Genomic DNA, 115343 nt, shown 5'->3' on the forward strand with positions numbered 1-115343 from the left:
CGATAGAGGCGTATCATTCCGGGGGAAATCCTGAAATTCAAGATATTTCATATTTTAATAAAGAAAAATTTATAAAAATCGGAAAACTGGAAAAGTTTCCGATTGCGTTAATTCAAACGATACCGTTTAATTTTAATAAAATTGATATTTCCGATACGTTCCTTGATACCAAATACGGGATAACAAAATTAGGATATGATATCTTACGGTATAAATATACTTGGATAGAAGAATGGGGTATGCCCGTACTTGAAGAGTACGTAAAAAATCACCCTGAATATACTGTGGAAGAACTTAAGAAAATGAAATTGTATAATAAAAGATGATATTATAAAAGAAAATATTATCTATAAGTATCTTTTCGTGCTTCAATATCCACTATAAATACGATAACCGTATCTTCCGATATTTTATAGAACAGACGATAATCCCCTATTCTGAAACGATATAGGTCTTTGTAATTATCTTTGAGCTTTTTAATATTTGAGCCGAAATAGGGATTTTCACGTAATATCGGATATACATATTCCGTAATCTTTTTGTATAAAGATTTATATTTTACAGATTTTATCTTTTTCTCAAACGTTTCGGTTTCCGCTATTCGATACTTAGTCAATTATTCGATACCTTCCGGCTGAAATATCGGATAAACCTTTTTTAATATCTTTCTCACACTTGAGTATTTCATTCATTTCCATATCATCGACAACCGCCTCATTCATAGTGTAATTGAGCGTTGCATATTCCAGATAATTTGAGATTGTTCTTTTCTGCCCTGCAGCAGCCAGTTTGAAAATATTATATGTACTGTCATCTATACGAACGGTAATTGTCTTTGCCATTTTACCCTCTGCTTCAAATATATTCATTTATATTCAAAATGTCAATCGGTTATTACGGTCGTTACCATTTTTATTGACACATTTCAATAGCTTGTTTTCAAAAATCATGCTATCATGGTTTCGTGGGTACAAATAAAATATCGATTCGCTTTTTCAATAATAAGGAAGTGCGTGCCGTCTGGGATGAGGAAAATTCCAAATGGTGGTTCAGCGTACTTGATATTGTCGGAGTTTTGAACGAACAGAGCGAATATGAAAAGAACCGTAACTACTGGAAATATTTGAAAGCAAAGCTGAAAAAAGAACATAATCAACTGGGTAGCGTCACTACCCAGTTCAAATTGACTGCGCCCGACGGAAAAAAACGTCTTTCAAATGTTATGGACTATAATCAGGTAATTGAACTTGCAAAAAACTTTCCCAATAACAAATCCGCCCCCTTCATTCAGTGGTTTACCTACAGCGATGAAACGATCGACGGCAAAAGCAAAACAAAAGCCTATGCCCTTTTTGAAAGCTCGCTTTTCGACAGTATAGAAATCGGAACGATAAACGGACTCAAGCAAATTCACGCATACCTGTTCGGCGGTCTTTACGAGTTTGCAGGAAAAATACGGACAGTGAATATTTCAAAAGGCGGATTCAAATTTGCCGCTGCGGAATTCCTTCCGCAAACTTTGGACGGGATAGAAAAAATGAGCGATTCAACATTCGAACAGATTGCCGACAAATATATCGAAATGAATATCGCACATCCGTTTCGCGAAGGCAACGGAAGGACGACAAGGATCTGGCTCGATTTGATGTTAAAACGCGCGCTAAAAAAATGCGTCGACTGGAGTAAAATCAATAAAAAAGAATATTTGGAAGCTATGGCTGAAAGTATAACCGATTCAAGCAAAATAAAGTTTTTATTGCAAAACGCTCTGACCGATAAAATCGCTGACAGGGAAATGTTTATGAAAGGCATCGACTATTCATATTATTATGAAGAGGCGGAGTAAACGATGCGATTCCGTTTTTATAAGTCGGTAATCGACTACTCGGAGATATCGATGAATGATGCGTCTTGCAGTTTTATTCGCAACTCTCGACATTCGGCCTAAACGAAATCCGTACCTACCCTCACCCGCTCACCCGTCACGGGATTTGTAAACTCAAGGGCGACGCATTCGAACTCGAGCGCTTCGCCTCCGAAGCCTGCGTTATACAGTTCGTCTCCGACGACGGGAAGTCCGTTCCACGCAAGATGGCAGCGCACTTGATGGCGGAAACCCTTTGCGATCGAACACTGCGCAATGATGCCCTCCGCTGTCCGCTCGGCGATTTTTATATGCGTCGTATAAAGCGCGCTTCCTTTTTTTTTCAACGCCGCCGCGTTCGAATCTTCGGTAACGGGTCTCACGCTTTTTCTCCCTTTTCCGTATGCGCGAAAATAAGACGATGCGGAAAACTCATCTTCTTCTTTCAACGGACGCACCGAAACGGGTTTCGGAAATCCGCCAAGCCTTGCCGCATTCCCCTCGTCGTCGCTGCAAAGCGCGCGGTATGTCTTTATAAAATCGCCTTTTTTTTGCGCTTCGAAAAAAAACGCATACGCTTCATCCGTCGCCGCGATGAGTAAAAGTCCCGATGCCTGCGTGTCGAGCCGGTGAATCAAACCGTATTCGCACGGCTTTTTGCCTTTGACCTTTTGCAGTTCGGGAAAGAGGGTTGCGGCAAGCGTTAGGGCGCAGTTTTTTTCTCCTTCGAAAAGCGGAGCGGATGCCGTGCCGCGCGGTTTTTTGATTATTAAAAAAGGCGAATCCTTCGACGCTTCGCGGATCACGTCGATCCGTGAGATCGGCATGTCATCTCTTTTTCTTTGCATGATTTTTTCCCCACACGGGCACTTCTTTCGGATAGTTTTTTTTGAGAAAAGAAAGCGTCGTTCGAAAGCGATCGGGAACGGCCGAGCGGAATGTCGAAAACTTTTTTTTACCCGGCAAGCGTATCGTCAATTTTTTTGCGTGGAGCATGAGGCGAGCTTCGGGAAAAACATCGTCTTTTTTTCCGTAAACCGTATCTCCCAAAATCGGACAGCCGATGTATTTCATGTGTACCCGTATTTGATGCGTGCGCCCCGTTTTGAGACGCAGGCGCATAAGCGAATAGTTTCCGTAAGAGGCGATGCAGCGGTAAATCGTCCGTGCGCTCTTTCCGTCTTCCGTCTGCGTTGCGGCTTTAAAACGCTTTCTGTTTTTCGGATCGCGGATGATCTGCGTTTTGATGTCGCCTGCGAGAGCGGGCGGCCTTCCCTTTACGATCGCGATGTATTCTTTTTGTACGAAGCGGCGGGCGAACTGCTGTCCGAGCCACTCTTCGGCGTCCCTGTTTTTTGCCGTAATGATGAGTCCCGATGTATCTTTGTCGAGCCGATGTACGATGCCGGGTCTCCTCGAAGACGCGGTGAGAGACGGGGGCGTATCTTTTATGCGGGAAATCGAAGATCTGCCCCAACGGTATAAGAGCGCGTTTACGAGCGTACCCGTCCAATTGCCCGCCGCCGGGTGCGTTACCATACCCTGCGCTTTATCGACGACGGCGACGTTTTCGTCTTCATACAGTACGCTGAGCGCGATATTTTCCGGTGTTATGTTGTCGGGAACATTATCGTCCCATTGCACGTCGATGATATCGAGCGCTTTTACGGCGGCCGAAAGTTTTTGCGTTTTGCCGTTTACGAGGATTTCGATCGCGCAGGATTTCAATTTCGAGCGGTTCATGCCGCCGGGAAGAGAGGCGATGTATTTGTCGAGCCGGAGGCTGCCCTGGAAATCGGCGGGAACTTGTACGCTGAAAGACGGCACCGCTAGTCTCCGCTTTGCCTTTCGAGCGCAAGCTCAGAAGATGCCTCTCGCCCTTCCGCCTCGCTTACAGGTTTTTCATCGGGCGGCGTATTCAATTGTGCCGCATCCGATTTTCCGCCCGCATCGTTTTCCGCGTCCGCACCTTCCTGCGACGCTTTTTGTTCTTCACTATCGGAATTCGCGGCATCGCTCCGAGTTCCGCCGGGCGGTGCCTCTCTCGGCGGCATATCGATGCGGACGGCATCTTCGTCTTCGGCTATCGGCGTGACGACGATGGGCGCTTTTTCTTTCCGCTCCAGTTTTTTCTTTGCGGTCTTCCGTCTGATCACCGAAACGAGGAGGTCGGTAAGTCCGATGCCGACGCTGATGCCCGCCGATGTGAGCAAAATACCCGCCTGTTCTGCCGTCGAATAACCGTTGCTCGCCGACGCTTTTGCAAAGGGATTCGGAAAATACTCGGAATCGAAGCCGTGCTGCGCATAGCGTGCGGACGAATACACGATCGTCGACGTAAGCGTCACAAAGGGGAGCGCACCGAACGAAATGATTTCCGCCCTCCGCAAATCTTTCATAAATTGAGGAAACTCATCGTCCGTATACGGGACAGGCGTCGTATCTTTCGCTTCTTTCGCACGGCAAGGAAAAGCGATGACGCACAATAAAAGCAGGACTGCGCATTTTCTCACGCAAAGCCTCATAACGCCGCCGTCTCCCGCTCGCCGAAAATAGCCGTTCCGATGCGCACTTCGGTAGAACCCTCTTCGATCGCGATTTTATAATCCGCCGACATTCCCATCGAAAGAGTTGTAAGATCGAAAGCGGGAAACTCTTTTTGCAGCTTTTCCGAAGCATCGCGGAGCGAAACGAAGGACTTCCTCACGGCAATTTCGTCGTCGGTAAAAGGCGCCATCGTCATAAAACCCTTCGGTACGATATGCGGCGCATTTCCTTCGGCACAATAGCGAAGCGCTTCGTACATATTTTCGTATGAAAGAAAGCCTGCCTTCGACGCTTCGCCCGTGTGGTATTCCAATAAAATATCGATCGATTTATCAATCTTCGCGCACTGTTTTTCGAGTTCTTCGATAATGCCGAGCCTGTCGACCGATTCTATGCAAGAGGCGATCCGCACCGCGCGGGCGGCTTTGTTTTTTTGCAGCGTTCCGATGATGTGCAGTTCGGCCGACGGAAAGTCTTCATAAATTTTATTAAATTTTTCGTATGCTTCCTGAACGCGGTTTTCGCCGAATGCGCTCTGTCCCGCTCCGATCGCCGCAATGACGGAAGACGCCGGATGAAATTTACTTACGGCGAGGAGCTTTACGCTTCCCTCTTTTCTTCCGGCTCTCCGTTCGGCGTTCCGCACCGATTCGACGACTCGTTTGAGATTCTCCGCTATCCGTTCCGTATCCATAACCGCCTTCTTTTTATCGCACTTCACGCAAGTATAGCGCTATTGAGCGCATCGGACAACCGCAAAAGTTCTGCAAGAGACAGCGTCTCCGCCCTGAGCGAAGGATCGAGAGCTGCAAGCGTAAGCGCACGCTCGGCTCTTTCTGCGCTTCCGGTAAAGGCCGTTAAATTATTTCGGATATTTTTTCTGCGCGATGAAAAAAGAGCGCGCTGCATCTTTATAAAAAGAGACGGATTTTCACACGCGGGAAAATCGCTTTTTTTCGTCATAACGACGGCGCGCGAGGCGACGTGCGGCTTCGGCCAAAAATTTCCGGAAGCCAAATCGGAAAGCCCTTTGACGTCGTACGCCCACTGACACAGTACCGAAAACGACGATCGCTCGTCCCCTCCTTCTTTTGCCGTCATCCGATCGGCGACTTCCTTTTGTACCGTAACGACAGCCTTGTCGAATCTTGCGCCGCGCTCTATCGTGTCGGCGATGAGGGATGCCGCAATCGAATACGGGAGATTACCGAAAAATCTGTCCGGCAGTCCCGAATCCTCATACGCGCTTTTCCACGTTTTTACGACATCGCCCGAAACGATTCTCAGCGCGCCTTCTTCGATTTCCGCCTTAAAAAAATCTGAAAGCAGTTTTATAAATCCCTTGTCGATTTCGAACGCCGTAACACGGGCACCCTCATCGAGCAAAAGCTTTGTCATGCAACCGAGTCCCGGCCCTATTTCCCACACGCGCATTCCCCGCTCTATTTCGAGAGCACGGACGATCCGCTCACGCGCCTGTGCGTTTACGAGAAAATTTTGTCCGAATTTTTTTTGCATCGAAAAGCCGTTCGCATCGAGGAGAGCTTTGAGAGCTGCCGGTGAATTGTAGTCAGGGATCGTCATACGCAAAAGTCATAGTAGCCCGAACGGCGATTTTTGTAAATCCTGCATAACAAGGCAAGTACGCCGGAAATATATTTTCTCAAAATAGCGCGTACTGTAAAAAAACGGCTGCACTCCCGTCAGCAGCCCTGCCGTTCACCGCGGCAGACCGTGATCGGAATCGGACTGCGCAAACTTTTTTCACAAAAAGTTTGCTTGCCATCGGTCTGAGCGGCTCGGCGGCAGTTCTGCTGCCTCGCGTTCCGCCTTCTTTATTTTAGCACACGCTTCTTTTCTGTCTATACATTTCCGGCGCACTTGCCCTGCTCAAACCGTGTACACCTCACTACTGTATTTTACAAAGTTCCGACACGACATCCGTACCCGTTACGCGATGTGCACGTACGGAGCGCGTGCGAAAAAAAGCACGAGAAGTTTTATAAGTCCGTAGATCGCGTTCATCACTGCTCCCGCAAGGGGCGCAAAAAACGGCAGGGCAAGCGAAAGCGCAATGCAGACGATGCCCGCATAGACAAACACGGTTACAAGGGGCGAAACGAGTGCCGTCGCGACGATGCCGACGGGCATAAAGGTTCCGAAAAGCGAAAGCGTCACCGGAGCGGTGAGCGTCTGTGCGCCGAGGGATGCGGAAAGAGGTGTGGAAAATTTTTCAGGCAGAGCGCGGATCAAAAAAGCGTTCAGCGTTTCCGAAAAAAGTAAAATGCCTAAAAGCGCACCGTACGAAAGCATAAAAGCCGCACTCAAAATGTGGGCGGGCGCGATCAGGACGTGCAGGATAAAGGCCGCGCACAAAATCAAAACCGTATCCGCTCCTGCGATGCCGCACACGGAACACAAAAGGAGCAGCACGCTGCATAAAAACGCGCGCAAAAGAGAAGGCGAAAAACCTGCAAACCACACGAAAAGCGATACGGCGCAGAATTGAAAAATATACGATTTCGTTTTTCCGAAAATCTTCATACCCGCAAAAAGCGCGATGCCCGACACGAGCGATAAATGCATGCCCGAAAGCGCAAGGATGTGCGAAAGCCCGGCATTGCGAAACGCGTCCGAAACCGCAGAGTCGGTGTATTCACGGGAACCCGAAAGGAGGGCGAGCAAAAGCCCTCCCGCCCCGCCCCACGCGTACATGAGACGGCGGAACTGAAGTCGGGAAAGAGCTCGGAGGCGCGCAAGTTTTCCCGAAATCGATTGTCCCCAGCCTAAACTTTTAGCCTTTGAAACGAAAAAAACGCCGCCCTTGCCCGCTCTTCCCGAAAGAAAAAGCCGTGCGCCGCTTTCACACAGGACGGCTCCCTTTCCGTAAGAAGCCGAATAGAGTTTTCCCGGAAAATACGCTTCGACCGTTTTTTCATCGATAAACACTGCGACGCGGCCTCTAGCGGAACTTTTTACGCCGGCTTTCGATACGACGAAGTCTGGCGCAAATTCGATCGAATACGCACCGCTCTTTTGCGATTTTACGGGATTTGAAACGACAGTACCGTGCATCGAAACGATATCGAGTGTCGGAACGAGGGATGCGAACGCGTGACGGTTTTTAACGGGAACGATGCCGCCGTACGCCAAAACGGATGAGATAATCGCCGCACAAAAAAGAGGATGTTTGAGTCTTTTTCCTATCACCATTTAAGCCTCGCGAGCGCGTCGCGGGCTGCGGCAATCACCGGTTCGGGATAGTTGACATAAGTCACGTACAAAAGCGTGTCGAACGACGATTTATTGCCGATCCTGCCGAGCGCGCCGATAAGAGCGAGCGCAATCGTGTCGGACACCTTTGCGCCGCTTTCGGTTTGTCTGTTCAACGCTGCGAGATGGGACGCAAGGCGGGATGAAGCGTCGACCGGCGCTATGTCAGCGACGGCGTTTATCGTTTTGACAAATTCGCCGTCGGTCATAACGCCCGCGCTGTATTCGCGCTCGGCGAGATCGAAAAACGAAAGCACTGCCGGAGCCGAACGCGTCCACTTGTTTTTTACGATAACGTCGAGCGCATCGACTTGCAGGCCTACCGTTTCCCTCGTTATCGACGAAGCGTTGTTCGCTATATATATCGTCTCCGACAGCACATTTTCGGCGATTTCCGATTTAAAAGCTGCGGATATTTTTTCGTTTTTGATGAGCACATCGAACAGCGGCCGTATGTCGCTTTTGACGTTTCCTTCGCGGATGACGGCGATCACTTGCGGAAGCGATTTGTCGGACAGGAGCGCTATCGCATCGTCGATGTCTTTACCGTATTGCGGCCACTTTTGCTGTCGGCGGGACGCAAAGAGTACGGAAAACGAACGGCTGTCTCCGATTTCGCCCAGTGTACGCACGGCCGCTTTTACGACGCCGTTTTCACCGGCAGCGCCTTGAGCGTTTGCGAGGTAGTCGTTTAAAAGAGCGACACAGGGTTCGGGAGGAAGCGAATCGCGGAGAGCGAGTATTTTATTGAGGAGGGCGATGCGCACCGTATCGCTCGAAAAAAGCGAAAAGAGTTTTACGAATTTTTCTGAAAGCGCTTCCCGCCCCCCGTAATCGAGCGAAGCGACCGAATTTGCCGGGAGCGCAAGCACGCCCGCAAGCGCAAGTCCGTCCAAATCGCGGTCGTTTCCGAGCAGCGCTTTGTGTTCGAGCGCAAAATCGATCGCTTCTTTTGAGAGAAACGCAGCGTCATCTCCCGAACTTTCGCGCACCGCCGCCGTTTTATCGGCGATATTGCCTTTGACAAATCGTATGCGAAGCGGAGCGGAAGAAGCAAAAGAGGAAGCGCACAAAAGCGCAATAATCGTCCTTATAAAACATCTGTTCATTTTCACCTCGTTAATATAAAACAACCGCGTCCCCTCAGCCGTTACCGAGTACACTGCCGATCAATGCATCCGTTGTGTCGGGTATCTTCGTATCGGCCAGTTCATAGGCAAACGCCGCATCCGATTCCGCTGACCCTTCCGCCTTTTCCGCATCGTCCCGCATCTCCGCTCCGTGCTCCGCATCTTCGAGATTTTCCGCAACAGAAAAAAGCTCGTATGTTCTACGCTCTTCGGGCGACATGATATTATACACGAAACTCAAAATTTGGTTTTTCATCCGGGGTTCGACGTGCACACATTCGAAGTGAAGGCGCGACTGGTCGATAGCGCTGTTGTATTCGACCGTGCGTACGACGCCGAACATGATTATCAATTTTCCTTCGATCGTAAATTGCAGTTTCAACTGAATATTCGGTACGCCTTTGCCGCCGATCCGCACCATAGCTCCCGATTCGGAAATATCTTCGATGAGGCAGCGGTACCCCGGCTGCGTTTCGACTATATTGTAATCGATCACTTTATTTTTAATAATAAAAAGACTCGCATACATATTGCACTTTGTGCGTACCGCATGCCGCTTTTGCGTGCGCAGCAGTTTTTCCGTGTGCTTGAGATACAGCACCGCTTTGCCGAAAAATACGCCGCTTCCGATCACAGTCGTATCGAAAATATAGCGCGCATCGCCGGTGCGCCAGAGGTACACGCTTATCGATTTTCCGACCCAATCTTTGCTTTCGACGGGCATCTGTCCGTTTTGCGTCGGAAAACTTATCGTCAGCTCGCGCGCGTTGTTGACGATCTTCGCCGCAAACACGCCCCTTCCCGCAAGCACGATCCTCAGGCGCAGTCCGCTTTCGAGCGAATGCGTCGAAGTCAGTCCGCGTTTTTGGGACGCTTCCGCTTCGATGTGTGTGCGGTATGCGTAGAGCTTTGCGAGCAGATGCTGCATGCCCGGATCGTTCGCTCTCTCCGCATTCGATCTGATTTCGGAGATACAGCGCGAAAGAGCAGGCTTTGACCAAAACAGCGAGTGCGGATCGTCAAGACCGCACACGGCGGCTGTCCGCCACAAGAGGTCTATTTCCGAAAGCGAAAAACGGGAATCGAAACCGGTCAAAAAAAATTTTATTTTTTTCCGATACATTTGCGCGAACGTCAGAGCAACGATAATGGCCGCAAGAACGGCGATGACTTTTAGGATATACACAATGGCCTCAATATTATATAATTGATTTTATTGTATCACAAATCGGCAGCTTTTCATAGTGTACGTATAGGAATATGGAAATATCTGAAAATCTGCGGCGGAACGCCGTCTTTGCCGCATCCCTATGCCTCTTTGTCATCCCGCCGCTCTTTCCAGGCTCTGCTCCGGCGCGGGCATTTTCCTCGTGGACATTTCCGATTAAACCGCTGTGCTATGCGGCGCTCGCATTTGCGCTCGTACGTTTTTCCTTTCCCCCTTCGGCCGAACGCTCAAAAGCCGATGCATTCCGTTTCGTGCAGACCGGCTGGGCCATCGCTTCGTTCGGTTCGCTGTGCGTCATCGCTTCAGTCGTTGAACTTGCCGTCCGCTTTTCGGGCGGAAAAGCAAACCTGCACCCCTCGCTTCCGTCATCGATTGCCGAAACGTTTTTTTGTATTGCCAATTTTGCGTGCGCTTCGTTTTACGAAGAAGCGATCTACCGTCTCTATCTCCCCGAAATGCTCGGAGCGGTTTTAAAAGACGTTTTTTTAAAAAGCAAAAATAACGATGCGGAAACGAAAAAAGAAATCGCTGCGAGCGAAGAAGCCGTACATAAAAATCCGGTGCGGGAAAAAAGCGCGGAACCCGCCGCACACGAAAGCGCGGTTCGAAAAGAGAACGCTGAAAGTGCCTCCGGTGAAAACATCGCCGGTAAAAACACGGCGCGGAAAAAACGCGCTGAAACGGCCGTCCGGATTTCCGAAATGCTCTCCGTCGCCGCCTTTGCGCTCTCGCACCGCTATCTCGGACTACCGTCGGTCGTGAACGCTTTTTTTGCGGGCATCATGCTCCGCATCTGCTGCAAAAAAAGCGGTACGCTGTGGACGAATACGGCTGCGCATTTTGCGTACAATATGCTCTCTCTCGTCCTCTTTGCGCATATGCACTGACGTATTGCCCGAAAGCCTTATTCGGCATAGAATACGCGGCCTGCCCTTCGAGGCGGCATCTCGCGATCGGCTGCAGGCACACCCAACACGCAGTGGCCGATCCCTTCGAACTCGCCTTCAATACCGAGCTCTTTTAAGATCGCTTTACCTTCATCGCTTTCGAATTCTTCTTTCGCGCGGTGGATCCAACAGCTTCCGATTTTGAGCGCATGTGCGGCGAGCATCATATTCCCGATGACGAGGCTCCCGTCGTAAACGCGGTTCGGCCAGCTTTTGTCGGCAAGCACGATGAGTAGGACGGGCGCTCCGTAAAACGGATCGAAGCCTTCGTCCCAGCCGCCGACTTTGCGGTTCATATCCGACAATCGGTCGCGGAGTTTTTTATTTGTCACGGCGACGATGATCGGCACCTGTTTTCCCTGCGCGCTCGCGGCATAAAGTCCCGCTTCAATGACGCGATCGATGATCTCCTTCGACACGGCATCGCTTTTAAAGCTCTTTGTGCTTCGCCGCGCTTTTATCGCATCGATGATTTCGTTCATAGTACCTCCATATTCTATCGATATTAATTCTCCGCACGAGTAAAAAAGCGAAACCGCTGCCTTCGGAAGCGTTGGGGTTATGCGTCGACTTCGAGCCGTATCGGACAGTGATCGGAACCTGTAACGTCGCTCAAAATCTCGCTCGACTTTACGCGCGGTGCAAAGCTTTCGTTTACGCACTGATAATCGATTCTCCATCCGATATTTTTTTCCCTCGCGTGAAAACGGTAACTCCACCACGTATACCGTTCGGGTTCCGTACAAAACATTCGGAACGTATCCCTATAGCCGCTTGATGTAAATTCGTCCATCCACGCCCGCTCTTCGGGAAGATAGCCCGCATTGCCTTCGTTCGCTTTAGGGTTTGCCAAGTCGATCGGTTTATGCGCGATATTGTAGTCGCCGCACAGCACGACGTCGAAACCTTTTTTGACGAGCGTATCGAGATAGTTTAAAATCGAAGCGCAAAAGCCGAGCTTGTATTCGAGCCGTTTGCCGCCGTCTTGACTGTTCGGAAAATACGCGCTTATGACGACGAGTTTTCCGAAATATGCGCTCACGACCCTTCCTTCCGCATCGTAGGCGGCATCTCCGAGGTATTCGACTTTGTCGAGCGTTTTTTTCGTATAGATCGCCGTGCCGCTGTAGCCCGCCTTTTGTGCCGATGCGAAAAAGGATGTGTAGGTGTCGGGCTGCAAAAGAGCGGACGAAAGCTGTTCGGGTTTGGCTTTCGTTTCCTGAATGCACACGATATCGGCTTTGCAGGAGGCGAGCCAGTCGACAAATCCTTTTTTTTCAACGGCGCGGATACCGTTTACGTTCCACGAAATGATGTTCATACTTTCCCTATATCGCCATGTTCATGACCGTCCGCACTTCGTCGAGCGTTTTTTCCGCGACGGCGCGTGCACTTCGTATGCCGTCGGTGAGGACGCTTTTGATATACGCTTCGTCCTTTTCGAGTTTTTTCCGCTCGGTGCGGAGCGGGCGGAGTTTTTCGTTGAGGCTTTCGGCGAGCAGGCTTTTAAGCATTTTTCCGCCGCCGTCTCCGATACGCTCGGCAATCGATTCGGGAGCTTCGTCCGTGCACAGCGAAATGAGCTGTAAAAGGTTCGCCACTTCGGGACGATTTACCGGATCGTAGGTGATCCGCCGATCGCCGTCGGTTTTCGCTTTTTGTATCAAAGCCGCCGTTTCGTCTTCGCTCGCGCACAGCATGATCGCGTTGCCGCGGCTTTTGCTCATCTTTTGGCTGCCGTCAAGCCCTTTGATATTCGGCGTTTTCGAAAGGAGCGCATAGGGTTCGGGAAACACGGGAGCCTCTTTTGCAAAGCGGTCGTTGAAGCGCCGCGCGATCGTGCGCGTCATTTCGAGGTGCGGAAGCTGATCCTTTCCGACGGGAACGACGTTCGCTTTACAAAAGAGGATATCGCATGCCTGATGGACGGGATACGTGTACATGCCGGCGTTTACGTTTTTTATACCGGCGGACTGTATTTCCTCTTTGACGGTCGGATTCCGCATAAGCTCCGCGTTCGACACGAGCGTCAAAAACGGCAGCATGAGCTGATTGCATTCGGGTACGTAGCTGTGCGGATAGATGACGACGTCTTTTCCCGGTTTGATCCCCGCCGCAAGATAATCGATGACGAGCTGTTTCGTATTTTGGCTGATTTCGCGGAAAGCGTCGTGATCCGTGAGCACTTGATAATCGGCGATCAGCACCATAGTCGGAACGCCGAGATTTTGCAGGCGCACGCGGTTTTGCAGCGAGCCGAAATAGTGCCCGATGTGCAGCCTTCCCGTCGGACGGTCGCCCGTGAGTACGCGGTATTTTTTCGGATTCAGTTGAATATCTTTTTCGATTTCCCGGCTTTTGGCGAGAGAAGCTTCGTAAGTGCCGCTCTCGTCGGCATACTGTATTTCATCGCGTTCGTTCATTGCTTGAATATAGCACATCGCGCGGATGTAAGCTATACTGTCGTCGGTTATGGATTTTACGGATTTTGCTGCGGGAAGCGACGACGGCGGAAGACGGGTCGACAGAGTGCTCCGCCGCTTTTTGCACGGTGCGAATCTTTCTTCCGTGTACGGCGCCCTCCGCAAAGGGCTCATCCTCGTCAACGCTCGACGCGTAAAACCCGATGCGCGCATCGAAAGCGGAGATGTCATATCGATCGCATCGTTTTTGCTGCAAAACGAAAACTCCTCCGGCAGCGAAAAATACGGCACCGATATCGAAAAAGATTCACACGAACACGTACCCACTTTATCCGGCGATAAAAATACTTCGGACAGCGAAAATAACCCGATCGAAAATCAGCGAGAGAACAAAGCAGCCCCCCTGCCCTACACCGTCATTTTTGCAAACGAACATTTTCTCGTCATCGACAAACCGTACGGTGTAGCGGTTCAAGGAAAAAATTCGATTGCCGAAAAAATTGCCGCTTATTACGCGGCATCCGTACCGAAAGAAAAACGATCGCTCTCTTTTGTCGCAGGCCCTCTCCACCGCCTCGACAGAAATACGACGGGCATCCTCTTTTTTTCGTGGAGTCTTGAAGGGGCGGCGTGGTTTTCAAGAGAGCTTAAAGCGCATCGCATACGAAAAAAATATATCGCGCTCATCCATGGCACCATGGAAAGCGAATGCGTGTGGGAAGATTTTATTAAAAAAAACGATGAGCCGAAAGCGCTCTTTTATACCGTACGCGTCGTGTCCGGCAGTACGACCGGTGCGGGCGACGTGCAAAGCCTCACAAGCGGAGCGGACAGAACGCGGGATTGTAATGCGGCCGGCGCTTCCGTTTTGGCAAATGACGCCTGCGCCGCAATGCACGGCGCAAAACGCGCGATCACAAAAGCGAAACCGCTTTGCCGCGCATCGTACAAGGGACGAAGCGTAACGCTCACCGAATACGAAATCGAAACGGGGCGTATGCATCAAATCCGCGCCCAGTCCGCTTTTCACGGTTTTCCGCTTTTGGGCGATACGGCGTACGGAGGAAGCCGCATCGACGAAGCCCGAACTTTTTTTCTTCACGCGTACGAAGTGCGCATCGGCGAAAATCCCGTCGGTCTTCCGCCCGTCATCACCTCGTCGTTGCCGCACGCTTTCGAATCGTTCAATGATAAAATATTGCCGAATTGGCGGAAGTCCTTTATACTGTAGATAAGGATGTAAGGCAAAGCAGTGCGGATATTTCGTAATGTCGTAAGCGAATTGATTCAGCCGTTTAAACCGGATACCGTATACGCGCTCGTCGGCGGAAGCGGCACCGGCAAAAGCTATAAGGCAAAGCTCGTCGCCGCGCGTTTCGGGCTTCGCGCCATTATTGACGACGGTCTGCTCATCCAAGCCGATAAAATTCTTGCGGGGCATTCGGCAAAAAGCGAACAGTCGTTTTTGGGTGCCGTCCGCGTTGCACTTTTCGACGACAAAGAGCACCGCGACGAAATAGCGAGAAAAATCAAACGCTATCACATCAGGCGCATCCTCATACTCGGCACGTCCGAAAAAATGGTCATGCGCATCGCATCCCGATTGCAACTGCCCCCGCCGTCGAAGATAATCCGCATCGAAGACATTTCGACCGAAGACGAAATCGCGCTCGCCGTAAAGTCGCGCCAAATCGAGGGCAAGCACGTTATCCCCGTCGCGGCGGCGGAAGTGCGGAAGCTCGATCCGAAAATATTTTCAGGCGGCATCCGCTTCCGCTTTCACCGCCTCAATCCCCTCTCGCTTCTTCGCAAGGATAATAAAGTCGTCGAAAAATCGATCGTCCAGCCGGAATTTTCAAAGCAAAACCGTCTGCACGTTTCCGAAGCCGCGATCGTACGGCTCACCGTTTCATGCATCGCAGGCCTTGACGGAGCCATCATCGTCAAAAAAATTTCGATCGCGGCGGACAGCCGCGGCTACAAACTCACGATCACGATCGACATCCCTTCGGACGCCCAGTCCGCGCCGGAGCTTCCGCTTACAAAGCGCGTCGACGGACTGCAAAAATCGATCATCGACGCCGTCGAAAGCACGACCGGCACTTTTATCGAAGAAGCAAATATCATCATCGACAAAGTAACCGAACGCGTTCCCGGGTAAGGCTGTCGGAAATTTGTTTTATAAAAAAATTAATAATTTTTCGATTTTACCTTTGACATTTTCGGACAGCACTTTTTTGCCATCCCGCCTTCCGCGGCTCGCTCACGCTCGGCCGCTTCGCTCGCTCTTCTCGCTCCAGTGGCCGCCTTCGGCGCCGCTCCACGCGGGCGTAAGCGGTATTTTCATTTTCAGTTTTATTAATTAATCAAAAAACGGGATCTTATTGATCGTCTGTATATTCGATCGATTTTCGCCGCTTTTTTGAAGAGCGGACTGCAACGCCGAGCGTCTGCAGTACCGAGCGTACGGCGAATTCGAGCTCCGTTCGCTGAGGATTCATCGGAAGCACGTACTTTCTGCATTCGCTCCACGTCCGTATGTACAGCTCTCCGGAAGGCGTGCGAAGGGCGACTTCTTTTTTCCAATCGGTAAGCGTTTCGATAAAATCCTGCACAATAAAAACGAGCTTCCTTCCGAGCCGCACATCGCCGTCCGATGCGCTCAATTCATCGAGCGCTTGCAAATGCTTCATATAGGCGCTTTCAAACTCTTTGCTTTCGTACATGCGAGAAGTTGCCGCGGGCTGCAAGTACATATACAAGTCGGTTTCGAGCGCTTCGCGCACGATATCGTACGCGCGCCCGCTGTTGATGATTTTCAAAAGCTCTTCGGTCAGGCGGGACGCCGACACCGTTTCGAGGAGATGTGCGCTCTTTCGGATTTTGCATTTCAGCGAAAAAGGCATGCGCGCTCCCGTCGTCGCCGAATACTTTACCGCGCGCAGCATGCGCACCGGATCTTCGACGAATATGCGGTCGAGCGCGATGACCGGACGGAGCACATGCTTTTTGATATCGCGCACGCCGCCGACGTAATCGACGACCTGCTCTTTTACGGGATCGTAGTACAGCGCATTGAGCGTAAAATCGCGCCGCCTCACGTCTTCGTCCATAGAACCGAATTCGTTTCCGACCGAACCGTCGGCGGTCGAGCGGAACGTGCTTACTTCAAAGATTTTCGGACCGAATACGACGTGCACGAGCCGAAAACGGCGCCCGATGATGCGCGCGTTTCTGAAGATTTTTTTGATACGCGACGGCGTCGCATCGGTGACGATGTCGAAATCTTTCGGAACGTTTCCGACGATCAGATCGCGCACCGCCCCTCCGACGATGTACGCGCTGAAACCCGCGCCGCGCAGCCGCTCGATTATCCTGAGCGCGTCGGCGTCGATTTTATCTTTTGAAATACCGTGTTCAAGTTTTGTGTAGATGAGAGCCTTTTTGACGGGTTTGCCCCGTTCGTCCGTTCCATAGCGAATAAGCACAATAAATTAATAATAAGGAATGAGTCCGTCCGCGTCAATACATCGTGTCCGCTTTGATACGGAAATTTTGAAAAAATCGCTCAAGACGAGTTTTGCGATGTTTTTGCAAAACCGTGAGGATTTGCAAAAACTCGAGGTTTATCCCCGACACGGAAGCCGGGAATAAACAATTACTCATTAAATTACGGCAGTGCCACGAACGGCTTTTTAAAGTCCTTCCATATCGATGTACCTTCATATGCGCTGACCGAGGCGGCGGGCACTTTTAATGTTACGCCGGCTAAGACCACGTTCTTAAAAGCATTGCTTTCCAGAGCAGGCGGAGTTACCGCCTTACAGGTAACGCTTTGCAGTGCCGTACAGTCCTCGCAGAACAACCAGCCCGGTGTAGTAAGGCTTGCAGGCAGTTCAAGCGTTTTTAGCGCCGAGCAGCCGTCAAGGAACTGGTAGCTTAATTCGGTAACGCCTTCGGGAATCTTGACATCTTCAACCTTGCTGAAGGCAAGGAAGTAGCCCCCTATGGAAGTAAGCGTCGAAGGAATGCTCACCGTTTGTAAATTCAGGCAATAATGCAAAGCGAAATCTTCTACCGTTGTAAGGCCGTCCGGCAAAATAAGGGAAGTAAGATTGTTACTGTCGGTAAAAGAGCTATTGCCCAATACTTTGACGGAAGCAGGCACCGTATAAGAGCCTGCCTTACCGGTCGGATAGCGGATCAGCTTTGTTTTATGCTTATCGAATAAAACCCCGCCTTCTACGCTTAAAAAGTTACTCTGACCGCTTAACGCAAAAGCTTCTAACATCCCCCAACCGCCGAAGTCGCTTATACATTGTTCGCTTAAACCGGTGAGGGTGTATGTAATACCCGAATATTCGGGCTTTACATTGACGGTATAGACAATATAGTTGCCAGCATTGTTTCCCCGCTTTGTCATTATTACATGCTTTTGTTCCTTGTCGACTACTTTATACTCTGCACCGTCTGAGAGCGTAAAATTATCGGGAATCTCTACGGAAGACACAAAGGATACCTGTATCTCCGCCGCCTTTGTTACGGTGTGCTCGTAGGTGTTTGTGATATTGCCTTCAACGGTCGTGCCGTTTTCCGTCCATTTTTCCACCTTGTAGTCCGTTGCAGGAGACGCCGTAAAGACGAGTACGGTGTTTTCGGCAACCGCAGTGCCGGAAGTAAAGGCTGCCCCGTCCGCCTTGTATGTTGCGCTTACGCTTCCGTTCGGCGGTGTGCCGTCTACGCCAAAGATTACGGTATATGTGGTAGGAGGCTTTAACTTAAAGCTCACGGCAACCGTTACCGGCTCGGTTATTTTTACCATCGCCGTACTGCTTCCCGCCTGTCCGCCTGCAAGGAGCTGCCCGCCCGTAATCGTCCACGCGTCCACCGTGTAGATTGCTGAATTAGGAGAGGCGGTAAAGACGATAGTCGTGTTCTCATTTACCATACCGCCTGCAGGAAGGGCAGGTTCGGCACTTATGCTTCCGTTTGCACCGGCACTCATCGTTACCTTGTGCTTCGGAGTAAGCGTTTGCACTTTAAAGCTCACCTTTACGGTAAGATCGGCTTGAAGATTTACCTTCGCCGTGTTGTTTCCCGCAGTTCCCGTACCCGCTTCAAACGCCATTCCCGCGCCGAATATCTGCCACTCTTTTACCTCGTAGCCCGCAGCCGGAAAGGCCGTAAAGGTTACCGTTTTGCCCTTTTCGACATTTATGGGGCTTGCCTCCGTTTCCGTAACTCCGTCCGCCTTCGCTTTAAGCGTACCGTTTGCGCCTTCCACACTGAAATTCACGGCGTACTGCGGAAGCGGCGTACTGTTGCTTTCAAAGCTCACCTTAACCTCGGCCGCCTTGGTTACAGTAAATGAATAGGAACTGTTTGTGCCGTTTACGGGGTTGCCGTCGAGCGTCCAGCCCTTTACATGAAAGCCCGAATCAGGTGTTGCCGTAAAGACAATCGTTTTACCCTGTTCCACCTTATCGCCCGAATTGATTTCCGCCCCGCCGACTGTCGCTTTAAGCGTACCGTTTCCGCCGTCCACGCTGAATGTTATGGCGTATTTAGTCGGCGGTGTGGGCGGAGTGCCGCCTCCCGAATCGCTGCCGTTCGAGCAGCCTGTAAAAACGAGCGATGCGGCAAAAAGCAAAGCGCCCGCTGCGATCGAGACGCTTTTTAAAAGGGCTTTACCGAATACCCCCCCCCCCTCCTATACAAACGTACGGGGGTCATCTTGTTTACAGTCATCATAAACCTCCTCTGAAAACTTTTGCAGGATGCACGTCTTCCGATGTCGAACACTTCCGCTATTCTATGATTATTATAACATATTTCATCGCTTTTCACAACTTTTATTAATTATTTATCGAGGACACGTGATATTTTCGTTTTATTAATTATTGTTTTCAGAGCGGGCACGCCGAATCGGAGATGTGACGAATTACTGCCGCGCGGGACGGCTCTGTTTACAACTGTTCGATTTCCGCTTCGGTGAGGCCGGTCGCTTGCATTATCTTTTGTGCCGAGTCGCCCAATTGCTTTAATATGCGTGCCGTTTCGAGCTTCGCTTGATATGAACCCTCGGAAATGCCTTCTGAAAAACCTTTCGCTTCGCCTTCTTGTAACGCTTCCTCCCGCTGCACGGCGATGTCCACATCGTAATCGTATTCGGCAATCAACATATTCATTCCTACTCATTCTGAAAGATTTTCAACTTCTTCAGCAGAAAGACCTGTCATCGTGCAGATTTCGGCAATCGGATAGCTGTGCGTTCGCATGAGCTTTGCCGTTTCAAGCGCTTTTTGATATGCGCCTTCGGAAATGCCTTCCTGCAGAGCGATTTCTCTTTCTTCTTCCCGTTGTACGGCTATGTCCACATCGTAATCGTATTCGGCAATTAACATATTCATCACCTCCCGGCTTTTTCGCTGCAGATACTCCCGCAAGATGTCGTTTTGTATGCACTCTTTGATCGCATTTTGGAAGCCGTTTTCACTGTCAAGTTTCGTGTGTTTCCGTACGGCTTCTACGAACAACGTGTATTCTTTCAGCGGTTTACACGTATGTAAGATTTCACTCCCCTTATTATAATTGATATTCGTCACGCTGACAACGACTTCGAGCGCAGGTTTTTCGGGTATCGGCATAAAGGCATCGGAAAGTCGGAGCGTTGTATTTTCAGGATAATCCTCTTCGCCGTTGTAGAACACGTAGAACTCCGGCGTAGGAATCTTTTTCAGCCTGCGGAGATAACGGTCGCGCGGGTTTTCGATGCGCTCATAGAGGCGCGCGGCATACTGCAAAAATCGCAACGGCATATTGGCGTTGATTGTAGATTGATGTTCTACGAGAGCGATGATTTTACCGTCTATGAGATACGCGAGGTCATTGCGGAAAGCCATATACATCACCTGTTCGAGCCTGAGCGGCTCGAGCTCGACAGATACGTCGAGGTGAGTGTCGTGGAGCGCATTGTAGAGGGCAAGGAAGTTCACTTTTGCGTTTTTATCTTCGCCGAAGAAGTCGACGAAGACCGAATCTTTATACCGACGATTGTGTTTTGGCATGAAATACCTCCGTATATATATCGCGGAAATATTGCGATTTCGGAGGTTTTTCAAAAGCATCGTTCAAATTCGATCACGAACTCGTACCCGCAGTACTTGTAACGAGCATGAAGTTCCCCGCGCCACTTGCACCGTTAGAGAGAGGCGAGCCACGAAAGCACGTCGCTTTCGACTTCGGCTTTATTGATTTCGTTGAAAAGCTCGTGCCGCGCACCTTCGTATTTTTTGGCAGTGATATTCCGTATGCCGTTTTTCCGGTAGATCGCACAGAGTTTTTCTACCGTTTTGCCGTAGCCGCCGACGGGATCGGCACTGCCGTAGATTATTAAAATCGGTAAATCGGACGGGATTTTTCGTATGTTTGCACCTTTGTGAATTTTCATAAGGCCGTGCGTCAAATCGCAGTAAAAGCTCGCCGTCGGATTAAAACCGCAGTACGGATCGGCGATGTAACGCGCGACCGCATCTTTATCGCGCGAAAGCCACTCCTGCCCGTTTACCGAATCGGGGATTTTCTTCGTGTACGCGCCGAAAGCCATCCGTTTTAAAAACGGAGACGCGCGTTTTTTTCCTTTGAAAAACGCGATCACGCGTGCAACGATATTGCCGAATGCGGCGAGTGCGAAAGCGGGTCCCGCAGTCCCGCACAAAATGCAGCCGTCGATAAGCGTCGCATAGGTTTCTATAAAAGACTGCGCGACAAAAGAGCCGAAAGAGTGTCCGAGCAGCACCGCTCTTTTGCACGGAAAATCGGCTTTCGCTTTTTCGAGCACTTCGCGCACGTCTTCCGTAACGCGCTCGAATCCGTTTTTGTCCGCGAGAAATCCGAACATACCGATGTGCTTTTCTTCGGCGCGCTCTGCTGTTTTTCCGTGCCCGCGTACGTCGTGCGCATTCAGCACAAAGCCGTTTTCGGCGAGAGTCGACCCGAGCCGCTCGTATCGCTGAGCGTGTTCGACCATGCCGTGAGAAAGCTGTACGATCCCCTTTACTTCACCGTCCGGAATCCACCGCGCGACGAATACTTCTTCTCCGTCGCTCATCGTTTGAAAAAATTGCCGCCTTTGCATGGTTTTATTATAACGGCAGGAGCCGTGCATTGAAAAGAGCGCGGAGCGGGACAAAAAACCGCTTGCGCTTTCGACCGTGCGATATTTTCGAAAATCGGTATTTTCTGCAGTGTCTTGCCATAAAGAATGCCAAGAGAATTTTACAGCAAGCAAACTTCAGCAAGCGAGCTTTACCTTGTACCGAATTTCCGTTTTCGATAGAATAGCTCTTATGGCAAAAAGTTCTGCCGAAAAAAAAGAGCCGACCATACGATCGATCGATTCTTACGACGCCTTTCTTCCGTATTTGATCATCCCGTTTCGGATTAAAAGTGCAAAAGTGCTTTTCCGTTTTTTGCGTACCGTCGTGCGCGATTTTTTTTGGCTGCAGTTTTCGGTAAAGTGGCGCTTTAAAACTATTCCCGTTTTGGACGTGTCGCATCCTTTGGACGAATCGATCCCCTTTACGCCATGCAAAGTCAAAATCTATTTGAACTTTACAAACTTTTGGATCCGACCGATGACTTTTTTGTTCCGCCGGCTCGGCGTAAAAAAAGCCCTGCCGTACTGCGTCGAATATCTTTCGCTTATCGAAACGGCGTATGCAAATGCCGCAAAAGTGTACCGCTTTTGCATGACGACGACAAAGCGCCCCGATTATAAAACGGACGCGGCATTCAAAATGATCCACGCGCTCGATCCTCATTTACTGTGCGTTCCGAGCCTGCACGTTGCGATCGTTATTCTCGCATCCGTATATTACGCGGAAGTTTTTAAAAACGGCGATTTTACCGAAGAGGAACGCAAAGCGTACACGGAGGAACTGAAAGAAGGCGCGCGGCGCATCATCGAAAGCGTACTGTATGTAAAACAGCACAGCGTAAACTGCATTCCCGCGGCGATGTATATGATGCTGTATGTGCTTAAAGATCGATTTACGATAAGCGCGGGCATCGATATCATCGACAGTCTGTTTATCGACGACGAAACGCTTTCCGATTGCGATAAAAAGAAAATAAGCGCGCACATTCATTTTATGTTCGAACGCCTGCTTTTGGAAGGCGCAAACGAAAACGACTGGACAATTCCGGTTAAGCGCTGGCTAAAAAGCTATGCCCGCTCAAAAAATATCGTTTTGCAGCTCGACCGCAGATCGCTCACATAGGATCTCCTCAGTTCGTTTTTCCGGTAACTGTCTTGCCGCAGAACTGTTTACTCTGTATAATGCAAAGCACTCGTATGAAAAAGACAGTATCGATTTCGTTTTTTGTGGCCGTACTCTGCGCGTTTTCCGCTTCGGCGCTTCCGTTCAACGATAAGCTTTCGAAAGCCGAACTCGCCGACCTTGAAAGCGGTAAAGTCATCGTGCGCAACATCAGCCGTGCGTCGAATATGTGTCTCGAAGCGTCGAGCGAAAGCGCACAAAAAATCATACGCGACATAAACGACCTCAATCCGTCGTATCTCGCGGAAGTGATCCAAGTCAGACCCTATGCAGGCAACGAAGATTTACCCGCCCGACTCGAAGACGCCCTCATGAACATATCCGATTACGTCGGCATCCCGTATTATTCGGAACACAATAAAACATACTACGACCTCTATTCCTCCGCCATTATCAAAGACGATTTTATAGAAGATGACGGTCTTACCCGCAAAGTAAAAGCCGATTTGACGATGGAACCCTTCGGTCTCATCGAAACGTCGATATCGATAAGCGGAGGTGATGACTTCGTATACTACGTTTCGACAAATGACAATACGCTTATTCAGCAGGAAATGAAGATCAAATGCGTTAAGCCCGGAAATATGAAATCCGCGATCCTGCTCTTCCGAGACGGAGACAATTGGATTTTATACGGCGCGGGCGGCGTCAAAGCGATAAAGATCATCTTTTTCGAAAAGCGTATCGAAACGTCGTTTATAAACCGCATAAAAACGTTCTGCAATTTTATCTTTAAAAAGCTCTAGACGAAAGGACGCACCCCATGTTGTGGCTCATCGGCTGTACGGGAATGCTCGGACGCGAATTCGCTTATCGTCTTTCGAAAGAAGGCATTCCGTTCGTAGGCACGGGAAGCGATGTCGATATCGCCGATACCGAAAAGCTCGAAACTTTTATCAATAAAACCGAAAGTTCATCATATTACGCGTCGCGCGAGGCAAAAAAAGACAATAAAATCGATTGGATCATAAACTGCGCGGCCTACACGGCGGTCGACAAAGCCGAAGACGAAGCGGAAAAAGCATACCGCACAAACTGTACCGGTGCGCTCAACATCGCGCGCACGGCGAGAGCTCACGGCGAAAAGCTGATCCACATTTCGACCGACTACGTATTCGACGGAAGTTCCGGAATTCCGTATACGGAAGACACACCAAAATCTCCGATAAACGTATACGGTAAAACGAAAGCGGAAAGCGAAGACCTCATCGCTCAGGCGATGACGCAGTATTATATTATCCGAACGTCGTGGCTCTACGGATTTACCGGGCGCAATTTCGTATATACGATGACGCGCGCGATGAACGAGCGGGAATCCGTCAGCGTCGTAAACGATCAAAGGGGAACCCCGACTTTTTGCGGAGATCTCGTATCCGCCGTCATAAAATTAATAAAAAAAGAAACAAGCGCTACGAGCCTCTTCGGGAAAAAAAGCGCAGCTCCCTACGGCATCTATCACTTTTCGAATTCGGGGGAGGCGACGTGGTTCGATTTCGCGTGCGCGATCTATGACTTCGGAAAAAAATACGGCAGGATCGGGCACGAGTGCGCCGTACGTCCGTGTTCGTCCGACGAATACAAAACGAAAGCCGTGCGCCCTGCTTATTCCGTCCTCGACCGTACGAAAATCGAAACGGCGCTCGGCATCAAAATACCTTCATGGCAGTCGAGTCTTGAACGCTTTATAAAAAGCGACAGATTTGAAAGCTAGCGTTCAGGCAGGGTCGATCGTACCGGAAGTTTACAAAACAAACTTGTGGGCACCTCTAAAAACTGCAGTCCAGAGGTAACTTTGAAAAGGCGATATATGTGTACGCTTCGCTCGATACTTCGAACCGGCGTGCTTGTCGCAAGATACGCATACGAGCGCAGAGCGCGAAGTTCCCCGCGCAACCTTGCAACGAGCGCGAAGCGCGAAGTTCCCCGCGCAGAAGGCTTTATCCGTCGTACAAAACCCATAAAATCGATAGGTAATTAAGAAAAACTTGACTTTTGGAATTGACGATGTATAATAGTATTATTATTCGAAAACGGAGAAGCCATGAATACCCTTACAGTGCTGCTCGAAAACACGCAGGCGGAACTGAAATCGGTTTCAGTCGAACACGGCCTTTCTCTTTTGCTCCGCGTCGACGATAAAGCCTTTTTATTCGACACGGGCGCAACGGGCATCTTTACCGGCAACGCCCGCCTCATGAACGTCCCTCTCGACGATATGGAGTGCGTCGTCATAAGTCACGCGCACTACGATCACGCGGGCGGCTTTGCGTCTTTTGCCGAAAAATATCGCGTGCGCGAACTCGTTACCGGCCCCGATTTTTTTCTTCCGAAATACAATTTTCTCAACGGTGCGTTTACGTACCTCGGTGCGAGTTTCGATAAAGCGTTTCTCACTTCCCGCGGTATCGCGTACAGAGAATGCTGCGGCTGCCTGCAACTGACCGATTCGCTGTACGCGTTTTCGGGTTTTGCCCGCACTCATGCATTCGAAACGATTCCCGAACGCTTCGTAAAAGGAGTCACGGGCAATACCGTCCGCGATTTTTTCGACGACGAAGTCTGCCTCGTATATGACGGAGGTGCGTCTCTCACGATCATCGTCGGCTGCTCGCATCCGGGCATCCTCAACATGACGACGTCGGTCGCCGCGCATTTCGGCAAACCCGTATCCGCCGTCTACGGGGGATCGCATTTGGTCGAAGCCGACGACGAACGCATCCGAAAAACGATCGAAGAACTGCAAAAGGCGGGCGTACGGAAGACGGGATTCTGTCACTGCAGCGGAAACCGCGTCCATGAAATCATCGCAGAGACAAACGCCGTAACCGACTGCCGCCTTGCGACCGGCAGTGTCGTCGTACTGTAATCGAGAGCATTATCAAAATTATTAAACCGTATCGCATTTAATAATTTTGAAATTATTTAACAAGCAGGAGGCTTTAAATGTCAGGTGCGTACATGTTGGCGGTTATTATCGTTGCGGTAGTAGCCATGATTCTCGCGATCAGCAAATTGAAAATTCATCCGTTTATCGTGATGACGGTCATTGCGATCGCCGTCGGTTTGCTGTGCGGAATGAACACGGAAGATGTTATCAACAAAGTGAAAGCCGGTTTCGGCAACATCTTGGCGAGCATCGGTATTGTCATCCTTTCAGGTACGATCATCGGCACGATCCTCGAAAAGACGGGTGCGGCGCTGACGATGGCGAACACTATTTTGAAACTCGTCGGCAAAGAGCGGTCGGTTCTCACAATGGGATTGACCGGCTACGTAACGGGTATCCCCGTATTTTGCGATTCGGGTTTCGTCATCCTTTCGCCGATCAGCCGAGCACTTGCGGCACAGTCGAACAAATCGCTTGCAGTTATGGCGACGGCGCTCAGCGCAGGTCTATATGCGACGCACTGTCTCGTTCCTCCGACACCGGGTCCCATCGCAATGGCCGGCACGCTCAACGCGAACCTCGGTTTGGTTATCGGGATCGGTCTTTTGATCTCGCTGCCGGCGACGATTATGGGAATCCTGTATGCAAACAAAGTCGCAGGCAAAATCGATATTCCGGCGAACCCCGAATATACGGTAGAAGAGCTGGTAGAAAAATACGGAAAACTGCCGGGAGCGCTGCACTCATTCGCTCCGATCCTCGTACCGATCATCCTCATCGCGCTGAAGAGCATCGGTGATTTCCCGTCGCATCCCTTCGGTACCGGCGCCGTAAAGATGTGCTTTTCGTTTATCGGAAATCCCGTAGTTGCACTGCTGTTGGGTATCGCCCTTGCGACGACGCTCATTCCGAAATCCGAAAAAAAGAATACGCTTTCGTGGGTCACCGACGGAGTGACTAATTCGGCGGGCATCCTCGCGATCACCGGCGCGGGCGGCGCATTCGGCGAAATATTAAAATCGCTTCCGCTCGCGGACGCGCTGAGTTCGTCTCTCCTGCAGATGCATGTCGGCGTTTTCCTGCCCTTTATCATCGCGGCGATTTTAAAATCCGCGATGGGCGCGTCCACGGTCGCGATGATTTTGACTTCGGCGATGGTCGCTCCTCTCATGCCGGCTCTCGGCTTTACGTCGGAAATCGGCAAAGTGCTCGTGATCATGGCAATCGGCGCGGGTTCGATGACGGTAAGCCACGCAAACGATTCGTACTTCTGGGTCGTTTCGCAGTTTTCCGACATGAATACGCAGCAGGCGTATAAGTGCCAAACGGGAGTAACGCTCGTACAGGGCATTACGACGATCATCGTCGTATTTATCGTTTCCTTGTTTGTACATTAATAAATTGAATGCCGAGTTTTGAAAGTATGCGTGAATAAAGCCGTGCGTTCGGCGAGAACCCGTCCGCTTAGCCGCGGTCGAGCTTTTAGGGCAGGCTTCCGCAAGCCTAACGCTCGAAACGGCACGCAGCCGGAACCTCGCCTGCGCACGCTGTTATGTGTGTTCAAAACTCGGCATTCAGCCGATGTGCGAAACGAATGGAGAATTTTATCGGAGCGCGTCGATATTCGCTTTGCCCGGCAAAACGAAGGGCAGCACGTCTTCCGCAGGATCGATTTCGATGCGCACTAAAAACGGCTTTTGCTCCCGCTTCAGGGAAAACGCTTTTTCGTACCACTTTTCATCTTCGGCCGCATCGGCCGCATCTATGCCGAAACCTTCGGCAATTTTAACAAAATCGACGCGGCGGGAGAATTCGCTCGCAGCGTAAGTCCCGTCAAACAGATATTTTTGCTGCTGGTATACCATGCCGAGCGTGCCGTTGTCGAAAATGATCACCGTCACTGCAAGATTCTGTTCGGAAAGAGTCGCAAGCTCCTGAATATTCATGAGAATGGAACCGTCACCCGAAAGACACACGACGCGGCATTCAGGATGCGAAAGAGAAGCTCCGATCGCGGCGGGTAAACCGAATCCCATCGTACCGAGCGAACCCGACGTGAGAAATGTCCTCGGCTTTTCCACGGGATAATACTGAGCCGCCCACATCTGGTGCTGTCCGACATCGGTCGTAACGATGAGCTTATCGCGCCGCATTCCCGCTTTTTCGGCGAGGAGCGGAATCGACGCGATACACTCGCGGGGATTGACGTACGGCGATTTTTTCGCAGATCCGCAGAGGGTCGAAAACATTTCCGTTTTAAGCCGAATGATTTTCTCAAGCCACACGGCGCGCGCTTCCGCGTTTTGCCAATTCGACGCGAAAAGCTCCTGCTTTCGGGACGCAAGCTGTACAAGGATCGGAAAGACGGATCCGACATCGGCGACGACGGAAATATCGGCATCGACGATTTTATCGACTTCCGCCGCATCGATGTCGATGTGAACGATGCGCGCTTTCGGACAAAATTTCGACACGACGCCCGTCGCCCTGTCGTCGAAGCGGACGCCCGCGGCGATGACGAGATCGGCATCGTGCATAGCGACGTTTGCCGCGTAGGAGCCGTGCATACCGACCATGCCGACAAACATTTCAAAAGAGGAAGGTACGCAGCCGATTCCCATAAGACTCGTCACTACCGGTACACGATAACTTTTCAAAAATTTTTGCAGTTCTTTTGCAGCCGCTTCCGAATTGCAGCCGCCTCCGCAAAAAAGGACGGGACGCCGAGCTTCGGCAAGCGCATCGGTTATACGATCCATGCTCGAAGCGTATTCGGACGGCGGCGTATGAAAGCGTATATCGTGTATCGTAACGGACGCGATATCCGGCCACGAATCGAATTCGCATGAAGAAGTCTGTACGTCGCGAGGAACATCGACGAGCACCGGACCCTGCCGGCCGTTCACAGCGATCGCAAACGCTTCGGGAATCGCGGTAAGCAGCTCTTCCGGAGATTTTACCATGATGCTGTGCTTTGCGATCGGAAAGGAAAGACCGAAAGTATCCGCCTCCTGAAACGCGTCGGTGCCGATAAGAGAAGTGTTCACCTGCCCCGTGATCGCGACGATGGGAACGGAATCGCTTCGAGCGTCGGCAACGGCGGTGAGCAGATTCATCGCACCCGGTCCGCTTGTCGCAAAGCATACGGCAACTTTTCCGGTACTGCGCGCCATGCCCTGCGCGATAAAGCCCGCAGCCTGTTCGTGCCGGACGAGTACGTGGCGGATCGAACTCTTTGCAAGCGCGTCGTACAACGGCAAAATCGAACCGCCGGGGATGCCTGAGACGACGGAGATACCTTCCATTTCAAGCAGCTTGACGATTATTTCGCTTCCCGTCTTTTTCATACGCGATCCCGCTACAACTCGAACTGATCGATCTGCGATCCGATTTTTTGTATGGCTTCTTTCATCCTCGCCGAGATATTTTCCAATGCGGAACCGGTTTCGTTTATACGACGTGCGCCCGTCGACATTTCGCTTATGCCGTCTTTCATGCCGGACGCACTGTTTTGCAATTTATTGATTTCGGTAAGAATCGATTTATTGCCTGCAGCCATTTCGCGCGATGCGTTCTGCACGCTCGCCGTATTATCGTTTACGACGCGCAGCGACGCATCTATCTGTTTCGAACCTTCATTCTGCTCCGCCATAGCCTGCTTGATGGACAGCACGAATTTATTGGTGACATTCAATTCGTCGGAAACCGATTTGAATACTTCGCTCAATTGGGCGGATGCGCCGACGACGCTTTGGATCGACTGATTGACATTGCCCAGCTCTTCTCCGATGCGCTTCGACTGAGTCGCGGACGATTTCGACAATTTACGGATTTCATCGGCAACGACGGCAAACCCCTTTCCCGCTTTTCCGGCATGGGCGGCTTCAATGGACGCGTTCATCGCAAGCAGGTTCGTTCTCGTTGCAATGTCCGCGATTATCGTATTCGCGTCCTGGAGCATATTGGATTGACTTTCGATCTGCTCGATGCGCGCGTTGACGTCGCTCTGTTTAATAAAACCGTCCTGCGCTTTGTCGCGCAGCATAGAAAAGGATGTGACCATCTTGTCGACGGATTGATTGACCGACGCGATACTGACGATCATCTCTTCGATCGCAGCCGACGCCTCGGTCATGCTGCTCGATTGATTTTGAATCATCCGTTCAAGTGAATCGATATTCGCAGCGATTTCGTTGACTGCGCCGACAGTCTGCGATACGCTCGCCTCCTGGTCGTCCATCTGAGCGTGTATGCTTTCTATATTCGCAATGATCTCCGTGATGGCGCTCGACGTATCGTCGGCGCTGCCGCTCATATCTTCACCCGCCGTGACAAGGGTCGCTTTGCTCTCTTTTACATCTTTAACAATCGTATGCAGCTTTTCAATAAATTTATTAAATCCTGCAACGAGCATACCGATTTCGTCGTCCGACGGCGCGTCGATTTTGACGGCGAGATTTGCATTACCTTCCGACAGCGCAATAAACGCCTGCGATACTTTTTGAAGCGGCCGCATAACCAAACCGAACACGCGGTTTGCGATAACCGAAACAAGGATGACGAGCAATAGGACGATCGCCCCAAGTATCTCAAGCATTTTGATGCCGATACTTTTTCCGAGTTCCGCACGCGCTGCCGAAAAATTGCTTGCGAGCGCCCACATACCTGCAGGCTTACCCGAAAAATCGAAAACCGGCCAATAGACGACGTAGTACCGGCTCTTCCCGATCGTATCCATTTCGGCATAGCTTTCGCCCCGAGTCAGTACCTCTTCGGCACAATCGCTGCTGACCGAGGCGACGAGCATTTCATTTTTTTCATCCGTGACAGTCGAAGCGACCGCTTCCGTGCCGTCATAGAGCATGACATCGCAGCCGAAGGTTTTGCGCGTCTTTTCCAAAAAACCGGCCGACGATACGTTGAATCCCGAAACGAGGGCTCCGATGATCCGCCCTTCGCTGTCATATACGGGGCATCCCGCTCTGATTGCAAAACGGACAAGCACCGCCTTTTCATACGAACACGTCGCGCGTCCTCTGACGGCTTCACTGACGGCTTTTTGATTGATGATATTATCGCCGAAGCGTTCCGAATGCCCCCGTGCGATGATATTGCCGCTCGTGTCGGTTAAGACGATAAAATCGACGCTCATCTGTTTATTGAGTTCGGAAAGGATTTTATACGCATCGGTGTGACTGCGGCTGTGAGCGGCTTGAACGACATCGGGACGACCTGCGATCGATGCGGCAGCTCCCTCCGCACGCGAAGCGAAGTCTTCAAGCGAAAGCTGAAAGCCCGCCACGCTCGCTTTTGTCGACTGCTCGTGCTGAGCCGTGAGTATGCGGTAAAAGAAAACGGCAAGTGCAAGCCCGCAGACGATCACTGTAAAAAACACCGTGATTCTGTTGACGCTGCTCAATTTCCGAACGAGAGACGACCGCTTAGTCTGCGTAGAAAGTTGTTCGGAAAAAGTCTTTTGTTCCATTGCGTTTTCTCCTTTTTCACATATTCACGCATTGCGCCGCTTTTGTCAATCAAGAAAACAACAAAACCGACGTATCGGGGACAATCTCTACGCAACAGCAACTCCGATACGGAACGTCGGATCATTAAATCTCCCCACGAATAAAACGCGCTGACGAGCAGCACTTTCCATCCCTTGACAATATACATAAAAAAATTATACCGTAATCCGAGAAAGCACATACGGGTACATCACTTTTAGGAGCATGAATATTTTATGGAAGCAAAACTCATCGCAGAAGAAATACGATCGGGCAAAGCGATTCTCGGTATCGAACTCGGTTCGACGAGGATAAAATCGGTGCTCATCGATACGAAAAACGTCCCCGTCGCGCAGGGCGCTTTCGATTGGGAAAACTCCTTTATCGACGGCATTTGGACCTATCCGCTCGATAAAGTGTACGAGGGTATTGCGGAAAGCTACGCTCGAATGAAAGAAGATGTCATGCAAAAGTACGGCGTAGAGCTCACAAAGCTGCGAGCGCTCGGCATCAGCGCGATGATGCACGGCTACCTCGCCTTCGACAAGTCCGGCAATCTGCTCGTCCCGTTCCGTACTTGGCGCAATACGATCACGACGGAAGCGGCGGCAAAGCTTTCGGCGCTCTTCGATTACCCCGTTCCCGAACGATGGAGCATATCCCATCTGTATCAGGCTGTTTTAAACGGCGAAAAGCATGTCGGAGACGTCGCGTTTATGACGACGCTCTCAGGCTACGTGCATTGGAAGCTGACAGGGAAAAAACTGCTCGGTGTGGGAGATGCGTCGGGTATGTTCCCGATCGACATCGCAACAAAAAATTACAATAAAAAAATGCTCGCACAGTTTTCATCGCTCGTCGCGGAAAAAAACTACGGCTGGAATATCGAAAGCGTTTTGCCCGAAGTGCTCGTTGCGGGAGACGACGCGGGTTCTCTTACGAAAGAAGGCGCCGCTCTGCTCGACAAAGACGGTACGCTCGAAAGCGGCATTCCGCTCTGCCCGCCCGAAGGAGACGCGGGCACCGGCATGGTCGCAACGAATTCGGTCGCAAAGCGCACGGGCAACGTTTCGGCAGGCACGTCCGTATTCGCGATGGTCGTGCTCGAAAAAGAGCTTTCAAAAACGTACAGCCGCAAAATCGATTTGGTGACGACGCCCGACGGTTCGCTTACGGCGATGGCACACGCGAACAACTGTACCGGAGAATACGACAGCTGGATCAAAATATTCGGCGAAGCGGCGGCAGCTCTCGGCGCTCGCTTCGACAAGGGTACGCTCTACGATGCGCTGCTCGGCCTCGCGTTGAAAGGGGACAAAGACTGCGGCGGTCTCATGCCGTACAACTACATTTCAGGCGAATCGATGACGGGCCTCGAATCAGGTCGACCGCTTTTTGTGCGAACGCAAAGTGCCGGCTTTAGCCTTGCCAATTTTATGCGCGCCCAACTCTTTACCGCACTCGGCGCGCTGCGTACCGGCATGGACATTCTGTTCGACAAAGAGCACGTCGCCCTCGATACCCTCGTCTGCCACGGAGGATTTTTCAAAACGGCGGAAACCGGTCTTCGCGTTATGGCGGCGGCAATGCACACCAAAGTCGCCGCTCTCGAGACGGCGGGCGAAGGCGGCCCGTGGGGAATCGCCCTCCTCGCTTCATATATGGTACATAAAAACGGACGCAGCCTCGCGCAATTTTTAAACGAAGACGTATTTGCATCGAGCGAATCGAAAACCGTCGTACCCGATCCCGCCGACGTCGAAGGATTCAATACATTCTTTGCGCGCTATACGAAGGGATTGCCCGTCGTAAAAGCCGCGACGGAGTACATCGATTGGTAAGAACGGCAATTTTTTACGGGAGACAAATATGGCAGGTGCATATCAAACTTTAAAAGAAGAAGCATACGAAGCGAATATGGAAATCCCCAAACACGACCTCGCCGTGTATACGTGGGGCAACGTTTCCGCATTCGATGCGGGAAAAAGCGTGTTTGCGATAAAGCCGTCGGGCGTTCCTTATTCCGAATTGACGAGCGACGCTATGGTCGTCGTCGATTTGGACGGAAAAATCGTCGAAGGGAAACTGCGCCCGTCTTCGGATACGCAGACGCACATCGTTTTGTATAAAGAATTCGCTGTAAAAGGCGGATGCAAAGTCGGCGGGATCATCCACACGCATTCGCCGGCTGCAGTCGGTTGGGCACAGGCGATGCGCGCCGTTCCGCTCTTCGGTACGACGCACGCCGATCACATCCAAACGGAAATCCCGTGTACGCCCTATCTTTCAAAAGAAGCCGTCGAACGCGATTACGAAAAAGAGACGGGTACGCTGATCGTCGAGCATTTTAAACAGCACGGCTACGATCCGGCTGAAACGAATATGGTACTCGTCGGCGGACACGGCCCCTTTGCGTGGGGAAGCGATGCGGCAAAAGCGGTGTACAACGGCGTCGTCCTCGAAGAAGTGTGCAAGATGGCGCTCAATACGATACTGGTCAATCCGGGCGCGATGCAGCTTCCCGACTACATCGTCAACAAGCACTATATGCGAAAGCACGGTCCCTGCGCATACTACGGACAGCAAAACAGATAGAGGCAATTTAAATTGTTCGACAGCCCGCCGAACAATCCGTCTACCGCTTCGATGCTTTCGCCCGCTCAGCCAGGTACGCTTCGTCGCGGATACGCACGAGAGAAGAGCTTTCAAGCGCCGTCGAACTGTAGAGCACGCACGGATGTCCGTCGAATGCCCATGAACGAAACGTGCCCGTTTCGGGATCGATGAGGAGCCACTCACCCGCTTCCGCTTTTCGAAGCGCGCATCCGGGCGAAATGATTTCAAGCGTATCGGCCGTATCGATTTTATTAAAAGGCGTAAACTCATACATACGCCAGCCGTCTTTTTTTTCGGCTGCGGCGGGTATTTTTTCAGGATGATTTTTCAAATCGCGTTCGCGCGCAAAGCGCGCTTCGTTACACAGGGCTGCAAGCGATTTTTGAAAATCGCACACCGTTTTTTTCCCGCGCAAAAAGATTTCGCTTTGCTCCGCTTCGCTCACTTCGTTTCCGATCTCCGCCGCAAGCGCATAAGGACTGTCGGATGCGCCGCTTGTCGTCACGTCGGCGTCTTCGCGGCTGTAGTAAAATCCCGTCGTCGATTCCCGATGCGGTACATTGTCGAGCTCTGCGATAAAAGGAAAAGCCTCTTCGGAAGAAATTTTGCCGTCGAGTGCGTCGAGCGCTTTACGGTACGCCCTCGTTACGAGCGCAACGTAATACACGCTTTTCATCCGCCCTTCGATTTTTATCGCGTCGATACCAGCGTCTTTCATATCCGAAAGCTTATCGATCATATTGAGATCTTTGCTCGAAAGAACTGCGGTAAAATTATCGCCTTCAAAAACCGGAAAATATTCACCTGCTCTTTTTTCTTCCGAAAGCCGCAATACACCCGATGAGGCGAGGCGCTTCGCAGCATCCGCATCGAAAAATCGATTTTCGTCCGCGCTCACGCTGAAATTCCAACGGCACGTATGAGAGCAAAAACCGCTCTGAGCGCTCCTGCCTGTAAGATAGGCGCTCATGAGGCAGCGACCGGAATAGGCGATGCACATGGCGCCGTGACAAAAGGCTTCGAGCTCCATATCGGGAACGGCGTCTTTAATTTCGCGGATCTCTTTTAGCGAAGCTTCCCGTCCGAGCACGATACGTTTAAATCCGAGCCGCTTATAAAACAAAGCGGCGGAAGCGTTGATGCAACTCGCCTGCGTGCTCAAGTGAAGCGCCGCATCGGGGAACTCTTTTTGCAAAATCGGCACGATGCCCAAATCCTGCACGATAAACGCATCGATCGGATAGCGCTTAAAATAATCGATATTGTTTTGAAAAGAAGCGATATCGTCATTGTGAAAGGCGATGTTGAGCGCGCAGTAGAGTTTTTTTCCGGGAAAGCGTTTTTTGAGCTCGCATACTTGCTCGTATTCGTCGTCGTAAAAATTGTCGGCTTTGACGCGGAGCGAAAAATGCTTGAGACCGATGTACGCGGCATCCGCTCCGTATGCGTATGCACAGTATAATTTTTTTACATTACCTGCAGGCGAAAGAAGTTCCATCGCAAATCGCCGCGCGCGCTACGCGTCCGCCTGCAAAGAGTTTTCGAGACGCGGCTTATTGTGAAAGGATGTGCCCGCATCCGTATCGCCTTCTCCGGATATGACGTGCCCTATCTTTTCGATAGCGAGGTGCGTTTCCCACAGGTGATCGTCGGCAAACTGAAAAAACGGCATCATCTTCGGCCACACATCGAGTTCACACTCGACGCCGTTCGATACGAGCAAATTCGAAAACCGTTCGGTATCGCCGAGTAAAAGCTCCTTTTCGCCGCACTGTATATACACAGGCGGAAAATCGGAAAGCTGTTCCTTTGCCGCATACAGAGGAGAGACGAGCGGATTCGTTAAATTGGAAGCAAAGGTATATATCTCCCCGCAGCGCAAAAGCGTTTCTCCGTTTATCAATTCGTCGGAAGCTTTTTTGCCCTTTGAAGCGGCAGCCTCTTCGGAAAAATCGAGCCACGGAGAAAGAAAGACGAGACGGGAAACGCCCGTACGGTATTTTTCGCGGAGACTGAACAGGAGCGCACAAGCGATGGAAGCGCCCGAGCCGTCGGCAGCGATGATGATCTCGGGATGAGCGGCAGCTTTTTCCGCAGAAGCATCGAGCGAACAGGCAACCTGCAATTCCGTGTACACCGTACGAAAGACGGCCTGCACGTCTTCGAGCGCAGCCGGATAGGGATGAGCCGGTGCGAGGCGAAATTCCGGCACGACGACGCGGCTGAAAGATTTTGCCGCAAGGCGCGCGCAAAAACCTCGCCACGAAGCGCGGGAACCTGCGATAAAGGAGCCGCCGTGAATATAGATGATGATGCGCCTCGAAGAATATATTTCCGGCGAAAGGACATCGCAGGAAACTCCTCCGTAATTGTAATCGGCGCAGTCGACGTGATTGGGCAAAACGGGACAGGCAAAACCTTCTTCCATCCTGCTTCGGAACGAGTCGATGTTTAATTTCGGAGCGTAGACGAGAAGCTTGAGCCGTTTGAGCGCCGCCCGCCTGTCCTGTTGTACTGCCATTGGAGCAGTATAGCAAATTTAAAGAACTTCCGCTATACTCGTTTATTATGCCAATTAAGATTCAATCGGATTTGCCGGCGCGCAGTATCCTCGAGCGCGAAAACGTATTCGTCATGACCGACACGCGGGCTAAAGCGCAGGATATCCGTCCGCTGAAAATCGCGATCGTCAATCTTATGCCGGTAAAAGAAATAACGGAAACGCAGCTTTTGCGCGTTTTGGCAAATACGCCGCTGCAGGTCGAAATATCGCTCGTGCGCATGGAAAATCACGTGTCACGCCACACGAGCCGCCATTACCTCGAAAAATTTTACATCACGACGAGCGCGCTTTTAAAACACAAATTTGACGGCATGATCATAACCGGCGCGCCCGTCGAACAGCTGCCTTTCGAACAGGTCGATTACTGGAACGAACTGTGCACCATCATGGACTACGCGAAGACGAACGTATTTTCGACGCTGTACGTGTGCTGGGGCGCGTTCGCGGGATTGTATCACCTGTACGGTATCGATAAACATCCGCTCGACAAAAAAATGTTCGGCGTATTTATGAACACGCGCCTCACGAACGCCGATCCGCTGCTGAGAGGCTTCGACGACAGTTTTCCGATCCCGCAGTCACGTCACACAACGATCCGAGCCGAAGACGTCGCCTCTTGCAAAGCCCTCGTCGCCCTCGCTTCTTCACAAGAAGCGGGAACGACGCTCATCAAATCGAAAGACAACCGCGAAATCTTTATGACCGGTCACCTCGAATACGATACCGACACGCTTGCCGAAGAATATGTCCGCGACAAAAAAAAGAATCTTCCGATCGCAATCCCCGAGCACTATTTTCCGGGCGACGATCCGGGGGAAAAACCCTCTTCGACGTGGAGAAGCACGGCTCATTTATTTTATTCGAACTGGCTCAACTATTACGTCTATCAGGAAACGCCGTTCAATTTCGTATGATCAACAATTTTAATCGGGAGTCCGGAGTATGAAAAAGTATCTGTTTATTTTCGATATGGGAAGCGTACTCGTCGAAAACGACGAGCCGTGGCCCGAAGCGATGGCAGCACTCGGTCTTCCCTCCTCTCCGAAAGAAAACTCGCCGTACATCCATCTGTACCGCGCGGCGGCCCGAGGTGACATCACATCCATGGAATTTTCGCTTCTCGTCGCCGAACGCGCACACCTTCCCCGTCCGACGGAAAATTACTGGAAAAAATTTTTCCGTCCGACGCTCAAAACGGAAACGGCGAAACTCATCAAAGCGATAAAAAAATCAGGTGCGCACATCGTATGCGGAACGAACACGTTCGACGTGTATTACGACTATCTTTCGGAAGCGGGCTTTTACGCCGACTTCGATAAAGTGTACGCATCCTGCTTTATGCACACGAGAAAGCCCGACGTATCGTTTTGGCAGTATATCCGCAACGAAGAAAAAACATACGATTTTTCCGATATGCTCTTTTTCGACGACTCCGAAGCAAATGTGCGCACCGCGGAAAGCCTCGGTATACACGCTCACCGCTTTACAGGCGCCGATAAAGCGAAGGAATTCATTCTGTCTGTTTTGGGAAACGACTGTAAGATCGATTTTAATAAATTTTAATAAATGCGGCAAATGCGATGATCGAACACGGGCTGAAAACGACGCGTGCGGTAAAATACGAAAAAAACAGTTTTCATGATGCGATGCTCCGTATCGTCGCCGTTTCGTCTCTTCTGCCTCTTTTTTCGGCGGTGATCGCATTTTGCATTTTCGCATACATTTACTTTAACGCGGGTATCCTTGCGGAAAACAAAAACGACAGCGAAGCGGCATCCCGCGAACTGAGAATGATCTTTCAAACGTATGCGCAGGAATTGAACTCCCCTGCTTTCGACTTTGAAGCGAAACTGCCGCGAGATAAAAACGGCAATACCTTTTTGACGCTCGAAATTCAATTTATGAACCGGCAGGGACATTCGGCCGATTTTTACCTCTTCGACGACGCTTCGCGCCTGCTCTTTTCTTCCACATCGATGCCGCTCTCCTTTATGCCGCCCGATGTCGGACGGAACTGGGGTTTATACAAGCGGATGGAGGAGCGGCCGGGCACCGTTCAGTGCACATTTTTCCGAGGCAATCTCCTCATCGGAAAAAAACTCGCCGAAGGCTGTGCCGTATTCGTCATTCCTTCATTCTATTTTACAAACCACACGCTCGAGCACGTTTCAAATATCGTCGTCGCAAACCGTTACGGAGAAATAGCGCTTTCATCGACGGCGATGTTTACCGGCAATTTTAACCGTATCGATCCGCAGGCTGCAAAGGCAGCGTCGTTTTTTTCTTTTAAGAACAACCGCTATTTTAAAACGGAACGCCGCATACGTCTTGCAGATGAAGCGCTTATCGTCTACGCCTTTTCCGCCGTAAAACGGAGTTTCGCGATGCTCGTCTTAGGCGGTTCGATATTGCTGTGCATCATCGCGCTTTCAGGCGTCATCACCTATGCGGCCGTCGCGCGCTCGGTTACAAAGCGGACGGAATCGATCGACAAAATAACGACGTGTTTCGATGAAGTGCAAAAAGGCAATTTAACCAAACGGATGACGCTCGAAGAAAACGACGAATTTGCCGTGATTGCGGATTCGTACAATACGATGATCCGAAGCATCGACGAGCTGCTGCGGAAGAATAAGGAGATAAACGAAGAGACGACGAGGGCACAGATCAAACAGCTTGAAAGCCAATTCAATCCGCATTTTCTGTCGAACACGCTGCAGGTTATCAAATACATGGTAGCCCTCGAACCGGACGCCGTCCCTGCGATCATCGATCATCTTTCAAAACTGCTCCGCTACAGCATAAACGCTTCGGAAGCTCGGTGTACGCTCGCCGAAGATTTGGAATACACGAAAAACTACATCGCGATCCAGCGCTTCCGTTTTACCGATACGCTCGACTGCATACTCGATATTGCTCAAGAGGCGCAAAACTGCATCGTGCCGAAACTGCTCATTCAGCCGCTCATCGAAAACGCAATCCAATACGGTTTTGCCGCCGAAAAAAGAAAATTATTAATTATTATACGCGCTCGTATCGAAGGCGAAAACATCGTTATCACCGTCACAGACGACGGCTGCGGCATGGATGAAAAAAAAGTTTCCGAACTGCACGAGATGCTTTCCGAGCGTACGCGGACGACGAATCACTTCGGCCTGTACAATATCGCAAAACGCATACGCTTGCTCTACGGAGAAAAATCGGATATGATTATTAAAAGCGGTTTGCATCGCGGAACTTCAATAACGATATCTTTTCCCGCAGTATTTTGATTATGTATAAAGTGCTTATCGCAGAAGATGAAGAATTGATCCGCCGAGGACTGGTCTACACGATAGATTGGCTTTCACTCGGCTGCACCGTCGCAGGAGAAGCGGCGGACGGTCTTGAAGGCTTGCAAAAGATCAAAGACACGCACCCCGACATCGTCATCGCCGATATCCGTATGCCGGGCATCAGCGGTCTCGAAATGATTGAAAAAGCAAAAGGATCGGGAGAACGTTTTTACGCGATCATCCTGTCGAGCTACAGCGAATTCGATTATGCGAGACAGGCGATCCTCCTCGACGTCGGTGAATACTTGGTTAAACCGATCGTCGACGACGAACTCGAAGAAGCGATCGAAAGAGCAAAAGAGAAAATCGGCGAATCGGCGAAAACCGACATCGACGAAGCGGCAAAAACGGAAGTCGATCAAAGCGGCCGCGTGCTTCGGTTTTTCAACGGCAGCGTACAAAGCGGCAATTTTTACGTTGCGGAAACGATCAAACACATCAAAGACGACTACCGAACAAAGATCACTATAGAAGATATAGCGGCCTCTCTCGGCGTTTCCGTAAGCTATTTGAGCAGGAAAATCAAGCAGGAAACGAATATGACCTTTATCGATCTGCTCAACGGCTTGCGTATCGCAAAGGCTGCCGAATTGCTCGCCACGGGAAAATACCGCATGTACGAAATCGCCGAAATGACGGGCTTTACGAATTACAAATATTTTTGTACGGTTTTTAAGCGCTACACGGGTTACGCGCCGTCAAAGCTCGTCCGATAACCGCTCGACCGCAGCGAATTTCCACGCCGAATAAAAGTGCCGCCGCAAGTGTGTAAAGTTCATTTTCCCGAACCTTTTTACCGAATTTTAGGATTGCGTTATTAATAAAGCGGAATTAAAATTAATAAATAAGAGGTATTAACTATGAAACGAAGCATTATTTTAACGGCGGCGCTCGCGGTCGCCGTGCTCGCAGGCTGCTCGAAAAAATCGGGAAGCGGAGCTGAAAGTGCAGCTTCGAGCTGGAAGCCGGAAAAAGACGTAACGGTTATCGTCGCATACAAAGCCGGAAGCGGTACGGATACGGGAGCGCGTATCCTGTGTTCCGTCGCCGAAAAATATGTCGGCAAAACGCTCATCGTCACGAACAAAGAGGGCGCCGACGGAAAAATCGGATATACGACGCTCGCAACTTCAAAGCCCGACGGCTACACGATCGGCTTTATCAATCTGCCGACCTTCAGTTCGCTTTCCATCCAGCCGAACAGCCCCTTTACGAAAGATTCGATCGTTCCGATCTGCAATCATCTGTTCGAACCCTCGGTCGTCGTCGTACGCAAAAACGCGCCGTGGAACACGATCGAAGAATTGATCGAATACTGCAAAGCGCACAAAAACGAAGTAAAATGTTCGACGAACGGCGTCAAAGCGTCGAACCACATCGGCGCGCAGCTTTTGGCAAAAGCGGCCGGTTTTGAAATCAGCTGCATCCCCTACGGCGGGACCGCCGACCAGCTCCTCGCGCTTCGCCAGGGCGAAGTCGACATGTCCGTTCCGAAATCGGCCGACGTTGCGCCGCTCATCGGAGATAACGGAGAGCTCAAAGTGCTCGCGACCTACACGGAAAACCGTCTCGCGGAAATGCCGGACGTTCCGACGCTGAAAGAAAAAGGCTACAACCTCGTCTACGGTTCGGCACGCGCTCTTGTCGCCCCGAAAGGTACTCCGCAGGCTGCAATCGATTTCTATGTAGACGCGTTCGAAAAGACGATAAACGATCCCGACAATATCGAAAAGAGCAAAAACGCGGGTCTCGCCCTCGACTTTATGTCGCCCGATGCGCTCGGACAATTTATCGACGCGCAGGAGGACTTCGTCAAAAATACACTTCCCACGCTGTTCAACTGACGGAGCGTGCCGTAAAGCGCCGATCCAAGCGCATATGCGCCGATCGGCGTTTTCGAAAAGCTGCGGCCGGCTGTTTTATGCCGACGCGGCTTTACCCTCTCCATCTTCGGAGGTTACATGAAAAAAAGCGACATCATTTTGGTTGCGGCGGTCTATGCGATTACCGCTTTTTTCTTTGTTATGGTGCTGCAGTATCCGAGCGACGTGCGCATCTACCCTATCTTTATTATGGTGGTGCTCTCCGTACTGACCACAATGCATTTGATCGAGTGTCTCGTAAAATTCGCACGGGAGAAAAAAATCGAAAACGATATGCCCCTTCTCTTCGAGCATTTTAAAGCCAAGCAATTTTTTACCGTTTTTGCAATGCTGTTCGCATACGTCGTTTTAATAAACATACTCGGTTTTTATATTTCGAGTCTTTTGTTTATCGCGGGAACGCTTATATTTTTTAAGATCAAACCGCTGTACATCGTCATAACGACCGCCGTATTCCTCGTTTTGATTTACGGCGGATTTTCAACGTTCCTGCATGTTCCGCTTCCGCGCGGTCTGCTGCTCTAAAAGGCGGGAGGTACTTTATGGATTTTTCGTTAATCGGCGCGGGATTCGTCAACGCCGTTATGCCGCTCAATCTGCTTGCCATGCTGTTAAGCACGACGATCGGCATCATGATCGGAGCGCTTCCCGGTCTTTCAGCCGCTATGGGTGTCGCGCTCATCATCCCGATCACCTTCGGTATGCCGCCTTCGACCGGTCTTATCGTGCTTGCAGGCATTTACTGCGGCGCGATTTTCGGCGGATCGATTTCAGCCATATTGATCCACACGCCGGGCACTCCCGCTTCCGCAGCGACCGCGATCGACGGTTACCAGCTGACGCTCCAAGGCAAAGCGGGCAAAGCCCTCGGAACTGCGGTTATCTCGTCTTTTTTCGGCGGGCTTTTAAGCTGTATTTCCCTTTACTTTTTTTCGCCGCCGCTTGCAAAACTCGCGATGGCGTTCGGAAGCCCCGAATATTTTTGGCTTTCTATTTTCGGTTTGACGATCATCGCCGGCGTCAGCTCCGATTCCATGATAAAAGGTCTCATCTCCGGCGCATTCGGTCTTTTACTTTCGACGATCGGCATGGATACGATGAACGGCGTATTCCGCTTTACCTTCGGACAGGCAGCCTTGTATGAAGGGCTTCCGTTTACCGCAACGCTCATCGGTCTCTTTTCGATGTCGCAAGTCCTCGTACTAGCCGACCACAAAATCCGCAAAGCAGGAGAATTGGTCGAATTCGACGACAGAGTTCTCCTCAACAGAAAAGAGATGAAACTGATCGCCCCGACGATTTTGCGCTCGTGGATTATCGGCAACGTCATCGGCATCCTTCCCGGAGCGGGCGCGTCGATCGCGTCGTTCCTCGGCTACAACGAAGCGCGGCGCGCATCGAAACATAAAGAAGCGTTCGGACACGGGAGCATCGAAGGAGTTGCGGGTTCCGAAGCGGCGAACAACGCGGTTACCGGAGGTTCTCTCATTCCGACGCTCACGCTCGGCATCCCCGGCGAAAGCGTTACGGCGGTTCTCATGGGCGGTCTTTTGATCCACAATATGCAGCCCGGCCCCGACCTCTTCAACAAATACGCTGCCGTCACCTATACCTTTTTTGCGGGATTCGTATTCGTGCAGTTTTTTATGCTCGCACTCGGACTGTGGGGCAGCAAGTGGTTTGCAAAGATTTCACGCGTATCCGACGCGATCTTGATCCCGATCATATTCGCGCTGAGCGTCGTCGGCTCTTATGCGATCCGCAACAGCATGGCCGACGTCGTCATCATGTTCGTATTCGGCGTCATCGGCTATTTCGTAAAGCTTTTCGGTCTGAACTCCGCAGCGATCGTCCTCGCGCTCATCCTCGGCCCGATCGGAGAACGGGGGCTTCGCCGCTCGCTCTTGCTTTCGAAGGGAAATCCTGCTATCCTGTTTTCAACACCGGTGTGCTGGGTATTGATAGCTTTGTGCGTATTCAGTATATTCTCTCCGATACTCATGCAAAAGCTGGAAAACAAATACAAGGAGCGCGATCCGAACGCGGATATGCCGAAAGACTGACGATGAGGAATGCTGTTTTTGATTTGCCGGAAATACTGACTTCGCTGAATACCGTTTCGGTATGTGCACGCCTCGCGCTCGCCGTCGCTTTCGGAGGCATATTGGGTCTCGAACGGGGCAGAAAGCATCGGCCTGCGGGCTTCCGCACATACATGATCGTCTGTCTCTCTTCGGCGCTCATCATGATCACGGACTTATACCTCGTCGAATTCTACGGCACGGGAGATCCCGCAAGGCTCGGCGCGCAGGTTATCAGCGGTATCGGCTTTCTCGGAGCCGGCAGCATTATGATAAGCAATATGCGCGTCAAAGGCATTACGACCGCCGCCGGTCTTTGGGGATCGGCGGGATTGGGACTGGCGATCGGCGCGGGATTTTATATCGGCGCATTGGTTACCGGATTCTTTTTGCTCATCATTCTGACGATCATGAGCAGGATCGACGCACGGATGAACGCGACGAGCCGCTCGATGATCGTCTTCGCCGAATTCAAATCGATGGAAGCACTTACTTCGTTCGTAAAAGAAGCGCGCAAAATGAACTGTACGCTGTCCGATATCGAAATGAAAAAATCGCTGCTCGACAGCGATTACGTCGGCGTCAATATCGCCATTTCGCTTCCGAAGCGGCAAAACCACGCCGAAGTTATCCAACAGTTCGGAACGCTCAAAGGCGTAAAATACATCGAAGAATTATAACGCGTCGGTAAACGCGCCCCGTTTCAAACGAAGACGATCCGTGCTATACTGAAGTCATGCGTACCCCTTACCGCGCGCTTTTGTTTTCCGCCGCGTTTTTTGTTTTTACGGGCTGCTTTCAAAAAACAAAAGGCGGCATCGATGCAAACACTCTTGTCGTCGCAAGCCCCCACCCGCTCGTGCTCATCGTGCCTGTCATAGAAAATTTCGAAAACGAAACCGGGATCGACGTCGAACTCGTGCAGGGCGGCACAAAAGAAATACTTAGAACTCTTCAAATGCACCCCGACTCATCTCCGTACGATGTGCTGTGGGGCGGTTCGTACGCGTCCGTGCTTCCCGCCACTTCCCTCTTCGATTCCTATACGAGTGAGAACGAACCATATATCATGGGCGAATACAAAAACGTCGAAGGTATGCTGAACCGATTTTCCGACGTACCGAGCGTTTTAATGATAAACAAAAAGCGACTCGGCGATGTTGCTCTCTCAGGCTACGGTGATCTCCTCAATCCGAAATTAAAAGGCGCAATCGCGTTCGGGAATCCGGAAACGTCTTCGTCCGCATGGGAACATTTGATAAATATGCTTTACGCCGCAGGCAAGGGAAACCCCGACAAGGGCTGGGACTACGTGAAGAGGCTGTGCGGAAATCTCGACGGAAATCTCTTGAGCTCTTCGAGCGCGGTATACAACGGAGTTGCGGACGGACGCTTCGCCGTAGGATTGACATTCGAAGAAGGAGGCGCCAATTTTGCCGAAAAAGACGACAACATCGCTCTCGTGTACATGCAAGAAGGCGTCGTCTTCACTCCCGACGGCGTCTATATGCCGAAAAAAATCAGGCACAAAGACAACGCCGTCAGATTTATCGATTACGTGACGGGAAAAAACGTACAAAGCTATATCGCAAAGCAAATGAACCGCCGTTCCGTGAGAAACGACGTCGAAACAAAAAGTCTGCTTCCCGCAAAGAGCGGCATCAAGTGCATCTCCGTCGATTACGCATATACGACTTCGCATCAAAGCGAATGGGTCGAGCGTTTTCTCGATATCTTCGAAAACGCGAGGCAAAGCGATGAATGACAATGTGTATTTTAAAGAAGAAATACGCCGCTCGTTTATAGCGCACTCGCTCATCCCTTCGATCGCATTTGCAAGTGTCGTCATTGTCACTTCCGCTTTGCTGTGGAATGTCAATCTCTACCGCACCCTCGCGCGCGAAAATAAAAAGCTCTCCTCCGTTTTGGGCACAGCCGTAGCCTCATACGACGCTTTTATCGAAGAGCAAAGCCGCTCGCCCGAAAGAATAATCTTTGACGATGCGACTTCCGTTTCCGGAGCATATACCGCGCTGAAAGAATTTATCCATGCGCAAAAGATCGCTGCGGATTTTACGCTGCTTTCCCCGTCGTACGCCGTCGTACTCAAGGGAAGCGCGGATGACGATTTTATCGTTCCCGAATGGCAAAATCAATTTACATGGGGAGCACTCGGCCGAATGCGCGAAAGACCGAATCGAACGGTGATGGAACTCTCGTCCGAGTATAACGCAAGCGGCAAAAGCGAAATCGTCATCGGACGCGCGCTCGACGCAAAAGACAGGATCGGCGGTTACATCGTCTTTACGATAGATGAAAAAGACATACGCGCATATTTCAATCCGCTTCTTCCCTTTGCGATCACCGACAGAAAGGGTACGCTTCTTACGGCTTCTTTTCCGTATGCGGCGAACGTATTCGGAAAACTCGCGGACAACTATCGAAGCGATAAGCGATATTATTTTACGGAAAACGAAGCGGTGTTCCGCACGTCGACGGCGGGCGGCGCCTTCGACGTCTATACCTTTCAAAATACGCAGCAGATGAGGAGCGCTTTTTTAATAATCGCATTAACGACACTTTCGGTTCTCGCGCTTGTCATCGGCGGTCTCTTTGTCAGCGCAGGTAAGATCGCCGAAAACGAATCGCGCTCTCTCACGCAGATCGCGGAACTTTGCGGCGAAGTCGAACGCGGCAATCTCGCAGAGCGTCTTTCGGTTTCCGGCAACATCGAATTTCAAAAGATCGCAAACGCTTACAACGACATGCTCGACACCGTCCAGCGCCTCATCGACGAAAACCAAAAGGAAACACACGAACGCTATGTCGCAGAAATCAAACAGCTCGAAATGCAGTTCAATCCGCACTTTTTATACAACACGCTTGAAAACATTAAATTTCTGATAAAACTTGATCCCGATAAAGCGCAAAAAACGATCCTCCGTCTTTCGGAGCTCTTGCGCTACAGCATCGACAACGATGCGTCGACTGCTCGGATCGGCGAAGATATGGGTCGCATCGAACATTATCTGTACATACTGAAACTCCGATTCGGCAAAAAATTCGCATACGAAATCGACGTGCCGGACGACGTACAAAACTGTGTCGTGCCGAAGCTCATCGTGCAGCCGCTCATCGACAATGCCGTCAAACACGGCTTCGGCGATAAAGAGCGCATGAAAGTTTCCATCGGGGCGCACGCGGTCGGGAAAAAACTGCATATCGTCGTGAGCGATGACGGAGCCGGCATGGACGAAACGGAACTGAAAGCGATGCGGAAGCTTATCCGCGCGCAGAACAATAAAACGAATCATATCGGTTTATACAATGTCGAGCGGCGCATCGAACTTTTGTACGGAAGCAAATACGGCATGACGATCGACAGCGTTGCAGGCAAGGGAACGACCGTGCGCATAAGCCTGCCGGTCATTCGGAGTAAACTATGATACGAATACTGATCGCCGAAGACGAAGAGATCATCCGTTCGGGGCTTTTATATACGATCGACTGGCTTTCCATGAACGCTGTCGTCGTCGCCTCTGCGGCGACGGGTGCCGAAGGACTCGAAAAGATCAAAAGCCTGCAACCGGACATCGTGATTGCCGATATAAAGATGCCCGGCATGAGCGGACTCGATATGATAGAGGCGGCGCAAAAAGCAAAAATCGATTTTATCCCGATCGTGCTTACAAGCTATTCCGATTTCAACTATGCGAAAAATGCCATCGCACTCCGCGTCTTCGATTATCTTTTGAAACCCGTCGACGAAGCGAAGATCAAAGAAGTCGTTTCGCGCGCACAAGAGCAGCTTACAAAAAACCGCATCGCGCAAAAAGCCGAACGCGAGGGAAACGCCGGCGCCGCTCCCTCTCCTTTCCTTCCACCGATGGTTTCCGACAATCCGTATATCGCAGCCTGCCTCCGTGCGATCGAGCAAAACTACTCAGACCATCCGAACATCGAGTCGCTCGCCCGAACGCTCAAAGTGAGTGCGAGTTATTTAAGCAGATTATTTAAAAAACAGACGTCCATGACCTTCCTCGATTTTTTGAACACGTACCGAATTCAAAAAGCCGTAAGCCTCCTTGCCGATCAAAAATACCGCGTCTACGAAGTCGCATCGATGACGGGCTTTTCGTCGTACAAGCGATTTTATGAAGTGTTCAAATCCTATGCGGGTTTTCCGCCGACGGAACTCGCAAAACCGGACGGAAAACGGAAAGCTGAACGATAGGCTGCCGTCGTCTTGTGTCACACGGTTCATTATCACCCTCGCCCCTGCGCACGTCAGTTCATTTTTCGGGATATTTTTATATAAAATCGGCATTGCGGATATGAAATTCCGGTCTTACAATTTTCTTAAAGATATTCAATATCCGGAGGATTTTCATTATGAAAAAAATTTGTGCAGTGATCGGTTCGCTTTTGCTCGCCGGCAGCATGCTCTTTGCCGCCAGCAACAAAAACGCAGGTTCCCTCGTCGTCTACGGCTCTTGCGAAGAAGAATACGTCAGCGCCGTATGTGCAAAATTCGAAAAGCTCACCGGCATCAAAACGAGCTACCAACGTCTTTCGACGGGCGAAGTGCTCACAAAGATAGCCGAAGAAAACGGTAAGCCGTCTGCGGACGTATGGTTCGGCGGTACGACCGATCCGTACAATGAAGCTGCTGCAAAAGGGCTTTTGCTCCCGTACGATGCGAAAAATGCAAAACACATCATCGCTCCCCAGTTTAAAGATGCGAACAACAACTGGTTCGGGATCTACCGCGGCATTCTCGGCTTTTTCTGGAATACGGAAGAGATCAAGCGACTCGGCATTCAGCCGCCGAAAGATTGGGACGATTTGACAAAAGCGCAATACAAGGGCTTGATTTCGTTTGCAAACCCGAATACGGCGGGAACGGGAAAACTCATCGTCAACACGATGGTACAGATGAAAGGCCACGACAAAGCGATGGAGTACTTCAAAGCCCTCGATAAAAACATCGTTCAGTATACGAAATCCGGTTCCGGCCCGTCAAAGCTCGTTCCGACCGGCGAAATCGTCATCGGCATCGGCTTTTTGCACGACGTCGTCTATCAGATCGTCGACAACGGCTACGACAATTTGGGTATGACCGCACCTGCATCCGGCACGAGCTACGAAATCGGAGCGACGGCTATTTTCAAAGGCGCGAAAAACGTCGAAAATGCGCAGAAATTCATCGAATTCGCGCTTTCGCCCGACTGCGTAAACCTCGCTCAACAAAACGGTTCGTATCAGTTCCTCGTCATCGACAACGCGAAGCCCGTCAAAGCTGCAGTCAAAGCGGGTCTCGATAAAATCAAAACGATCAACTACGATTTCGAAGACGCGAAATATCACACGTCGCAGTACGTACAGGATTTCTTTAAAGTCATCGCAAGCGACGACCGCGTCAAAACAAAATAAACAACATACCCCCGACGCAAGCGTCGGGTACAGTGCTCAACGTTTCGCACTGTATGTTTTCATAAGGTGGTTGCAGTCGGGTTTAATACCCTTTGTTACAACGCAAGCGTCGGGGTATTAAACCCTCCGTACGAATAATTATTAATTTATCTGCTGCGGTGCGATCCGTGCCGCAGCAAATCATCTTTTTTTGTGGATTTTTATTATGACAAAACCATACAGTGCCGGAACGCAAAGCAAAACGCTCGACAGAAAAAAACTGTTTGCCGATCCGATCCTCATAACCGCAATATTTGCAATATTTTTATTTTTAGTTTTATTCATCGTCTATCCCCTGTCGATTCTGCTCGTCGACAGCGTGTACGAAGAAAATCAAATAACCCTTTCCGTCTTCGCACGCATCTTCGGGATGTCGGGCTTCAGAAAGGCGATTTCAAATACGCTGCACCTCGGCTTTATCTCAGGCATCCTCGCCACTCTCATCGGATTTCTGTTCGCGTACGTCGACATGTACGTCAACGTCGGAAACAAATTCGTCAAAGGCTTGTTTAAAATCGTTTCCGTGCTGCCGGTCGTCTCTCCGCCCTTTGTCCTCTCGCTTTCGGCGATCATGCTTTTCGGCCGCACCGGTATCATCACGCGAAGCCTCTTCAATTTAAGTACGACAAAATTATACGGCCTTCCGGGCATCTGCCTCGTACAAACGCTTACTTTTTTTCCCGTCTGCTACCTCATGCTCAAAGGCTTGCTTAAAAACATAGATCCGTCTCTCGAAGAAGCCGCGCGAAATATCGGCGCTTCACGGTGGAAAGTGTTTACGTCGGTAACGCTCCCGCTTTTGCTCCCCGGCCTCGGAAACGCTTTTCTCGTAACCTTTATCGAATCGGTTGCGGACTTCGCAAATCCGATGATCATCGGAGGAAACTTCGACACGCTCGCAACTTCGATTTACCTGCAGCTCACCGGCGCATACGATAAAAGCGGAGCCACGGCAATGGCCGTCGTACTCCTTTTCATTTCGATGGGCTTATTCATCGTCGAAAAATATTGGCTCGAGCGGAAATCGGTTGCCACCCTTACGGGCAAAGCCTCTCGGGAGCGTATGCGTATAAAAGACAAAAGCGTGCGCGTTCCGCTTGTCACGATCAGCATCGTCATCTCGCTGTTCGTCATCGTGCTCTACGTTCTCGTCGTATTCGGCTCGCTCTTTAAAATCTGGGGACGGAACTACAGCCTGTCGCTCAAATGGTATCAATACGTGTTTAAAAATAACGGGTACAAAGTATTCCTCGATTCGATTTGGCTTTCGCTCATCGCATCTCCCATCACGGCGCTCATATCGATGATAATCGCCTACCTCGTCGTAAAGCGGAAATTCGTAGGCAAGGGTTTCATGGAATTCATCGCGATGCTCGCGATGGCGGTTCCGGGAACGGTTCTCGGCGTCGGCTTTATACGAGGATTCAACAGCGGCCTCTTTCATTCGGGCTTTATGCAGGGGCTTTACGGCACCGGCGCGATCCTCGTCATCGTGTTTATCGTGCGCTCGCTTCCGATCGGAACTCGAAGCGGCATCGCGGCTCTCAGACAGATCGACAAATCGATCGAAGAGTCCGCCTACGATTTGGGTGCGGACAGTCTCGTCGTATTTACGACGGTAACGCTTCCGCTCATTAAGGATTCATTTTTCAGCGGACTCGTCACGACTTTCGTTCGTTCCATCACCGCGATTTCCGCCATCATTCTGCTGGTCACTCCGCAGTTCGTGCTCATCACCGTGCGCATCAACGAACATGCGGAAAAAGGCAACTACGGGATCGCATGCGCATACGCGACGATATTGATCATCATCACGTACACGGCGATCACACTGATGAATCTGTTTACCGGAAGATTCGGCACGAGCCGCAAACAAAAATAACAAGGGGAATTACCATGACAAAAGAACAAAAAGGCGTGCGCCTCGATCACATAACGAAGATCTACAAAGATTATAAAACGGATAAAGATTTCGCCGCTGTGGACGACATTTCACTCGACATCAAACCGGGCAGCTTCGTCACCCTGCTCGGCCCTTCCGGCTGCGGAAAGACGACGACGCTGCGCATGGTCGCAGGTTTTGAAAGCCCCGACAAAGGCGAAATCTACATCGGCGATCAGGCGATCAACGAACTCACACCGAACAAACGCGATACGGCTATGGTGTTCCAAAGCTACGCGCTCCTGCCGCACTACAACGTCTTCGACAATATCGCATACGGTTTAAAAATCAGAAAGGTTGCAAAGAACGAAATAGCAGAACGCGTTATGGCCATGCTTAAGCTCGTCGAACTCGAAGGACTCGAAGGCCGCATGACGAATCAGCTTTCGGGCGGACAGCAGCAGCGAGTCGCCCTAGCGCGCGCACTCGTCGTGCAGCCGAGCGTTTTGCTTTTCGACGAACCGCTGTCGAATCTTGACGCAAAGCTCCGTGTAGCGATGCGCACCGAAATCAGAAGCATCCAGCAGACGGTCGGCATTACGGCGATCTACGTTACGCACGACCAGTCGGAAGCGATGAGCATCTCCGATCAAATCATCATCATGAACAAAGGTAAAATCGCTCAGATGGGAACGCCGCGCGAAATTTACTACCAACCGAAAGACGAATTCGTTGCGGACTTTATCGGCGAAGTAAACTTCCTGACCGGCAAAGTAACGTCGATCGACTTCAAAACCATACACGTCGATGTCGGCGGCGTTGATATTACGGCGGAATCTTTCGAAAAGGTTCAAAAGGGCGACCCGTGCAAAATCGTACTGCGCCCCGAATCGGTGACACTCGCAGACCAAGGAGTGCTCCCGTGTACGGTAACGCTTTCGACGTTTATGGGTTCGTATCAGTATTATCAGGCCGACGTAAACGGCATGATGATCAAGATCACCGAATACAACCCGAAAAACCGTAAGCTCTACCAAGCAGGCGACAAAGCATACCTCAACTTTGAAAGCGGCAACCTGCACATTCTCTAGCGCAAGTCCCGTACAAAACCCCGACTCGGCCGCATGCACCTCGCATTTGCCGGCCGAGCGTTCGGGAGCGATAGAACAGCAAGCAAAAACGGAGCGCTTTATTGCCGCCCGTCTTGCGTCAAGGAATTCGCAAGCACCGTTTCGACTTGCTTCGGTTTAACAAATTTGACGCGGAGTTTACCGTTTGTGTATTCGACCGAAACGCTGTTCGACTTTTCCCCTTCACCCGAGAGGATTTCGACGGAAAGCGGATCTTCGATTTCACGGCGGATCAGGCGGCGCATCGGACGCGCGCCCAATTCCGGTTCGTAGCCGTGTTCAATGAGGTACTCCCGCGCTTTAGGCTTTACGGAAACGGTAATATTTTGTTCGCGCATTCTGTCGGCAAGTTCTTTTATCTGTATGTCGAGTATCCGTCCGACTTCTTCTTTCGTAAGCGCGCCGAAGACTACGACATCGTCGATGCGGTTTAAAAGCTCGGGACTCAGCATTTTTTTTAGTTCTCCGAGCGCACTCGCTTTTATATCGTCGTACGACAAAAGCCCTTCGCCCGACGGCAAAAACCCGACGCGGCTTCCGCTCGTGATCTGCCGCGCTCCCGCGTTGCTCGTCATGATGATGACGGTGTTCCGGAAGTTTACGGTGTGACCGAGGTTGTCGCTGAGCTCGCCTTCTTCGAGCAGCTGCAAAAGTAAATTGAATACGTCGGGATGCGCTTTTTCGATTTCGTCGAGGAGGACGACCGAATACGGCCGTCGGCGCACCGCTTCGGTGAGCACGCCTCCCTCTTCGTAGCCGACGTAGCCAGGAGGCGCACCGACGAGCCGGCTCGCGTTGTGCTTTTCCATATAGTCGGACATATCGATCCGCACGAGCATCTCTTCGCTGCCGAACAAAAATTTCGCAAGCGCTTTTGCAAGCTGCGTTTTTCCGACGCCGGTCGGGCCGAGAAAGATAAACGAACCGAGCGGATGTTTCGGAGAGGAAACGCCCGCCCTGCTTCTTCGAACCGCGCCCGCGATGAGGTGTACCGCTTCGTCCTGCCCGATAACGCTTTTGTGCATCTCTTCTTCCATGTGTACGAGGCGCTTCGTTTCCGACGAATCGAGCTGTTCGACGGGGATGCCGGTCATCGCTCCGATGATGCGGCAGATATCCTGTTCGCTCACGTGTTTTCTGTTTTGCAGATTGCTGTTCCGCCAATATTCGCTGTAGAGGTCAAGCCTTCTGCGCAGTTCGAGCACTTTGTCGCGCACGATGGCGGCACGTTCGTAATCCTGTTCTTCGACGAGGCGCCTTTTTTCCGCAGCGAGCTTTTCAATGCTCCGCTCCACTTCGGCAAGCTCCGCAGGTTTCGCTTCTTCCTGTATTTTTTTTGCCGCACCCGCTTCATCGAGTATGTCGATCGCTTTATCGGGAAGAAAGCGCTCGGGGATATAGCGTCTGGAAAATTTGACGATAGCCGGGATCACATCGTCGTCGAATACGATGCCGTGAAAATCTTCGTAGCGCTTTTTTATCCCCTCGAGTATGCTTACCGTGTCGTCGTCCGTCGGTTCTTCGACTTTCACCGTTTGGAAACGGCGTTCGAGCGCGGAGTCCTTTTCGATATAGCGGCTGTATTCTTTCGTCGTCGTCGCGCCGATGATTTGTATCTCACCGCGGCTCAATGCGGGCTTGAGCATATTCGATGCGTCCATCGTCCCTTCGGGTCCGCCCGCACCGATGATCGTATGCAATTCGTCGATAAATAAAATGACGGTTTTATCGTCCCGAACTTCTTTCATCATCTTTTTCATGCGCTCTTCGAATTCGCCGCGGTATTTCGTACCCGCAATGAGAGCGGCCAAATCGAGGGAGAGGATGCGTTTTTTGAGCAAGTTGCGAGGCACGTTTCCCTTTGCGATGCGCTGCGCAAGCCCTTCGACGATCGCCGTTTTGCCGACGCCCGGCTCTCCGATAAGTACGGGATTGTTTTTCGTACGGCGTGAAAGCACTTGCACGATGCGCTGTATCTCTTTACTCCGCCCGACGACGGGATCGTCTTTTTCTTCCCGCGCAATCTTTGTGATGTCGCGGCTGAACTCGGAGAGGAATGTCTTTTCGCCTCTGCTTTGCCGCCCCTGATTTTGCGTCTGCTGTCTGCCGATATCCGACGGAGAAAGAGATGCGTTCGCAGATGTGCCGAAAAAATTTTCGAGCGCGGTTTTCGCAAACGAGCGGGAAGCTTTTTCGTTTACCGATGAGGGAGAATGCGCTTGGATTTCGGGGACGATGCGCCGCGCGTCTTCGATCGTTATGTCGGTGTTTTCAAAAAATCGCGCCGTCGCACTGCCCTCTTCTCTGATAGCCGAAAGCACGATGTGTTCCGTCCCCACATAATCGTTTCCGAGCGCACGGGACTCCATGCCTGCAATATCGAGCATCGCTTTTAATCGGCGGCTCGGAGGCAGATCCGAGAGGGCGGCGGATGCAGGATGCGATTTGAATTGCTGTTCAAGCGCGCGCTGAAACGAAAGCGTATTGATACAAAGCGAGCGGAGCAGCGTATAGCCCAGCCCCTCCGCACTTTTCAAGAGCGCAAGCAGCACGTGTTCCGGCAAAAGCTGATCGGCGCCGCTCTTCCGCCCTTCATCCTGAGCAAGGGCGGCGATAAGGCGCTGTGCGCGCGGTGAAAATCCGATTCCGTTCATCATATCCCCCAAAAATTACAATCATAAATTGAATTGCACGGCTTCAAAGGCTTCCTGCACGATCAGCGCACGCAGCCGTTCGATTTTTAAACGCGTATCGTTTTGGATATCCGCTTCAAACGCAAAATTGCCGTTTTTCAGCAAAAACTCCAGGTGTCCGTCCTGCACGCGGTAAAGCAGGCTGCACAGAACGCCGTCGTCGATCCCCTGCAAGATACCCGAATCGAGCCCCCATTTGAGTGCGGAAACGATCGACACGCTCTGTTTGAGCGAAAGGAGCACGCTGAACTTCGCTTCGGCAAAAGCGCGCAGTATGATATTGCGCACCTGTGTCGATTTATTTTCGGCACATCGCTTCCGAAACTTGCGCTCGGCTTCCGCAAGATATTTTCCCGCGCTTTCAACGCTCGCCGTCTGATCGAATTCGCTGCCCGAAAGCGACGAAGCGGTTGCGATATCGTAATACGATCCGAGCGATACGCCGTAGCCGTCGCCCGTACCGTATACAGAAAACACGTCGAGTCCCTTTGCACGCACGTCATTGAGAACGGCATCCGCTTCTCCGGAAAACGTAAGGGAGGGCAAATGGACTCGGATCGAAACCTTCATGCCGCTTCCCGCATCCGAAAGGATCGACGTAAGATAGCCGAATTCGTAGGAAGCGGCGAATTGCAGCGTCTTTTGCATACCGTCGTCGCAAAGGCGGCACTCATCGAATGCACGGGCACAATTCAAACCCGGCTCAAAAGACGCGATGCGCACGTGGTCTGTGCTGTTGACGCGGCACGAAAGACGCCCGTCTCCCTTCATGACGATACCGGAAGCCCCGCTGCCGTCGAGCACGCCGCGCTCTTCCAAAATCTTTTTTCCGAGAGCGTCGAGCGTCTCCGTAGTGACGAGGTGATAATCGTCGGGATTTTCAAAATGCGAAAAAGCATCGAACACAAGCGTCTGCACGCGTTCGGCTTCGTCTTTTTTTTCAGCCGACGGAAATAAAAAATCGGCGAGGTTCCGCGCAAGGCGCACACGGGTGGACACGACGACATCCCCGTCTCTTCCCATATACGAATACCATGGTCTGCCGGCAGGGACTGCGGCACTAGGCATTTTCCGCCCCCGTACCGACCTCCGATCCGTCGGCGACCGCACCCCGTTCGAGGGCGCGCAGATAATCTCGGTAAATCGCCGCTTTTTCATAATCTTCGTTTTGTATCGACTGTTCGAGCTTCGCTTCCAAATCGATGCGGTCGGTCAAACGCGAACGGAAAGTCGCGATCCGTCTCGGCATCGAACCGGTATAAGTGCCCGTAATACCGTGCTTCGCCATCACCGCCGGCAGTTCGGATTTGAAAGTTTCGTAGCATTCGGGACAGCCTGCTTTACCGGATTTTTTTATCGCGGCAAAACTCGTGCCGCAAACCCTGCAGAGCTTTCCCGCTTCCATCGTACCGACGGCTTCCGTTTTTGCAACGGCGTCGAAGAGCGAGCGGATCGATTTTTGAATGCGTTCGGGATCCGGGGAGAGACCGTTTTTCACGGCGCATTCCATGCAGATATGGATTTTCTTTTGAGATGTTTTCGTTGTCTGTTCGATAAAGAACACCGCTTCGCGTTTGCGGCAAAAATCACACAGCATAGCGCTCTCACTATATCACACTTTGCGCAATGTTTCGAGCGGCTTTTCATTACCGGCTCTGTACGCCGGAATGACGGAAGCCGCAAGCGCCAAAAGCACCGTCGATACGACGATCACTGCCGTATCTCGGAACGGGATGACGACGGATATCTCCGAAAGGTAATAGGCGGGATCCATCAAATCGATATGCGCAAGAGAATTAATATCGTACCCTCTTATAATATACAAAAATTTTGCCGCAGCGTTTACGCTTTTTTCAAAAAAAACGATGATGCTCTTTACGTTTACCGCGCACGCGAGTCCTATCGGCAGACCGATGAGCACGCCGCCGAAACCCGCAGCCGTTCCCGCAGCGAGAAACGCGAACGCGATACCGTGCCGGGTGCCGCCGAGACTTTTTATAACTGCGATTTCGCGCCGCTTTTCGGCAACGAGCATGACGAGCGATGATGAAATATTGATCGACGCGACGAGCACGATGAGCAGCATGATAAAGACGAGCATGATTTTCGTCGAAGCGAAGTTTTCATACTTGTCCAGATTGAGTTCATCCCAGCGGTAAAAGTCGGCATCGAACGGAAACGCATCACGCAGCGAGCTTTGAACGCGCACGAGTTCGGGAGAAAACGCGTTTTCGGTTTCGACAAGCACCGAATACGCTCCCGTCCCCGCCCTGATGATATCGAAACCCGTATCGAGCGGCACAAAGAGCCACGCCGCATCGAGCTCTTGATACCCCGACGAAACGACAGCGGCGACGGAAAGCAAAGCCGCTTTCGGCAGCACCGTTCCGTCCGCATTCGCTTGAGCGGTTATCAATCGAAACCTGTCGCCCGAGCGGATGCCGAGCCGCTTTGCCGTCTCTTCTCCGACTACGGCGGCTTTCGCTCCGCTTTTAAAATCGCCGATATCGCCGTCCGTGACGCGAAAGAGAGAAGCGAAGGATTTGTTTTCCGAAAAGACTTCAGGCAGGACGGCGCGCACTTGCACACCGCACCGGTACGAAGCGCCCGAGGCGAGCGCGGAAGCATCGATTTCGGGATAGGCATTCGTAACGCCTTCTACCGTTTTAAGACGGGACGCAAAACGCGTAAAAGAAGCTGCGTCCGAAACGAAGGGAGAAGACGATTCGACGACCGCTTCGATGTGAGAGCTTGAAAGACCGATGATGCGTTCCGTCATCCCTTGAATCATACCGTTCGAAACGGCGAGTACGACGATGAGCGGTACCAGACTTATGCCGATGCACAGGAGAGAGGCAGAAAGGCTCTGCCGCGCGGCCGAACTTTCACCTTTCGGAAAAAGGATGCGGTATGCCAATAAAAGCGAACTCTTTACCGTCATACTTCAATCCGCCGCTTCGAGTTTTCCGCCGGCAATCGAATAGCGCACCGATCCCTTCGCCGCCAAGTTTTGATCGTGCGTTACCATGATGAGCGTTTTGCGGTATTTATCCGCAATCGAAAAAAGCAGGCTTCCGACGATCTCAGCGTTCACGGGATCGAGGTTTCCCGTCGGTTCGTCCGCGAGGATGAGATGCGGATCGTTGATAAGAGAGCGCGCGACCGCAGCCCGTTGGCGTTCGCCGCCCGAAAGCTCGGAAGGCAGATGGTGCAGGCGGTCTTGAAGACCGACATCTTCGAGCAAACGCTCGGCGCGGCTTATCGCGTCTTTTTTTGAAACGCCTACCATATATGCCGGAAGATAGACGTTTTCAAGCGCCGTAAAATCCTTTAAGAGATAATGAAATTGAAACACGAATCCGAGAAAATGCGAGCGGTAATCGGCTTGCGCGTTTTCATCGAGGGCGGTGATATCCCTGCCGCCCGAGCGCACGATACCCGACGTCGCCGAATCGATGCCGCCGATGATGTTGAGCAGCGTGCTTTTGCCGCAGCCGCTTTCTCCGGTGATGACGACTTTACTGCCTTCTTCGACCGAAAGGTCGAGCGCTTTTAAAACGGTCAGCGTCTCTCCCGTCGAGACATAAGTTTTTTCAAGATTTTCGATATGAACGATTTCACTCATCGTGGAGCACCTCCGCAACCGTCATTTTCAAAATATCCCTGCTCGCAGCGTACGAGGCAGCAAGAGGAGATGCGATACCGAACAGCGCGATCGTAAAAACTTCAAACGGAAAGATACGCGCGGGAACGGACGCATAGAGCATAAACATCGGATTTTCGCGGATAAAGGCAGCGCTTTCGGGTGAAAACAAAAGCGTAAAAAAATACTGCGTACGGTACAGCGCTTCCGATGCGAACAAAAATACGCCCCCGATATTGACGCAGATCAAAAGTCCCAAAAGTACACCGCCCGCAGCGCCGGCACAGCCGGTAAAAAATCCGCGCAGAATAAAGATCGATTTGATTTCGCCGCCTTTTCCTCCGAGCGCCGCCAAAATCGAAATCTCGCGACGCCGCTCGTAAACCAGACGACGCATACCGCTGTAGATATTGATCGCAACGACGACAAAGATCAACAGCACGAGGATCATGAGCATATTTTTTTCCACGCGAAGCGCGCCGAAAAACGAGCGGTTATACTCCCGCCACGATACGGCCGTAAGTGCCGGAAAGGATGCATTGATTTTTCCGATGATATGAGAGTCGAACGATTCGCGCCGCAATTTTACGCCGTATACTTTTTCGGCGCTTCGCCCGAAATTCTTTTTTCCCGATTCGAGGTTGATAAATGCGTAGGATGCGTTTATATCGGCATAACCCGAATAGAAAATACCGGCAACGCGAAAACGTCTCGCCCGCGACAGGAGCGCGACATCGCTTCCTCCCGAAAGCGCGAGCAGCGTCACTTCACTTCCCGTCCGCACGCCGAGCGAATCGGCAAGGGACGAGCCGAGTACGATCGCATCTTCGTCTTCGATCGAAAAGCTGCCTGAAACCATGAGCACTTCCCGTGCAAACCCCGCGTCCCTTTCCGCGATATCCCGAGGCAATGCGCGGATGAGGGCAGGTGCCTGTCCGCCCGAAGAAGCGGCCATAAAGCTCTGCGCTTCGTAAAAGGGTATTGCCGAAACGATGTCTTTTTCGCTTTTGCACCACGACGCAAAGCGCTCCTCCGTATCGTCCGTCACGCCGCGCACTTGAATGTGATATGACGAAACTTCCATGATCGCATCTTTGAATTCCATTTGAAAGCCGTTCATAACGCTCATAACGACGATGAGCGTCATAATGCCGAAACAGATCCCGAGAGAAGCGAAAAAGGACGTTACCGCCGATCGTCCGTCTCTGTCGACTCGCGAAAATCGTCTCGACACGAAAGCGATCCAGCGAAAACGAAATATATTATTAATTTTTCGTATCATATTTTTTCGTCCGCAGTACGCGGTCTCCGTTTTTTATCGTTTCGCGAATCTTTTCACCTGCGGCATACTCCGAAATCACGGTATAGCCGTCATCGAAATAGAGCGTCGTTACGTACGCATCGTCTTGCGCGTATATCGTCTTTATGCGCAGCGTTCCGTCTTCATAAAAATAATAATTCGGATTTTTTTCGCCTGCGGCATAATCGTATATTTTTTTTTGCACGCGCACGGCGGCAAGCTGCGATTTTTTTTCATCGGCGTATTCATAGCGCGAGTTTTCTTCTTCGAGAATTTTATTTCCGTCCGCATAAAGCCGCGTCATCTTCGCATCGGGGATCTGCGTGCCGTCTTTATCGACAAAAAAATCGGTACGGGAAATCACCCTACCCTCATCGTCATAGAATCTTTCCTCTCGGCGCCCTTCCCTTTCGGTCACCGAAGATGCGGGATACGCTCCCTCCGTTTTATAATAAAAGGTTTCGGTACTCTCGCGCACGCTTTCCTTCGCCGGCGAAGCAATCTTCCATACGTCGCGTTTGACAAGGCGCATGAGAGCGTCGTAGGTTTTCCGCACCGCCGTTTTGCCGGATGCGTTTACCGTAACGCTCTCATCGTTTGTGTCCGAAAGCGTAAAGCGCTCCGCATCGAATGCAAAAGCTTTGAGCTTTCCTTCGGCATCGAGGGAAAACCGGCTGAGGATATCGTTTTCCGCGCCATTTTCTTCCGGCGATTCGCCGGCTCCCGTCTGCACGGCAACGAACGAAAGGCAGCACAGTATGAATGCGGCGTAAAACGGTTTCACCTTATTCCGATCCTAAAAATTCTTTTACGTAGCGTTCGGCACTGAACGGCGCGATATCTTCATATTTTTCTCCGGTACACACAAAGGCGACGGGAATGCCGAGCTCTTTGCCGACGGAAACTGCGACACCGCCTTTTGCCGTCGAATCGTATTTTGTCAACACAAGCGCGTCGACGGAAACGGCTTCTCCGAAAACTTCCGCCTGTCTGAACGCGTTTTGTCCCGTCGTCGCATCCACGACGAGGATACGTTTACAGCAATCTTCGTCGGCTTTTTGAAGGCACGTACGGTCGATCTTTCCGAGCTCGCGTACGAGGTTTTCTTTATTGTGCAACCTGCCCGCCGTATCCGCAAGCACGAGCCCCCCGCCCTTTGCTCGGACGGCGTCCGCCGCATCGAAGACGACGGCGGCGGGATCCGATCCGTGCTGATGGCTTACGACGCGCACGCCGAGATTTTCCCCGTGCAGAGCAAGCTGTTCGATCGCGGCGGCGCGGAAGGTGTCGGCTGAAGCAAGCACCACTTCGCCGGAACCCGCATCTTTGAAAATCTTTGCAAGTTTTGCGCTCGTCGTCGTCTTTCCGACACCGTTTACGCCGAGCAGCATCCACACATTCGTTTTACCGGAAACGGGAGAGAGAGAGACCTCTTTGACGCAGCGCAAAAGAATCGCTTCGAGTTCGTGCATGACTTCGTCTTTTCCGTGCGCATGATTTTTTTGACAGGCGACTCTAAGCTCGTCCGCGATTTCGACTGCCGCTTTTGCGCCGACATCCCCCTCGATGAGCGCATCGGTTAAATCGTCGAAGATCGCTTCATCGTCTTTATCGCGTCCTCCGAATAAATCGCGCATCCGCTGCGCAAAAGAAATCTTTGCCATAATATCTCCCATAAAAACTTTTGCAGAAAGTTAGAGCCTCCAGCTCGTTCTGCAAAGAATCGATTCTACGTGTCCGCTTTTGCGGACTTCGAATCAACTTTCGAAAAAATTTTTAGCCGTGCGCAAACGCGCACACGCTCAATAATCGAGTTTGCAAAGCAAACTCGAGATAAGAACGCTGCGATTTCGAGCAATGCACAGAAATCGCGAGTGTCTCCGATAAAAGAAAAACGCTTCAGCGTTTTTCGGCTCTAGACTCCAGCGACGGCGATATTTCAGACGGCGCTTTTTATCGTATCTCCGTTATCTTCCGATCGAAATCGACTCGGCTTCCCCGACATCGCGCGCGCCTTTTACGGTGCGGGCGCGGGCGGGAAGCACTTTATCCGCAGCGATAAAATACCGCACGAGTTCATATATACACCATGCCCCGCATCCGATGGATATGCCCGTACACACTTGAGATGCACTCTGCCACTTTTTTGCGCTCTCGATATCCGTATAGCCTTTTGAATACGCGATGCTCTCGGTATAAAAAGTGCCGTAGGTATAAAACGTCGCCAAAAGGGATGTGATGAGCACGCTGTACGACGTGTACAACCGGCGCCTCCTCGTATCGATATATTTGCTTCTGTCAAAGGGTTCGGCACGTACGGCGAGGGAAGCGTTGTCTTTGAGCATGCGATACGCAATGTAAAACGGGGCGGCGGATCCGTCTTCCGTGATAAACTGACCGAGCACCGGCTCATCGTTGATTATTAATTTTATCGGAAGATTTTCTTCGTCGATTTTGCCCGCTTCCGTTCCGTTTGCAAAGAGCGTTCCGACGATCGGTTTTTTTAAGCGAATAAAAAGCGACGACGGATTATCCGGAACGAGTTCCGCCGAAATCGAAAAACTTCTCGCGCCCCGGAACGCATAAGATGTGCCCGCCTGTTTAAAACCGGGAGCGGAAAACAAAACCGAATGAACGCCCGCCTGTACGACAAGACGGTCGGGGACTTCCCGGTACACGATATCGTCGACGCTGATCGTGATGTGCCCTGCGGCTTCCGGCGGCGAGACCGTAAAAAGCAATTCCACGGGCATAGCATTCGTTATTTCAGGCGTAAGGCGGCGCGCAATGCGTACGGCAAGCCGGCGGATATCCGCAAGACTTCCGACATCGCTTACGGTACCGATAACTTTCGCGCCCGGATACACGATGAGCGACACGCTGACGAAAACGTAATCCCCGTAAGAGGTCATCGTACCGGTTAAAAGCGCGTTGATCTTTGCGGCGACAACGGCGTTTTCGAACGAGCGGCTTTCATAGCCCGCTTTTTTCGCATCTTCCCCCGCATCGAAGAGCACGGAAAAATCGCCTTTATACAAACTCACGCGTTCGATTTCGCCCACATCGTCCGCATCGCGCCGAAATAAACTAATAAAGCGCTCTCTGTCGCTGCGTTCCGCATCGGACTTTCTGTCGGTCACGACCGCGCCTGCTTCGATGTTTTCTCTGCGCCGCCTCTCGCGTTCCATATCGGGTGCGGCTTTTTCGCGTTCTTTTTCCTCTTCGATAAGATTTTCTTCGATTTTTATTTTCAACTCTGCGATCTTTTTATCCGCCTCTCGCAGTTTTCCTGCAAGCTGCTTTTCGGTGTGATTGCCGAGCACGAGAGAATCCCGAACTTGCACTTCCCGCGAAAGCTGCAAAAAGAGATCCGTTCTGCTTTTCGAAAGCGCGTATTCGCTTCGGTCGAGCTTCTCTTCCGCCGTCGGTACCCGCTCGAGATTTTCCGCGAGCTGCTCGAGGATGAGGGATGGAACGGCGCGCAAGGCGGCATCATCGGACGGAGAGGGGTCTTTTTTATTTGCAAGCGAAAATTTTTCAGCGCCGATAATCCAATCGAAACCTGCGGATGTATCGGCGGCGGGCGCAATCGAAATCAAACAGAAAATATGAATAAAGCCGTACAAAAAAATTTTAGCATTTGAACGGCGAAACGATCGAAAGAATTCGATTTTTGGAAAACTTGAAATCAGCCGATTACACTTCTTCGTCATCGTCTCCGCCGCCTTCCATCGGAAGACCTTTCCACAGGGCAATGAGAAACGCGTCCATAAATTGATCGATGTCGCCGTCCATAACCGCTTGGATATTGCCCGACTCGCACTTCGTGCGGTGATCTTTGACCATCGTGTACGGCTGGAACACATAGGAGCGGATTTGATTGCCCCACGATATGTCTTTTTTTTCGCCGCTGTATTTCGAATTTTCTTTTTCTCTCTGTTCGCGGTAATATTCGTACAAGCGCGAACGAAGAATATTCATCGCAATTTCGCGGTTCATCAGCTGACTGCGTTCGCTCTGACACGCGACGACGATGCCCGTCGGAATATGCGTAAAGCGCACGGCCGATTCGGTTTTATTGACGTGCTGTCCGCCCTTGCCGCCCGCGCGGTATGTGTCCACGCGGAGATCTTCCGGACGGATATTCACTTCGATCGTATCGTCAAGAACGGGATACACGTACACCGACGAAAAAGACGTATGCCTTCTCGCGTTCGCGTCAAAAGGACTGATGCGCACGAGCCGGTGAATTCCCGCTTCGCACTTCAAATAGCCGTACGCGTAATCGCCCGAAATCTGCATCGTAATCGATTTGAGTCCGCCTTCGGCTTCTTCCTGATCGACGATTTCGATTTTAAATCCGTGCCGCTCAGCCCACCTCGTATACATGCGGCTCAGCATAAAAGTCCAGTCTTCAGCTTCCGTTCCTCCGGCTCCCGCGTGGATCGAAAGGAAAGCATCGTTCGGGTCGACTTCGCCCGAAAGCAGATTCAAGATGTTGAGCTTTTCGAACTCCGCTTTGGTGTCGCCGTACATTTGCTGCGCTTCCGCTTCTTCATCCGCACCGCCGCTTTCTTCGGCGAGTTCCAACATCGCTTCCAAATCGTCCTGTTTTTTCAATAAGGCACGCCACGGTTCGACGCGGTTTTTCAAGCGTTTGATTTCATTCATAACGATGCCGGCTTTTTCGCTGTCGTCCCAAAAGCCGACAGATGCGGTGAGCGCTTCCTTTTCGGCGATCTTTTTATCTATACTCGCAGCGTCAAAGACGCCCCCAAACGTTCATGATATCTTCGCGAAGAGATGAAACGGGCATTTTTAAATCTTCAATCATATCGACACTCCAAAATTAATAATCGCATTTCAAACCGATAATCGTCAACAGTAAAAATTAACAATCGACATCCGGATTAATAATATCGTTTTCCGAAATTACAATCTTCAGGAATTTTCTTTCGACGTATTTGCACCGGCTTCGTTTTCCGCATCGTCCGCCTTTAATAGACATCTCCGCCATTTTTTGCGCCGGAGCTCCGTTATGGAAAACATCCCTTGCATCGGATACTGATACATACGCACCGTGTCATAGTAATTCGTCACGCGGTCGATTTCCCGCTTGAGCTGAGAAAGCTGCATGACGCCGATATCCGCGCTTTCCCAGCACGCGCGCTGTACTTTGCGAAAGCCGTAATGAGAGAGCACCGAAGCGAGCGACTGAGCCGTATCGACCCCGCCCGGATCGAGAACAACCGACACGAACATATCGTATAAGCATAAAAGAAAGAACGAATTATGTCAAAGGGAGTGTACGCGAATTGATTTTCGCGCCGTTTCGCGCTATCATACTCCTATGAAGCATTTTCGACCGCTCGTCATCACAGCCGTCTTTATATCCGCGTCCTTCGCCGCTTTTGCATCGGAGTGTCCCATCGTTACCGGCATAAAAGCCGAAGCCGGGTCGGCGAAGCGTATTTCCGTTACGTGGACGCCGCCTGAAAACCCCGAACCGGCCGTCACTTCTCTCGCCGTATTTCGAACGGAAGCGCCCGTCGCGTCTTTTTCGCAGATAGCGTCCCTCGACCCTGTCGCACAACTTGCAAAAGACAGCGCATCGTTTGCCGACAGCGTTCCCGATTATAAAGATTATTATTATGCCGTCGTTGCCGTTACGGAAAAAGGACGCTACGACATCGTCATTCCCTCGGTAAACGCAACGGTAAACGGCGTGCACGCCCGGCTCCCGAAAAAAAACGCCGCAAAAGATACGAGTGCATCCGCACGGGAAAAGCTCTACCCGGAAGGCGCCGTACGCGAAACGCCGCTTCCTTACATCGATTTGATCGAAAGCGTAAACGAAAACAAACGGACGGCTATGAGCAAAAACACGAGAGAGCAGGCGCGGCTTCTTTCAGGTTCGGCGGAAAAAACGCGCGAACCGCTTTCACCCCATGTATTCGAAGAGGATTTGATTTCGCCCGACGGAGGTGACGATTATCTTTTGTTCGACGTTTTGAAAACGACCTTTATCAAACGGAAATACAAGGAAGCTCAAACCGAACTTTTGCGCCTGCTTGCAACAAACAGAAGCGATGCGGTTACGTCCCGCGCATTTTTTTATTTGGGCGAATCCTACTATTTCGGCGGAAACTACGCCGATGCGGTAAACGCGTTTTTGTACGCGGCCGACGCCTACCCCTCCCTCGCAAAAAAATGGATCGATTCGTCGCTCGACTTCATGCAGCTGCCGAAAAATTAATAATTAATAAATACTGCGGATGATGTCAACGAGCGCAGGATTTCTCCGTTCGCCCAAATCGCCGGCCAATACCGCTTTCGGCTGTCCCGAGTCGGCAGCCTTTCCGGTACCGGCAGACGGCGCATTATCGACGACGCGCGAAGCGTTTCTCGCTTTGCTTTCCGCAGCTTTATCGGGCATCGAAACAAGCATAACTTCATCGCCCGTGTTTACCCGATCGTAAAATCCGCTCTTTACGAACTCGCCTTCCGACACTTCTTCTCCCGCTTCGGTGATCGTAAGCGTGCCGAGCGCATCCTTGTCGGCGTATGTCAATCCGATTTCCGAATCCGCCGTTTTGAGCGCACCCTTGGGCACGACGGCGAACACCGCGCCTTTTTGCAGCAATTCGGATCGCCCGACATCGATCAATAAATTCGTCCCGCTCCTGTCGAGGATGTTCCCGCGGACGGGCAAACTCGAAAGGACTGAGGAGCGCAACCTGCGCAGCACGTTCGTATAGCGTCCGCTTCCGGTGCCGTAAAACGACATACGTCTGACTGCCGAACCCGTACGACCGGAATACATTGCCGCATCGAGGACGATATCGCGTTCGCCTTCGTCGAGCGAAAGCATGATAAAATAATCTTCGCCCGCACTCTGCGCTTTTCGGTACGCTTCCCCGAAACCCGAAACGGGAGCCGTTCGTGCGTGCACGAATGTGACGGAAACGCCCGAAAACATATCGGCGGCAAACTCGGCGGTGATCATCGGAGAATCGGCGTGAACGAAGCGCGCGGTATTTTGCGTATAGTATAGACCGATGCGCCAGCGTATTTTATCGAGGTAAAAGGGTTCGACGTTCCACCGTTTTGCAAGCGAATCCTGTAAAAGCGAATCGTAAGCTTCGACGGCATCGTCCAAGCGCTTTTCGCTCGTACGGCGCGCTTGCGAAGAAACGCTTGAAAGGGGATCGCGGTTATCCTGTACGAATTTAAGCTGTTCGAGGCAGAGTTCGTGCAAACCGTTTATGTCGAGCATTTCGGCAAAGGCTCTGCGCGCCGCGGTGTCCGTCGGGTTTACTTTCAGCGCCCGCTGGTACTCGTAGCTTGCACCCGTGCCGTCAAAGCGCTTCATATATTCGCCCGCATTTTTTATGTGCCACTTCGCCCATTCCTTTCTCCGCGCATCTTCGATCGGAACGGTTTTATTGACCTCGAGTTCGAGAGCCGCACGCATCACTTCATCAAAAGGATCGACCGAAAGCCCCGTCGTCCACGTCGCTATCGCATCGGCAGTATTTCCTAATCGATATTGAGAAAGCCCTTTTAAATACCACGCGCCGTTCACATTCCTCGACCTCGCTATTCTGAAATCCGAAACGTCGATCGCATCGGCGTATTTATTTTCCGAATACAATATCGAAGCGAGCAGTTCGTACGCTTTGTCGTAACGGCTGTTTATCTCAACTGCCGTGCGAGCCGCTTTTTCGGCGGCTGAAAGATTGCCCTGCATTGCGGCGAGCTTTGCGCTCATATAGTGCACTTCCGCTTCGCCCGAATGATAGCGCAGCGCCTGCGACATATAGCGGGCGGCAGCGGAGCTGTTACCCCGCTCGGCTGAAACGAAGGCGAGGCTTAAAAGAGCTTTGCGGTTCGACGGATCTCTCTCAAGCGCTTCGGCGTATTTTCCTTCGGCTGCGGAAATCCTCCCGCTGAAAAGTTCGAGTTCCGCCATACCGAATCTCGCGTTGACGTCGTTCGGATACTGCGCCAATATTTTTTCGAATATGAGCCGAGCTTCGGAAAGGTTTCCGAGCGCGATGCGGCACATGCCCCGAAGATTTTGCACAGCCGTACTGTTCCGCGCATATTTTTCGGCGGACGAAAGATAGCCGAGCGCCGTGTCGTATTGGCCGAGCTGATACGCGCACTCGGCGAGGCGGAACCACGCATCTGCATAAGCGGGATTTACGCGCACGGCTTCCAAAAAAAGTTCCGTCGCTTCGTACCACTCTTCGCTGTTCTGCCGTTCGACGCCGCGCGAATACAATTCGGCAGCCGTCGGAGGAGAAGCAAAAAGCGGAAGCGCCAAAAGGAGAACGCACAACGCACAGAAAACGGTTTTCCGTTTTTTTTGCACACCCGCATCGATGACGGACTCCGTCGATAAGTGAAAGCGGATTTTATCCGTCCGCCGCTTGCGCGTCATATTATTTGTCATCCTCGTTTTCATCTCCGCTCTTCCGTATCACTTTTATCATATTGATACGGTGACCTTCCATATCCTGTATGATAAAATCGAATCCGCCCCACGATGCCTTTTCGTATTTTACCGGAATCTTTCCGAGCAAATCGAATACAAAGCCGCCGAGCGTATCGAAGTCTTCCGTCGGAAACGCCGCGCCGATCGTTTCGTTCAAATCGTCCAAATCTATGCGCGCATCGCACAGCCAAATATTGTTTCCGAGCGTGATGATATCTTCCCGCTCGTTGTCGAACTCATCCTGAATGTCGCCGACGATCTCTTCGATGATATCTTCCATCGTAACAATACCGGAGATACCGCCGTATTCGTCGATAGCGATCGCGATGTGCAGATGCCGCCGTTTAAACTCGCGCAAAAGCGAATCGATGCGCTTCGATTCGGGAATAAAATACGCTTTGCGGAGGATCTTTTCGAGATCGACCGTTTCATGAGAAGCGAAAATATGAATCAAATCTTTGACGTAAAGTATGCCGACCACATTGTCGATGGATTCGCTGTACACCGGAATGCGCGAGTGACCGCTTTTGGCGATCTTTTCCATGAGTTCGTCGAGTTCGGTATCGACGGAAATAAAATCGACGTCGATGCGCGGGATCATCACTTCCTTTACCGTCGTGTGCGACAGATCTTCGATGCCGCGTATCATGCTCCGTTTTTCTTCGTTGATAATTTCCTGCTGTTCGGGACTGACCGCTTCCGCATCGGAAGCGGCTTCTTCCTTTTTGCGTCCTAAACCGAATAATCCCATATACCACCTTACCCAATTATTTTTTCGCCGCACAATTTCGCAAGCGCCTGTTCCTGTATGACGAGCATATCGCATTGGGGAGCTTTACCCGCTTCGATATGCTCTTCTCCGTGATCGTATCCGTTTAAATGCAAAAGAGCGTGCACGATAAGACGCTTGAGCTCCGAGTTTTCGTCCGTCTCGAACGCGGCCGCATTTTTCGAAAGCGTGTCGAGGCTGATCGCGATGTCGCCTGCACACTTCCACTGCACGCCCTCTTCGTCTATATATGAAGCTCCGTTTTCAAAGGAGAGTACATCGGTCGTCCCTTCAATGCCGCGGTACGTTTTGTTGAGAAACGACATATACGCATCGTCGCACAGCAAAATCGAAATCTCCTCTCCGGAAAAACCGAGCGCATCTAGCGCCTTTTCCGTAAACGGCGCGACGCTTTCAATCCATGACGGAGGCGCGACATTTTCGGAAAGGGACACGGCGATCCTGTCAGCCATTCGATTTTCCCGCATCCGATTTTTTATCGCTTATCTTGTCGTCCCCTTTTTTATCGGGAACTTTGTTTTCTCTGCCGTCTTTTTTATCATCGTCGGGATTTTTTTGATTCGGATATTCGATCCTGTTGTGATAGTAGCCTGCGAGCAACTGAACGAAAGCGCCCTTTATCTTCGACATATCGCGGAACGTCAAATCGCAGTTGTCGAGCTGACCGTGTTCGACCTTTGCGTTGAACAGCATTTGAATAAATTTATCGAGGCGCGATGCGGACGGATTTTCAAGCGTGCGGCACGCGGCTTCGACGGTATCGGCAAGCATGACGACGGCGCTTTCACGAGTCGTCGGAGGAGTACCAGTGTATCGAAATTCTTCGGGACTCACGTTCGGGTCCTTTTCTTTTGCCGCGTTGTAAAAATACGAAATGACGCTGTTTCCGTGGTGCTCTGCGATGATGTTGATGATCTGCTCGGGCAAATGCATTTGGTGGGCTTTTTCGACGCCGCGCTTTACGTGGCTTTTAATGACGGCAACCGAAAGAGAGGGATTGATGTCGTCGTGTTTATTCGTGCCCGTTTGGTTTTCGACAAAGTATTCGCTTTGATCCATTTTGCCGATGTCATGGTAATACGCGCCGACGCGGGCGACGAGCGAGTTTGCGCCGATTTCGCGGCACGCGCTTTCGGCAAGCTGCGCGACCATGAGCGAATGCGTATAGGTGCCGCTCGCTCTAAGCATGAGGCGGCGCATCGTCGGATTGTTGAGATCGCTTAAATCCATGAGGCGGAATACCGATGCTGTATTCAGCACGAGTTCAAGCGGCGTCAAAAAACCGAGTGCGAGGATGCCGGAAATAAATCCGTTGAACGCGGCACCTGCGATCGCGATCGGCATTCTCTGAAAGCTTTCGTTGTCGATGACGATGAGTACGATCATGCATACGATATCGACAAGGGCAAGCAAAAGAGACGCGATGACCATATCGATCCGCCGCTCGATCTTTCGCACGATATTCGTCGCCGCAAGACACGAGAGTATCGTATACAAAAACGGAATGAGCGCCCAGCCGGTTGCATTGTATACGCCGAACGCGGCTAGAACACAAAACAACACCGAAGGAAGCTGCCCGTATAAAATCGCAACGAGCAGCGTACAGAACGCCGACGGGATGATCACCGGCAGCATATACGGTGAGGAAAAAGAAGCCGTTTTAAGCGCAAACGCGGCGGCGGCATAGATGAAAAGGGAAAAAACGACTTGCAACACCGATTCACTTAAAAGAATTTTTCTCCCGAACGGCAGGAATGCGAACAGTAAAAACCACACGACGCCGAGAACAAGCAAAAATAATTCATTATTGAGGAATTTCCGGTAATCGAAATATGCGGGCGATTCGGCGAGTTTTCGAAGTTTGTCGTAATTTTCCTGCTCGATCGCAAATCCCTTGTGAATGATCCGCTCGCCTTTTTGAATCACGATCGGGTTATCGAAAGTAGCGGCAATGTTCCGAGGTGCGATTATGTCGCGGTCGGCGATCTGCCCTATTTCAAAATCGTCAAGCGAAAAAGAGGCTATCGTCTGGCTCGTCGCAACGTTTACGAAATTGAGAGCGGAAGCGGCGATATAGCCTGCAACGATCAAAAGGATAACGCGCCAGTGCTTTTTAATATATTCGGTACATACCGCTGCAAAACCGCGATCGTCATTGTCTTTCTTCATCTTCATACGCCTTTACTATTTTTCTTACGAGCGGAGCGCGTATCACGTCGTCCGCCGTCAATTTCATCGTTCCGATATCCGGAATCGATTTTAATAAGCCGAGCGCGTGGACGAGTCCGCTTTCCGTCCGGCGCGGCAGATCGATCTGCGTGATATCGCCGGTGACAAACACTTTCGCGTTTTCGCCCATCCGCGTCAAAAACATCTTCATCTGTTCGCGCGTCGTGTTTTGCGCTTCATCGAGAATGACGACGCTCGCTTCGAGCGTCCGTCCGCGCATATACGCAAGCGGCGCCGTTTCGACCGCACCCGATTCGACAAGGCGCCGTACCGTTTCCCTCGGCATAAGAGATTCCATAGCGTCGTAAAACGGACGCAAGTAGGGATTGAGTTTTTGTTCCAAATCGCCGGGCAGATAGCTGAGACTTTCTCCCGCTTCGACGACGGGGCGCGTTACGACGAGTTTCGATGTATTGTGGGAAAGAAGCATTTTCAGCGCTTCGGCGACCGCGAGAAAGGTTTTGCCGCTGCCCGCAGCTCCCGTGCAGATGACCATGTCGAACGAGCGGAGCATATCGATATACCGCGCCTGATTGTCCGAACGCGGATATATCTTCCGAAAACCTCCGGGGATCGAAATCGCACAGCGTGAAATGTCGAGACGCGGCTGCGTATTTAAAACGGACGCGATGATATTTTCGCCGTCTTCGTCACCGCTTTCTATTTCGTCGAGAATCCGATCGATGATAAAGCGAAACTTTTCGCGGACGGCAGGATCCTCTTCATCTACGGAAAGCTCGTTTCCCCGCGTAAATACCGGCACGCCCAAATGCTCTTCGATGAGTTTCAAATTGCTGTCGTTCGTGCCGCAGACGCAGGACAAAACGTCGGCATCCGGCACGACTATCGTATAAGCGCTATCCACAACCCTCCGGTACCCGCACTCCGATCATCACCGTCAAATTATTGTATAAAATTATAAAGGCAGAGGATAATTTATGCAAGAGCGCATAATTCCGAGCAGTGCGCAGGAATTATGCGCGTCTCTGATAAAAGAAAAACGCTGCAGGCGTTTTTCAACTCCCGACTTACCAAAGCAAATCCGAGCAATGCGGAGGATTTGCGCGCGTGTTGATAAAAGAAAAACGGCTCGGCCGTTTTTCGCCTTTCGACTTACAGAGCGATTTCGAGCAGTGGCCGTTCGCGGTGCATCCGTGAACCGCTCACTACCGTATTTTTGCTACGCAAAAATACGCGACCGTTTTTGCGAAGGTGCGACACGGCGTCCGTGCCGTGCGTTGAAGGAAGTTCCCCGCGCGACTTGCAACGAGCGCGTTAGTGCGAAGTTCCCCGCGCAGGAATTATGCGCGTCTCCTATCACACGGAGCAACGCAAGCGTTACTCCGTGTGTCCTCATAAGGAATTGCAGTCGGCTTTCATACCTTCTATTTCATCCGGAAGGATGAGATATGAAAGCCTCCGCACGGATAAAAGAAAAACGGCTCGGCCGTTTTTCGCCTTTCGACTTACAGAGCGAAGCAGACCACCCTACCGCTCCGCAAGCGGTTTGATTTTCGCGCGGTACACTCTCGCCATAAAAAAGCACGAAAGAGAAAGCGACATGACTTCCGCGATCGGAAAGGCCAGCCATACGTCGTCAATATTGCGGGCAAGCGACAAAAGGTAGGCGGCGGGCAAAAGTACGAGGAGCTGCCGCGCAAAAGAAACGAACATGCTGTACATCGCCGAACTGAACGCTTGAAATACCGACGACAGTGAAATCGCGACTGCAGCACCGACAAAGCTCGATGCGATGATGCGCATTGCGGGCACTCCGATCGCAAGCATAGTATCCGACGCTTGAAAGAGCTTTAACAACTGCACCGGAAAGAGTTCGAAAATAAGCGTACCGAAAGCCATAATGCAGACGGCAAGGATGATACCGCTTTTGATCGCCTGCACGATGCGCTTCTTGTGTTCCGCTCCGTAATTGTACGCGATGATCGGAACGATGCCGTTATTCAAACCGAAAACCGGCATAAAGATAAAGCTGTTCAGCTTAAAATACACGCCGTACACCGCGATCGCCGTTGACGAAAACGATCCGAGAATGAGGTTCAAAAAATAGGTCGTAACCGACGTGATCGAATTAAGCAGTATCGACGGCACGCCGACTTTATAAATCTGCTTTATTACGAGCGCGTCGGGGCGGAATCGCGAAAATCGCAATTGAATCTCTTTATTGATTTTTATATTGAAGACGAACGACAGGCACATGCTGAGCCACTGCCCCATAACGGTTGCGAGCGCCGCCCCCGTCATGCCCATGCGCGGAAAAGGACCGATGCCGAAGATAAGAAGCGGATCGAGAATAATATTCGTGAGCGCGCCTGCCGTCTGCGAATACATCGTAAAGACCGTACGCCCCGTTCCCTGCAAAAGGCGGTCAAGCATGATTGCGGAAAACATACCGAAAGAGCCGAGTACGACAACGTTCAAATACTCCATGCCGAACTCGATGATTTCACGGTTGTCCGTCTGACTTGCAAGATAGGGACGCATACAAAAGAGACCGATAACGAAAAAGACGATAAAGCTGCACACGGCGAGAAAGAGCCCGTTTTCGGCGGCGGCGTTCACATCGTCCTGCTTTTTTTGTCCGAGGCGCATCGAAAGGAGGGCGTTGACGCCGACCGCCGTTCCGACACCTACGGAAATCATAAGCCCCTGAACGGGGAACGCGAGCGATACCGCCGTAAGCGCATTTTCGTTTATCTGCGCGACGAATACGCTGTCGACGATATTGTAAAGCGCCTGTACGAACATCGAAAACATCATCGGAAGCGACATGTTCAAGATAAGCTTGGTGACGGGCATCGTGCCCATTTTATTTTCCTGCATTGCTACCCAGTGTATAGGGAATGCCGCGCTCTGTCAAATCGCCTCTCATCGGGAAGGGCAACTCACTTTTTCATATACGACGATTCGATGAGGACGGGAACGCCCGATTCCACTTTGACGGATGCAAAGCGTTCTTGGAAGACGATATTCGATGACGCGTCGACATACTGCACGGTAACGTCGTAGCTTCCGGGGTCGACGGCACATCCGCCGGCGTAGGCGCGCGCGGGCAGGCACACGCTTTGGCGAACGTCCGCAGTTTCCGCCGCATCGACCGCATCGATCGCAGCCGAGACGCTGAGATAGGCAAGCTCGTACAACAGCGCATCTGCAAACGATTTTTTATTGCTGTTTTTATCGGCGAGCGCGGCGAGCGTCGCTTCCCCCGCAGTGACGGCGGCGGACTTTTTGAGAAGGCTCCGAACGACGCTCCTTGCAAAAGCTTTTGCCGCATGGGTGCGCACATCCTTATCGACGGCATCGTTGAAATCTTCAAGGAGGCTGAGGTCGCATACAGCAGCCGCTTCCCCCTTCCCTTCCGTGAGGATACCGGATGCGTTTACATCGGAGACGAGTATCCGCACTCCCGCGATATGCTGCCGTATCGACGACGCATCGAAGGCCGGATACACGAACTTCAGGCGGAAGGCGGGGATGACGACACCGTTCGGAAACGGGGGCATCACGATCATCGCGGACGAACCGATACCGATGACGCTGAAGTTGAGGCCTGCGAGCCCGTTGACGACATCGCCCGGAAAATAAAACGACTGCTCGTATCTCCTTCCGATCAGACCGTAAAACGCGAGCACGTCGAGCCTGCCTTTGCCCTCCGGTATCGCAAGCATTTGTGCAGCGGGAAAACGGGGACTGAGCATTGCAATGACATCGGCGTCGATCCGCGCGTCGTCTGCGTCTCCGTTCATGAGCCGGAAGAGCATGCTCACATAGCGGGAAGCGGCGGAATCGCGGAACACGTCGTCCTTTGTCGCTTGGGGCGGCGACTTTGCGATGAGCGCGGGCATATTGATACCGAACATTGCCGCCGCATAATCGGCATCGGTAATTTCGCGCTTTTGCGGAGCATCCTTTGCGAGCACGGCTTTTCCGTACTTCGCTATGTATTCGCGCTGTTTGTTGCCGATCTTTCTGATTTCGACAAGGGCGCCTTCCATATCGCCCCTATGATAATAATTGAGCGCGTTGAAGAGGTTTACGTAGAGGTACTCATACACCCTGCCCGAATACTCGGACGCATTTTCGTTCAGCGTCGCCGAAAGCACGGTTCGGGTAACGCTCTTCGTAACGGCGTCTTCCATGAGCGCATCGACTTTATTGCATACTTCGATCGACGAATCGTAGACTTTGCCGAAATGCTCGGCGAAGGCGAGATCGAGATATTGGCGGATACGCTCTCTGTTTGTGATCTTTTGTCCGAGCAAAAACGCCGTAGCACTTTCAAAGTCCCCGTCGTCGAGAGCTTTGTAAAAACGGGCTTCATTGTACTTTTTCTTTTTAACGGCATGCGGACGCGAGTCGGTATGAATGAGCGCTTCCGCATCCCCCTTGGGCGCGGAAGCGCAGGATGCGAAGACGCAGATACACGCTGCGGCGATGCCGATTCGCAGCACATATTTTATGCTGCTGCATTCCGCCCGCTTCATGCTAGAGCTTTGCTGCCGGACGCTTTATCACTTTTTTGATTTCGCTGTTTTCACCGCTCCACAAAATCCTGTTTGTTTCAATGTCGTGCAGTTCGGCATATACGAAATATGCGCGGACCGATTTCCGCCCTTCTTTTTGCACCATCGTCTTGATCGAACCGAGGAGCATAACGTCGGCGCCCGTTTCGTTCTTTAAGCGCTTCATCGTTTCCGCACTGGAATTCGTCTGTTGATCGAGGCGTTCGTCGCGGAGTTCGGTGCGTTCGTTTTTATCGGAAACGAAATCCAAGGTTCCGCTGTTGATGATCGCACTCTGAAAACGCTTTTCGACGATGCTCGTATCGATGTGTTCGTCGCTGTCGTTGCGGATCTTCCCGACGATGGCGACGGGGTTCCGTCCGTTTTGCCGCCGATATTGCGCGACGGCGGGCGAACTCGCACAGTCGGCGATGAGCGTCGCACAGACGATGCGCACATCGTTGTCGTTCCAGTTGCCGTCCATGTCGATGATTTTATCGGCATCGACACGTCTCACTTTCGTAGTACCGCACGACGAAGCGACAAGCGCACAGAGGATCACCGCGGCGAATATACCGCTCCGTTTCGTATTCATACCTATAATCGTATTCATATTCATACTCCCATACGTTTCGAATCGATCGATATCGTTGCGTGTCATAGTAGCATAAAGCGGGGATTTATGATAGAGAACTGCGGACAGCCTGCGGCCGGTTACCTATTGCTAACATCTGTAAAATTCGCTATACCGTAAGCGTACGTTTCGTATCCTCCGTATAGTCGGAGCAGCGGAACGACATAATCTATATCACAAGGGGTATGTATATGAAAAAAACGACAATGACGCGTGTACTGGCGGCTCTGCTTTTTGCCGCAGCGCTTTCGTTTGCCGCCGCAGATCCGGCGACCGACGTAAAGATCGATTACAAAATGGATCTTTCGGTAAAAAACCACGACGCCGATTATTTTACGTGGACGGTCGGGAACGAAACAGTGCAGGACAAATTCGACGCTACATCGGGCGCGAGTCTCAAAGGTTCCACAAAAGCGTTCAACGCAGTCCGCTTCGCCGAACCGACGGCTGACAGAAAAGCTTCAATGCCTGCCGGACTTCGCAGCGTATTTTTATTTGCGCTTGCCGATCCGTCCTTTGTAAAAAGCCACGCGCTCCAAGTGACGAAAGATGCAAGCGGCATCACCGTGCGCTTTGTCCGCAAAACGAACGCCTTCGAATTGAAAACCGATAAAAAAGGAAACTTCAACCTGTTGAGCGGATCGAAGATCGCAAAAAACGTCACCGATAAAAAAGGCGACGGCTTCGTCATCAAACCCGAATACTTAAAAGCGGGCGGAGATGCAAGCAATATGGCCGATATCGATTGGAACAAAATCCCGCTTGAAAGCGACGCGTTCAGTCCCGATGCCGCCTATCACTACGACGGAAATGTAAAATTTACGTTTAAAAAGAACATACTGCGCATCACCGGTACGCTCTCCCGTACGAAATAAATCGATGCGATTTTGCGGGTACCGCTTATGCCCTGCGCATTGATCGGCACCCGCTTACGGGTTCAGTTCCCACTCACCGTATTTATCGACGATCTTCGTCTTCATGCTTTCCATCGGACGCCACACGACCGCAATCGTCACATAGGGATTGAAATCGTAATATTTTCTCCCTTTGTCCGTGACGAAGCGCGGCGCAACTTTAAACGTCGTATTGAAATCCCAATCGTGCAGATCGTGCGTAAGCGTAAAGTTTAAGCTCTGCAGTTTGAAACCCGACGCCTTTCGCTTGCTTTCGTCGTCGAACCGGTACGAATTGAGTAAATCGAGGAGCATATTCGTCTCGCCGGGAATGCGTCCCGCTTCTCCGAGCATCTTTTGAAAATAACGGTAAAGCACGGAATTGCGCGATGTCGATGAAAACGTAAATTTGAGGAATTTATTAATTTCAAAATTAAGAGACGGCGTAAAGAGAAAATAGCTGTTCGTCGGACGAAGGAGATCTGCGACGACGCTCGTCGAAAGTCCGGGTGCGATTTTGACGCGATTTTTCCAAAAGCACCACGTGTCTTTCGGCAGCGTATAGGCAAGCGAAAACGAATACGGCAAAAACTCTTCTTTGGAGCGCACTTTCCATCCCGTCGCCGTATCGAAATCATAGCCTTTCGTATACGACATCGTATACGACGACTCGAGTCCTTGCCACGAAAGCGTCAAACGCAGCGCATCGTCGTGGTAGTTTTCCCAATTATAGTTGTACGACTCCGTAAACTTGAATGTATTATTAAAAAGTGAAATCGTAAGCGCCTGTTGTACAAGCTTTCGCTCCCATGTCGTATCGGTCGCACTCTTTTGTTTGAATCCCGTCGAAAGCGAAAAGGTCGTAAACGGAAAGGCAAGCGAAAGCGTTCCCGTGTATTCGTCGACTTGCGGCGGAAGCGTCATCGAAAGCACGAGGGACTGCGAAAAAGCGTCACTCTCGTTCATCGCATAGGTAAAGGCGAGCTGATGAGCGGTTACCGAATCTTTGTCGGTAAAATCGGGGCCGTAATATCTCCAATCGGGATTGTCGGCATCGGTTCCGAGGAATTCGCTTCTGAACAATTTGATCGTCGAATTATACGAAAGCCCCGTATTTTTAAACATGCCGATATAGTACAGCGGTTTTACGCTCACCGAATTCGTATTGACGATTTCCTGCGTCGACGCTTTAAAGTCGGCCACTTTGAGAGAATTGACGGCGCTCTGCGTATAACCGCCGGCCGCCGTATCGGTCGAAATATACGGGTGACGCTGAATGACGGGACTGTACGACACGCCGTTCGTAAGATTGAAAAAGCTCCCGCCGTAACTTGCAGCCGAATCGAGGACGAGCGGCGTTTTGAGCGTATACATCGAAGAGCGGACTCTGCTCCATTGGAAATCTTCGGGCTTATCCAAACCCGTCGACGAATACGCGATCTGTGAAGTAAACGTCGGCTTCAGCGAATACGAAAGCTTATACTCGAAACCGGGGATCAACGTAACGGCCGGTGATGAAGCCGTGAGAGGCGGCAGCGCTTTTTCGAAAAACTTCGTATCTTCTTTCGCTTCCGCGCCGTCTGATACTTTCGCACTGTCCGCAACCGCCGCATTCTGTGCCTCGCTTTCGCCCCGTGCCGCGTCCGCACTTCCAGCTTGCGCCGTATCCGATCGCGTGAGCTCGGCATCCGTCGCACTGTTTCCTTCCGCCTGCGCGGCAGTCGCGCCGTCCGTCTTTTCTGCAGCTTTTGCCGCTGCGGTTTTCGCCTTTTCGTCGGCAATCTCCTTTGCCGTTTTCAATTCGTCGGGAGCGATGAGCGGAACTTCGAGCGCGTTCTTTTTTGCCGAATTCGTTCCCTTCTCCGGATACGAAAAAATCGTTCCCGAAAGCGAAAGAGAAGCCGTCGCCGGCGTGATCTGCGACGGATAATAAAATTTACGTTCGGGAGAAGGACTTTCACTCGGAAAAGACTTGTTAAAAACAGAACTGTATACGACCGACGCGTTGAGCGACAACGACAACGAGGAAATATACGGGATGACGAGAACCGAAGACGGCAGCGAATAGGAGCTTGCAAGCGTCCATGAAAACGACGATATTTCATTCACCGTCTTCGTCTCTCCCGAATCGGTTCCCATCGATGTGAGATAGCCGATCCAATCCATCGTTTCATTGCGCTCCGAAAAATCGTCGGTGATAAAAGGATCGGAATACACCGGCATCGACAGCGACAGCGAAAAAGGTTTACTCAAAACGAATTTAAAATTCGCGCCGTAGCGAAACGGCATTTCGACACCCATAAAATTGGACGTATCGCGCCGTTTATTTCCCGATGCATCGTACGGAGTATAGTTCCCTGCTCCATCTCGAAACACCGTATTGCTGAACGCAAGCTGTGCCGACGAAGTAATTTCGGTGATATAATCGTTCGGTTTAAAGACGCCTTCGAAGCCGGTCAAAAATCCGAGATTCGAATACCAGTCGCCCATGATTTTAAAATAATTCGCAGTACCGCCGGTATAATCTTCGTCGAGGTTGTGCAGTACGATCCCTTCGAGTTTTTGTTTTTTCAGCGTCGACGGCCGTATAAAATTGAACAGCGCTTTCAGGTTATCGCTGTCGTCGCTTTCGTCTTTCTTTTTCGACGTATCTTTCGGAACGTACAGCGGCTTTCGACCGTAGAGGTATGCGGTCGTTTGAATAAAATACCCGCGCCGCGCATCGTAGCCGAATACGGGATTGTAGATGAGTTCGTCTTTCGGATAATAAAATGCCGGAAGGTAGAGTACGGGCACGACACCGACGTATAAGAGCGCGTTGAAAAACGCAAACTCGCCGCCGGGAAGCAGCCAAATGCGCGTCGCGTCGATGTGCCAGTGAGGATTTTCGTCGTCGCAAAACGTGAGACTGCCGTTTTTAAAAGCGACCGTATTCGATTCGCTTCTTCCGAACATATCGGATGCGACGATGAGCGTCGAGCCCGACGGCAAATTGATCGAATCCGTCTGCGTCTGCACTATGCGCCCGTCGTCGAATACGCCTTCGAGCGTCGACGTGTTGAACATGAGTGACGACGCGGTTGCCGTACTGTTGCCGGCGGCACTGCCCGTCTGTTCCATCGATACACCGCCGGACGCGTACATCATCTGCGTCTTTCGGTCGTAGGTGATTCGCTCGGCGCAGATCGTCGTTTTCGTGTTTCCCTTTGCAACGGAAATGCGGACATCGCCTGAAAGCACGATCGTATCGTTTCCCGTCTCTTTGTTTTTTTCGTACGATGTCGATTGCGAATGCTCTATCGTGATGACGGTTTTTTCATCCTGCACCGTACGCGGCACCGATGCGTCGTCCGCCGCAGCTGCGCGATGTACACCGGCAGAAAAAAAGACGAGCAAAAAAATTAATAATTTAGCGATACGGCGTTTCGGCGCAATCATCTTTCAATCATTTTTTCCGTGCCGATTTTTTTACGGCGGGACGGCGCTTTTCACGTTCGAGCATCTCTTTGATATAAGAGCCCGTATACGATTGCTTGACTTCGGCAACTTCTTCGGGCGTCCCTTTCGCGATGACATTTCCGCCGCGGAAACCGCCTTCCGGCCCCAAATCGATTATCCAATCGGCTTGGCAGATAACGTCGAGGTTGTGTTCGATCATGATCACCGTATTTCCCGCGTCGACGAGGCGCCGGATCACTTCCATGAGCAGCATGACATCGGCAAAGTGCAAACCGGTCGTCGGTTCGTCGAGTATGTACATCGTTTTGCCCGTCGAAGTGCGCGCGAGTTCGGTCGCTAGCTTTACGCGCTGCGCTTCTCCGCCGGAAAGTGTGAGCGCCGACTGACCGAGCTGAATATAGCCGAGTCCGACCGACTTCAGCGTTTCGAGCTTGCGCGCAACGTGCGGGATGCCCGCAAAAAAATCGCACGCTTCTTCGATCGTCATATTGAGCACGTCGTTGATATTTTTGCCCTTGTACGTTACGTCGAGCGTCTCTTTGTTAAAGCGCTTTCCGCCGCAGACATCGCACTGGATGTACACGTCGGGCAAAAAATTCATTTCGATGACGATAGTCCCCGCGCCTTGACAATTTTCGCACCTGCCGCCCTTTACGTTAAAGCTGAACCTGCCCGGGCCGTAGCCTCTCGCTTTCGATTCGGGAAGAGAGGCAAAGAGATCGCGTATGCCGCTGAAAAGTCCGACGTATGTCGCAGGGTTCGACCGTGGCGTGCGCCCGATGGGGCTTTGATCGATATTGATAACTTTGTCGATATTCGAAACGCCTTCGATCTTTTCGAATTTGCCGACAGAGTATTTTGTACGCATAAGCTTATTGCTGAGCGCGGGATAGAGCACGTCGGAAAGCAGCGTCGATTTGCCGGATCCCGAAACGCCCGTTATACATGTAAAAGTGCCGAGGGGAATCTTTACGGAAACGTTTTTCAAATTGTGCTCGGTCGCTCCCGTAAGTTCGATACAGCTCCCGTTGCCGCCCCTCCGTTCCTCAGGAATCGCCATGCGCAATTTTCCCGAAAGGTATTGACCTGTAACGCTTTCGGCGACGCGCGAAACCTGTTCGGGCGTTCCCGCCGCAACGACGCGGCCGCCGTGCACGCCCGCCGCAGGTCCCAAGTCAACGAGGTAGTCCGCGGTTCGAAGCGTCTGTTCGTCGTGCTCGACGACGATAACCGTATTGCCCGCGTCGCGGAGGTAGGTCAGCGTATCGATCAGTTTTTGATTGTCCCGCTGATGCAGCCCGATCGACGGCTCGTCGAGTATGTACATGACGCCGACGAGGGCGCTTCCGATTTGCGTGGCAAGTCTGATCCGCTGCGCTTCGCCTCCCGACAGCGTTTCCGCCGCACGTTCAAGCGTCAGATAATCGAGTCCGACGTTTTTCAAAAAGCGCAGGCGCGAGCGTATCTCTTTTAAAACTTGGGACGCGATTTCGCTTTCGGAATTCGTCAATCGTATCTTGTCGAAAAAATCGATCGAATCGAGAACGGAAAATTCGGTGATTTCCCAAATATTTTTTCCGCCGACCGTAACACCGAGCGCTTCGGGACGAAGTCTTTTTCCGCGGCACGCGGCGCATTCGCGGTGCGCCATGTATTTTTCGAGGTTCGTCTTCATCTGATCGCCCCACGCTTCCGTGTAGCGCCGCTTCATATCGTCGAAGAGACCCGGCCACGCCTGATCGTACACCGAATACCCTTCCCCGCTCTGCTTTTCGTATTCCCAGTGGATAGCGTCTTTCGTACCGTACAAAAGCGCATCTCGCTGCTTTTTTGTCAATTTTTCGATCGGCGTCGAAAGCGTAAACTTATACGCATCCGCCAGCCCCTGTATGCGCGCCGTATTCCACGCGGACGAAGGATTGTACGGAAGGATAGCCCACTCGTCGAAAGATTTCGATTCGTCGGGAATCATGAGATTCAAATCGAATTCCATCTTTTCGCCCAAACCGGTGCATTCGGGGCAGGCGCCGAAAGGATTGTTAAATGAAAAGAGGCGCGGCTGCAGTTCGGGAATCGAAATACCGCAGGAGGGGCACGCGTTCTTTTGCGAAAAAAACACTTCGGCTTCTGAAGATGCTTCCCCGCCTGCAGCATCGTTTTTTTTCGTGACGATGATAGTGCCGTTCGAACTTTTGAGCGCGGTTTCGACCGAGTCCGCCAAACGCTTGCGCACGGAAGGCGAAATGATAATTCTGTCGACGACGATTTCAATCGTGTGTTTTTTTTGCTTGTCGAGTTTGACATTGTCTTCCAAATCGGCCATAACGCCGTCCACCCGTGCGCGCGCAAAACCCGCTTTCCGCGCGTCTTCGAATACTTTTTGATGTTCGCCTTTTTTTCCGCGTACCACCGGCGAAAGTATCTGCACCTTCGTACCCTCAGGCCAGCTCATCATCGTGTCGATGATTTGGTCGACCGACTGTTCGGCGATTTCGCGTCCGCAGTTCGGACAGTGCGCGTGCCCGATGCGTGCAAAGAGAAGGCGATAATAATCGTAGATTTCGGTGATCGTGCCGACCGTCGAACGGGGGTTTTTGTTCGTCGATTTTTGTTCAATCGAAATCGCAGGAGAGAGCCCTTCGATCAAATCGACGTCGGGTTTGTCCATCGTACCCAAAAACTGGCGCGCGTACGACGAGAGGCTTTCCATATAACGCCGCTGCCCTTCGGCAAAGAGTGTGTCGAATGCAAGCGAAGATTTTCCCGAACCGGAAAGACCGGAAAGCACGACGAGTTTATTGCGCGGCAAATCGATGTCGACGTTTTGCAGATTGTGCTCGCGCGCGCCTCTGATACTTATTTTTTCGCCCGTGACGGGCGCGATATTTTTCGCATATTTTTTCAACTGATAAGATGCGGATGATGCCATAGTACACATAAGTATAGCGCATAAGAGCTTCGCGCTCAAGGCGATTTTTTAATGTAGGATTTTCCGCTGCAGCGGCCGCCCCTCACCGGATGTTCCGTAAAGTCTACGGCAGGTATTCGCTTCGGATGTTTTTCAGCGATAAAAAAAGGCGCATCTTTTTCGCATCGTTTCCGTCGGTAAGTCCTTCGAGCAAAAGGCGCGCTTTTTTCCTGCCCGAATTATCCTGATAATCGCAGGTACAGACGGAAGATGCAAAACCTTTTTGCCGGGCGTAATCGACGAGCGTTTTTTCGCCGACATAGCACAGCGGGCGCAAAATCGTAACGGGATAATTTTCATACGAAAGTTTCGGCGGCATCGTCGAAAGTTCGCCCCGCTCGAGCATATTCATGAGAAGCGTTTCGAGGATATCGTCGAGGTGATGACCGAGCGCGATTTTATTGAATTTATGTTCGATCGCATAATTCAAAAGTTCCGTCCGCCGCTGCGTCGAACACCACCAGCAGTTCATCTTTTGTCCCTTTTTGAGCCGAGCGAGCACGTCGACGCCGATGATTTCAAAGGGCACGCCCCACTCGCAAAATAAGCGCGCGATGCCTTCGGGAAAAGCGGGCGCAAAATCGCTTTGTATCGCAACGGCTTTATATGAAAAACTGCAATCGGGACGCAATGAGCGGAGCGCAAAATACTCTGTGAGAGCGGTCGAATCCTTTCCGCCCGACGCGCCCACGAGGATGCGATCTCCGTCTTCGATCATCGCGTAATCGAAAACGGCTTTATCGATAAGGCTTTGCAGTTTCGGATGAGAGGCCATCTCGCTTCAGCGCTTTTTCAAATGGACGGCAAAACCGTTGATCTCTTTATCGAGATAGATGAATTTCAGCGGCGACTTTTTCGCATCCCCCGTCCACTGTGCACTGTCGGCGACGGGTTTAAAACCGCGATCGGCAAGGTACGTAAGCGCGCGTTCGATATTGTACGTCAGAATTCCGATGTGTCCGTTTTTGCCTTTTACGCCGTTTTTCATCAATTCGAATTCGGTTCCGCAAAACCACGACGATTTTCCTTCGACGCCTTTAAATCCGAACGCTTCGAGTTCTTTGACACCTTCCGCGCATTCGCCCTCTCCGTGAAAATTTATGCCGACATGAGCAAAACCGAATCCGAGAGAAGCTTCGACCGCTTCTTTCGACAAGCGCGTAATTTCATCCCATCGTTTCGCTTTGATAAGGCTGCCTTTCACCATCCAGCTGCCGGAAACGGCCGCGACATTCGACAGCGCAAAATAATTTCCCATATTGTCGAGATTCAATCCGCCGCTCGGAAGAAATTTTATACACGGAAAGGGACCGGCAAAAGCTTTGAGCGCAGCGACACCGCCTGAAATTTCTGCAGGGAAAAATTTGAGTACGGAAAGACCTTTTGCAGCGGCAGCCGTAATTTCGCTCGCCGTAGAAACTCCGGGGTACGTGACGATACCGTGTGCAATGGAATAATCGACGACCTCTTCTTTAAAACCCGGAGAGACGATAAACTTTGCACCCGAATCGATCGCAGCCTTTGCAAGATCGACGCTCGTCACGGTACCGGCTCCGACATGCATCTCGGAAACTTTTTCGTGTACGTCGCGTATCGCGCGCGCACTTCCTTTATAATCGGACGGATTGCGGAAGGTGATCTCCATCGCAGTGATGCCTCCTTTAAGGAGAGCGTTCGCAAGCGGAACCGCGTCATCCGGCGAATCGAGCGCTACGACGGGAACGATACCCGTTTTATGCAATACATCGTATTCTTTTTCAAACATATCGATACCCCTGAGCACCTCTAAAAGCTGCAGTTTTTCGAGGTGACTTTGAAAATGCGATTCCGCTTTGACAGTATATCACGGAGACCGAAGGATAGTACAGCGCATTGCAACATATTGAGTCAATCGATTTGACATCGCTTAGGTCATACAATTTCGATGGATATGGCGATAATCGCGGACAATCGCGGCAATCGATTTGACATCGTTACATTTTTACTATAAAATAAAGAATAAAATGTTATGACAATCGACGAATTTCTTCGCTATTACAAACGGAATTTTCACCGCACCAGCTCATTTCTCGTAGGGCTTGTTTTAATGTTCGTCGATGCCGCCGCCCTCATGCTCAGCATCGGCACGAGCTTTTTTATCATCAATGCGATCAACAATTCGTTTATCAACTTCCGATCCTTTGTCACATACAGCGTTTACCTGCCGCTCATACTCGTCGTTTTTTATGCGGCGGGGCTTTATCCGGGCATCATGATATCCCCCGTTGAAGAAGTAAAACGGTTCAGCATCTGTACGTTTTTCAGCTTTGTCGGCATCGCGATCAGCATTCTCGTCGCTGACGATCAAACGCGCATCGCCGTCGCGATCGCGCTCATGCTCGCCGTTCCCCTTGCGACGATTTTTTTACCGATCGCACGGCAAATCGCGCGATTCGCATTCGGTACCTATCACTGGTGGGGACTGCCGGCCGTCATCTACTGTACCGATTCGAGCGGAGACGCGGTCATAAACCGAATGCTCGAGAGATCCGACTTGGGCTATAAACCCGCCGTCATCATAAACAGCGGCTCCATCGCAAGCAATACCTACGACAGCATTCCCGTCTTTTCCCCGAGCAAAGAGCTGCTCGATACGATCCGCTCTCTCAAAATAAAAGCGGCTATCCTCTGCGATTACGAAAAAACCGACGTATCGGACATCATGCAGGTATACCGCTACACGATCACCGTTTCAAAACACCAAAACAGATCCATATCAGGTTCCCCGCAGATAAAGGATATCGGCGGCATCGTCGGTTTCGCATCGACACACAACCTCACGAAAAAAACGAACCGATTTGCAAAGCGTGCCATCGACATCGCGCTCCTCATCGTTTCGTTTCCGCTCGTGCTGCCGCTGTGCATCGTCGTCGCGCTCATCATCAAAATCACGTCCCCCGGTCCGGTCTTTTACGGACATCTGAGAGTAGGCAAAAACGGCAAACCGCTCAAGTGCTGGAAATTCCGTTCCATGTGCAAAGATGCCGACAAAAAACTCGACGCGCTCCTCGCGAAAAATCCCGACATGCGCGAACAATGGGAGCGCGAGCGAAAATTCGTCGACGACCCGCGCGTTACGCCGTTCGGAAAATTCATCAGAAAGACGAGCATCGACGAACTGCCCCAATTTTGGAATATCCTTGCAGGCGAAATGAGTTTTATCGGCCCGCGTCCGGTCACCGAGGGTGAGCTTGCCAAATACGGCTCCCAAGCCGATTATATCCTTTCGGTAACGCCCGGTCTTTCGGGTATGTGGCAGACATCGGGCAGAAGCGACACGGAATATGAAGAGCGCATTACGCTCGACACATACTATATTCAAAACTGGTCGATATGGCTCGATATATGGCTCATCATAAAAACCGTATGGGTCGTATTTAAAAGGAAAGGTGCGTATTAATGAAAAAGTATTGTATCGCTTTTGCGGTTTTGTTTGAACTGCTTGTTTCCGCATTTTCCTCGTCATATCGGATCAATTCCGTACGTTATGTCATCGAAGGCATGACAAAGGAATCGGTTGTCGAACGTGAAGTAAAAATCGATAAAACGATCATTTTTCCCGATGAAGTCGCATTTGCAAAATACATCGACGACTATCGCCAGCGCCTTTTAAATACGCGTCTCTTCGATGAAGTTTCCGTCGAGTATTCGACACGCCTCTTCGATGAGCAGGCGGATTTGTATATCGCGGATTTAACGGTGCGTCTTGACGACTCGTTTCATTTTATCATCGTTCCGTATCCGAAATACGATTCGAACAGCGGTCTCACGCTGAAACTGAAATTGAAAGATACGAACTTTTTCGGAACGATGAAAAGCATGGCGGCCGATGTGAATTTTTTGCTTAAAACCGATGAAGACGATACCGAAATGAAACACGTCGTCGACGATATGGGCATCACGATGGGCGTGAACATGGCATTCGACATTCCTTTCAGACTTGCAAATCTCAATGCCACGTGGACAAACAGCTACGGCATATCCTATACGATCGGACACTCGTCTCCGGAATGGGATACGGCGACGGGACTCGATTTTTCGGTACCTCTCGGACATCGGACATCGCTCGACTTTTCGTTCACGCAAGGGTTTACCCGAGACTTCGATTACAAAAAATACGACGACGATATCTACTTTACCGAAAAAGGTATCGTATCGCTTCCCATCGTGCTGCAGCGTATCGACAACTGGGGCAACGTCGACTATACGCCCTATATGAGCGCAAAATATTATTGGGATTTCAACGGTATCAATGCTTTGAATGAAGATCTTGCAAGTCCCCAGCTCGCCATCGGACAGACGATCGGGACGTCGCGTATCAACTGGAAAAACAATCTGCGTACCGGCTTATCGATTTCGACGACGCAGTCCTTTACGTATATCGTACAAAACGAAAAACTCCAACCGAAATTTTCCGCCGAATTCAAAGGCTTCAAAGGATTTAAGCGGATCGGTATAGCAAGCGATATCTACTTTTTCATGATGATGAACGGTACGGAAAATATCGGCCCGCGCTTACGCGGTATCCGCGACAAACAGTATTTCAGCACATCGTCGGGGTACAGCGGCACTCATGCTTGCAGTACTACCGGTGCACTCGCAGTCAATCTCGACTTCCCCGTCAGAGTGTTCGCTACACATTTCGAAAAAAACAGAGTGATGCGCAAGCTCAATTTCGAAGTGCAGGTTGCCCCTTTTATCGACTTTGCGCTTATACACAATAAAGCGGCGGGTACGATTTTTTCGGTCAAAGACGGCTTTTATGCAGGCGGTTTGGAAGTGATCGTTTTCCCCGAAAGTTGGAAAAGCATACAGTTCCGTGCCAGCCTCGGAATCGATGCGGGGCGTTACTTCCTCAAACGCTTTATCAATACCGATTGGAGAAGAGAAGTATCGCGATACGAACTTTCGATCGGTATCGGCCTGCATTATTAATAAATCTGATGCGAGTTTGGAAAATACGACTGTATACGGAAAGTTGGCATCGGGAAATGAAATACCGGAGGTTAAGATATGATTGAAGACAGCGAAGTACACGGTATAGTTTTGTATCAAGACGACGACCACAAATTTATTTGGCTCGGTTCCGAAAGTAAATACCGAAAGGGCGCAGTGCAGACGATGCAGTATCTTATCATCGACCACGGTAAGGGTGTTTTGCTCGATCCGGGCGGAGTGCATCTTTTTTCGCGCGTCGTAACGGCCGTAAGCCGTTTTATATCTGTCGATAAAATCGACACGATCTTTTTTTCGCATCAGGATCCCGACGTATCTTCGGGCATTGCGCTGTGGCTCGGCATTACGCATGCAAAAGTATACATCTCCAACCTGTGGATACGCTTTTTGCCTCATTTCGGTATAGTCGATACGAACCGCATCATCGGTATTCCCGACAAAGGCATGGATATCATGCTTGCTCCCGATTCCCGGCTGCGCTGCGTCCCGTCGCATTTTATGCATTCGCCCGGTCATTTCGGGCTCTTCGACGAGCGATCGGGTATTTTATTTACAGGCGACATAGGCGCTGCTGTGTTCGATGAAACGAATGAAACGACTTATGTCGGCGATTTCAACAAGCACATCCCGCTTATTAGAGATTTCCACGTGCGCTATATGGCGGCAAATAAGATCGTCCGCCGCTGGGTGGAACAGGTGCGCATCTTAAATCCGGCTATGCTCGCTCCTCAGCACGGAGCCATTTACAAAGATGAAAACGTGGGCAATTTTTTGAATTGGCTCGAAAACCTGCAGTGCGGTATTGATCTCATCGATACGCTTTTTTAACTGAGGGCGGTGCATAATGAGCGGAAACAGCGAAAACGAAATCATTCAAAACTTTACCGACATCGTCGATAAAACGGTCGTACGTTTTAATAAAAGCATGGTATTGGATTTTGTGACGGCGCATTCTTTTGAAATCATCGATCAGGCTGTCGTGCAGCTGCAAAAAGGTTTCGACACGATCGTCGCCGCATTTGAAGAAATTCAGGCAAGCGGTACCGCCTCTTCTTCGAATACCGGACGAGTCAACACCATGATGTCCGATATCTTAAACAACAATAAAAAGCTGCAATCGGAGATAAATGAGCGCGTGAGCGAAATCGAAGAAGCGTCGGTCAATGCGAAAAACGCCGCTTCAAATTTCGAACTGCTCAAAGAAAAAACGGCCGATGTCGCAGGTATGCTCGCCGGTATTCAAGACGTCTCGGTCAAAACGGGCATCCTCGCGATCAACGCATCCATTGAAGCGGCTCGCGCGGGAAAAGTCGGAAGCGGCTTCAGAATCATCGCAAACGAAGTGCGCGCGTTGGCGACTCAGACCGGAGAATCCACAAAAAAAATCGAAGAGAAGCTCACCGAATTCCGCGAAACGGTCGATGAAATCAATAAAGACATGACGCTCTTTATCGAACTCTTTTCACGCTTCCAACAGTCGTTTACCGAAGTTTTAAATAATTTCAATCAAAACGCATCGACGCTCGACCGAGCGGGCAATTCGCTCAGCGAAATAGCGGCTGCGGTACAGGAACAGACGGGCGCGATGAAAGACGGTTTGGACTCTCTTGAAAAAGTAAACGGATCGCTGCACGACACGCATACCATCCTCGACGTCATCCAGACAAGCTATTCCTTTTTGGATACGCTTTTGGGGCAAAAGCAGTAGGCAGGCTTGATAATTTCCGCCGCTCAAAAGTCATTTGCAAGTTTCATCACCGAGCGCTTTTTCCAATGATCGTCGGGCACGGAATCGGCGAGAGCCGTATAGAGGTCGAATGCAAATCGTTCGTTTCCCGCTTTTTGCACGCAGTCGGCAAAATCGGAAAATCCTTTCCAAATCTGCCGTTCGGACGCCCAATCGACGATGTCGGGAAAACGCTTGATCTCCGTAAAAAGAAGGCTGAGGTTTCGATAGTCGAATTCGGGATCCCGCGCTTTTACGGTATTATACATTTTCGTAAAGGCGGTAAGCGTGCCGAGCGCAAAGGCTTTCAGCGCTTTATCGGAAAAGCCGCGCTCTTCGTAGTACGATGCAAGCTTAAAATACGCTTTAAGCGCCGTATAATCTTCGGAGCGAAAAAGCGCAAAAAATTTTTCCATCGCGCCCGCTTCATTATTTTGTACGATGAGCATAAACGCCCTTTCGAAGCTTTCATTTTTAAATAAACTGTCACCGCTTACGATGAGAAGCAAATCTTTTTCATAGCCGTCAAAATCTTTTTCGATAAATGCGATATCGGAAAGCTCGTACAAAATATCGTAACGTTCGTCGGGAACATCGAGGAGGGCTGCGCTCTTCCATGCATTCATAAGGTATTGTTTTGAAAGCGCATATTCGCCTTCCAGAGTATATATACGACCGATAAGGCGGTCGGCTTCGGGAAAAGAGAGGCGCGTCGAAACGTAGGAGACGAGGGCATCCGCGGAATTATTAAAAAACGCACTCGTTTTTTTTCCGACATAGCGCTCGACGATTTCGACAGCGTCGTAGTCTTCGCGCTTTTTGAGAACTGCGAGCACGTCGGAAAGTACGCCGTTCGCCTTTTGCACTTCGCGCGGTTTCAAAGCATAAGAGAGCGTATCGGCTTCCCATGCGACAATCTCGCGCCGGGCTGTTTTCGCTTCGTTTGCAAGACGGAGCGCTTCTCCGTAATTTCCGTCATCGAATTCGACGCGCGCAAAACGGAAGAGTTTTACATCGCCTGCAAGATCGCGCGGCTTTTTGGGACGCACTTGTGCGCCGAGTGTCGAATATACGAGCAACAATGCGGAAAAAACAATTACAATCTTTTTCATAAGTCAACCGGTTCCGGAATTGAGAAAAACGGTTAAACGAAACACTGAAACAGCGTGTTTCATTTAACGACCGCTCAGTCGGTACAATCGATACGTTTTACAGCGTGTCCAATTCTTCTCTGAATACTTTATCGGCATCTTTTGCGTCGACGGTTCGCACTATTTTCCCTTTTTTAAATATGACGACTTTATTGCCCGACCCCGCTATCCCCAAATCCGCGTGCTTTCCTTCTCCCGGACCGTTTACGACGCAGCCCATAACAGCGACGCTTATGTTTTTATCGAGCGATAAAAGTTCTCTCTGCCACTTTTCGACAAAGGCGTGCACGTCGAATCCGATCCTGCCGCACCTGGGACACGAAATGAGCTTTACGCCTCCCTCTCTTTTTCCGCATTCTACAAGTATTTCGCGGCCTGCTATCACTTCGTTTTCGGGGGGTGATGAAAGGCTTACACGGATCGTATCTCCGATGCCTTTCGAAAGCAGGGCGCCGAAAGCGAGCGTGCTCTTTACGATGCCGGTGATGAGCGGACCGGCTTCCGTCACTCCGATGTGAAGCGGGATATCGTATTTTTTTGCAAATACTTCGTTCGCTTCGATAGTTTCTCTTACCGAAGACGCTTTCATACTGACGACAAACTGCGTAAAACCGAGTTCGTCGAATACGGCGGCTTCGCGCGATGCCGTCTCGGAAAGCGCTTCCGCCCTCGACATGGAAGCGGCCTCGACTTTCGCCGCAAGGTCTTTCGGAAAACTTCCCGTATTGACACCGATTCTGATCGCGGCGTTTTTTTCGCGGCACGAAGCGACGACCTTTTCGACGTTTTCACGGGAGCCTATATTGCCGGGGTTGATGCGGATCGCGGCGACGTTGCCGCGAAGGCATTCGAGTGCAAGGCGGTAGTCGAAATGAATGTCGGCGACGAGGGGCACCGTACAGTCGGCGGCTATCGCGCAGAGTGCGCGCGCACTTTCCATATCGGGAACGGCAAAACGCACGATGTCGCAGCCTATCCCTTTGAGTGCGTGTATTTCTTCTACGAGCGCTTCTCGCTTTTCGGAATCGGCGTCCAAACCGACGATGGATTTTTTCCACATCGTCTGTACCGAAACGGGTTCTCCGCCGCCGACGGCAATGCGCTCCGTTTTACCGTTTCCGCCGAGATAGACTTTTTTCGTCATGCGCGCTTTTTGAAAGAACGCTTATCGACAAAAACCGATACCGAAAGCCATGACAAAGAGAGCGACGGTTTCGCAAAGACCGACGACCATGATATAGCTCGCAAAGCCTTTGCCCGTTTCCCCGAGCGCATCCGAACCGGCTGCTCCCGCCTGTCCCTGAGCGACGGCAGATGCGCCCATCGCAAGTCCTGCGGCAACGCCGAGTCCGAGTAAAAACAGCGGATTTTTATTGGAAGCGAGGATGCTCCTCGTCAAAAGAAATCCGTAAATCGTCTGCGTCAGCGGCGCGCCTGCAAAGACGGTGAGGATAAAAGGCGCGGGCTTATTGTTTACGTAACAGCGTTTCCATGCACCGATCGCGCCTTGACCTGCGATACCGATTCCGAACGCGCTTCCGATAGCGGCAAGTCCCATCACGACACCTGCACCAAGCATTCCCAAATTCATAACAACTCCTATTATTCCTATAACGCCGCTTCTCTGAACGGCTCATATTTATATCCCGACCACGACATACCGAGGTGGCTCGAAAATTCAAGCGTATTCAAACGCACGCCGTGAACGATAACCGAAAGCACGTTCAATGCGACGTTGAGTCCGTGCCCCGTTACGAGCAGGACGAGCGCGGCGACAAAGAAAATTGCGTGTCCCAAAAGCGGACCCGCCATAGTGTTGACCGTACTCGAAATCGCGCTGCCGGCCAAAGCGACCGCCCACAGACGGATATACGACACGATATCCGAAAACACGTTTACGACACCGAGCACTACCGAAATGATGTTTTTACAGCTTTCGAGTACCGCCCTTCCGACGCTGCCGTCGTAATTCGAAAACACGAAGCTCATCAAAAAGCCGCCACCGACGAGCGCAAGAGAAACGCTGCCGACGGGAACGCCGTACACGACTTTATCGAGCGAAAAGATTTCTCCGCTGATGACGAGCATGAGCACGATGTAAAACATACCCCACAGCATGAGCATGGAACCCAAGTCTCCTATGCACTTCGGAGAGCGTATGTCGTTTATAAAGCACTTGATGTGAGCGACCGTCAGCTGCACGAGCGCGAGCGTAAAGCAAAACACTTGCAGATTTTGATCGGTCGTAAGGAGACTCTGTACACCGTCGTAGCGGGAAGCGTATGCCGAAGAAATCGGCGGAATCGAAAGCGAAGTGAGCCACGAGGGAAGCTTGTCGGCTGCGATGCCGAACCACGTACACGTGAGCGTTCCCCACACGACCGTCGAAAAAGAAAGGAGCGCAAGAAGACTCATCATCGGATTCGTTTTTTTGCCTGCAGCCTTCAATTTGACCGTTACGGCAAGCGCAAGAGCGAGCATAATGAGCCCGTAGCCCGCATCTCCGAAAATCATGCCGAAAAAGATCGTAAAGAAAAACAAAAACCATCCGGAAATATCGAATTCGCGGTAACCCGGAACGGTGCCGAGAAAATCGGTGAGCGGATAGATGATGCTTACGAGCGGATTGTTTTTAAGCTTTGTCGGCGGATCGTCGGTCTCTTCGACTTCGCTCGAAGAAATCGCCCAGCCGTTTTGTTTTGCCGCCTCTTCCAAAGCGGAAAAGCCGTCGGACGGAACATAGCCTGAAAGCCATGCGAGATCGCTCTCTTTGCCTTCGTTTTCTTTTCCCATACCCGCATACACGTTTTCGAATTCGATCTCCTTTGCGAGTTTTTTCGCATACGAATCGATCTGACGGCCATACACCGCCTGTGCCGAAAGTTCGGTTTCTATTTCACGGATGCGTTTTATATTGCCTTCGATTTTCTCGGAAAGTTTTTCCGTAGCGATTTTCGGAAGCGGCACTTCAAAAGCTTCGGGCGGAAGATTTTCAGGCCGCTCTTTTCCGATAAGCAAAAATCGTACATCGCGCTTTCCGGTATTGACGAGCACCGTATCGATGGAATCGTCCAAAGCAGTGTATAAATCGGCCGGCATTTCGTACATCGAAAGCGCTATTCCTTTTTCGGAAAGATACGCGAAATCGTCCGGATCGACGCTGCCCCACTTTGCAAAGCGTTCGAGTTCGACGGTGTCGGCGCCGAGCGCATCGATGAGCGATTTTTTTTCGTCGAAAAGAGATGTGACCGTTTTGCTTTTTTCGGCGATTCCGGTTTCATCGAGGTTTTCGGCGCGGGATGTTTTCGGCGCTTTTATCTCGGAAAGGATCGCGTATGCGTTTTGCGCGCATGAAAAACTTTCTTTCAAAGCGGAAAGCTTTTCGCTTTCGCCTTCAAGGCTTTCCAAGTGCATGACGCCGAGCTTACGCAATTTTTCGAGCGCGTCTTTTTTTTCTTTTTCGAGAATGACGACGGAAACTTTTTTCATCGCTACGATCATTTCGCTTCAGCCTCCAGTTTCCGCTTCGATATCTTACTGCGCACGACTGCGGCGACTCTTTCATCGCCGAGAAACACGGATATCTTTCTGATATTTTCTTTCGCTTCGGGAATCTTCACTTTTTCGAAAAGGTTGACGCGCTGCGTCGTCGTGCGAAGCTCTTTTGAAAGGAGACGCACCTGTTCGTCGAGCACTTCGGCTTCCAAATCGAGTTCGAGCGCTCTTTCCATACGATCGGCCGCCATATCGATCCACACGGGCGTTTCGTAGAGATCGTACTCGGCTCTCGTAAAATCGGCGCCTTCGTAAATCGGAATCTTCACGCCCGCGATATTGCCCGTGCCTTTTCGTATATTGCTTACGCGCACCGTATCGCGTCCGAAGGATTCGGCATCGGCGAATACGGCGATCCATTCGTCGAATTCCTTTTCGAGCGCTTTACGCGCATCGCGCACTTCACGCGCTTTTGCATCGATGGCGCGGATTTCGGTTTGGAGCTGCTGCTTTTTGAGCGTAAGCGTCGGAAGATAGCGCTGATACATTTTCAGCGCATCTTTTTGAATCTTTTGCTCGTTTTTCGTCAGCTTGATCTTCGCCATACGTTAATCCCTTTTCGGCCAATACTTATCGAGCAATCCCGTTTTTATACCCGTTTCCTCTTTGTCGAAACAGTCGGCGAGAATCTTCCAGCCCGAATCGAGGGCATCTTCGAGCGATATGTTTTTCGACAGATCCATCATTTCGTCTTCGAATTCTTTGCCGTATTTGATAAGCTTGTTGTCCCATGCGCTCATCATAAAGCCCATCGATTTTTTTTCAAGCGTATCTTTATACGAGGAATACAGGCGTATCATGCCGTCCATGAGAGCGCGATGATCGTCCCTCGTCTTTCCGTTGACGTTCTGCTTTAAGCGCGAAAGACTTCCGAACGGTTCGATGCGGCCGCCTTTGAGATAATACTGCCCTTCGGTGATATAGCCCGTATTGTCGGGCACGGGATGCGTTACATCGTCTCCGGGCATCGTCGTCACGGCGAGGACGGTAACCGACCCCGCGCCCTCGAAGTCGACGGCTTTTTCGTAGCGGGAAGCGAGCTGACTGTACAAGTCGCCGGGATAACCGCGGTTCGACGGAACCTGCTCCTGCGTGATAGCGATTTCTTTCATCGCGTCGGCGAAGTTCGTCATATCGGTCAAAAGGACGAGCACGTCTTTGCCCTGCAGCGCAAACTGTTCGGCGACGGCAAGGCTCAAATCGGGCACTTTCATGCATTCGACCGTCGGGTCGGCTGCCGTGTGAATAAACATAACGGTGCGGCTCATCGCTCCGCCGTTTTCGAGCGTATTTTTAAAGTACAGGTAATCGTCGTACTTTAAGCCCATACCGCCGAGCACGATGACGTCGACTTCCGCCTGCATCGCAATGCGCGCGAGCAGTTGGTTGTACGGTTCTCCCGAAATGCTGAATATCGGCAGCTTTTGCGAAACGACGAGCGTATTGAACATGTCGATCATCGGGATGCCCGTGCGGATCATGCGGTTTGCCATAATGCGCTTGGAAGGATTGACCGAAGGCCCGCCTATAGTTACGAGGTTATCCGTAAGAGCGGGTCCCGCGTCGCGGGGAGATGCGGAACCGTTGAAAATGCGGCCGAGCAGATTTTCACTGAAACTCACTTCCATCCGGTGACCGAGAAATTTAACGTGATCGCCCGTGGAAATGCCGCGGCCGCCTGCGAAAACCTGCAACGACACGACTTCTCCGTCGATCTTATTGACTTCCGCAAGCGATTTTCCGAACCTCGTTTCGATTTCCGCGAGTTCTCCATAACGGACATTGTCGGCTTTTACCGTGATGACGTTGCCGGTGATCGATTCGATTCGCGAATATATTTTATTCATATCATTCACCGTCCTTGAGCAGCGCCGCCGCTTCTTTTTGCAGTTTGCCGTTTTTTTGCGCGTAGAGTTCGTCGATCTTTTTTTCGATATCGGTAAACGAGTCGTCCTTCCACGTCGAATAGTTCCAGTCGATAAAGAGCTGACGCAGAGAATTGAAATAAGAGCGCGCATCGTCTTTCGAATTCAAATCGAAATCGGATCCGAGGATGCGAAGCACTTTTTCAAGCGTATAGGTTTGGCGTTCGACGCTGACCGAATTGTCGACTTCGTCGAAAGAGTTTTGCTGAAAATACACCGAATCGAGAAAATCGCTTTTGAGGTATTCGATATAATCTTCGGTCGTCGTTCCCTCTTCGCCGACGACTTTCATCATCTGATTGACTTCCTGTCCGCTTCTGAAGAGAGCGCGTGCGAAATCGACCCGGTCTTCGCGGATAACGCTTTTGTATTTCGACCACGAATTGAGCGGGTCGATCGCGGGGTATTTTCGGGCGTCGCTCCGCTCGCGCGCAAGTCCGTGGAAAGCGCCGACGACTTTGAGCGTCGCCTGCGTAACCGGTTCGTCGAAGTTGCCGCCGGCGGGAGAAACCGTACCGCCGATCGTAACCGAACCCGTTTTGCCGTCGCGCAGGCGCACGATGCCCGCGCGTTCGTAAAAGGCTGCGATATAGGATTCGAGATAGGCGGGGAACGCTTCTTCGCCCGGAATCTCTTCGAGGCGGCCGCTCATTTCGCGCAACGCCTGCGCCCAGCGAGAAGTGGAATCGGCAAGCAAAAGCACGTTGAGCCCCATCTGGCGATAGTATTCGGCAAGCGTAACGCTCGTATAGACGGACGCTTCGCGAGAGGCGACCGGCATGGACGACGTATTGCAGATGATGATCGTCCGCTTCATAAGCGACTCTCCGGTGCGCGGATCGATGAGCTTCGGAAAATCTTTTATCGTTTCGACGACTTCGCCCGCACGCTCGCCGCAGGCTGCGATGATGACGATATCGACTTCGGCGTTGCGGCTCGTCGTATGCTGGATAACCGTTTTACCCGCGCCGAAGGGGCCGGGTATGCAATAGGTCCCGCCGAGCGCAACGGGAAAAAACGTATCGATGAGACGTATCTTCGTAACCATCGCGTCAGACGGAGCGAGGCGTTCGGCATAGCAGTCGACGGCGCGTTTTACCGGCCACTTGAACGTCATCGTAATCGTATGTGATTCACCCTTTTCGTCTTCGAGGACTGCGATTTCATCTTGAATCGTGTACGATCCCGCAGGTGCGATTTTCTTTACGGTATAGGAGCCGTACATATCGAAGGGTACGAGAATTTTATGCGTAAAGGGGCCTTCGGGAACCGAGCCGACGGCATCTCCGCGGTATACGGCATCTCCGACTTTTGCCGACGGCGTAAAATCCCACTTCGTCGCTTTGGAAAGAGGATCGACGTAGACGCCCCGCTCGAGGAAAAAGCCCGCCTGTTCTGCGACGAGCGGCAGCGGATTTTGCAAACCGTCGTACACTTGACCGAGCAAACCGGGACCGAGTTCGGCGCACAAAAGGTCGCCGTCGAATTCGACGGTATCTCCCGAACGTATGCCGTTCGTCATTTCGTAAATCTGCATTTGAGCGCCGTCGCCGCGAACACGGATGACTTCGCCTTTGAGCCGTTTGCCTTCGACGTTTACGTAGCCGACTTCGTTCATCGAAACGTTGCCGTCAAAGGCTATCGAAACCATGTTGCCGTTGACGCCGACTACTTTCGCTTTAGTACCCGTCATATTGTTTCTCCCAGTATAGAATCGTACATAGTGCGGTATGCCAGAGTACCCGCTTCTTTATTGAATTTTTTGATGCGCGCAGTGAGCAAAAGCCGTATGCCGTACTCGTAGACGGCATCGACGGAAAAGATATTCAAGGGACGCAGGTTGTCGAGCACTCCGGTGCGGTATTCGTATAAAAACTTTTCCGCAGAAAGAGGACTGTCCATACCGACTGCGGTGCGGGCTGCCTGCATGATGTCGGCCGTACATGACGGCGGCACTTGCGGTGCATCGCGCTTCATCCTTTGCGCGCGGACTTGCGCGAGTGCAAAGCGGAGGCTCCGCTCTCTGTCGTACCACGCATCGAGAAATTTCGAACCGGTCGGTTCCGGCTCTTTCGGCGGAACGAGCGAAAGAGCGTTTAAAACTTCAACTTCCGCTTTCGAAAGGAAGCGCGAACACAGATCGCGGTAATAAGTTTCCGTTATCGCAAGCGATCGCTCGGCGTTTGAAATGTCGGGCAGCTGCGAAACGAGATAATATTGCTTCACTCGTTTGTCCCTTGAACGGCGCCTTTTAAGATGGCTGCAGTGCGCGGATTGACGTAGGCTGCGAACAATTCGGCAAGGGAATCCGAAGAATAATCGTAAAATGCCCTGCCCTCTTTAACTCCGATCCTAAAACCGCCCGCGAGTGTTTTATCGCTTTTGAGCACGAGCCCCTTTGCGATTTCGTCTTTGAGCGCGGACGTAAGAGCCGATTCGAGTTCTTTCAAATCCTTTTCGGAAAGCAAAACGGAAAGCTCTTCCGCGTCGGCGTGCTTTGTCCACGCTTTTACCGTTTCGGGGATAAGATTTGCGAGCAGCTCTTTCGAATACGCTTTCGCCGTTTCCGTCTTAATAATCCTGTCGAGTTCGGCGATAAGGGAATCACGGAACGATAAAATCATATTGCGTCCCGCCTGTGCGATCGCGTCTTCGCTCGCTTTTTCCATGCGCTCGGTTTCGGCTTTCGCATTTTTGATGATGCCGTCGGCTTTTTGCTCCGCATCGGAAACGACGGATTTCGCTTTTTTTTCAGCGTCGGCGAGTATCTCGGCCGCAGAAGCTTCCGCGCTCGCCACTCCGTCTTTTTTTATTTTGTCGATCAATTCCTGCAACTGGACATCCATACAACCCTCGCTGTCTCGGTAAAATAAACGATGCTGTTATCATACATCCAAATGCAATTTAATACAATGCCCGTGTGCACGAACGACGGAAAGCGCTGCCGACGGGGCGTTGCGGGGTGTCCCCGCTGGAAGGGGCAGTGCGCAACGAAGTGCGCACGAGGGGAAGGCTTTCCCCCTTGTTGAATTTGAGCGCGTATCCGGAATCGGAATTGCCCGGAAAACGCTTATCGTCTATACTGAGCACATGAAAAAAATCGGCATCGTCACCGGAGCGAGTTCCGGCATGGGAGAAGAATTCGCGCTCGAGATCGCACGGCAAAAAAAGTGCGACGAAGTCTGGCTCATCGCGAGAAGAAAAGAACGGCTCGATGCGCTGTGCAAAAAAATCGAAACGGAAAAAGGCGTCGTCCCCCGCCCCGTCTGCATGGACATAAGCGGGCGCGAAGGCGTCGAGCGTTTTGCAAAGCTGTTTGAAAAAGAAGGCGGCGATTTTACAATCGGCATACTCGTCAACAACGCGGGTTTCGGCACCTACGGTCCCTTTTCGGAAACCGACGTCATGCGTGAACTCGATATGATAGACTTGAACTGCACGGCGCTCACCGGCCTTTGCGGCGTATCGCTCCCGTACATGACAGAGGGATCCGTCCTCATCAACACGGCAAGCCTCGCTTCTTTTTCGCCGCTCGGAAATTTTGCCGTCTACGCCGCGACGAAAGCCTACGTGCTGAGCTTTACGCTCGCACTCGCAGCCGAAGTGAGGGATCGCGGCATACGGGTGTGTGCGCTCTGTCCCGGATCAGTCAGCACCGAATTCGCGGAAGTTGCATCGAACGGCGCGCGTAAAGAAGTGCTGCACGGCGTCGCGGCCGACAAAACGGTCGCACACTGTTTAAAACACGCGGAACGAGGAAAAAAAACCGCGCTCATGACATGGAAGTGGAAACTTTTCGCCGCAGCGAGCCGACTGCTCGACCGCTATGCGATCGCGCGCTTTACGTACAAACATTGGAAGCGCCCGTATAGGAAATAGGATGAGAAGGGGAACAGGAAACACCGATGAATAAAAACGACTGTATCATTCGTTTGGAAAAGAAAGAAGAATACCGAAAAGTTGAAAACCTTGTACGCGAAAGTTTTTGGAATGTATATCGTCCGGGATGTCAAGAGCACTATATTCTACAACAGCTGCGGAATGATCCCGCATTCGTTCACGAGCTTGATTTTGTGATGGAAAAGGACGGCAAACTCATCGGGCAAAATATCTTCGTCAGAGCAATGATTAAAGCCGACAACGGGAGTGACGTTCCGATTATGACGATGGGGCCGATCTGTATTACGCCGGCGTTACAGCGAAAAGGTTACGGAAAGATTCTGCTTGACTATTCCCTTGAAAAGGCGAAAGAACTCGGCTGCGGAGCCGTGTGCTTTGAAGGCAATATCGATTTTTACAGTAAGAGCGGTTTTTCTTATGCGAGTGCATACGGCATCAGATATCATGGATTACCGGAGGGAGCGGATGCGTCCTTTTTCCTTTGCAAAGAATTGATTCCGGGTTATCTGTCCGATATTACCGGAGAATATGCCGCGCCGAAAGGATACTCAGCCTGCGACGAGTATCCGAATGAGTTTGCAGTATATGAAGCGGGCTTTCCGTACAAAGAAAAACGAAAGCTTTCCGGACAGATTTTTGATTAAAAATTATTTATTCATAGGAATCGTCTACTTTTTATGCTATACTTTTACCGATATGCGCTCGGAACGGCTTTTTGAAATTCTCTTTATTCTCCTCAACAAAAAACGAACCACGGCTCATGAACTTGCAAAAAAGTTTGCAGTGTCGCCGCGTACCGTTTACCGCGATATAGATATTTTAAGCTGTGCCGGTATTCCGCTTTATACGATGCAGGGTACGGGCGGCGGAATCTTTATCGATGAAGCGTACACGATAGATAAATCGATTGTAACAAAAGAAGAGCAGGAAAAAATTCTGCTTGCCCTGCAATGTCTGTCGCCCGTAGACGAGATGCATACCGAATCGATTTTAAACCGTTTATCCGCAGTCTTTCAGCGCAATGCCGATTGGGTTAAGGTTGATTATTCACGGTGGGATACCGAAAACGACACATCGGTATTCGATACAATAAAACAGGCCGTTTTGGAATGCAAAGCGATTGTGATAGAATACCTTGATTCCTACGGCAAAAAAACAAAGCGTAGCGTTTATCCGCTGCGTCTTTTATTCAAATCGAAAGCGTGGTACGTTGAAAGTTATTGTACCGAAAAAAAAGATTTCAGATTGTTTCGCCTGACAAGAATTCTTTCTATCAGGAAAATGCCGAAAACCTTTGATCGCGCGCAGTTGCTGCATAAAATGCCTCGCAAAGAAGACGCCCAAGCGTCGCAATCCTGTTCAAACATACGATTAAAATGTACGAATAAAACCGCCTATCGGCTCTACGACGAATTTCCTGCCGAATGCATAACAAAAAACAAAGACCGCTCGTATACGCTTTCGGCATGCCTGCCTATCGATTCATGGCTGTGCGCTTTTATTTTGTCGCTCGGCATCGATGTCGAAATAGTTCAGCCGGAATTCCTGAAACGGGATATCGCCGGCTTTGCCGAAAAAATAGCGAAACATCATAAAAAATCCGATTGATTTCAAACTTGACATATCTTGACAGGTTTATATGTTATAATAACATTATCTTACGAACCGAAAAATTTTTCGGAAGCAGAAGCTTCCTGCAATTTTTTTTTAGGAGGTATGATAAAAAGTGTCGTCTGAAATATCGCCGACACTTTTTATTTCGAGTTTGCGCGGATGTTTGCGAAAGATGTGTATACGTATCGTTTCGATAAAAATCGTATGAGTACGATACACTGTATTTTGCAAACTCGACTATTGAACGTGTGCGCGCTCGCGCACGGCTAAAAACTTTTTCGGAAATTGATATTTCCTGCAAAAGTTTTTTAGGAGGAAATTATGCCCAGAGCTGCGACAAAGGCCGATTTAATTCAAGCTTCAAACGAACAATTTGCAAAACTGCGGACTTTAATCGACGGAATGACCGACAAAGAAAAAAGTGCCGATATCTTTCCGAATGAACGCGATAAAAACGTGCGCGACGTTTTGGTTCACTTGTACGAATGGCACTGTCTTTTGCTGAATTGGATACGGTCGAACACAAAAGGAAAATCCGCCGCCTTTTTGCCTGAGCCTTATAATTGGAAAACCTATCCTGCAATGAACGTCGGATTTTGGAAAAAGCACCGGGAAACGCCGTATGTCGCCGCCGAGAGCATGCTGAAAAAGACACACAAAGAGGTTATGGCGCTTATCGAAACGTTTTCCAACGAAGAACTTTTTTCCAAAGGCGCTTTCGATTGGACGGGCACGACGACGCTCGGCAGTTACTGCGTTTCGGCAACATCGAGCCATTACGATTGGGCGATCAAGTGCTTAAAAAAGGCGCTGAAAAAATATAGGGAAAAATGAAATACCCAGCGACTGGATTTTCAGGAACAGCAAATGCACTTTGTTCAAGTAAAAGGAATTTTATCGGCTAAAAACGGCATGAACTTATACCGCGGCTGTACGCACGGGTGTATCTATTGCGACTCGCGAAGCGAATGCTATCGGTTTGCGCACGATTTTGAAGACATAGAAATAAAGGAAAACGCGATAGATTTGCTCGAAGACGCTTTGAGCCGGAAACGCAATAAGTGCATGATCGGTACGGGGTCTATGACCGACCCGTATATGCCGCTTGAAGAAAAAATCGGCATGACGCGGAAAGCGATGGAAACTGTATACCGCCGCGGTTTCGGTTTTACCCTCATAACAAAATCTCCGCGGGTACTGCGCGACCTCGATCTTTTGAAGGCCGTACACGAAAGGGCGAAATGCGTCGTGCAGATGACGCTGACAACATACGATGACGCTTTGTGCAAAATACTCGAGCCGAATGTCGCCGTTACAAGCGAACGGTTTGCGGCGCTTAAAACCCTGCGCGATGCGGGCATTCCCGCTGTTGTGTGGCTCACGCCGATTCTTCCGTTTATCAATGATACGGCGGAAAACATCGAAGGCATTTTGCGCTATTGCATCGAAGCAAAAGTGATCGGCGTGATCTGCTTCGGCATGGGCCTAACGCTGAGAGACGGGAACCGCGAATATTTTTACAAAAACCTCGACGAATTTTTCCCCGGCTTAAAAGAAAAATACATCCGGCGCTACGGCAACGGCTATTCCCTTATGAGTGCGCACAATACGCGCCTTATGAATTTATTCCGTATGCGCTGTAAAGAAAACGGTATCGAAACGAATACCGATAAAATATTTTCGTATTTGTCGGCTTTTGAAGATAAACAAACAAGCGCGCAGTTGACGCTGTTTTAACATCGCGCGGCGTTCCCGTGATCCGCTCCCCGCCGCTTTATTTTACGATGACGCGGATGATCCGCTTTTTGCCCGCTTTCAAAATAAACTCGCCGTCCGCATCCGCTTCTTTCATCGTGATGAGTGCGTGAACGTCTTTTACGACTCGGCCGTTTACCTGCGCGCCCCCCTGCTCGATAAGGCGGCGGTTGTCGCTCTTCGAGGTACCGGGCTGTGCGATTGCAAAGAGATCTACAACTCCGATCCCCTCTTCGATCGCCTGCTTTGCGATTTCCGCCGTCGGCATATGCGCTTTGTCGCCTTCTCCGCCGAATGCGGCCTTTGCGCCCGAAAGCGCTTTGTCGGCTTCGGCTTTGCCGTGAATTACGGCGGTCGCTTCGTATGCGAGCCGCTCTTTCGCTTCGTTGATATTGCCTGCGCAGATTTTATCGATTTCTTCGATACTCAAAAACGTAAACAGCAAAAGGAATTTGCGCACGTCCGCATCGGCGACATTCCGCCAATATTGAAAAAAATCGTACACGCTCGTGAGCGAAGCGTCGAGGAAAACCGCGCCGTGTTCGCTCTTGCCCATCTTTTGTCCGTCCGCACGCATGATGAGCGGAAAGGTCAAACCGAAGCATTCGTGCTCGATATTTTTTTCCGTCGTGCCGCCGAGCTTTCTCCTGATCAAATCGACGCCCGCAGTGATATTGCCCCACTGGTCATCGCCTCCGATCTGCAAAATACAGCCGTGCCGTTTGTGCAGCATGAGAAAGTCGTAACTCTGCAAAAGCTGATAATTGAATTCGATGAACGAAAGCCCCCGCTCGAGCCGCATTTTGTAGGCTTCGAACGACAGCATTTTGTTGACGGAAAAACAGGAACCGATATCGCGTAAAAAATCGATATAGTTCAAATCCGCAAGCCAATTTTTATTGTTGTCCGAAAACGCCGTCTTACCGTCGAAACCGATAAAGGCGTCGAGCTGTTTCTCTATACGCGCGACGTTTTTGTCGAGCTCTTCATACGAAAGCATTTTGCGCATTTCCGTTTTACCGCTCGGATCCCCTATGCGCGCAGTCCCGCCGCCGATGAGCGCGATGCCGACATTCCCCGCAGAACGCAGATGCCGCAGCGCAAAAAACGGAACCATGTGCCCGATGTGGAGACTCGGCCCCGTCGGATCGCAGCCGACGTAAAAAGTAATGGGACCTGAGTCCATGCGGGAAGAAAGAGAATCGATATCGGTGCATTGAGAATAAAATCCCCGCGCTTTCAATTCGGCAAGCGTGCTGTTCATACGTCATCCTTAATTATTAAAATCACATTTTCAAAAATACGTTTTCGATTTTATATGATTGAGGGGGGTTAAGACAAGAGCTCGCGATTTCGAGCAGTGCGGAGAAATCGCGAGCGTGTTAATAAAAGAAAAACGGCTTGGCCGTTTTTCGCCTCTCGACTTCATCGAGCAATTCCGAGCAGTGCGGAGAAATCGCGAGCGTGTTAATAAAAGAAAAACGCGCCAAGCGTTTTTTCAACTCTCGACTTAAAAAATAATTCCGAGCAGTGCGCGACTTGCAACGAGCACGAAGTGCGAAGTTCCCCGCGCAGGATTTTTTCGCGTCTTCCATCACACAGCGCGCCGTAAACGTCGCACTGTGTGTCCTCATAAGGAATTGCAGTCGGCTTTCATACCTTTTATTACATCCGAAAGGATGAGGTATAAAAGCCTCCGCACGGATAAAAGAAAAACGGCTCGGTCGTTTTTCGCCCCGCGACTTCATCAAGCGATTCCGAGCAGTGGCCGTTCGCGGTACATCCGTATACCGCTCACTACCGTATTTTTGCTTTGCAAAAATACGCGGCTGCTGTGCTAAGATGCGACACGGCATCCGTGCCGTGCATTGAATAAAGCGAAGTTCCCAGCGCCACTTGCAACGAGCGCGGAGCGCGAAGTTCCCAGCGCAGGATTGCTCGCGTTTCCTATCATACAGCCATTTCTTGACGCAAACCGCACTTTGGCGTTATATACTTACAAAGAATATGTACGGAGAATAATAAGCAGTGCCGAATCAAACAGCCGATAAAACGATACTGAAAGAATTAAGAGCGATAACAAACGATAAGACAAATTGGAAAACGGCAATCGATGATGTCGCACTAAAACTCGGTAAACACTATTCAGAAGATGTAAAAGCAAAAGCCTTGTGGCTCCTCGGTGAAATGGGATTATATTATCCTTCTCTCATACAACCGTATATTAAACAAATAGCCGACTATCTGAAGGACGACAATCCGAAACTGAGAGCGCGATCGGTAAACGCATTGGGACGAATAGGCAGAGCGGACAAAGCTTTAATACTTCCCTATTTCGAAGCATTGATAAAAATGTGTTCCGACACAGCGGAGACAGTACGACTTGCGTTTGTGTGGGCTTGTGAAAATATTGCAACGAATGCGCCGGAGTTCTTTTGCGACAAATTGGATTTATTTTATGCGTTGATATCGGATAAAGGAGAGCGAGTACGAATCGAAGCACCTGAAATGTTTCGAGTGATGGGAAAACGGCTGCCGCATTCCGTAGAGCCGTATTTGGAAAAATTGGAACGGTTTGCCGAACATGATCCGCATCCTGTTGTCCGTATTCACACGAGCGGTGCAATCCGCATAACGAAAAAAGCATTGGAGAAAAGCAAGCATGCCGCAGATGAGTAAGGGCGGAAAATATATTTTCGGCTGGTCGGTCATACGGGAAAACGGAAAAATAATTTTTCCGGCATCGGCAGTAGAAGAATATAAATTACAAAAAGAACGGTACATTTACATCGTTTCCGGCAGCAAACAGACGGGCGGATTTTGCGTAATGAGCGAACCGCTGCTTTCCCGCTCAAAGCTGAATCACATCCTGAAAGAAAATCCGAACCTTGCGGAAAGGAACGTAAAAGAGGGAGAATTGATTTCATACAAGGGAAGAAAATACGGTTGGCTTCCCCTAAAAGATAACGGAGTTCGACTTACGCCGTCATTGATGCGGACGCTGGATATAAAAGCCGGAGACAAATTATTGGCGATCCGAAGCAGCGACATCGCATTTACTTTAGGCGCCAAAGGCGCATTGATACAAAAAGCACTTGAATACGCGGGAGAAATAGCAGTTTTTTAAAACGATACATCGATCACAGAGGATAAAATTCAAATCCCGCAGTTCTGAGCTTATCGCCGATGCTGCCGTCCGTTTCGTCAACCGCTACGATATAATACGTCGTGCCGCTCGCTCTCGTTTCCGTCGTCACGGCGGCGGTAAAGCCTTTATCTTTCAGAGCGGCGACAAGCCTGTCGGCATTCGCTTTTTCCCGGAACAAGCCGAGCTGCAATCTGCGAAGCGAACTGCCGCTCCCCTGTGCGGCTGCCGCGCTTTGCCCCTGTCCGACTCCCGTTCGCGTCCCCTGCACGCCGGCAGAACCTCCCCTCTCGGAAGCGTTTTGCACAGACTGCGATTGACCGCTATTTTTTTTCGATTCCGTTTTTTGTACCGCAGCCGCTCCCGCATCTTTTTCGGTACTTGCAATTTTTTCTGCCCCGCCGGAATCGATTTCGGGGAGAGCCGCTTCTTTCCGCGGCAAAAAATACCAAAACGGCGCCGGAAGGAGCTGCACGCCGCCTTTTACGATTCCCGTTTCAAGCGATGCCGGGAATTCTTTTTTTAACGCCGCAGCATAGGATGACTCCCCCGTAAGATACCACAGCGTCAAAAGGATCGCTGGTTTTACGCTTGCCATCGACTTGAACGACATATACGCTTTCAGCATAGCGACGCTCTCATCCAAATCGGCGCTCACATTCGCACGGCAAAGGTCTGCCCAAAGCGCATAGAGTTTGATCCGCGCCTGAATCGCTTCGTCGTTCGAATTACGCACCGCCGAATTGAGATAGCGCTCCGCCGTCGTATAATCGCCTGAGCTTAGCGCACAGCGCACTGCATCGAGGACGAGCTGCTCCGACGATTTTTTCGGCATGCGGTCGGCATCGCCTGCGCTGATAGCGGCGGCTTCGGCATAAGAAGCGCGCGCATCGTCGAAACGCGCAAGCTGTTCCTGAAGAGAGCCGAAAAACGCATAGAGCGCGCGCTTTTCTTTCGGGTCGGAAACTTTCGGTAAGTTTTCCGCGATATACGCGATCGACGCGTCGACGTTCGGCTTTGCCGCCGCGGCATCGGCAACGGCGCGGGCCGTAAGCGGACGCGCTTCATCCGCCGCAAGGGGGAAAAGAAAAATTAATAATAATAAAACGGCAAACGAACTGCCTCGGCGCTTCATTTTCTTCCCGTCATCCGATTTTCGGCAGTATCTTTTTTGTCAACGCTTTCCGCATTTTTCAGCGCGTCCTTTGCCGCTTTCGCTTTTATCTTATCGATTTTTTTTGCCGCGATGCTTTTACCCTTGCCGAAGGAAAACGGCAGCGCGACAACGATACCAGCAACAAAGGATACGATGATCGTGATAAACACGGGTACGTTGTGAAACGTGTGAAAGATCACGTTGACGTCACAGACATTTCGGATATTAAATCCCGTAAACACCGCGATCAATACCGCAATCACTATAAAAATTATAAGACCAATCATAATCACCTCGCAATCGAGTTTAAAAAGCTTAGTAGAGATTGTACTTTAAAAAAGCCGCTTGTGCAATTCGCCGCATTGCCTCGTGCGAATCGCTTCTCTACAGCCTGAGTCCTGCACCTCTAAAAATCGACCGAGTTTTCACAGCTGTCCTTTAAACGTCTGACCCGAAAGCTCTGTCAAACGGAGCTCGACGAATTTTCCGATAAGCGATTTTTCAGCTTTAAATGCGACTCGCTCGTCCCGTTCCGTTTTTGCAAGGAGTTCCGCTTCGTCGTCGCGGCTCACCGATTCGACGAGAGCTTTTACCGTCGAACCGACTCGCTTTTGCATCTCTTCCGCTGTAATTTTAAGCTGCATATCGATGATTTTTTGGAGGCGCGCTTTTTTTACTTCGAGCGGAATTTGATTCGGCATCTTTGCCGCAGGCGTTCCTTCTCTCGGATTATAATAGTACATAAACGCATTTTCGTAGCGCACCGTCTTCATAAGATCGAGCGTTTCTTCGAAATCTTCATCCGTCTCTCCCGGAAAACCGAGCATAACATCCGTCGTAAGCGATACGTCGGGAAGCGCGGCTCTTATGCGGTCGACGAGCGAAAGATAATGCTCGCGCGTATAGCGCCTGTTCATCGCCTGCAATATCTTCGTCGAACCGTGCTGTACCGGCAGATGGATGTGGCGGCACAGCACATCGTTGTGCTTGATCGCATCGATAAGGGTATCGCTCAAATCTTTCGGATGACTTGAAACGAAGCGCACCCACTCTATCGGCGAATTGTTTTTTCTAAGATGATCGGAAATAATAATTAATAATTTTGCAAAGTCGGCATCCCCGTCGCAATACGAATTGACGTTCTGCCCGAGCAGCGTCACTTCTTTTACGCCGTACGATGAAAGCGCGTCGAGTTCCGAAAGCACTTCTCCAACGGGGCGCGACACTTCCCTCCCCCGCACACAGGGCACGATACAATACGTACAAAAATTATTGCAGCCGTGCATGATGGGCACAAAGGTCGAAAAAGCTCCCGGCTCGGCGGAAATCGGTGCGAAGGTATACGACGGCGAATCGTCGAGAGGAGCCGCCCTCACCCCCTTTTCCGCAGCTTCGATGATATCGCCGAAATATTTTTTTGCAAAAGTTCCGACAACGTAATCAATACACGGATACTCTTCTTTGAGCGATGCAAGAAGGCGTTCGGCCATACAGCCGGTAACCACAAGCGTAAGCGGCTTTGCGCCGTCGCGGACAAAAACCTCGGCCTTTTCGAGCGTCTTCGATTTTGCGCCGGGCGTCTTTTGCCGCAGAGCTTTCAATCCCGCGTACCAGCCGAGCCTGCCGAATATGCGGTTTTCGGCCGTCGCACGCACCGAACAGGTATTGATAACCGCGACGTCGGCGACTTGCGCGTCTTCGGCTTTTTGCCATCCGCGCGCGATAAACATCCGTTCGATCGATGCGGACTCGGCGATATTCATTTGACAACCATAAGTTTCAAAATAATACGTCATTTACATTCCACTTGCATTTTTCAAAAATAGTACCGCGCACGGATGCGCGGATTTTGCCGAGCGAGAATTCGCACCCTCTCTTTTGCTTCGAAGAGAATTCTCGTGTTGTGAAAAAACACGACGTTTTTTCACAACGATCTTGCCTGCGGCCGCTGACGCGGGAATCGGCGTACGCACTTGCTTCGCCTCATCATTTGGCAACCGTATGTTTCAAAAAAGTACGTCATTTACATTCCACTTTAATTTTTTTTGCATTCCGTTTGCGATCCGTATTCGGCATACGCATACGCATTGTGATTGTGGATGCTTTCGTAATTTTCCGCCTCGACGGAAAACCATGCGAAGGGTTTTGCAATCGGAAAAGAGCGCAGCGAAAGATACGTTTCGCGTACGATGTCTTCGGCAAAGCGCGGGTTGTCATACGCGTGTTCGGTCACCCATTTTTCATCCCGCCGTTTAAGCGCGGCATAGAGACCGCCCGATGAAGCGTTTTCGATGACGGCGATGACGTCTTCGATCCAAAAAAAATCCGAATACAGCAATTTTACGCGCACCGTACCCCGCTGATTGTGCGCGCCGTAATCGCTGATCGCTTTCGAACACGGACACAGCGTTGCAACCGGCACCGAAACAGAAATAAAAAAATCGCGCTCGGTTTTTCCGACGCTTCCTTCATACGCGCACATATAACTCATCATACTTTTCGTACCGGTGACAGGTGCGCTCTTTTCGATAAAAAACGGAAACGAAACGGTTCCGCAAGCGCGGGCGGCGAAAAGTTTTGAACGGATCTCGTCGAGCATGTCGAAAAAGCGATGCATCGAAATATCGAATCGATATTTGTGAAAGACTTCGATAAAACGGCTCATGTGCGTACCTTTGCAGTCTGCCGGCAAATCGACAAAGAGATCGACCGTCGCCGTCGTGTTTTGTGTTTTATTGATTTTATCGAGCACCGTCACGGGATAGTGCAAGCCCTTTACGCCGACTTTTTGCAGCGGCACACCCCGCGTATCCTTTTCGCTTTGCATATCGCGCATCGCAGCACGGGATATTTTTTCGTCAGCGCTCACGGCCTCTCTCCGCAGCTTCAAGCGTATTCTGCATGAGCATCGCAATCGTCATGGGACCGACCCCTCCGGGCACGGGCGTGATATACGATGCGACCTCTTTTACCGCATCGAAATCGACGTCGCCCGTCAAACGGAAACCGCTCTTTTTCGCCGCATCGGGAATGCGGTTGACACCGACATCGATGACGGCGGCACCTTCTTTTACCATATCCGCGCGGATCGTATTGGGCATACCAGCCGCCGAAATGACGATATCGGCATCCTTTGTGAGCGCTTTCAAATCTTTCGTTCCCGTATGACAGAGCGTCACCGTCGCATTGCAGTCTTTGCGCGACAAAAGGAGGGCGAGCGGTTTTCCGACGATATTCGATCGACCGACAACGACCGCGTGCGCACCCGAGGTTTCGATGCGCATCGATTTGAGGAGCACGACGATGCCGTGCGGCGTACACGGAAGCGGCGCATCACAGCCTATGACGAGCTTTCCGATATTGACAGGATGAAAGCCGTCGACGTCTTTTTCGGGCGAAATCGCAAAGAGTATTTTACGTTCGTCGATGTGCTTCGGAAGCGGCAGCTGCACGAGAATGCCGTGAACGCTCTCGTCGCGGTTGAGCGATCCGATAAGCGAAAGGAGTTCCGCTTCGCTTGTATTTTCGGGCAGCTCGACGGAACGGTCGTTCATACCCGCTTCCGAAAGCGCGTTCCGTTTGGCTCGCACGTATGAAAGGCTTGCGGGGTCGTTCCCGACGAGGATGACGGCGAGGCTCGGCTCAACGCCTTCCGATTTCAGTTCCGCAGTCCGAGAGGCAATACGTCCTCTGATATCCGCCGCCGTTTTTTTTCCGTCAATAATCACCGCACTCATCGTGTAACCTGCCCCGCTTTCCGCATCTTTTATCATTGATAAAACTGCTTGAAAAAGATATACTGAACAATATATCTTTTTTTATAAAAATATGCTATCTATGTGAGGAAAGATGAAACGCACCGTAGCGCTATGCTGTATATTATTTTTTTGCGCCGCCGCTTTTTTTGCCGCCGGCAAATCTCGAGGCGACGAATACGATGACGGTACGCAATTCCGCTATACGATGAACGGCGCCGGCGATCAATATATTCAGATTTCGATCATGCCGAGCTTTCCGCTCAATTTCAAAGGCAAGATGTATGTCGGAGGCGCTGCGGATCTCGGCTACCGGCGCTTTATTACAGGATTGTTTGCCGTCGGCGGCAATATCATGGTCGGCTACCATCCGACGCTCGGCAGCAATATCTTCAACTTTTGGCCGGTAACGGCAAGCGTCACGTTTCAGCCGTCCGTGTGGCGCTTCGAATTTCCTCTTTCGGTCGGAGCGGGCATCGCATTCGAAACCTATCAGAGCAGGAGATATTTTCCGGGCTTTGTGCTGCGGCCCGAAGTCGGCGTATTTTACCGTATGTCGGAAAGCTGGTCGTTCGGAATCGGAAGCGTCTTTTTGTGGATGCCGCAGTGGTACAAAGATCCGAGCTATAATTTCGACGGCCTCTTTTTGACGGCATCCGTTTCGGCACGGTACCATTTTTAAGGATTTTATATGAAACGCATATTCTCCGTTTTAATAATTTTTTGCGTATTCGCGTGCGCCGTTTTTTTTACCGGCTGCCAAGACGTCATCTTCGCCAAAATCATGGGCGAAGTCGAACTCGAAGATGCGACGATAACCGGCCGCGTCAATACGATCGTCCGTTGTAAGCTCGGTACCCAAGAGTACCTTTTTATCCAAAACGGCAGAGTATACGGGAAGCCTGCGAGTTCGGCTTCGCACGGCGACTGGAATTTGATGTCGGACGGACTGCCGAAACTTTCTTACGACTATTACAACAAAAAATTCAACGGTATCTATATCTATCAGCTTGCCGCAACGGAAAACACGCTCTATGCGCTCGGCGCCGAAATCGAAGAAAATACGGAAGAAGGCGAAAATATCGCCGGGAGCCGTTATTTGTATTATTTTAACGGAAGTACGTGGATCCGATGTAACGGAGAGGTTACCGGTACTTCGGGAAACACGACAACGATATTTTGCACAAATACGATCGCCGCGGCAAATCGAACGGCGTATCTCCGCAGGAACGGAACGGTGAGCAAACTGAGCGATTCTCCTTCGAGCAGCACATACATCGATAGCGCTGCGACAACTACAACCGCGTACATACCCGGCGCTTCAACCGTATCGGTTGTGTATGGCAGCGATAACAAACTCTATTTTTTTGATTCGTGCTCGGCAGCCTACACAACATACGTGTATTGGGCGAGCGGTTCGACTTTAAAATATTTGAATATCGCAACTACAACGGTAGGAGATTCGGTAAGCTGTTCTACAAACATCACGTCCATAGCCGCGACGAGCGATGCGATCATTTTGGGAACAAAGGGACGGGGTCTCGAAAAGACGACAAATACGAGCGGCGTCCCCGGCTCATCGCTCACGAGCTTTTCGACAAACGCAGATTCCGCGCTCGGCTCCCCGTACATCATCCCTGCGATGCTCTGCATCGACTCCGCCGCATCTGAAACGGGCGCAACGCTTTACGCATCTGCAGACTTCAAACGGAAATCGAGTACGAGCGGCGGCAACTACAAAGACATCGGTCTTTGGTCGTACTACCCGTCCCGCGGCAATTGGAACAGGGAATAGGTAAGCTGTTCTCGAAAGAAAGATAAAGAGACAGGGATCAATCGGAAATATGAAAAAGAACAAGCGCTGACGGTTTTTACGATTTTATATTAATGGGCAAAGTTACCTCTAAAAACTGCAGTTTTTAGAGGTTCCCTAATGTTTTGTTTCGGACTGTATATCCTCGGTATTTTTATGCTTAGGAGGTCGGCTTTAAGATTTTTCAATTTTGTCTTTATAAAATACAGTCCTAACACTGTATTATTTATTATAAATCCGGCATTTGTAATTATTAATTTATGTATTCTTTTTAATAAAAAAGCAGCGCTATTTGATGAGCCGATACGCTGATGCGGACAATGTACAAAATGCGATATTCGAAGTATTATTGAACCATGCCGCGAAATTACGTTACGGAGGCGATCGTTTTTTCGGTAAAGCCGCTCGGAGAACTTAACAGCTCGGTTTGCTTTTTGACAAAGGAACACGGCACGATCTACGCGACGCTCTACGGGGGGGCAAAGAGCAAACTGCGCTCCCTCGTTTCCGTTTGGAACGCGGGTACGGCGTATTTTTACTGTAAAGAAGCGGACAATTTCGAACGCAACGTAAAGATATCGGATTTCGATGTAAAACGCTATCACCTTTCGTTCCGCGAAAACCTCTACAAGTCCTATGCGGCCTCTCTCGCGGCGGAACTCGTCATCAAAACGAAGTGTGCCGGCAGTTTCGAATCGTGCTGGCGCCTCGCTTCGGGATTTTTCGACGGACTTGAAATCGCGCAGGGAAGCCAGTGCGAGCGGGGTCTCGTCCGCTTTTTATGGCGCTATATGGAACTGCTCGGCATTCAAAGCGACGCTTCATCGTGCGCGTCGTGCGCTCGCAGTTTTACCGCTGGAAATTTCGCAGGAGATGCGGTAGTATACAATGCGGTCGAAAACGGATTTTTCTGCCCTTCGTGCGCCGACCGAAACGAAAGCGCGCACCGCTTTACGCTTTCTTTAGGTGCTGTACGCTACCTCGACGCGGTTTCGCGTTTAAGTCCGCACGACTCTCGTGCACTCGAACTGTCGGACGGAGCGCTCGGTGAGCTCAAACGGCTCGTCTTTTTTCTTTCGGAACAGGCGGCCGGCACAAAATTACAATCGCTTGCA

Annotated in this window: 101 protein-coding genes and 1 pseudogene (1 of these 102 running past the window's edge); 42 read left to right on the forward strand and 60 right to left on the reverse strand. The window is 50.9% G+C overall.

The genetic code is table 11. From position 1 onward, the window contains the following. Positions 1-326, forward strand: a 326-nt coding sequence (locus JSQ97_RS00630) for a hypothetical protein (protein ID WP_205074257.1), incomplete at its 5' end; no start/stop codon positions are given. Positions 327-343: 17 nt separating this feature from the next. On the opposite strand, the gene JSQ97_RS00635 is transcribed toward JSQ97_RS00630, so the two are convergent. Beyond that, the gene (locus tag JSQ97_RS00635; protein ID WP_205074258.1) at positions 344-616 is read right to left on the reverse strand and encodes a type II toxin-antitoxin system RelE family toxin; all 273 of its coding nucleotides are present in this window, start codon (positions 614-616) and stop codon (positions 344-346) included. Continuing rightward, a complete protein-coding gene (locus tag JSQ97_RS00640; protein ID WP_205074259.1) occupies positions 609-842 on the reverse strand; it encodes a CopG family transcriptional regulator in 234 nt (77 codons plus the stop codon). The genes JSQ97_RS00635 and JSQ97_RS00640 overlap by 8 nt, the downstream gene beginning before the upstream one ends. Positions 843-964: 122 nt before the next feature. Here JSQ97_RS00640 and fic point away from each other — a divergent pair, with 122 nt between their 5' ends. After that, positions 965-1846, forward strand: coding sequence for a protein adenylyltransferase Fic (gene fic, locus JSQ97_RS00645; protein WP_205074260.1), 882 nt, complete (start codon positions 965-967; stop codon positions 1844-1846). 98 nt (positions 1847-1944) lie between these two features. On the opposite strand, the gene JSQ97_RS00650 is transcribed toward fic, so the two are convergent. The 8 genes from JSQ97_RS00650 to JSQ97_RS13100 form a co-directional block, all read right to left on the reverse strand. Beyond that, a complete protein-coding gene (locus JSQ97_RS00650; RefSeq protein WP_205074262.1) occupies positions 1945-2691 on the reverse strand; it encodes a pseudouridine synthase family protein in 747 nt (248 codons plus the stop codon). 1 nt (position 2692) lies between these two features. Beyond that, positions 2693-3691, reverse strand: a complete 999-nt coding sequence (locus JSQ97_RS00655) for an RluA family pseudouridine synthase (RefSeq protein ID WP_205074263.1) — start codon at positions 3689-3691, stop codon at positions 2693-2695. Positions 3692-3693: 2 nt separating this feature from the next. Next, the gene (locus JSQ97_RS00660) at positions 3694-4377 is read right to left on the reverse strand and encodes a hypothetical protein (protein ID WP_205074264.1); all 684 of its coding nucleotides are present in this window, start codon (positions 4375-4377) and stop codon (positions 3694-3696) included. Positions 4378-4385: 8 nt separating this feature from the next. Next, the gene (locus JSQ97_RS00665; protein WP_205074267.1) at positions 4386-5105 is read right to left on the reverse strand and encodes a YggS family pyridoxal phosphate-dependent enzyme; all 720 of its coding nucleotides are present in this window, start codon (positions 5103-5105) and stop codon (positions 4386-4388) included. 23 nt (positions 5106-5128) lie between these two features. Further along, positions 5129-5995 carry a 16S rRNA (adenine(1518)-N(6)/adenine(1519)-N(6))-dimethyltransferase RsmA gene (gene rsmA / locus JSQ97_RS00670; RefSeq protein ID WP_205074268.1) on the reverse strand — a complete coding sequence of 289 codons (867 nt, stop codon included), beginning with the start codon at positions 5993-5995 and terminating at the stop codon, positions 5129-5131. Between the two features lie 366 nt (positions 5996-6361). Further along, positions 6362-7624 (reverse strand): ComEC/Rec2 family competence protein, encoded by a 1263-nt coding sequence (locus JSQ97_RS00675; RefSeq protein ID WP_205074269.1) that lies wholly within the window; start codon positions 7622-7624, stop codon positions 6362-6364. Next, positions 7618-8793, reverse strand: a complete 1176-nt coding sequence (locus tag JSQ97_RS00680; protein ID WP_205074270.1) for a hypothetical protein — start codon at positions 8791-8793, stop codon at positions 7618-7620. Before JSQ97_RS00680 ends, JSQ97_RS00675 begins: the two co-directional genes overlap by 7 nt. 34 nt (positions 8794-8827) lie before the next feature. Then, positions 8828-10000 carry a flagellar brake protein gene (locus JSQ97_RS13100; protein WP_205074271.1) on the reverse strand — a complete coding sequence of 391 codons (1173 nt, stop codon included), beginning with the start codon at positions 9998-10000 and terminating at the stop codon, positions 8828-8830. Positions 10001-10074: 74 nt separating this feature from the next. Here JSQ97_RS13100 and JSQ97_RS00690 point away from each other — a divergent pair, with 74 nt between their 5' ends. Further along, a complete protein-coding gene (locus JSQ97_RS00690) occupies positions 10075-10929 on the forward strand; it encodes a CPBP family intramembrane glutamic endopeptidase (protein WP_205074272.1) in 855 nt (284 codons plus the stop codon). A gap of 17 nt (positions 10930-10946) precedes the next feature. Here JSQ97_RS00690 and JSQ97_RS00695 read toward each other — a convergent pair whose 3' ends face one another. The 3 genes from JSQ97_RS00695 to trpS all read right to left on the reverse strand — a co-directional run bounded on the left by JSQ97_RS00695 (position 10947) and on the right by trpS (position 13412). Continuing rightward, entirely contained in the window at positions 10947-11471 is a 525-nt protein-coding gene (locus JSQ97_RS00695; protein ID WP_205074273.1) for a nitroreductase, read from the reverse strand. A gap of 77 nt (positions 11472-11548) precedes the next feature. Beyond that, positions 11549-12310, reverse strand: a complete 762-nt coding sequence (locus JSQ97_RS00700; RefSeq protein ID WP_205074274.1) for an exodeoxyribonuclease III — start codon at positions 12308-12310, stop codon at positions 11549-11551. Positions 12311-12317: 7 nt separating this feature from the next. Then, positions 12318-13412 (reverse strand): tryptophan--tRNA ligase, encoded by a 1095-nt coding sequence (gene trpS, locus JSQ97_RS00705; protein ID WP_205074275.1) that lies wholly within the window; start codon positions 13410-13412, stop codon positions 12318-12320. A 49-nt stretch (positions 13413-13461) separates the two neighbouring features. Between trpS and JSQ97_RS00710 the strand changes: the two genes are divergently transcribed. Together JSQ97_RS00710 and JSQ97_RS00715 are read left to right on the forward strand one after the other, a co-directional pair. Beyond that, positions 13462-14643 (forward strand): RluA family pseudouridine synthase, encoded by a 1182-nt coding sequence (locus JSQ97_RS00710; RefSeq protein ID WP_205074276.1) that lies wholly within the window; start codon positions 13462-13464, stop codon positions 14641-14643. A 21-nt stretch (positions 14644-14664) separates the two neighbouring features. Then, positions 14665-15573, forward strand: coding sequence for a hypothetical protein (locus tag JSQ97_RS00715; protein WP_205074277.1), 909 nt, complete (start codon positions 14665-14667; stop codon positions 15571-15573). A gap of 220 nt (positions 15574-15793) precedes the next feature. On the opposite strand, the gene pcnB is transcribed toward JSQ97_RS00715, so the two are convergent. From pcnB to JSQ97_RS00740, 5 genes are all read right to left on the reverse strand, one after another. After that, a complete protein-coding gene (pcnB, locus tag JSQ97_RS00720; protein ID WP_205074278.1) occupies positions 15794-16900 on the reverse strand; it encodes a polynucleotide adenylyltransferase PcnB in 1107 nt (368 codons plus the stop codon). Between the two features lie 182 nt (positions 16901-17082). After that, on the reverse strand, positions 17083-19062 hold the full coding sequence (locus JSQ97_RS00725) for an InlB B-repeat-containing protein (RefSeq protein ID WP_239446810.1): 1980 nt from the start codon (positions 19060-19062) through the stop codon (positions 17083-17085). 316 nt (positions 19063-19378) lie between these two features. Then, the gene (locus tag JSQ97_RS00730; protein ID WP_239446811.1) at positions 19379-19600 is read right to left on the reverse strand and encodes a hypothetical protein; all 222 of its coding nucleotides are present in this window, start codon (positions 19598-19600) and stop codon (positions 19379-19381) included. Between the two features lie 6 nt (positions 19601-19606). Beyond that, positions 19607-20479, reverse strand: coding sequence for an Rpn family recombination-promoting nuclease/putative transposase (locus tag JSQ97_RS00735; protein WP_205074279.1), 873 nt, complete (start codon positions 20477-20479; stop codon positions 19607-19609). A gap of 134 nt (positions 20480-20613) precedes the next feature. Then, positions 20614-21549 (reverse strand): alpha/beta fold hydrolase, encoded by a 936-nt coding sequence (locus tag JSQ97_RS00740; protein WP_239446812.1) that lies wholly within the window; start codon positions 21547-21549, stop codon positions 20614-20616. A 211-nt stretch (positions 21550-21760) separates the two neighbouring features. Between JSQ97_RS00740 and JSQ97_RS00745 the strand changes: the two genes are divergently transcribed. The 5 genes from JSQ97_RS00745 to JSQ97_RS00765 all read left to right on the forward strand — a co-directional run bounded on the left by JSQ97_RS00745 (position 21761) and on the right by JSQ97_RS00765 (position 27037). Then, on the forward strand, positions 21761-22693 hold the full coding sequence (locus JSQ97_RS00745) for a hypothetical protein (protein ID WP_205074280.1): 933 nt from the start codon (positions 21761-21763) through the stop codon (positions 22691-22693). Positions 22694-22767: 74 nt separating this feature from the next. Next, positions 22768-23499: a DUF6675 family protein gene (locus JSQ97_RS00750; protein WP_205074281.1), complete on the forward strand. Its 732-nt coding sequence runs from the start codon at positions 22768-22770 to the stop codon at positions 23497-23499. A 17-nt stretch (positions 23500-23516) separates the two neighbouring features. Beyond that, positions 23517-24464 (forward strand): dTDP-4-dehydrorhamnose reductase, encoded by a 948-nt coding sequence (gene rfbD, locus JSQ97_RS00755; protein ID WP_205074282.1) that lies wholly within the window; start codon positions 23517-23519, stop codon positions 24462-24464. Between the two features lie 330 nt (positions 24465-24794). Beyond that, positions 24795-25619 (forward strand): MBL fold metallo-hydrolase, encoded by an 825-nt coding sequence (locus tag JSQ97_RS00760; RefSeq protein ID WP_205074283.1) that lies wholly within the window; start codon positions 24795-24797, stop codon positions 25617-25619. 77 nt (positions 25620-25696) lie between these two features. Further along, positions 25697-27037 carry a GntP family permease gene (locus JSQ97_RS00765; RefSeq protein WP_205074284.1) on the forward strand — a complete coding sequence of 447 codons (1341 nt, stop codon included), beginning with the start codon at positions 25697-25699 and terminating at the stop codon, positions 27035-27037. Between the two features lie 207 nt (positions 27038-27244). Here the strand turns inward: JSQ97_RS00765 and ilvB are convergent, their stop codons facing one another. Continuing rightward, complete coding sequence (ilvB, locus tag JSQ97_RS00770) at positions 27245-28987, reverse strand: biosynthetic-type acetolactate synthase large subunit (protein ID WP_205074285.1); 1743 nt, start codon at positions 28985-28987, stop codon at positions 27245-27247. Between the two features lie 11 nt (positions 28988-28998). Beyond that, positions 28999-31125 (reverse strand): methyl-accepting chemotaxis protein, encoded by a 2127-nt coding sequence (locus tag JSQ97_RS00775; protein ID WP_205074286.1) that lies wholly within the window; start codon positions 31123-31125, stop codon positions 28999-29001. 255 nt (positions 31126-31380) lie between these two features. On the opposite strand from JSQ97_RS00775, the gene JSQ97_RS00780 reads away from it, so the two are divergent. Together JSQ97_RS00780 and araD are read left to right on the forward strand one after the other, a co-directional pair. After that, a complete protein-coding gene (locus JSQ97_RS00780) occupies positions 31381-32985 on the forward strand; it encodes a xylulokinase (protein WP_205074287.1) in 1605 nt (534 codons plus the stop codon). Between the two features lie 28 nt (positions 32986-33013). Continuing rightward, positions 33014-33739 carry an L-ribulose-5-phosphate 4-epimerase AraD gene (gene araD / locus JSQ97_RS00785; protein ID WP_205074288.1) on the forward strand — a complete coding sequence of 242 codons (726 nt, stop codon included), beginning with the start codon at positions 33014-33016 and terminating at the stop codon, positions 33737-33739. A 40-nt stretch (positions 33740-33779) separates the two neighbouring features. Here the strand turns inward: araD and JSQ97_RS00790 are convergent, their stop codons facing one another. Both JSQ97_RS00790 and JSQ97_RS00795 read right to left on the reverse strand, forming a co-directional pair. Beyond that, positions 33780-35258 carry a peptidase U32 family protein gene (locus JSQ97_RS00790; protein ID WP_205074289.1) on the reverse strand — a complete coding sequence of 493 codons (1479 nt, stop codon included), beginning with the start codon at positions 35256-35258 and terminating at the stop codon, positions 33780-33782. Between the two features lie 18 nt (positions 35259-35276). Next, positions 35277-36281, reverse strand: coding sequence for an alpha/beta hydrolase (locus tag JSQ97_RS00795; RefSeq protein WP_205074290.1), 1005 nt, complete (start codon positions 36279-36281; stop codon positions 35277-35279). 47 nt (positions 36282-36328) lie between these two features. Here JSQ97_RS00795 and metA point away from each other — a divergent pair, with 47 nt between their 5' ends. The 14 genes from metA (at position 36329) to JSQ97_RS00865 (ending at position 52067) form a co-directional block, all read left to right on the forward strand. Beyond that, positions 36329-37237 (forward strand): homoserine O-acetyltransferase MetA, encoded by a 909-nt coding sequence (gene metA / locus JSQ97_RS00800; protein WP_205074291.1) that lies wholly within the window; start codon positions 36329-36331, stop codon positions 37235-37237. Positions 37238-37265: 28 nt separating this feature from the next. Continuing rightward, positions 37266-37886, forward strand: a complete 621-nt coding sequence (locus JSQ97_RS00805; protein WP_205074292.1) for an HAD family hydrolase — start codon at positions 37266-37268, stop codon at positions 37884-37886. A 17-nt stretch (positions 37887-37903) separates the two neighbouring features. Further along, positions 37904-39595, forward strand: coding sequence for a sensor histidine kinase (locus tag JSQ97_RS00810; RefSeq protein WP_205074293.1), 1692 nt, complete (start codon positions 37904-37906; stop codon positions 39593-39595). A 2-nt stretch (positions 39596-39597) separates the two neighbouring features. Beyond that, entirely contained in the window at positions 39598-40374 is a 777-nt protein-coding gene (locus JSQ97_RS00815; RefSeq protein ID WP_205074294.1) for a response regulator transcription factor, read from the forward strand. 144 nt (positions 40375-40518) lie between these two features. Continuing rightward, entirely contained in the window at positions 40519-41502 is a 984-nt protein-coding gene (locus JSQ97_RS00820) for a tripartite tricarboxylate transporter substrate binding protein (RefSeq protein WP_205074295.1), read from the forward strand. A gap of 117 nt (positions 41503-41619) precedes the next feature. After that, a complete protein-coding gene (locus JSQ97_RS00825) occupies positions 41620-42066 on the forward strand; it encodes a tripartite tricarboxylate transporter TctB family protein (RefSeq protein WP_205074296.1) in 447 nt (148 codons plus the stop codon). A 17-nt stretch (positions 42067-42083) separates the two neighbouring features. Continuing rightward, entirely contained in the window at positions 42084-43604 is a 1521-nt protein-coding gene (locus tag JSQ97_RS00830) for a tripartite tricarboxylate transporter permease (RefSeq protein ID WP_205074297.1), read from the forward strand. A gap of 2 nt (positions 43605-43606) precedes the next feature. After that, positions 43607-44302, forward strand: coding sequence for an MgtC/SapB family protein (locus JSQ97_RS00835; protein ID WP_239446813.1), 696 nt, complete (start codon positions 43607-43609; stop codon positions 44300-44302). Positions 44303-44358: 56 nt separating this feature from the next. After that, positions 44359-45387: an extracellular solute-binding protein gene (locus tag JSQ97_RS00840; RefSeq protein WP_205074298.1), complete on the forward strand. Its 1029-nt coding sequence runs from the start codon at positions 44359-44361 to the stop codon at positions 45385-45387. After that, positions 45380-47068: a sensor histidine kinase gene (locus JSQ97_RS00845; protein WP_205074299.1), complete on the forward strand. Its 1689-nt coding sequence runs from the start codon at positions 45380-45382 to the stop codon at positions 47066-47068. Before JSQ97_RS00840 ends, JSQ97_RS00845 begins: the two co-directional genes overlap by 8 nt. Then, on the forward strand, positions 47065-47856 hold the full coding sequence (locus tag JSQ97_RS00850) for a response regulator (RefSeq protein WP_205074300.1): 792 nt from the start codon (positions 47065-47067) through the stop codon (positions 47854-47856). Before JSQ97_RS00845 ends, JSQ97_RS00850 begins: the two co-directional genes overlap by 4 nt. 158 nt (positions 47857-48014) lie before the next feature. Continuing rightward, on the forward strand, positions 48015-49055 hold the full coding sequence (locus JSQ97_RS00855; RefSeq protein ID WP_187383701.1) for an ABC transporter substrate-binding protein: 1041 nt from the start codon (positions 48015-48017) through the stop codon (positions 49053-49055). Between the two features lie 205 nt (positions 49056-49260). Further along, positions 49261-50976, forward strand: a complete 1716-nt coding sequence (locus tag JSQ97_RS00860) for an ABC transporter permease (RefSeq protein ID WP_205074301.1) — start codon at positions 49261-49263, stop codon at positions 50974-50976. 14 nt (positions 50977-50990) lie between these two features. Then, positions 50991-52067, forward strand: coding sequence for an ABC transporter ATP-binding protein (locus JSQ97_RS00865; protein WP_205074302.1), 1077 nt, complete (start codon positions 50991-50993; stop codon positions 52065-52067). Positions 52068-52165: 98 nt separating this feature from the next. Here the strand turns inward: JSQ97_RS00865 and JSQ97_RS00870 are convergent, their stop codons facing one another. The 11 genes and pseudogenes from JSQ97_RS00870 to JSQ97_RS00920 all read right to left on the reverse strand — a co-directional run. Beyond that, the gene (locus tag JSQ97_RS00870; protein WP_205074303.1) at positions 52166-54760 is read right to left on the reverse strand and encodes an ATP-dependent Clp protease ATP-binding subunit; all 2595 of its coding nucleotides are present in this window, start codon (positions 54758-54760) and stop codon (positions 52166-52168) included. 21 nt (positions 54761-54781) lie between these two features. Then, positions 54782-55867 carry a hypothetical protein gene (locus JSQ97_RS00875; protein ID WP_205074304.1) on the reverse strand — a complete coding sequence of 362 codons (1086 nt, stop codon included), beginning with the start codon at positions 55865-55867 and terminating at the stop codon, positions 54782-54784. Continuing rightward, the gene (locus JSQ97_RS00880) at positions 55860-56396 is read right to left on the reverse strand and encodes a UvrB/UvrC motif-containing protein (RefSeq protein WP_205074305.1); all 537 of its coding nucleotides are present in this window, start codon (positions 56394-56396) and stop codon (positions 55860-55862) included. Before JSQ97_RS00880 ends, JSQ97_RS00875 begins: the two co-directional genes overlap by 8 nt. A 15-nt stretch (positions 56397-56411) precedes the next feature. Next, positions 56412-57740 carry an ABC transporter permease gene (locus tag JSQ97_RS00885; protein WP_205074306.1) on the reverse strand — a complete coding sequence of 443 codons (1329 nt, stop codon included), beginning with the start codon at positions 57738-57740 and terminating at the stop codon, positions 56412-56414. 3 nt (positions 57741-57743) lie between these two features. After that, positions 57744-58424, reverse strand: a complete 681-nt coding sequence (locus tag JSQ97_RS00890) for an ABC transporter ATP-binding protein (RefSeq protein WP_205074307.1) — start codon at positions 58422-58424, stop codon at positions 57744-57746. After that, a complete protein-coding gene (locus JSQ97_RS00895) occupies positions 58417-59724 on the reverse strand; it encodes an ABC transporter permease (RefSeq protein WP_205074308.1) in 1308 nt (435 codons plus the stop codon). Before JSQ97_RS00895 ends, JSQ97_RS00890 begins: the two co-directional genes overlap by 8 nt. Further along, positions 59708-60526, reverse strand: a complete 819-nt coding sequence (locus JSQ97_RS00900) for a hypothetical protein (RefSeq protein ID WP_205074309.1) — start codon at positions 60524-60526, stop codon at positions 59708-59710. The genes JSQ97_RS00895 and JSQ97_RS00900 overlap by 17 nt, the downstream gene beginning before the upstream one ends. Position 60527: 1 nt before the next feature. Next, positions 60528-61406 carry a signal recognition particle-docking protein FtsY gene (gene ftsY, locus JSQ97_RS00905; RefSeq protein WP_205074310.1) on the reverse strand — a complete coding sequence of 293 codons (879 nt, stop codon included), beginning with the start codon at positions 61404-61406 and terminating at the stop codon, positions 60528-60530. 303 nt (positions 61407-61709) lie between these two features. Further along, the gene (locus JSQ97_RS00910; RefSeq protein ID WP_205074311.1) at positions 61710-63341 is read right to left on the reverse strand and encodes a hypothetical protein; all 1632 of its coding nucleotides are present in this window, start codon (positions 63339-63341) and stop codon (positions 61710-61712) included. Between the two features lie 97 nt (positions 63342-63438). Then, positions 63439-64576 (reverse strand): peptide chain release factor 2 gene (prfB, locus tag JSQ97_RS00915; protein ID WP_205074312.1). Its coding sequence is split into 2 segments (ribosomal slippage): positions 63439-64506 and positions 64508-64576, totalling 1137 coding nucleotides; the frame shifts between segments, so codons are not numbered across the junction. Between the two features lie 107 nt (positions 64577-64683). Next, a pseudogene (locus JSQ97_RS00920) lies at positions 64684-65010 on the reverse strand (hypothetical protein); the annotation flags it as partial. Positions 65011-65092: 82 nt separating this feature from the next. Here JSQ97_RS00920 and JSQ97_RS00925 point away from each other — a divergent pair. After that, positions 65093-65998: a tetratricopeptide repeat protein gene (locus JSQ97_RS00925; protein WP_205074314.1), complete on the forward strand. Its 906-nt coding sequence runs from the start codon at positions 65093-65095 to the stop codon at positions 65996-65998. A 3-nt stretch (positions 65999-66001) separates the two neighbouring features. Here the strand turns inward: JSQ97_RS00925 and JSQ97_RS00930 are convergent, their stop codons facing one another. From JSQ97_RS00930 to JSQ97_RS00965, 8 genes are all read right to left on the reverse strand, one after another. Next, on the reverse strand, positions 66002-68212 hold the full coding sequence (locus JSQ97_RS00930) for a tetratricopeptide repeat protein (RefSeq protein WP_205074315.1): 2211 nt from the start codon (positions 68210-68212) through the stop codon (positions 66002-66004). After that, positions 68190-68993, reverse strand: coding sequence for a hemolysin family protein (locus tag JSQ97_RS00935; RefSeq protein ID WP_205074316.1), 804 nt, complete (start codon positions 68991-68993; stop codon positions 68190-68192). The genes JSQ97_RS00930 and JSQ97_RS00935 overlap by 23 nt, the downstream gene beginning before the upstream one ends. 8 nt (positions 68994-69001) lie before the next feature. Beyond that, positions 69002-69484: an rRNA maturation RNase YbeY gene (ybeY, locus tag JSQ97_RS00940; RefSeq protein ID WP_205074317.1), complete on the reverse strand. Its 483-nt coding sequence runs from the start codon at positions 69482-69484 to the stop codon at positions 69002-69004. Then, positions 69477-71201, reverse strand: a complete 1725-nt coding sequence (locus JSQ97_RS00945) for an HD family phosphohydrolase (protein WP_205074318.1) — start codon at positions 71199-71201, stop codon at positions 69477-69479. Before JSQ97_RS00945 ends, ybeY begins: the two co-directional genes overlap by 8 nt. Beyond that, positions 71185-72126, reverse strand: coding sequence for a PhoH family protein (locus JSQ97_RS00950; protein WP_205074319.1), 942 nt, complete (start codon positions 72124-72126; stop codon positions 71185-71187). Before JSQ97_RS00950 ends, JSQ97_RS00945 begins: the two co-directional genes overlap by 17 nt. Positions 72127-72749: 623 nt before the next feature. Next, positions 72750-74102, reverse strand: a complete 1353-nt coding sequence (locus JSQ97_RS00955; RefSeq protein WP_239446815.1) for an MATE family efflux transporter — start codon at positions 74100-74102, stop codon at positions 72750-72752. A 62-nt stretch (positions 74103-74164) separates the two neighbouring features. Continuing rightward, positions 74165-75766 (reverse strand): COG3014 family protein, encoded by a 1602-nt coding sequence (locus tag JSQ97_RS00960; protein ID WP_205074320.1) that lies wholly within the window; start codon positions 75764-75766, stop codon positions 74165-74167. 1 nt (position 75767) lies between these two features. Beyond that, positions 75768-76397 (reverse strand): penicillin-binding protein activator LpoB, encoded by a 630-nt coding sequence (locus tag JSQ97_RS00965; protein ID WP_239446816.1) that lies wholly within the window; start codon positions 76395-76397, stop codon positions 75768-75770. A 212-nt stretch (positions 76398-76609) separates the two neighbouring features. Here JSQ97_RS00965 and JSQ97_RS00970 point away from each other — a divergent pair, with 212 nt between their 5' ends. Beyond that, positions 76610-77293: a hypothetical protein gene (locus JSQ97_RS00970; protein WP_205074321.1), complete on the forward strand. Its 684-nt coding sequence runs from the start codon at positions 76610-76612 to the stop codon at positions 77291-77293. A gap of 54 nt (positions 77294-77347) precedes the next feature. Here JSQ97_RS00970 and JSQ97_RS00975 read toward each other — a convergent pair whose 3' ends face one another. The 4 genes from JSQ97_RS00975 to eda form a co-directional block, all read right to left on the reverse strand. Then, on the reverse strand, positions 77348-80749 hold the full coding sequence (locus tag JSQ97_RS00975) for an LPS-assembly protein LptD (RefSeq protein ID WP_205074322.1): 3402 nt from the start codon (positions 80747-80749) through the stop codon (positions 77348-77350). 7 nt (positions 80750-80756) lie between these two features. Further along, positions 80757-83699, reverse strand: a complete 2943-nt coding sequence (gene uvrA, locus JSQ97_RS00980) for an excinuclease ABC subunit UvrA (protein ID WP_239446819.1) — start codon at positions 83697-83699, stop codon at positions 80757-80759. Positions 83700-83802: 103 nt separating this feature from the next. After that, entirely contained in the window at positions 83803-84513 is a 711-nt protein-coding gene (locus JSQ97_RS00985) for a tRNA 2-thiocytidine biosynthesis TtcA family protein (protein ID WP_205074323.1), read from the reverse strand. A 6-nt stretch (positions 84514-84519) separates the two neighbouring features. Further along, positions 84520-85503 (reverse strand): bifunctional 4-hydroxy-2-oxoglutarate aldolase/2-dehydro-3-deoxy-phosphogluconate aldolase, encoded by a 984-nt coding sequence (eda, locus tag JSQ97_RS00990; RefSeq protein ID WP_205074324.1) that lies wholly within the window; start codon positions 85501-85503, stop codon positions 84520-84522. A 243-nt stretch (positions 85504-85746) separates the two neighbouring features. On the opposite strand from eda, the gene wbaP reads away from it, so the two are divergent. The 4 genes from wbaP to JSQ97_RS01010 all read left to right on the forward strand — a co-directional run bounded on the left by wbaP (position 85747) and on the right by JSQ97_RS01010 (position 90441). Then, on the forward strand, positions 85747-87177 hold the full coding sequence (wbaP, locus tag JSQ97_RS00995; protein ID WP_205074325.1) for an undecaprenyl-phosphate galactose phosphotransferase WbaP: 1431 nt from the start codon (positions 85747-85749) through the stop codon (positions 87175-87177). Further along, entirely contained in the window at positions 87177-88712 is a 1536-nt protein-coding gene (locus JSQ97_RS01000; RefSeq protein WP_205074326.1) for a BamA/TamA family outer membrane protein, read from the forward strand. Before wbaP ends, JSQ97_RS01000 begins: the two co-directional genes overlap by 1 nt. A 78-nt stretch (positions 88713-88790) precedes the next feature. Then, positions 88791-89561, forward strand: a complete 771-nt coding sequence (locus tag JSQ97_RS01005) for an oxygen-binding di-iron domain-containing protein (RefSeq protein ID WP_239446820.1) — start codon at positions 88791-88793, stop codon at positions 89559-89561. Positions 89562-89577: 16 nt separating this feature from the next. Next, positions 89578-90441 carry a methyl-accepting chemotaxis protein gene (locus JSQ97_RS01010; protein WP_205074327.1) on the forward strand — a complete coding sequence of 288 codons (864 nt, stop codon included), beginning with the start codon at positions 89578-89580 and terminating at the stop codon, positions 90439-90441. A 23-nt stretch (positions 90442-90464) separates the two neighbouring features. Here the strand turns inward: JSQ97_RS01010 and JSQ97_RS01015 are convergent, their stop codons facing one another. The 9 genes from JSQ97_RS01015 to JSQ97_RS01055 all read right to left on the reverse strand — a co-directional run bounded on the left by JSQ97_RS01015 (position 90465) and on the right by JSQ97_RS01055 (position 99936). Further along, positions 90465-91571 carry a tetratricopeptide repeat protein gene (locus tag JSQ97_RS01015; RefSeq protein ID WP_205074328.1) on the reverse strand — a complete coding sequence of 369 codons (1107 nt, stop codon included), beginning with the start codon at positions 91569-91571 and terminating at the stop codon, positions 90465-90467. A gap of 97 nt (positions 91572-91668) precedes the next feature. Next, complete coding sequence (gene ispG, locus JSQ97_RS01020; RefSeq protein ID WP_205074329.1) at positions 91669-92754, reverse strand: flavodoxin-dependent (E)-4-hydroxy-3-methylbut-2-enyl-diphosphate synthase; 1086 nt, start codon at positions 92752-92754, stop codon at positions 91669-91671. A gap of 21 nt (positions 92755-92775) precedes the next feature. Beyond that, complete coding sequence (locus JSQ97_RS01025) at positions 92776-93201, reverse strand: V-type ATP synthase subunit K (RefSeq protein ID WP_205074330.1); 426 nt, start codon at positions 93199-93201, stop codon at positions 92776-92778. Positions 93202-93218: 17 nt separating this feature from the next. Further along, on the reverse strand, positions 93219-95111 hold the full coding sequence (locus JSQ97_RS01030; RefSeq protein ID WP_205074331.1) for a V-type ATP synthase subunit I: 1893 nt from the start codon (positions 95109-95111) through the stop codon (positions 93219-93221). Beyond that, positions 95108-95710, reverse strand: a complete 603-nt coding sequence (locus tag JSQ97_RS01035; protein WP_016520298.1) for a V-type ATP synthase subunit D — start codon at positions 95708-95710, stop codon at positions 95108-95110. The genes JSQ97_RS01030 and JSQ97_RS01035 overlap by 4 nt, the downstream gene beginning before the upstream one ends. 3 nt (positions 95711-95713) lie before the next feature. Next, positions 95714-97012 carry a V-type ATP synthase subunit B gene (locus tag JSQ97_RS01040; protein ID WP_180486512.1) on the reverse strand — a complete coding sequence of 433 codons (1299 nt, stop codon included), beginning with the start codon at positions 97010-97012 and terminating at the stop codon, positions 95714-95716. A 1-nt stretch (position 97013) separates the two neighbouring features. Continuing rightward, a complete protein-coding gene (locus JSQ97_RS01045) occupies positions 97014-98783 on the reverse strand; it encodes a V-type ATP synthase subunit A (RefSeq protein ID WP_205074332.1) in 1770 nt (589 codons plus the stop codon). Continuing rightward, positions 98780-99316, reverse strand: a complete 537-nt coding sequence (locus JSQ97_RS01050; protein ID WP_205074333.1) for a hypothetical protein — start codon at positions 99314-99316, stop codon at positions 98780-98782. Before JSQ97_RS01050 ends, JSQ97_RS01045 begins: the two co-directional genes overlap by 4 nt. Next, a complete protein-coding gene (locus JSQ97_RS01055; protein ID WP_205074334.1) occupies positions 99313-99936 on the reverse strand; it encodes a V-type ATP synthase subunit E in 624 nt (207 codons plus the stop codon). The genes JSQ97_RS01050 and JSQ97_RS01055 overlap by 4 nt, the downstream gene beginning before the upstream one ends. Positions 99937-100180: 244 nt before the next feature. Here JSQ97_RS01055 and JSQ97_RS01060 point away from each other — a divergent pair, with 244 nt between their 5' ends. The 5 genes from JSQ97_RS01060 (at position 100181) to JSQ97_RS01080 (ending at position 104341) form a co-directional block, all read left to right on the forward strand. Then, positions 100181-100969 (forward strand): SDR family NAD(P)-dependent oxidoreductase, encoded by a 789-nt coding sequence (locus JSQ97_RS01060; protein WP_205074335.1) that lies wholly within the window; start codon positions 100181-100183, stop codon positions 100967-100969. A 26-nt stretch (positions 100970-100995) separates the two neighbouring features. Then, complete coding sequence (locus JSQ97_RS01065) at positions 100996-101634, forward strand: GNAT family N-acetyltransferase (protein ID WP_205074336.1); 639 nt, start codon at positions 100996-100998, stop codon at positions 101632-101634. A gap of 52 nt (positions 101635-101686) precedes the next feature. Next, positions 101687-102598 (forward strand): helix-turn-helix transcriptional regulator, encoded by a 912-nt coding sequence (locus JSQ97_RS01070; RefSeq protein ID WP_205074337.1) that lies wholly within the window; start codon positions 101687-101689, stop codon positions 102596-102598. Positions 102599-102925: 327 nt separating this feature from the next. Further along, the gene (locus tag JSQ97_RS01075) at positions 102926-103438 is read left to right on the forward strand and encodes a ClbS/DfsB family four-helix bundle protein (protein WP_205074338.1); all 513 of its coding nucleotides are present in this window, start codon (positions 102926-102928) and stop codon (positions 103436-103438) included. Positions 103439-103471: 33 nt separating this feature from the next. Then, positions 103472-104341 (forward strand): SPL family radical SAM protein, encoded by an 870-nt coding sequence (locus JSQ97_RS01080; RefSeq protein WP_205074339.1) that lies wholly within the window; start codon positions 103472-103474, stop codon positions 104339-104341. Positions 104342-104378: 37 nt separating this feature from the next. Here JSQ97_RS01080 and tyrS read toward each other — a convergent pair whose 3' ends face one another. Continuing rightward, positions 104379-105623 (reverse strand): tyrosine--tRNA ligase, encoded by a 1245-nt coding sequence (gene tyrS, locus JSQ97_RS01085; RefSeq protein ID WP_205074340.1) that lies wholly within the window; start codon positions 105621-105623, stop codon positions 104379-104381. A 764-nt stretch (positions 105624-106387) separates the two neighbouring features. Here tyrS and JSQ97_RS01090 point away from each other — a divergent pair. Continuing rightward, positions 106388-107038, forward strand: coding sequence for a sister chromatid cohesion protein PDS5 (locus JSQ97_RS01090; protein ID WP_205074341.1), 651 nt, complete (start codon positions 106388-106390; stop codon positions 107036-107038). Beyond that, complete coding sequence (locus tag JSQ97_RS01095) at positions 107022-107486, forward strand: hypothetical protein (RefSeq protein WP_205074342.1); 465 nt, start codon at positions 107022-107024, stop codon at positions 107484-107486. Before JSQ97_RS01090 ends, JSQ97_RS01095 begins: the two co-directional genes overlap by 17 nt. 13 nt (positions 107487-107499) lie before the next feature. Here the strand turns inward: JSQ97_RS01095 and JSQ97_RS01100 are convergent, their stop codons facing one another. From JSQ97_RS01100 to folD, 5 genes are all read right to left on the reverse strand, one after another. After that, on the reverse strand, positions 107500-108639 hold the full coding sequence (locus JSQ97_RS01100; RefSeq protein ID WP_205074343.1) for an SPOR domain-containing protein: 1140 nt from the start codon (positions 108637-108639) through the stop codon (positions 107500-107502). Beyond that, on the reverse strand, positions 108636-108947 hold the full coding sequence (locus JSQ97_RS01105; RefSeq protein WP_187384382.1) for a LapA family protein: 312 nt from the start codon (positions 108945-108947) through the stop codon (positions 108636-108638). Before JSQ97_RS01105 ends, JSQ97_RS01100 begins: the two co-directional genes overlap by 4 nt. A 138-nt stretch (positions 108948-109085) precedes the next feature. Then, positions 109086-110456, reverse strand: a complete 1371-nt coding sequence (gene miaB / locus JSQ97_RS01110) for a tRNA (N6-isopentenyl adenosine(37)-C2)-methylthiotransferase MiaB (RefSeq protein ID WP_205074344.1) — start codon at positions 110454-110456, stop codon at positions 109086-109088. A 239-nt stretch (positions 110457-110695) separates the two neighbouring features. After that, on the reverse strand, positions 110696-111529 hold the full coding sequence (gene folE2 / locus JSQ97_RS01115; RefSeq protein WP_486389575.1) for a GTP cyclohydrolase FolE2: 834 nt from the start codon (positions 111527-111529) through the stop codon (positions 110696-110698). Beyond that, on the reverse strand, positions 111519-112397 hold the full coding sequence (gene folD / locus JSQ97_RS01120; protein WP_205074375.1) for a bifunctional methylenetetrahydrofolate dehydrogenase/methenyltetrahydrofolate cyclohydrolase FolD: 879 nt from the start codon (positions 112395-112397) through the stop codon (positions 111519-111521). The genes folE2 and folD overlap by 11 nt, the downstream gene beginning before the upstream one ends. Positions 112398-112509: 112 nt before the next feature. Between folD and JSQ97_RS01125 the strand changes: the two genes are divergently transcribed. The 3 genes from JSQ97_RS01125 to recO all read left to right on the forward strand — a co-directional run. After that, complete coding sequence (locus tag JSQ97_RS01125; RefSeq protein WP_205074345.1) at positions 112510-113097, forward strand: TP0733 family outer membrane beta-barrel protein; 588 nt, start codon at positions 112510-112512, stop codon at positions 113095-113097. A 9-nt stretch (positions 113098-113106) separates the two neighbouring features. Then, positions 113107-114210, forward strand: a complete 1104-nt coding sequence (locus JSQ97_RS01130) for a hypothetical protein (RefSeq protein WP_205074346.1) — start codon at positions 113107-113109, stop codon at positions 114208-114210. 374 nt (positions 114211-114584) lie between these two features. Beyond that, on the forward strand, positions 114585-115343 hold the 5' portion of the coding sequence (gene recO / locus JSQ97_RS01135) for a DNA repair protein RecO (RefSeq protein ID WP_205074347.1). 21 nt of this gene lie beyond the right edge of the window; only the first 759 of its 780 coding nucleotides appear in the window; it begins with the start codon at positions 114585-114587; the stop codon falls past the right edge of the window.

Origin of the sequence: Treponema sp. Marseille-Q4523, from assembly GCF_016901105.1 — a bacterium.
Classification (GTDB): Bacteria; Spirochaetota; Spirochaetia; order Treponematales; family Treponemataceae; genus Treponema_D.

Excerpts from the sequence above, each read along its gene's own strand:
- JSQ97_RS00640 (WP_205074259.1), bottom strand. The coding sequence starts at position 842 with ATGGCAAAGACAATTACCGTTCGTATAGATGACAGTACATATAATATT.
- JSQ97_RS00650 (WP_205074262.1), bottom strand. The coding sequence starts at position 2,691 with ATGCCGATCTCACGGATCGACGTGATCCGCGAAGCGTCGAAGGATTCG.
- JSQ97_RS00665 (WP_205074267.1), bottom strand. The coding sequence starts at position 5,105 with ATGGATACGGAACGGATAGCGGAGAATCTCAAACGAGTCGTCGAATCG.
- rsmA (WP_205074268.1), bottom strand. The coding sequence starts at position 5,995 with ATGACGATCCCTGACTACAATTCACCGGCAGCTCTCAAAGCTCTCCTC.
- JSQ97_RS00675 (WP_205074269.1), bottom strand. The coding sequence starts at position 7,624 with ATGGTGATAGGAAAAAGACTCAAACATCCTCTTTTTTGTGCGGCGATT.
- JSQ97_RS00680 (WP_205074270.1), bottom strand. The coding sequence starts at position 8,793 with ATGAACAGATGTTTTATAAGGACGATTATTGCGCTTTTGTGCGCTTCC.
- JSQ97_RS00690 (WP_205074272.1), top strand. The coding sequence starts at position 10,075 with ATGGAAATATCTGAAAATCTGCGGCGGAACGCCGTCTTTGCCGCATCC.
- JSQ97_RS00695 (WP_205074273.1), bottom strand. The coding sequence starts at position 11,471 with ATGAACGAAATCATCGATGCGATAAAAGCGCGGCGAAGCACAAAGAGC.
- JSQ97_RS00700 (WP_205074274.1), bottom strand. The coding sequence starts at position 12,310 with ATGAACATCATTTCGTGGAACGTAAACGGTATCCGCGCCGTTGAAAAA.
- trpS (WP_205074275.1), bottom strand. The coding sequence starts at position 13,412 with ATGAACGAACGCGATGAAATACAGTATGCCGACGAGAGCGGCACTTAC.
- JSQ97_RS00710 (WP_205074276.1), top strand. The coding sequence starts at position 13,462 with ATGGATTTTACGGATTTTGCTGCGGGAAGCGACGACGGCGGAAGACGG.
- JSQ97_RS00730 (WP_239446811.1), bottom strand. The coding sequence starts at position 19,600 with ATGAATATGTTGATTGCCGAATACGATTACGATGTGGACATCGCCGTG.
- JSQ97_RS00735 (WP_205074279.1), bottom strand. The coding sequence starts at position 20,479 with ATGCCAAAACACAATCGTCGGTATAAAGATTCGGTCTTCGTCGACTTC.
- JSQ97_RS00740 (WP_239446812.1), bottom strand. The coding sequence starts at position 21,549 with ATGCAAAGGCGGCAATTTTTTCAAACGATGAGCGACGGAGAAGAAGTA.
- JSQ97_RS00745 (WP_205074280.1), top strand. The coding sequence starts at position 21,761 with ATGGCAAAAAGTTCTGCCGAAAAAAAAGAGCCGACCATACGATCGATC.
- JSQ97_RS00750 (WP_205074281.1), top strand. The coding sequence starts at position 22,768 with ATGAAAAAGACAGTATCGATTTCGTTTTTTGTGGCCGTACTCTGCGCG.
- rfbD (WP_205074282.1), top strand. The coding sequence starts at position 23,517 with ATGTTGTGGCTCATCGGCTGTACGGGAATGCTCGGACGCGAATTCGCT.
- JSQ97_RS00760 (WP_205074283.1), top strand. The coding sequence starts at position 24,795 with ATGAATACCCTTACAGTGCTGCTCGAAAACACGCAGGCGGAACTGAAA.
- JSQ97_RS00765 (WP_205074284.1), top strand. The coding sequence starts at position 25,697 with ATGTCAGGTGCGTACATGTTGGCGGTTATTATCGTTGCGGTAGTAGCC.
- ilvB (WP_205074285.1), bottom strand. The coding sequence starts at position 28,987 with ATGAAAAAGACGGGAAGCGAAATAATCGTCAAGCTGCTTGAAATGGAA.
- JSQ97_RS00775 (WP_205074286.1), bottom strand. The coding sequence starts at position 31,125 with ATGGAACAAAAGACTTTTTCCGAACAACTTTCTACGCAGACTAAGCGG.
- JSQ97_RS00780 (WP_205074287.1), top strand. The coding sequence starts at position 31,381 with ATGGAAGCAAAACTCATCGCAGAAGAAATACGATCGGGCAAAGCGATT.
- araD (WP_205074288.1), top strand. The coding sequence starts at position 33,014 with ATGGCAGGTGCATATCAAACTTTAAAAGAAGAAGCATACGAAGCGAAT.
- JSQ97_RS00790 (WP_205074289.1), bottom strand. The coding sequence starts at position 35,258 with ATGGAACTTCTTTCGCCTGCAGGTAATGTAAAAAAATTATACTGTGCA.
- JSQ97_RS00795 (WP_205074290.1), bottom strand. The coding sequence starts at position 36,281 with ATGGCAGTACAACAGGACAGGCGGGCGGCGCTCAAACGGCTCAAGCTT.
- metA (WP_205074291.1), top strand. The coding sequence starts at position 36,329 with ATGCCAATTAAGATTCAATCGGATTTGCCGGCGCGCAGTATCCTCGAG.
- JSQ97_RS00805 (WP_205074292.1), top strand. The coding sequence starts at position 37,266 with ATGAAAAAGTATCTGTTTATTTTCGATATGGGAAGCGTACTCGTCGAA.
- JSQ97_RS00810 (WP_205074293.1), top strand. The coding sequence starts at position 37,904 with ATGATCGAACACGGGCTGAAAACGACGCGTGCGGTAAAATACGAAAAA.
- JSQ97_RS00815 (WP_205074294.1), top strand. The coding sequence starts at position 39,598 with ATGTATAAAGTGCTTATCGCAGAAGATGAAGAATTGATCCGCCGAGGA.
- JSQ97_RS00820 (WP_205074295.1), top strand. The coding sequence starts at position 40,519 with ATGAAACGAAGCATTATTTTAACGGCGGCGCTCGCGGTCGCCGTGCTC.
- JSQ97_RS00825 (WP_205074296.1), top strand. The coding sequence starts at position 41,620 with ATGAAAAAAAGCGACATCATTTTGGTTGCGGCGGTCTATGCGATTACC.
- JSQ97_RS00830 (WP_205074297.1), top strand. The coding sequence starts at position 42,084 with ATGGATTTTTCGTTAATCGGCGCGGGATTCGTCAACGCCGTTATGCCG.
- JSQ97_RS00835 (WP_239446813.1), top strand. The coding sequence starts at position 43,607 with ATGAGGAATGCTGTTTTTGATTTGCCGGAAATACTGACTTCGCTGAAT.
- JSQ97_RS00840 (WP_205074298.1), top strand. The coding sequence starts at position 44,359 with ATGCGTACCCCTTACCGCGCGCTTTTGTTTTCCGCCGCGTTTTTTGTT.
- JSQ97_RS00845 (WP_205074299.1), top strand. The coding sequence starts at position 45,380 with ATGAATGACAATGTGTATTTTAAAGAAGAAATACGCCGCTCGTTTATA.
- JSQ97_RS00850 (WP_205074300.1), top strand. The coding sequence starts at position 47,065 with ATGATACGAATACTGATCGCCGAAGACGAAGAGATCATCCGTTCGGGG.
- JSQ97_RS00855 (WP_187383701.1), top strand. The coding sequence starts at position 48,015 with ATGAAAAAAATTTGTGCAGTGATCGGTTCGCTTTTGCTCGCCGGCAGC.
- JSQ97_RS00860 (WP_205074301.1), top strand. The coding sequence starts at position 49,261 with ATGACAAAACCATACAGTGCCGGAACGCAAAGCAAAACGCTCGACAGA.
- JSQ97_RS00865 (WP_205074302.1), top strand. The coding sequence starts at position 50,991 with ATGACAAAAGAACAAAAAGGCGTGCGCCTCGATCACATAACGAAGATC.
- JSQ97_RS00870 (WP_205074303.1), bottom strand. The coding sequence starts at position 54,760 with ATGAACGGAATCGGATTTTCACCGCGCGCACAGCGCCTTATCGCCGCC.
- JSQ97_RS00875 (WP_205074304.1), bottom strand. The coding sequence starts at position 55,867 with ATGCCTAGTGCCGCAGTCCCTGCCGGCAGACCATGGTATTCGTATATG.
- JSQ97_RS00880 (WP_205074305.1), bottom strand. The coding sequence starts at position 56,396 with ATGCTGTGTGATTTTTGCCGCAAACGCGAAGCGGTGTTCTTTATCGAA.
- JSQ97_RS00885 (WP_205074306.1), bottom strand. The coding sequence starts at position 57,740 with ATGACGGTAAAGAGTTCGCTTTTATTGGCATACCGCATCCTTTTTCCG.
- JSQ97_RS00890 (WP_205074307.1), bottom strand. The coding sequence starts at position 58,424 with ATGAGTGAAATCGTTCATATCGAAAATCTTGAAAAAACTTATGTCTCG.
- JSQ97_RS00895 (WP_205074308.1), bottom strand. The coding sequence starts at position 59,724 with ATGATACGAAAAATTAATAATATATTTCGTTTTCGCTGGATCGCTTTC.
- ftsY (WP_205074310.1), bottom strand. The coding sequence starts at position 61,406 with ATGGCAAAGATTTCTTTTGCGCAGCGGATGCGCGATTTATTCGGAGGA.
- JSQ97_RS00925 (WP_205074314.1), top strand. The coding sequence starts at position 65,093 with ATGAAGCATTTTCGACCGCTCGTCATCACAGCCGTCTTTATATCCGCG.
- JSQ97_RS00930 (WP_205074315.1), bottom strand. The coding sequence starts at position 68,212 with ATGAAAACGAGGATGACAAATAATATGACGCGCAAGCGGCGGACGGAT.
- JSQ97_RS00935 (WP_205074316.1), bottom strand. The coding sequence starts at position 68,993 with ATGGGATTATTCGGTTTAGGACGCAAAAAGGAAGAAGCCGCTTCCGAT.
- ybeY (WP_205074317.1), bottom strand. The coding sequence starts at position 69,484 with ATGGCTGACAGGATCGCCGTGTCCCTTTCCGAAAATGTCGCGCCTCCG.
- JSQ97_RS00945 (WP_205074318.1), bottom strand. The coding sequence starts at position 71,201 with ATGAAGAAAGACAATGACGATCGCGGTTTTGCAGCGGTATGTACCGAA.
- JSQ97_RS00955 (WP_239446815.1), bottom strand. The coding sequence starts at position 74,102 with ATGCAGGAAAATAAAATGGGCACGATGCCCGTCACCAAGCTTATCTTG.
- JSQ97_RS00960 (WP_205074320.1), bottom strand. The coding sequence starts at position 75,766 with ATGAAGCGGGCGGAATGCAGCAGCATAAAATATGTGCTGCGAATCGGC.
- JSQ97_RS00965 (WP_239446816.1), bottom strand. The coding sequence starts at position 76,397 with ATGAATACGATTATAGGTATGAATACGAAACGGAGCGGTATATTCGCC.
- JSQ97_RS00970 (WP_205074321.1), top strand. The coding sequence starts at position 76,610 with ATGAAAAAAACGACAATGACGCGTGTACTGGCGGCTCTGCTTTTTGCC.
- JSQ97_RS00975 (WP_205074322.1), bottom strand. The coding sequence starts at position 80,749 with ATGATTGCGCCGAAACGCCGTATCGCTAAATTATTAATTTTTTTGCTC.
- uvrA (WP_239446819.1), bottom strand. The coding sequence starts at position 83,699 with ATGGCATCATCCGCATCTTATCAGTTGAAAAAATATGCGAAAAATATC.
- JSQ97_RS00985 (WP_205074323.1), bottom strand. The coding sequence starts at position 84,513 with ATGGCCTCTCATCCGAAACTGCAAAGCCTTATCGATAAAGCCGTTTTC.
- eda (WP_205074324.1), bottom strand. The coding sequence starts at position 85,503 with ATGTTTGAAAAAGAATACGATGTATTGCATAAAACGGGTATCGTTCCC.
- wbaP (WP_205074325.1), top strand. The coding sequence starts at position 85,747 with ATGACAATCGACGAATTTCTTCGCTATTACAAACGGAATTTTCACCGC.
- JSQ97_RS01000 (WP_205074326.1), top strand. The coding sequence starts at position 87,177 with ATGAAAAAGTATTGTATCGCTTTTGCGGTTTTGTTTGAACTGCTTGTT.
- JSQ97_RS01005 (WP_239446820.1), top strand. The coding sequence starts at position 88,791 with ATGATTGAAGACAGCGAAGTACACGGTATAGTTTTGTATCAAGACGAC.
- JSQ97_RS01010 (WP_205074327.1), top strand. The coding sequence starts at position 89,578 with ATGAGCGGAAACAGCGAAAACGAAATCATTCAAAACTTTACCGACATC.
- JSQ97_RS01015 (WP_205074328.1), bottom strand. The coding sequence starts at position 91,571 with ATGAAAAAGATTGTAATTGTTTTTTCCGCATTGTTGCTCGTATATTCG.
- ispG (WP_205074329.1), bottom strand. The coding sequence starts at position 92,754 with ATGACGAAAAAAGTCTATCTCGGCGGAAACGGTAAAACGGAGCGCATT.
- JSQ97_RS01025 (WP_205074330.1), bottom strand. The coding sequence starts at position 93,201 with ATGAATTTGGGAATGCTTGGTGCAGGTGTCGTGATGGGACTTGCCGCT.
- JSQ97_RS01030 (WP_205074331.1), bottom strand. The coding sequence starts at position 95,111 with ATGATCGTAGCGATGAAAAAAGTTTCCGTCGTCATTCTCGAAAAAGAA.
- JSQ97_RS01035 (WP_016520298.1), bottom strand. The coding sequence starts at position 95,710 with ATGGCGAAGATCAAGCTGACGAAAAACGAGCAAAAGATTCAAAAAGAT.
- JSQ97_RS01040 (WP_180486512.1), bottom strand. The coding sequence starts at position 97,012 with ATGAATAAAATATATTCGCGAATCGAATCGATCACCGGCAACGTCATC.
- JSQ97_RS01045 (WP_205074332.1), bottom strand. The coding sequence starts at position 98,783 with ATGACGGGTACTAAAGCGAAAGTAGTCGGCGTCAACGGCAACATGGTT.
- JSQ97_RS01055 (WP_205074334.1), bottom strand. The coding sequence starts at position 99,936 with ATGGATGTCCAGTTGCAGGAATTGATCGACAAAATAAAAAAAGACGGA.
- JSQ97_RS01060 (WP_205074335.1), top strand. The coding sequence starts at position 100,181 with ATGAAAAAAATCGGCATCGTCACCGGAGCGAGTTCCGGCATGGGAGAA.
- JSQ97_RS01065 (WP_205074336.1), top strand. The coding sequence starts at position 100,996 with ATGAATAAAAACGACTGTATCATTCGTTTGGAAAAGAAAGAAGAATAC.
- JSQ97_RS01070 (WP_205074337.1), top strand. The coding sequence starts at position 101,687 with ATGCGCTCGGAACGGCTTTTTGAAATTCTCTTTATTCTCCTCAACAAA.
- JSQ97_RS01075 (WP_205074338.1), top strand. The coding sequence starts at position 102,926 with ATGCCCAGAGCTGCGACAAAGGCCGATTTAATTCAAGCTTCAAACGAA.
- JSQ97_RS01080 (WP_205074339.1), top strand. The coding sequence starts at position 103,472 with ATGCACTTTGTTCAAGTAAAAGGAATTTTATCGGCTAAAAACGGCATG.
- tyrS (WP_205074340.1), bottom strand. The coding sequence starts at position 105,623 with ATGAACAGCACGCTTGCCGAATTGAAAGCGCGGGGATTTTATTCTCAA.
- JSQ97_RS01095 (WP_205074342.1), top strand. The coding sequence starts at position 107,022 with ATGCCGCAGATGAGTAAGGGCGGAAAATATATTTTCGGCTGGTCGGTC.
- JSQ97_RS01100 (WP_205074343.1), bottom strand. The coding sequence starts at position 108,639 with ATGAAGCGCCGAGGCAGTTCGTTTGCCGTTTTATTATTATTAATTTTT.
- JSQ97_RS01105 (WP_187384382.1), bottom strand. The coding sequence starts at position 108,947 with ATGATTGGTCTTATAATTTTTATAGTGATTGCGGTATTGATCGCGGTG.
- miaB (WP_205074344.1), bottom strand. The coding sequence starts at position 110,456 with ATGACGTATTATTTTGAAACTTATGGTTGTCAAATGAATATCGCCGAG.
- folD (WP_205074375.1), bottom strand. The coding sequence starts at position 112,397 with ATGAGTGCGGTGATTATTGACGGAAAAAAAACGGCGGCGGATATCAGA.
- JSQ97_RS01125 (WP_205074345.1), top strand. The coding sequence starts at position 112,510 with ATGAAACGCACCGTAGCGCTATGCTGTATATTATTTTTTTGCGCCGCC.
- JSQ97_RS01130 (WP_205074346.1), top strand. The coding sequence starts at position 113,107 with ATGAAACGCATATTCTCCGTTTTAATAATTTTTTGCGTATTCGCGTGC.